Source organism: Halochromatium sp. NSM3, assembly GCF_059621085.1.
The window spans coordinates 56,985-142,038 of record NZ_JCAQIA010000005.1 but is presented as its reverse complement, the minus strand read 5'-3'; the positions used below and the strand labels follow the sequence as shown (position 1 = coordinate 142,038).

General features: G+C 62.8%; 84 protein-coding genes and 3 pseudogenes (1 of these 87 running past the window's edge). 53 read left to right on the top strand and 34 right to left on the bottom strand.

Annotation, left to right across the window (positions count from 1 at the left end; genetic code table 11):
• The first annotated feature begins 63 nt into the window (after positions 1 to 63).
• Positions 64 to 1,623: an NADH-quinone oxidoreductase subunit M gene (locus tag AC54T3_RS03915; RefSeq protein ID WP_496622508.1), complete on the top strand. Its 1,560-nt coding sequence runs from the start codon at positions 64 to 66 to the stop codon at positions 1,621 to 1,623.
• Between the two features lie 12 nt (positions 1,624 to 1,635).
• On the top strand, positions 1,636 to 3,087 hold the full coding sequence (nuoN, locus tag AC54T3_RS03910; RefSeq protein ID WP_496622506.1) for an NADH-quinone oxidoreductase subunit NuoN: 1,452 nt from the start codon (positions 1,636 to 1,638) through the stop codon (positions 3,085 to 3,087).
• A 56-nt stretch (positions 3,088 to 3,143) separates the two neighbouring features.
• Here the strand turns inward: nuoN and AC54T3_RS03905 are convergent, their stop codons facing one another.
• On the bottom strand, positions 3,144 to 3,893 hold the full coding sequence (locus AC54T3_RS03905; RefSeq protein ID WP_496622505.1) for an integron integrase: 750 nt from the start codon (positions 3,891 to 3,893) through the stop codon (positions 3,144 to 3,146).
• A 605-nt stretch (positions 3,894 to 4,498) separates the two neighbouring features.
• Here AC54T3_RS03905 and AC54T3_RS03900 point away from each other — a divergent pair.
• From AC54T3_RS03900 to AC54T3_RS03855, 10 genes and pseudogenes are all read left to right on the top strand, one after another.
• Positions 4,499 to 5,440: pseudogene (locus AC54T3_RS03900) on the top strand (ParA family protein).
• Between the two features lie 11 nt (positions 5,441 to 5,451).
• Complete coding sequence (locus tag AC54T3_RS03895; RefSeq protein ID WP_496622504.1) at positions 5,452 to 5,886, top strand: hypothetical protein; 435 nt, start codon at positions 5,452 to 5,454, stop codon at positions 5,884 to 5,886.
• Positions 5,887 to 5,997: 111 nt separating this feature from the next.
• Positions 5,998 to 6,456 carry a hypothetical protein gene (locus AC54T3_RS03890; RefSeq protein ID WP_496622502.1) on the top strand — a complete coding sequence of 153 codons (459 nt, stop codon included), beginning with the start codon at positions 5,998 to 6,000 and terminating at the stop codon, positions 6,454 to 6,456.
• Between the two features lie 3 nt (positions 6,457 to 6,459).
• Positions 6,460 to 6,855, top strand: a complete 396-nt coding sequence (locus AC54T3_RS03885) for an abortive infection family protein (RefSeq protein ID WP_496622501.1) — start codon at positions 6,460 to 6,462, stop codon at positions 6,853 to 6,855.
• Between the two features lie 193 nt (positions 6,856 to 7,048).
• Complete coding sequence (gene vapB, locus AC54T3_RS03880; protein WP_496622499.1) at positions 7,049 to 7,279, top strand: type II toxin-antitoxin system VapB family antitoxin; 231 nt, start codon at positions 7,049 to 7,051, stop codon at positions 7,277 to 7,279.
• Positions 7,279 to 7,680, top strand: a complete 402-nt coding sequence (gene vapC, locus AC54T3_RS03875) for a type II toxin-antitoxin system tRNA(fMet)-specific endonuclease VapC (RefSeq protein ID WP_496622497.1) — start codon at positions 7,279 to 7,281, stop codon at positions 7,678 to 7,680. Before vapB ends, vapC begins: the two co-directional genes overlap by 1 nt.
• A 133-nt stretch (positions 7,681 to 7,813) precedes the next feature.
• Positions 7,814 to 8,083, top strand: coding sequence for a type II toxin-antitoxin system toxin DhiT (gene dhiT, locus AC54T3_RS03870; RefSeq protein ID WP_496622495.1), 270 nt, complete (start codon positions 7,814 to 7,816; stop codon positions 8,081 to 8,083).
• Between the two features lie 4 nt (positions 8,084 to 8,087).
• Positions 8,088 to 8,330: a DUF2442 domain-containing protein gene (locus AC54T3_RS03865; protein ID WP_496622493.1), complete on the top strand. Its 243-nt coding sequence runs from the start codon at positions 8,088 to 8,090 to the stop codon at positions 8,328 to 8,330.
• A 224-nt stretch (positions 8,331 to 8,554) separates the two neighbouring features.
• Positions 8,555 to 8,767, top strand: a complete 213-nt coding sequence (locus AC54T3_RS03860; protein ID WP_496622491.1) for a type II toxin-antitoxin system RelE family toxin — start codon at positions 8,555 to 8,557, stop codon at positions 8,765 to 8,767.
• Positions 8,768 to 8,770: 3 nt separating this feature from the next.
• A complete protein-coding gene (locus tag AC54T3_RS03855) occupies positions 8,771 to 8,974 on the top strand; it encodes a type II toxin-antitoxin system Phd/YefM family antitoxin (RefSeq protein WP_496622489.1) in 204 nt (67 codons plus the stop codon).
• A gap of 219 nt (positions 8,975 to 9,193) precedes the next feature.
• Here the strand turns inward: AC54T3_RS03855 and AC54T3_RS03850 are convergent, their stop codons facing one another.
• A complete protein-coding gene (locus AC54T3_RS03850; protein ID WP_496622487.1) occupies positions 9,194 to 10,183 on the bottom strand; it encodes an adenosine kinase in 990 nt (329 codons plus the stop codon).
• A gap of 134 nt (positions 10,184 to 10,317) precedes the next feature.
• Positions 10,318 to 11,262, bottom strand: a complete 945-nt coding sequence (locus tag AC54T3_RS03845) for a DNA ligase (RefSeq protein ID WP_496622485.1) — start codon at positions 11,260 to 11,262, stop codon at positions 10,318 to 10,320.
• A gap of 183 nt (positions 11,263 to 11,445) precedes the next feature.
• Here AC54T3_RS03845 and AC54T3_RS03840 point away from each other — a divergent pair, with 183 nt between their 5' ends.
• From AC54T3_RS03840 to AC54T3_RS03825, 4 genes and pseudogenes are all read left to right on the top strand, one after another.
• Entirely contained in the window at positions 11,446 to 12,102 is a 657-nt protein-coding gene (locus AC54T3_RS03840) for an MDM10-complementing protein 1 domain-containing protein (protein WP_496622483.1), read from the top strand.
• Positions 12,099 to 14,009, top strand: coding sequence for a succinate dehydrogenase (quinone) flavoprotein subunit (gene sdhA, locus AC54T3_RS03835; RefSeq protein WP_496622482.1), 1,911 nt, complete (start codon positions 12,099 to 12,101; stop codon positions 14,007 to 14,009). Before AC54T3_RS03840 ends, sdhA begins: the two co-directional genes overlap by 4 nt.
• Positions 14,009 to 14,842: a succinate dehydrogenase iron-sulfur subunit gene (gene sdhB, locus AC54T3_RS03830; protein ID WP_496622480.1), complete on the top strand. Its 834-nt coding sequence runs from the start codon at positions 14,009 to 14,011 to the stop codon at positions 14,840 to 14,842. Before sdhA ends, sdhB begins: the two co-directional genes overlap by 1 nt.
• 11 nt (positions 14,843 to 14,853) lie before the next feature.
• Positions 14,854 to 16,017: pseudogene (locus AC54T3_RS03825) on the top strand (hypothetical protein); the annotation flags it as partial.
• 19 nt (positions 16,018 to 16,036) lie between these two features.
• On the opposite strand, the gene AC54T3_RS03820 reads toward AC54T3_RS03825, so the two are convergent.
• Positions 16,037 to 16,984 (bottom strand): glutathione S-transferase family protein, encoded by a 948-nt coding sequence (locus tag AC54T3_RS03820; RefSeq protein ID WP_496622478.1) that lies wholly within the window; start codon positions 16,982 to 16,984, stop codon positions 16,037 to 16,039.
• A gap of 208 nt (positions 16,985 to 17,192) precedes the next feature.
• Here AC54T3_RS03820 and AC54T3_RS03815 point away from each other — a divergent pair, with 208 nt between their 5' ends.
• The 6 genes and pseudogenes from AC54T3_RS03815 to AC54T3_RS03790 all read left to right on the top strand — a co-directional run bounded on the left by AC54T3_RS03815 (position 17,193) and on the right by AC54T3_RS03790 (position 27,059).
• Complete coding sequence (locus AC54T3_RS03815; RefSeq protein ID WP_496622476.1) at positions 17,193 to 18,125, top strand: DHH family phosphoesterase; 933 nt, start codon at positions 17,193 to 17,195, stop codon at positions 18,123 to 18,125.
• Positions 18,022 to 18,639: pseudogene (locus tag AC54T3_RS03810) on the top strand (chemotaxis protein CheB); the annotation flags it as partial. The gene AC54T3_RS03815 and the pseudogene AC54T3_RS03810, both read left to right, overlap by 104 nt.
• A gap of 15 nt (positions 18,640 to 18,654) precedes the next feature.
• Positions 18,655 to 24,114, top strand: coding sequence for a CheR family methyltransferase (locus tag AC54T3_RS03805; RefSeq protein WP_496622518.1), 5,460 nt, complete (start codon positions 18,655 to 18,657; stop codon positions 24,112 to 24,114).
• Between the two features lie 24 nt (positions 24,115 to 24,138).
• The gene (locus tag AC54T3_RS03800; protein WP_496622474.1) at positions 24,139 to 25,143 is read left to right on the top strand and encodes a response regulator; all 1,005 of its coding nucleotides are present in this window, start codon (positions 24,139 to 24,141) and stop codon (positions 25,141 to 25,143) included.
• A 143-nt stretch (positions 25,144 to 25,286) separates the two neighbouring features.
• Positions 25,287 to 25,550, top strand: coding sequence for an AbrB/MazE/SpoVT family DNA-binding domain-containing protein (locus AC54T3_RS03795; protein WP_496622472.1), 264 nt, complete (start codon positions 25,287 to 25,289; stop codon positions 25,548 to 25,550).
• Positions 25,551 to 25,733: 183 nt separating this feature from the next.
• Complete coding sequence (locus AC54T3_RS03790) at positions 25,734 to 27,059, top strand: DUF3780 domain-containing protein (protein ID WP_496622470.1); 1,326 nt, start codon at positions 25,734 to 25,736, stop codon at positions 27,057 to 27,059.
• A 132-nt stretch (positions 27,060 to 27,191) separates the two neighbouring features.
• On the opposite strand, the gene ppsA is transcribed toward AC54T3_RS03790, so the two are convergent.
• Entirely contained in the window at positions 27,192 to 29,576 is a 2,385-nt protein-coding gene (gene ppsA / locus AC54T3_RS03785; RefSeq protein ID WP_496622516.1) for a phosphoenolpyruvate synthase, read from the bottom strand.
• Positions 29,577 to 29,686: 110 nt separating this feature from the next.
• On the bottom strand, positions 29,687 to 30,349 hold the full coding sequence (locus AC54T3_RS03780) for a rhodanese-like domain-containing protein (protein ID WP_496622514.1): 663 nt from the start codon (positions 30,347 to 30,349) through the stop codon (positions 29,687 to 29,689).
• Positions 30,350 to 30,953: 604 nt separating this feature from the next.
• Here AC54T3_RS03780 and soxA point away from each other — a divergent pair.
• Genes soxA through soxB form a run of 3 tightly spaced genes read left to right on the top strand, consistent with a single transcriptional unit; the run spans position 30,954 to position 34,331 of the window.
• Complete coding sequence (gene soxA, locus AC54T3_RS03775; protein ID WP_496622513.1) at positions 30,954 to 31,796, top strand: sulfur oxidation c-type cytochrome SoxA; 843 nt, start codon at positions 30,954 to 30,956, stop codon at positions 31,794 to 31,796.
• 28 nt (positions 31,797 to 31,824) lie between these two features.
• Positions 31,825 to 32,499: a sulfur oxidation c-type cytochrome SoxX gene (gene soxX / locus AC54T3_RS03770; protein WP_496622468.1), complete on the top strand. Its 675-nt coding sequence runs from the start codon at positions 31,825 to 31,827 to the stop codon at positions 32,497 to 32,499.
• 44 nt (positions 32,500 to 32,543) lie between these two features.
• The gene (gene soxB / locus AC54T3_RS03765) at positions 32,544 to 34,331 is read left to right on the top strand and encodes a thiosulfohydrolase SoxB (protein ID WP_496622466.1); all 1,788 of its coding nucleotides are present in this window, start codon (positions 32,544 to 32,546) and stop codon (positions 34,329 to 34,331) included.
• A gap of 82 nt (positions 34,332 to 34,413) precedes the next feature.
• On the opposite strand, the gene AC54T3_RS03760 is transcribed toward soxB, so the two are convergent.
• Positions 34,414 to 34,959 (bottom strand): Smr/MutS family protein, encoded by a 546-nt coding sequence (locus AC54T3_RS03760; RefSeq protein WP_496622464.1) that lies wholly within the window; start codon positions 34,957 to 34,959, stop codon positions 34,414 to 34,416.
• 100 nt (positions 34,960 to 35,059) lie between these two features.
• Here AC54T3_RS03760 and surE point away from each other — a divergent pair, with 100 nt between their 5' ends.
• From surE to ccoS, 13 genes are all read left to right on the top strand, one after another.
• Positions 35,060 to 35,809, top strand: coding sequence for a 5'/3'-nucleotidase SurE (gene surE, locus AC54T3_RS03755; protein ID WP_496622462.1), 750 nt, complete (start codon positions 35,060 to 35,062; stop codon positions 35,807 to 35,809).
• Positions 35,806 to 36,495 (top strand): protein-L-isoaspartate(D-aspartate) O-methyltransferase, encoded by a 690-nt coding sequence (locus AC54T3_RS03750; RefSeq protein WP_496622460.1) that lies wholly within the window; start codon positions 35,806 to 35,808, stop codon positions 36,493 to 36,495. Before surE ends, AC54T3_RS03750 begins: the two co-directional genes overlap by 4 nt.
• Before the next feature lie 102 nt (positions 36,496 to 36,597).
• Positions 36,598 to 37,452 carry a peptidoglycan DD-metalloendopeptidase family protein gene (locus tag AC54T3_RS03745; protein ID WP_496622458.1) on the top strand — a complete coding sequence of 285 codons (855 nt, stop codon included), beginning with the start codon at positions 36,598 to 36,600 and terminating at the stop codon, positions 37,450 to 37,452.
• Positions 37,453 to 37,479: 27 nt separating this feature from the next.
• Positions 37,480 to 38,538 (top strand): RNA polymerase sigma factor RpoS, encoded by a 1,059-nt coding sequence (rpoS, locus tag AC54T3_RS03740; RefSeq protein ID WP_496622456.1) that lies wholly within the window; start codon positions 37,480 to 37,482, stop codon positions 38,536 to 38,538.
• 257 nt (positions 38,539 to 38,795) lie between these two features.
• A complete protein-coding gene (gene ccoN, locus AC54T3_RS03735) occupies positions 38,796 to 40,247 on the top strand; it encodes a cytochrome-c oxidase, cbb3-type subunit I (protein ID WP_496622454.1) in 1,452 nt (483 codons plus the stop codon).
• A gap of 39 nt (positions 40,248 to 40,286) precedes the next feature.
• Entirely contained in the window at positions 40,287 to 41,144 is an 858-nt protein-coding gene (gene ccoO / locus AC54T3_RS03730; RefSeq protein WP_496622452.1) for a cytochrome-c oxidase, cbb3-type subunit II, read from the top strand.
• Positions 41,137 to 41,352: a cbb3-type cytochrome c oxidase subunit 3 gene (locus AC54T3_RS03725; RefSeq protein ID WP_496622450.1), complete on the top strand. Its 216-nt coding sequence runs from the start codon at positions 41,137 to 41,139 to the stop codon at positions 41,350 to 41,352. Before ccoO ends, AC54T3_RS03725 begins: the two co-directional genes overlap by 8 nt.
• Positions 41,339 to 42,265 (top strand): cytochrome-c oxidase, cbb3-type subunit III, encoded by a 927-nt coding sequence (ccoP, locus tag AC54T3_RS03720; RefSeq protein ID WP_496622448.1) that lies wholly within the window; start codon positions 41,339 to 41,341, stop codon positions 42,263 to 42,265. Before AC54T3_RS03725 ends, ccoP begins: the two co-directional genes overlap by 14 nt.
• Before the next feature lie 33 nt (positions 42,266 to 42,298).
• The gene (locus AC54T3_RS03715) at positions 42,299 to 42,439 is read left to right on the top strand and encodes a hypothetical protein (protein ID WP_496622446.1); all 141 of its coding nucleotides are present in this window, start codon (positions 42,299 to 42,301) and stop codon (positions 42,437 to 42,439) included.
• A gap of 136 nt (positions 42,440 to 42,575) precedes the next feature.
• The gene (gene ccoG, locus AC54T3_RS03710) at positions 42,576 to 44,009 is read left to right on the top strand and encodes a cytochrome c oxidase accessory protein CcoG (RefSeq protein ID WP_496622444.1); all 1,434 of its coding nucleotides are present in this window, start codon (positions 42,576 to 42,578) and stop codon (positions 44,007 to 44,009) included.
• A 57-nt stretch (positions 44,010 to 44,066) separates the two neighbouring features.
• On the top strand, positions 44,067 to 44,621 hold the full coding sequence (locus AC54T3_RS03705; protein ID WP_496622442.1) for a FixH family protein: 555 nt from the start codon (positions 44,067 to 44,069) through the stop codon (positions 44,619 to 44,621).
• Between the two features lie 61 nt (positions 44,622 to 44,682).
• Positions 44,683 to 47,394, top strand: a complete 2,712-nt coding sequence (locus tag AC54T3_RS03700) for a heavy metal translocating P-type ATPase (protein WP_496622440.1) — start codon at positions 44,683 to 44,685, stop codon at positions 47,392 to 47,394.
• A gap of 3 nt (positions 47,395 to 47,397) precedes the next feature.
• The gene (gene ccoS / locus AC54T3_RS03695) at positions 47,398 to 47,616 is read left to right on the top strand and encodes a cbb3-type cytochrome oxidase assembly protein CcoS (protein WP_496622438.1); all 219 of its coding nucleotides are present in this window, start codon (positions 47,398 to 47,400) and stop codon (positions 47,614 to 47,616) included.
• A 149-nt stretch (positions 47,617 to 47,765) separates the two neighbouring features.
• Here the strand turns inward: ccoS and AC54T3_RS03690 are convergent, their stop codons facing one another.
• Positions 47,766 to 48,125, bottom strand: a complete 360-nt coding sequence (locus tag AC54T3_RS03690) for a TusE/DsrC/DsvC family sulfur relay protein (RefSeq protein ID WP_496622436.1) — start codon at positions 48,123 to 48,125, stop codon at positions 47,766 to 47,768.
• 175 nt (positions 48,126 to 48,300) lie between these two features.
• Between AC54T3_RS03690 and pgl the strand changes: the two genes are divergently transcribed.
• Positions 48,301 to 49,008 carry a 6-phosphogluconolactonase gene (pgl, locus tag AC54T3_RS03685; protein ID WP_496622434.1) on the top strand — a complete coding sequence of 236 codons (708 nt, stop codon included), beginning with the start codon at positions 48,301 to 48,303 and terminating at the stop codon, positions 49,006 to 49,008.
• 225 nt (positions 49,009 to 49,233) lie between these two features.
• On the opposite strand, the gene AC54T3_RS03680 is transcribed toward pgl, so the two are convergent.
• Positions 49,234 to 49,434 carry a YgaP family membrane protein gene (locus AC54T3_RS03680; RefSeq protein WP_201246645.1) on the bottom strand — a complete coding sequence of 67 codons (201 nt, stop codon included), beginning with the start codon at positions 49,432 to 49,434 and terminating at the stop codon, positions 49,234 to 49,236.
• A gap of 83 nt (positions 49,435 to 49,517) precedes the next feature.
• On the opposite strand from AC54T3_RS03680, the gene AC54T3_RS03675 reads away from it, so the two are divergent.
• Together AC54T3_RS03675 and AC54T3_RS03670 are read left to right on the top strand one after the other, a co-directional pair.
• The gene (locus AC54T3_RS03675) at positions 49,518 to 50,267 is read left to right on the top strand and encodes a hypothetical protein (protein ID WP_496622431.1); all 750 of its coding nucleotides are present in this window, start codon (positions 49,518 to 49,520) and stop codon (positions 50,265 to 50,267) included.
• Positions 50,264 to 51,289, top strand: a complete 1,026-nt coding sequence (locus tag AC54T3_RS03670) for an adenylate/guanylate cyclase domain-containing protein (protein WP_496622429.1) — start codon at positions 50,264 to 50,266, stop codon at positions 51,287 to 51,289. Before AC54T3_RS03675 ends, AC54T3_RS03670 begins: the two co-directional genes overlap by 4 nt.
• 24 nt (positions 51,290 to 51,313) lie before the next feature.
• On the opposite strand, the gene AC54T3_RS03665 is transcribed toward AC54T3_RS03670, so the two are convergent.
• A complete protein-coding gene (locus tag AC54T3_RS03665; RefSeq protein ID WP_496622427.1) occupies positions 51,314 to 52,135 on the bottom strand; it encodes an OmpA family protein in 822 nt (273 codons plus the stop codon).
• A gap of 180 nt (positions 52,136 to 52,315) precedes the next feature.
• A complete protein-coding gene (locus AC54T3_RS03660) occupies positions 52,316 to 53,737 on the bottom strand; it encodes an NAD-dependent epimerase/dehydratase family protein (RefSeq protein ID WP_496622425.1) in 1,422 nt (473 codons plus the stop codon).
• Positions 53,738 to 54,050: 313 nt separating this feature from the next.
• Here AC54T3_RS03660 and AC54T3_RS03655 point away from each other — a divergent pair, with 313 nt between their 5' ends.
• Positions 54,051 to 54,572 carry a ferritin gene (locus AC54T3_RS03655; protein ID WP_496622423.1) on the top strand — a complete coding sequence of 174 codons (522 nt, stop codon included), beginning with the start codon at positions 54,051 to 54,053 and terminating at the stop codon, positions 54,570 to 54,572.
• A 202-nt stretch (positions 54,573 to 54,774) separates the two neighbouring features.
• On the opposite strand, the gene galU is transcribed toward AC54T3_RS03655, so the two are convergent.
• Genes galU through lapB form a run of 3 tightly spaced genes read right to left on the bottom strand, consistent with a single transcriptional unit; the run spans position 54,775 to position 57,662 of the window.
• Positions 54,775 to 55,650 carry a UTP--glucose-1-phosphate uridylyltransferase GalU gene (gene galU, locus AC54T3_RS03650; protein WP_496622421.1) on the bottom strand — a complete coding sequence of 292 codons (876 nt, stop codon included), beginning with the start codon at positions 55,648 to 55,650 and terminating at the stop codon, positions 54,775 to 54,777.
• Positions 55,651 to 55,708: 58 nt separating this feature from the next.
• A complete protein-coding gene (gene pyrF / locus AC54T3_RS03645; protein ID WP_496622419.1) occupies positions 55,709 to 56,422 on the bottom strand; it encodes an orotidine-5'-phosphate decarboxylase in 714 nt (237 codons plus the stop codon).
• A gap of 34 nt (positions 56,423 to 56,456) precedes the next feature.
• Complete coding sequence (gene lapB / locus AC54T3_RS03640; RefSeq protein WP_496622418.1) at positions 56,457 to 57,662, bottom strand: lipopolysaccharide assembly protein LapB; 1,206 nt, start codon at positions 57,660 to 57,662, stop codon at positions 56,457 to 56,459.
• A gap of 196 nt (positions 57,663 to 57,858) precedes the next feature.
• Between lapB and AC54T3_RS03635 the strand changes: the two genes are divergently transcribed.
• The 3 genes from AC54T3_RS03635 to AC54T3_RS03625 are packed head-to-tail and all read left to right on the top strand — an operon-like array spanning position 57,859 to position 62,739.
• Entirely contained in the window at positions 57,859 to 58,383 is a 525-nt protein-coding gene (locus AC54T3_RS03635) for a hypothetical protein (RefSeq protein ID WP_496622417.1), read from the top strand.
• A 48-nt stretch (positions 58,384 to 58,431) separates the two neighbouring features.
• A complete protein-coding gene (locus AC54T3_RS03630) occupies positions 58,432 to 59,391 on the top strand; it encodes a response regulator (protein ID WP_496622415.1) in 960 nt (319 codons plus the stop codon).
• Positions 59,392 to 59,421: 30 nt separating this feature from the next.
• Entirely contained in the window at positions 59,422 to 62,739 is a 3,318-nt protein-coding gene (locus tag AC54T3_RS03625; RefSeq protein WP_496622414.1) for a hybrid sensor histidine kinase/response regulator, read from the top strand.
• A gap of 90 nt (positions 62,740 to 62,829) precedes the next feature.
• Here the strand turns inward: AC54T3_RS03625 and AC54T3_RS03620 are convergent, their stop codons facing one another.
• Positions 62,830 to 63,123 (bottom strand): hypothetical protein, encoded by a 294-nt coding sequence (locus tag AC54T3_RS03620; RefSeq protein WP_496622413.1) that lies wholly within the window; start codon positions 63,121 to 63,123, stop codon positions 62,830 to 62,832.
• Between the two features lie 196 nt (positions 63,124 to 63,319).
• Between AC54T3_RS03620 and yjgA the strand changes: the two genes are divergently transcribed.
• The 4 genes from yjgA to nudB all read left to right on the top strand — a co-directional run bounded on the left by yjgA (position 63,320) and on the right by nudB (position 66,848).
• Positions 63,320 to 63,844 (top strand): ribosome biogenesis factor YjgA, encoded by a 525-nt coding sequence (gene yjgA / locus AC54T3_RS03615; protein ID WP_496622411.1) that lies wholly within the window; start codon positions 63,320 to 63,322, stop codon positions 63,842 to 63,844.
• Between the two features lie 83 nt (positions 63,845 to 63,927).
• Entirely contained in the window at positions 63,928 to 64,293 is a 366-nt protein-coding gene (locus AC54T3_RS03610) for an FmdB family zinc ribbon protein (protein WP_496622410.1), read from the top strand.
• Between the two features lie 220 nt (positions 64,294 to 64,513).
• The gene (aspS, locus tag AC54T3_RS03605) at positions 64,514 to 66,292 is read left to right on the top strand and encodes an aspartate--tRNA ligase (RefSeq protein WP_496622408.1); all 1,779 of its coding nucleotides are present in this window, start codon (positions 64,514 to 64,516) and stop codon (positions 66,290 to 66,292) included.
• Between the two features lie 79 nt (positions 66,293 to 66,371).
• Entirely contained in the window at positions 66,372 to 66,848 is a 477-nt protein-coding gene (gene nudB / locus AC54T3_RS03600) for a dihydroneopterin triphosphate diphosphatase (RefSeq protein ID WP_496622407.1), read from the top strand.
• 42 nt (positions 66,849 to 66,890) lie between these two features.
• Here nudB and AC54T3_RS03595 read toward each other — a convergent pair whose 3' ends face one another.
• The 10 genes from AC54T3_RS03595 to AC54T3_RS03550 form a co-directional block, all read right to left on the bottom strand.
• A complete protein-coding gene (locus AC54T3_RS03595) occupies positions 66,891 to 67,451 on the bottom strand; it encodes a DUF3299 domain-containing protein (protein WP_496622405.1) in 561 nt (186 codons plus the stop codon).
• A gap of 255 nt (positions 67,452 to 67,706) precedes the next feature.
• Positions 67,707 to 68,966: an ABC transporter permease gene (locus AC54T3_RS03590; protein ID WP_496622403.1), complete on the bottom strand. Its 1,260-nt coding sequence runs from the start codon at positions 68,964 to 68,966 to the stop codon at positions 67,707 to 67,709.
• A gap of 24 nt (positions 68,967 to 68,990) precedes the next feature.
• Positions 68,991 to 69,725, bottom strand: coding sequence for an ABC transporter ATP-binding protein (locus tag AC54T3_RS03585; protein ID WP_496622401.1), 735 nt, complete (start codon positions 69,723 to 69,725; stop codon positions 68,991 to 68,993).
• 3 nt (positions 69,726 to 69,728) lie between these two features.
• A complete protein-coding gene (locus tag AC54T3_RS03580) occupies positions 69,729 to 70,484 on the bottom strand; it encodes a DUF2796 domain-containing protein (protein WP_496622399.1) in 756 nt (251 codons plus the stop codon).
• Between the two features lie 10 nt (positions 70,485 to 70,494).
• Positions 70,495 to 70,950, bottom strand: coding sequence for a transcriptional repressor (locus AC54T3_RS03575; RefSeq protein WP_496622397.1), 456 nt, complete (start codon positions 70,948 to 70,950; stop codon positions 70,495 to 70,497).
• On the bottom strand, positions 70,950 to 71,807 hold the full coding sequence (locus tag AC54T3_RS03570; RefSeq protein WP_496622512.1) for a metal ABC transporter permease: 858 nt from the start codon (positions 71,805 to 71,807) through the stop codon (positions 70,950 to 70,952). Before AC54T3_RS03570 ends, AC54T3_RS03575 begins: the two co-directional genes overlap by 1 nt.
• Positions 71,800 to 72,636 carry a metal ABC transporter ATP-binding protein gene (locus AC54T3_RS03565; protein WP_496622396.1) on the bottom strand — a complete coding sequence of 279 codons (837 nt, stop codon included), beginning with the start codon at positions 72,634 to 72,636 and terminating at the stop codon, positions 71,800 to 71,802. The genes AC54T3_RS03570 and AC54T3_RS03565 overlap by 8 nt, the downstream gene beginning before the upstream one ends.
• Positions 72,633 to 73,565, bottom strand: a complete 933-nt coding sequence (locus AC54T3_RS03560) for a metal ABC transporter solute-binding protein, Zn/Mn family (RefSeq protein WP_496622394.1) — start codon at positions 73,563 to 73,565, stop codon at positions 72,633 to 72,635. The genes AC54T3_RS03565 and AC54T3_RS03560 overlap by 4 nt, the downstream gene beginning before the upstream one ends.
• A 255-nt stretch (positions 73,566 to 73,820) precedes the next feature.
• The gene (locus AC54T3_RS03555) at positions 73,821 to 74,678 is read right to left on the bottom strand and encodes a tetratricopeptide repeat protein (protein WP_496622392.1); all 858 of its coding nucleotides are present in this window, start codon (positions 74,676 to 74,678) and stop codon (positions 73,821 to 73,823) included.
• 7 nt (positions 74,679 to 74,685) lie between these two features.
• The gene (locus AC54T3_RS03550) at positions 74,686 to 76,119 is read right to left on the bottom strand and encodes a multiheme c-type cytochrome (RefSeq protein ID WP_496622390.1); all 1,434 of its coding nucleotides are present in this window, start codon (positions 76,117 to 76,119) and stop codon (positions 74,686 to 74,688) included.
• Between the two features lie 85 nt (positions 76,120 to 76,204).
• On the opposite strand from AC54T3_RS03550, the gene AC54T3_RS03545 reads away from it, so the two are divergent.
• The 4 genes from AC54T3_RS03545 (at position 76,205) to AC54T3_RS03530 (ending at position 79,477) form a co-directional block, all read left to right on the top strand.
• Positions 76,205 to 77,278, top strand: a complete 1,074-nt coding sequence (locus AC54T3_RS03545) for an AraC family transcriptional regulator (RefSeq protein WP_496622388.1) — start codon at positions 76,205 to 76,207, stop codon at positions 77,276 to 77,278.
• Positions 77,279 to 77,600: 322 nt separating this feature from the next.
• Complete coding sequence (locus AC54T3_RS03540) at positions 77,601 to 78,632, top strand: alpha/beta hydrolase (RefSeq protein ID WP_496622386.1); 1,032 nt, start codon at positions 77,601 to 77,603, stop codon at positions 78,630 to 78,632.
• A 239-nt stretch (positions 78,633 to 78,871) separates the two neighbouring features.
• A complete protein-coding gene (locus AC54T3_RS03535) occupies positions 78,872 to 79,096 on the top strand; it encodes a hypothetical protein (RefSeq protein ID WP_496622384.1) in 225 nt (74 codons plus the stop codon).
• Between the two features lie 69 nt (positions 79,097 to 79,165).
• The gene (locus AC54T3_RS03530) at positions 79,166 to 79,477 is read left to right on the top strand and encodes a helix-turn-helix domain-containing protein (protein WP_496622382.1); all 312 of its coding nucleotides are present in this window, start codon (positions 79,166 to 79,168) and stop codon (positions 79,475 to 79,477) included.
• 30 nt (positions 79,478 to 79,507) lie between these two features.
• Here the strand turns inward: AC54T3_RS03530 and AC54T3_RS03525 are convergent, their stop codons facing one another.
• The 9 genes from AC54T3_RS03525 to AC54T3_RS03485 form a co-directional block, all read right to left on the bottom strand.
• The gene (locus AC54T3_RS03525; RefSeq protein ID WP_496622510.1) at positions 79,508 to 79,651 is read right to left on the bottom strand and encodes a hypothetical protein; all 144 of its coding nucleotides are present in this window, start codon (positions 79,649 to 79,651) and stop codon (positions 79,508 to 79,510) included.
• 118 nt (positions 79,652 to 79,769) lie between these two features.
• Positions 79,770 to 79,994: a hypothetical protein gene (locus AC54T3_RS03520; protein WP_496622380.1), complete on the bottom strand. Its 225-nt coding sequence runs from the start codon at positions 79,992 to 79,994 to the stop codon at positions 79,770 to 79,772.
• A gap of 41 nt (positions 79,995 to 80,035) precedes the next feature.
• Complete coding sequence (locus AC54T3_RS03515) at positions 80,036 to 80,845, bottom strand: DUF2092 domain-containing protein (RefSeq protein ID WP_496622378.1); 810 nt, start codon at positions 80,843 to 80,845, stop codon at positions 80,036 to 80,038.
• 148 nt (positions 80,846 to 80,993) lie between these two features.
• Complete coding sequence (locus tag AC54T3_RS03510) at positions 80,994 to 81,311, bottom strand: hypothetical protein (protein WP_496622377.1); 318 nt, start codon at positions 81,309 to 81,311, stop codon at positions 80,994 to 80,996.
• A gap of 112 nt (positions 81,312 to 81,423) precedes the next feature.
• Positions 81,424 to 81,687, bottom strand: a complete 264-nt coding sequence (locus AC54T3_RS03505) for a hypothetical protein (protein ID WP_496622375.1) — start codon at positions 81,685 to 81,687, stop codon at positions 81,424 to 81,426.
• An 82-nt stretch (positions 81,688 to 81,769) separates the two neighbouring features.
• Positions 81,770 to 83,200: a DUF1254 domain-containing protein gene (locus AC54T3_RS03500; protein WP_496622373.1), complete on the bottom strand. Its 1,431-nt coding sequence runs from the start codon at positions 83,198 to 83,200 to the stop codon at positions 81,770 to 81,772.
• A gap of 105 nt (positions 83,201 to 83,305) precedes the next feature.
• Entirely contained in the window at positions 83,306 to 83,848 is a 543-nt protein-coding gene (locus AC54T3_RS03495; RefSeq protein WP_496622371.1) for a hypothetical protein, read from the bottom strand.
• Positions 83,849 to 83,949: 101 nt separating this feature from the next.
• Complete coding sequence (locus AC54T3_RS03490) at positions 83,950 to 84,792, bottom strand: porin family protein (protein WP_496622369.1); 843 nt, start codon at positions 84,790 to 84,792, stop codon at positions 83,950 to 83,952.
• A 135-nt stretch (positions 84,793 to 84,927) separates the two neighbouring features.
• A protein-coding gene (locus tag AC54T3_RS03485; protein ID WP_496622367.1) for an AraC family transcriptional regulator crosses the window boundary here: on the bottom strand, positions 84,928 to 85,054 show its 3' portion. Its footprint extends 959 nt past the window's final position; only the last 127 of its 1,086 coding nucleotides appear in the window; its start codon lies off the right edge, out of view — the gene reads right to left on this strand; it ends in the stop codon at positions 84,928 to 84,930.

Sequence of the window (85,054 nt, the reverse complement as noted above, 5' to 3'; positions counted from 1 at the left end):
TCCTCGGCCTGGTGGTCCTCTTGACCCTGTTCGTGACCTTCTAAGACGCGGGAGACCCGGCGCATGTTATTGGAATTTCCCTGGCTCTCGCTGGTCATCTGGCTGCCGATCGTTGGCGGTATCGTCGTCATCGCCAGTGGTGAGCAGAATGTCGAACTCACCAAGCGCATTGGCTTGGTGTATGCGGTCCTGACCTTCGTGGTCAGCCTGGTGCTCTGGTTCGGCTTCGACGCGACGACGGCCGAGATGCAGTTCGTCGAACGCTCGGCCTGGCTACCCGCGCTCGGGGTTGAATACCACCTCGGCATCGACGGTATCTCGATGCCGCTGATCCTGCTGACCACGTTTATCGGCATCTTCGTCATCATTGCCGGCTGGGACGTCATTAGTTATCGGCCTTCGCACTACATGGCGGCCTTCCTGATCATGGAAGGCATCATGGTTGGCGTCTTCTCGGCGCTGGATGCGATCCTGTTCTACTTTTTCTGGGAGGCGATGCTGATCCCGATGTTCATCATCATCGGGGTCTGGGGCGGACCGAACCGGGTCTACGCGACCATCAAGTTCTTCCTCTACACCTTCTTCGGCTCGGTGTTCATGCTGGTCGCGCTGATCTATCTGTACTTCCAGACCGGCAGTTTCGACATCCTCGGTTTCCACGCCGCGCCGCTCGGTCTGAGCGCGCAAATCCTAATCTTCATCGCCTTCTTGCTTGCCTTCGCGGTCAAGGTGCCGATGTTTCCGGTGCACACCTGGCTGCCGGACGCGCACGTCGAGGCACCGACCGGCGGCTCGGTGATCCTGGCCGCGATCATGCTGAAGATCGGCGGTTACGGCTTCCTGCGCTTCAGCCTGCCGATCACACCGGACGCCAGCGCCACGCTCGATTGGCTGATCATCGCCATGTCGTTGATCGCGGTGATCTACATCGGCCTGGTCGCGCTGGTGCAGCAGGATATGAAGAAGCTCATCGCCTACTCGTCGATCGCGCACATGGGCTTCGTGACCCTGGGATTCTTCATCATCTTCGCGATCTTCCAACGCGCCGAGACCGCCGGTGCGGTGATGGGCATCGAGGGCGGCATGGTGCAGATGATCTCGCACGGGTTCATCTCCGGGGCGCTCTTCCTCTGCGTCGGCGTGCTCTACGACCGCATGCATACGCGCGAGATCTCGGCCTATGGGGGCGTGATCAACCGCATGCCTTGGTTTGGCGCCTTCGTCGTCTTCTTCGCCATGGCCAACGCTGGTCTACCGGGAACCTCCGGTTTTGTCGGCGAACTGATGGTCATCCTCGCTGCCTTCCAAGCCGACTTCTGGTTCGCCTTCCTGGCCGCGACCACGCTGGTTTTGGCGGCGGCCTTTACCCTCTGGCTGGTGAAACGGGTGATCTTCGGCGAGGTCGGCAATGAGCAGGTCGCCAAGCTCGAGGACCTGAATCGCCGCGAGACGCTGAACCTCGGCGTGCTCGCCGCCGCGACGCTGGCCATCGGCCTCTGGCCGAAGCCGCTGATCGAGGTGATGGAGCCGACCATCGTGCATCTGGTCCAGCAGGTGCAGGTCAGCAAGCTACCGACGGTCGATGCCGTTGACACAGTCCCAGTCGCCGGTCTTCAGCCCTAACGGATCTCAGTCATGACGACGCTTACGCCCTCCCTGACCTCTTCGCTGATCGCGATCCTGCCGGAGCTGGTGATCCTGGTGACCGCCTGCACCGTGTTGATCGCCGATCTCTACACCCGCGACGACCAAAAGCAGAGCAACCATAACCTGACCATCATCGGCCTGGTGCTGGCGCTGATGGCGGTGGGTGTGGTCGGCGGCTCGGTGCCGACCGAGGCCTTTAGCCAGAGCTTCATCCGTGACCCGATGAGCGATCTGCTCAAGGGCGCGATCCTTATCGTCTCGCTGCTGACCTTCATCTACGCCAAGGACTATATGCGCGACCGCGAGATGTGGGTCGGCGAGTACCATGTGCTGCTGCTGTTCGCGGTGCTTGGGATGCTGATCATGGTCTCGGCGAACGGCTTCCTGACCCTGTATCTGGGGTTGGAACTGCTCTCGCTCTGTCTCTATGCGTTGGTTGCCTTCGATCGTGACTCTAAGCAGGGTGCCGAGGCGGCAATGAAATATTTCGTGCTCGGTGCGCTTGGCTCGGGCATGTTGCTGTACGGCATCTCGATGCTCTACGGTGCTTCGGGGGGCTTCGCCTTCGCCGATGTCGCCGCTGCTGTTGCCAGCGCAGGCGTCAACGACAAGATCCTCGTCTTTGGGCTGGTGTTCGCGCTGATTGGCATCGCCTTCAAGTTCGGTGCCGTGCCTTTCCATATGTGGCTGCCGGATGTCTATCAGGGCGCGCCGACGCCGATCGTGCTGTTCCTGTCCAGTGCGCCGAAGATCGCCGCCTTCGCGATGGCCGCGCGCATCCTGATCGAGGCGCTCGGCGGACTGCAGTCGGACTGGGGCGATATCCTGGTGATCCTCTCGGTGCTCTCGCTGTCGCTGGGCAACGTGGTCGCCATCGCGCAGACCAATATCAAGCGCATGCTCGCTTATTCGACCATCTCGCACGTCGGTTTCATCTTCCTCGGCCTGCTCGCCGGCAGCGAGCAGGGCTACGCCTCGGCGATGTTCTACTCAGTCGTCTATGCGCTGATGTCGGCGGGTGCCTTCGGCGTCCTGTTGATGATCTCGAGCAAGGACCAGGATGTGCAGGAACTCGATGATCTCAAGGGGCTGTCGGACCGCGCGCCCTGGCTGGCGGCGATGATGGCGCTGATGATGTTCTCGATGGCCGGTGTGCCGCCGATGGTCGGCTTCGTCGCCAAGCTGCTGGTGCTGGAGGCGATTATTGCTCAGGGCATGGTGTGGCTGGCGATCGTCGCAGTGGCGTTCTCGATCATCGGCGCCTTCTACTATCTGCGCGTAGTCAAGATGATCTACTTCGACAAGCCGACCAACGAGGTGCCGGTAACAACCAACGCGCGCGCGCGGGTGGCGATCACCCTCAACGGTGCCGCGATCCTGTTGCTGGGGATGTATCCGGCAACGCTGTTCACGCTCTGCCAGCAGGCGTTTCCGGGCTGAGCCGATTCCGTTCTTGAGCGGCAACCCCCCATCGCCTGTTCGGGTCGCGGTCTCGCTCAAAAATCTGCGGGGCTCTTCACTGGAAGCGCTCCAGGTCGGTTCAGCGCATGCGTGTAGATCATGGTGGTTGACACGTCCGCGTGTCCGAGCAGCTCCTGCACTGTACGGACGTCGTAACCAGCCTCCAATAGGTGGGTCGCAAACGAATGCCGCAGCACATGGCTGGTAATGCGCTTGGCGATCCCAGCTTGGCTTGCTGCCCGGTGGATCTTCCGTCCCAGCGAGGACTCGTGCAGATGGTGGCGTCGGATCTGTCCCGAACTCGGGTCCCGCGACAGCTGACTGCTCGGGAACACATACTGCCAAATCCATTCCTGCGGTGCGTTGGGGAGCTTACGGGCTAATGCGTGGGGCAGATAAACCGCTCCCACACCGACCTTCAGATCCTGTGCATGAAGCGCCTCCACGTTCTGGAGATGCGCTTTGAGCTGCTCGGCATAGCGTTTCGGCAATGGCACGACGCGATCCTTGTTCCCCTTGCCGTTGCGTATCAGGATCGAGCCATGACCGAAGTCCAGATCGCCCACTCGCAAGCGCAACCCCTCCATCACCCGCATGCCTGTCCCATAGAGCAGGCCACCGATCAAGCCGTAGGTTCCCTCCATACATGCAAGGACGCGTTCGACCTCGTCGCGTGTCAAGACCACCGGCAGCCGATCGCGCCGCCGGGCATGTGAGAACTTGAGGTCATCCAGCGGCCTGTCGAGTACCTCGCGGAAGAAGAATACCAGCGCATTCAGCGCCACGTTCTGTGTGCTCGGTGCCACCCCCCGCTTCACGCCTAAAATCCCAATCCACGACCTGTGCCGCCTTCACCTGGGCGAGGTCCACAAGGAGCAGTTGGAGTGCATCGACGAGTTGGCGGAACTGCCAGTCCTGCCATCGGCCCTGGCTCGATATCTCCCGGAGATAGCCCGTGATCTGGTCCGACGACAGTCGCTTCAGTGAACTCGGCTTCAGTGCGTCTAAGAACCGTTCCACATGGGCAACGTACCAGCGCTGCGCCTTCGCTGGAATTTGCTTGGCAACCAGAAGATCCCGGTACTGGTCCCATCGGGACGGCGTTCCGTTTTCGCGTCTTTGGCAAGTTCTTCGATCGAAATCACTTGACATATTCAGATTTCTGCGGATAGGCTCCCTATGAATTCTAGCACCACGAGTGTGCTATGCAAATTGAACCTTTATCCTTGCTTGCAAGCTGAATGTTTCAGTATGCGCGCAAGCGATCACTGTTCGCTGCGCAAGCAAATCAATGGTTCAATTTGCACGCAAATGAATACACTGTTAGGTCTCGTAACCCGCTAACCGAAAAGCCTACCGCCATCTACGAAGTTATCGAAACGGAGTCCAAATGCCAAAAGTTGTCAGCATGATCAACTGGAAGGGTGGAGTTGGAAAATCTACCTTAACCTTGCATCTGGGTGTGAACATTATGCGCCTGGACGAAGATAGGCCAAGGGTGTTACTCATTGATTTAGACCCCCAATGCAACCTTTCGTACTTGGCGCTTGGTGTCTAGGGATATGTTAATGCCATATACCAGAATAGCCAGGCAACGCTCAAAGATATATTCGACGCCTATTTCAATGGCAACTCTTTTCAAACTACCTCGGCGATACTCCAGACACCGATCAACGCAAGCGCCGGTCAGGTATGGAGCAACGTCGATGTTCTTCCTTCTCACCACGAGCTCGTACTGGTCGACATGCGTCTAGCTCGCGAAAGAAAGAGTGGAACAACACACCAAGAAGAAACCCAGTTCGAATTGGACAAGCTGTCCATAATTCACAATGCCATTCAACAGGTAGCCTCGGAGTATGATTACGTTATCTTGGACTGCCCACCGAATATTAACCTAGTCACCCAGAACGCTTTCTTTGCTAGCAAGGCGTACTTTATTCCAGCAATTCCAGATTTCTTGTCAACTGTCGGTATCTCGCTAATCAAACAGGAAATGGAAAAACTTAACAAGAATTTCAGGAGTATGATCAACTATGCCGACTGCGAAATAGATTACTCAGATACGGAACTTAAGGGAATAATCTTTAACATGGTCACCGAAAGGAACGGAGGCCCGAAAAAGAGCCACAAGAACACTATTACATCAGTAGCGAACAGTCATCCAAACATGGTTTTTGATGCATATGTGACACTGGGCGACGGTATTACTCGCGCCGCAGATAAGAACCTCACAGTATTCAGCTTTGGAGAGATACCTGAGGCACGAGCGAACGCAGAGAAGCAGGCCGACCTTCTCGATCAAATTACGCAAGAGTTTCTCAAGCGCGTATGACGAACCCAGACATGATATCCGAAGATATTCAAGATGCGTTGCGCGGTCTGCGCGCAATCCTGCAATTATACCCGGGCTGCAGTATCGATGAGATTGTGCGGGACATTAAAAGGTTGAAGAAAAGGGACTCAGAACAAGAGAGAGCGGGCGTTGGTGCAGAGACAACCGCGAAATCTCCCCAAGAGCTAAAGCCAGAAATACTTTCTGGAGTCGACGACTTATTCGCGCAGTTGGATTCCTTGTCAATCTCGGAAATTGAGGAGCGTTTGAAGTCCGAGACCCTTTTTCCGAATATGGCTTCTTTACGGTATTTTGCATCTAAGGTAGGTATAGATTTGACTGCCCGTCAGGCGCGCGCGAGTTCTATTCATGCTATCAAGACGCATTTTGACCGAGCACGCATTGATCAAACCATGGCGAGGCGTTCTGAAAGACCTAACGAGTGAATCAAGCCGACCCCAAAAAGCGCGCGTCGAGTTCGGCTCGAGATTTCTTTGTTTATTGCGGCGCGCTTTTTGGGTCGGCTTATTCATAACGTTGGGCATTAAAGAACAGCAATGATGGCGGACCTAATTAGCAAGAAAACCCGCGTCGAACTCCGGGAATATTTTGTGGGAACGACTTTGCGCGAAATTGAGATGGAGTTTGATTCTGCAGACGTGCCATTTGACGAAGACTATGAGCCGTCTGAAAGCGGCCAAAGGCGCTGCCTTGTTGAAAAGTATTATCATGCGGTTAATTGGAAAAAATGGTCGGATGTCAGGAAGATATTAACGGTTTACGAAAATATTCTGGTGAAGCTCGAAGACGAGTCAGAAAAATCGTACGGGTTTTCCACACACGGAAATTTTGAGTGGGCTGCAAAGAACTTCAAAGCGCTTAAGAAGTGGATAGAACGAGATGGTTTTGAGTACAAAGATGGGAAGCTTAATCCAGTTGGCAAGCACCACGGGCTAGATCACATAACAGATACGGTCAATCAATTTGATCTTCCTGAGTTGCACCGTCAAATCTAAAGAATGCAAGCTGCCGTAGAAGATGATCCCGGCTTGGCAATCGGCACTGCAAAAGAATTAGTTGAATCAGTCTGCAAAACCATATTAGAACAAAGAAATATTCAATTCGCCGAAGATTTAGAAATCGGGAGCTTGGTAAAAGAATCGAGAAAAGCATTGGGTCTAATACCAGAGTCCATTCCAAATTCCGCCAAGGGTGCAGAGTCAATCCGCAGGTTATTAAGTAACCTTGGGAATGTCGCTCAAGGTCTCGGTGAATTGCGAAATCTATACGGTACCGGTCACGGCAAGGGAGGCAGCGTGAAGGGTCTTAGTTCTAGGCACGCGCGGTTGGCGGTAGGCGCTTCCGCCACTCTCTGTACATTTCTGTTTGAAACTCATCTTGAAAGGTCAATATAGGCCCAACAAGCGCCTACACCCGACCCCTGTTTCGCTGCGCGCTAACGCGCTACGCTACACAGGGTCGGGTGAGGCTTAACGTTGGGCGACAAAAGCAACAGCTTGGGGTAGTCTGGCGGCATGGATATACGGTTGACATATCCACAGCTCGGAGTATAGTGGATATGTTCTAGGTATATCCGTGAGGTGTCAGATGGAAAGAGGTGGCGTTTTTAAGAGCAACACCAGTCAGGCCGTACGTCTGCCGAAGGCTGTCGCGCTTCCAGAGTCAGTGAAACAAGTTGACATCGTGCCAATGGGTAGATCCCGTCTCATCTCACCGGCAGGAGAATCTTGGGATAGCTGGTTCTCCTCGGAAGGTGTGACGGCTGATTTCATGCAATCCCGAGATCAACCGAAAGATCAAGAGAGGGAAGGTTTCTAGTGCTCAAGTTCCTGCTAGATACCAACATTTGTATCTACACGATCAAGAATCGTCCAGATGCTGTGCGCAAGACCTTCATCGAGCGTGATGGGCAAATGTGCGTTTCTACCATCACGCAGATGGAGCTTATCTATGGGGCTGAAAAATCGGCTGCCGTTGCTCGAAACCTAAATGATGTTGAGGGTTTCCTAGCTCGGCTCGAGATCAAAGACTTCGATTCTTCCGCAGCAGCGCATACAGGCCAAATCCGAGCCGAGCTCGCAAAAGCGGGTACGCCCATTGGCCCGTATGATCAAATGATTGCTGGTCACGCCCGCTCACTCGGGCTGATCGTGGTTACGAACAACGTCTCAGAGTTCTCACGAGTACCAGGACTTCGCGTTGAGAATTGGGTCGGCTAGTTCGGTGGAGTTGTCGCCCAACAATGTGTTGCAACGGACATTTGACCCGCTGCCCACTTTTGCTGACGCAAAAGCAGGCATCGCCTCAAATGCCGCTGAACACCGGTGTTAGGCACAAATAGAGAGATAAAAAATGCCGTCAATATCAGCTTTCTATGGAATCATAATTTACATGTATTTCATGGACAATAAACAGCACAAGTTGCCGCATATTCACGTCAAGTATTCGGGTGAAGAGGTTATAGTATCGATACCGGAAGGCAATGTTTTAGAAGGAAGCATCCCTTCATCAAAAATGAAACTAGTTCAGGCGTGGATTGAAATACATAAAGAAGAATTAATGGCTGATTGGGATCTGGCAGTTTCAGGCGAGCAACCGTATAAAATTGATCCACTGAGATAACGACATGAACCCAAGGATAAAAAGCGCTGTGGCGTCCAATGATTATAAGTTGCTCCTAGAATTTACAAATGGTGAGAAAGGAATATATGATTGTTCTAAATTACTTGATTTTGGTGTATTTAAGGAATTAAAAGATAAAAGATATTTTGATCTAGCAAAAGTAGTTGATGGTACTGTTGTGTGGCCTCATGAACAAGACATTTGCCCTGATACGCTGTATTTGGATTCACAAAAACAACAGGCCTAACATGCGCTTCCAGCCGACGCGCCAATGGCGCGCGCGCAACGCGACAGAAAATTCCGCTTAAAACTTTGATGGTGTCTTCCTTGCTGGCGGAAGAGAGGTACGCGCCATCCATGACCGGGTAGGAGGACACTCCGGCGCGCAATGACTCGAGGATCGCAACGTGCAACTTAAAGACGAAATTTCCGGCGATCGAGAGTGATCGGCCCATTGCGGACTGGATTCCCATGACGTCGACCCAGACGACGTATTCATTAGTAGGTTCGGGAAGGTGGCGAGAATCGAAATATACTCCAGGCACGGTTTGTCCTCAGCTAACGTCAAGCTTCAGCCGGTACCGTCTTCGCGTTGGCAACTACCGCGTTCTGTTTGAGGTCGAAGAATCTGCAATCGTTGTGTACCGCGTAATGCATCGAAAACACGTTTACGCAAAGAGGTAATCGATGAACTTGCATCCACAGTTCATAGGACAAGACGGCTCCGAAGAGTACGTAGTCCTTCCTATTGAAGAGTTTCGCGCGCTCGCAGAAGTTCTGGAGGATTATCAAGATTTACAGGACCTGCGTAGCGCCAAGCAAGCTGAAGCGACAACAACCGCCACACCTTTGGCCGATGTCGTCAATCGATTTGGCCTAGATAACGGCTAACCAGCCGCTCAAGCCGACCCAGCGCGACCGGCGTCGTTGGTTGATATCAAGCGTGGTCGTTCACAATAAGGGAGCACACGACGCTTTAGGCATAGCCACGCGATTTTGATCGCTCCTGGCTTCCGAGCTTCGCTCGCCCCCCGTCAACAGGCTGGGGGCGACGAAGCGGGGGGCTACAAAGCTTGAGCCAGAAACGATGCAGGCGGGATCGCGCGGTGATTAGCTGAGCGACCTCAGGATCGCTTGCGTCTCCTCTTTCGGCAGGCGCGGCCCAAGGCTGGTGACTAGCTTGGCGGAGGTTGCCGAGGCCAGGTCACCGGCACGTTTGTGGCCCCAGCCTTGGGTGAGACCGTAGAGGAAGGCACCGGCGAACATGTCGCCTGCGCCGACGGTGTCGACCGGCTCGACCTTGACCGGCTCGATCTCGATCAACTCCTGACCATCGAAGACCAGCGCACCCTTGGGGCCACGCGTGATCGCGAACTCCTTGCTCAGCGTTTTTAGATAGGCCACCGCCTCGTTCAGGTCATTGCTCTCGGCCATGCCCATGGCCTCTTCCTCATTGGCGAAGATCAGATCGACACCGTCGCCGATCATCTCCTTGAGCCCATCCTTGAAGAACTTGACCATGTTCGGATCGGACAGCGACAGCGCGGTCCGGACCCCGGCATGCTCGGCCGCCTTGCGCGCCTCGATCGCGGCGACCCGGGCGGTATCCGAGGTGACCAGATAGCCTTCGGTGTAGAACCACTTGGCCGCGTTTAACGCGTTGACCTCGACCTCCTGTACCGAGAGATTGCCGCTGATACCCAGATAGGTGCACATGGTGCGATCGGAATCGGGCGTCACCAGGACCACGCAGCGGCCGGTATCGCCCTTCTCCAGAGAGGTGCCATCAAGGGTGGTGACGCCACCGTCGCGCAGGTCTTTCATGTAGAAGTGGCCGAGTTCGTCGTCGGCAACCTTGCAGGCGTAGTAGCCACGACCGCCGAGCTGGCTAAGCGCGATCACCGAGTTCGCCGCCGAGCCACCGGAACCGCGTTGGTGATGATGTTCGCGCAGATGCTCCATGATGCGCAGCTGATGCGCCTCGTCGACCAGGGTCATGACGCCCTTGTCGATGCCGAGCCGTTTGAGGTCATCAGCGCTGACCTCGTATTCCATATCCACCAGTGCGTTGCCGAGGGCGTAGATGTCGTAGGTACTCATACTGTTCCTGTGATTGCTGTGACAGTGCCCATTGTCGCAGAAAACGCACATCCTTTTCGACCTTGGGCCTTGGATTCGATCGCGAACGCTGGCTAGTTGCGGCGCTCGCGGCATTTCCTGCCGCAGTGAAACGGCTACAAATCGTCGGCCACGCGCAGGAAGCTGGCGAAGCGTGGCCGGTCGTACTTGGTGCGACCGTGGTACTTGAAGGTGACGAGGCTGCCGATCGGCGGCGGCGCGGCGCGCTCGGCATCGCTGAAGCCGGTGCCGAGCTTGAATTGGGTGCCATCCGGCTCCTCGACCAGCATCGAGCCGAGCATACCTGCGTACTTGCCCTGGCCGGGCAGGTGCTCGAGGACGATCGCCTCGCCTTCGAGATACGGCTTCACCTTGAGCAGCGTGGTGCTGCGCCCGGCCTGATAGGGGGCATCGCGCCGGTGCAGCATCAGCCCCTCGCCGCCGGCAGCAACGGTGCGCTCCAGCCGTGCTTGCAGCGCCTCGTGATCCGCGATCGGATGCTGATGGGCGAGTCTCAGGCGCGTGCTTGGGGCCTGCTCGACGAGCTGTTCGAGCGTCCTGAAACGGGCCTCGAAACCGCCCTCGGCCGCCGGTAGATCAAAGAGCACATAGCGCACCTGTTGCCAGGCCTCGAACTCCGGCTCCAGGGTGCGCACGGTGCCGGAGAGGTCGGCGAAGGTGCCACGACCCATCCAGAGTTCGCCATCGAGCGGTTGGTTCGGGAAGCCGGCCGTGAACCAGGCCGGGGCGTTGATGATCAGACCGCTGCGGGTGATCAACCGGCGTCCATCCCAGAACGCGCGCACGCCATCGAACTTTTCGCTGACCAGGTACTGGGTCAAGTCCACGCCGGGTTCATAGACCTGCGCAAGGGTCAGCTCCGGCGGCGCGGCGCGCACAGCGGTACTGAGATCCCGATGCTCGGTCTCGAGGTCGGCGGTGGTGGATGGATCGATCGTATCGAGACCGGAGCCGGCATTGCTCGCGCCGACGAACGGCGTTCGCAGGCTAGCCCATAGCAACAGCGGCAGGCCAAGGCGGGGCAGGGGGGCTTGAGGCATGGCGAGTACCTGGATCGGTTGGGACCAGAGCGAAACTCTAGCCGCCCAAGGACGCGAATTCAAAAGGCCGGCGAGCAGCCGAGAATGTTGCTTGATGCGAATATTCGCAAATAATGAGGCGCGTCAACGGACGCGAGCCCCGTGCTGACTATGCTGAAGGGAAACCCACGGCCACGGATCGCCATGTCAGCCTCAATCCAACATCCCCATTTCTTGCTACGCCGGTTGCACTCGCTGCTCGGCCTGGTGCCGGTGGGCGCCTTCCTGGTCTTCCATCTCTGGGAGAATTCCCAGTCTCGGTTCGGCGCGACCCATTACAACCAGGAGGTGGTGGGGGCGCTGCAGGGACTGAACTATCTGCTCTTGCTGGAAGTGTTCGTCATCGCGCTGCCGCTGCTGTTCCATGCCGGCTACGGCCTGCTGATCATCCTCACGGGACGCGCCGAGCCGCTGCGCTACGGCTATGCGCGCAACTGGCTCTACTGGCTGCAGCGGGTCTCCGGGGTGGCGCTGATCCTGTTCCTGCTGCTGCATGTAGGGCTGACACGGATCGCCGGGCTGTTCGATCCCGCGATCAGCGCCGATCTGTTCGGCTATATGCAGCAGGCACTGGCGCAGCCGCCGGTGTTCGCGCTCTATCTCGTCGGCGTGCTGCTGGCGGTGTTCCATCTGGCCAACGGGCTGGCCACTGCGGCCATCGTCTGGGGCTTGACCAGCAGTGCCGAGGCGCAGCGGCGGTTCGGTTGGGTCTGCGCGGGACTTGGGCTGCTGCTCGCCGCGCTCGGGGTGCACGGGCTGCTCGGCTTTCTGATCGCGCCCACGGCTGGAGGTGCAGCATGAGCGCAAGCGCACGCCAGGTGATCGTCATCGGCGGCGGGCTCGGCGGCCTCTGGGCGACGCTCGCGCTCGCCGAGGCCGGACATCGCGTGATGCTGTTCTCGCTGTTCGAGGTGATGCGCTCGCACTCGGCCTGCGCCCAGGGCGGCATCAACGCCGTGCTCGATATGAAGGGCCAGCACGACAGCGTGCAACAGCACATCGTCGACACCATCAAGGGCGGCAGCTATCTCGCCAACCAGCCGCCGATCCAATCCATGTGCGAGGGCGCACCGGGGCTGATCCGCACCTTCGAGCGCATGGGCGTGACCTTCTCGCGCACGCCCGAGGGGCTGCTCGATCAGCGCCTGTTCGGCGGCGTCAAGCACAAGCGCACCTGCTTTGCCGGCGCCAGCACCGGCCAGCAGTTGCTCTACGGCGTCGACCAGCAAGTGCGCCGCCTGGAGACCGAGGGCAAGGTCGAGAAGCGCGAGTGGTGGGAGTTCCTGTCGATCGTCAAGGATGCCGATGGCGTCTGCTGCGGCATCGTGGCGATGGATCTGCGCAGCCTCGAGGTGCGCGCGTTCCGCGCCGATGCGGTGGTCCTGGCCAGCGGAGGGCTCGGGCAGATCTACGCGCCCAAGACCACCTGCTCGACCAACTCGACCGGCGCCGCCGCGAGCCGCGTCTACCAGCAAGGAGCGCGCTTCGCCAATGCCGAGTTCTTCCAATTCCATCCCACCGCGATGCTCGGCGAGGACAAGACGCGCCTGATGACCGAGGCCGCGCGCGGCGAGGGCGGCCGGGTCTGGGTGCCGAAGGATCCGGGCGATCGGCGCGCGCCCTTACGCATCCCCGAGTCGGAACGCTTCTATTTCCTCGAGGACTGGTATCCGAGTTATGGCAACACGGTGCCGCGCGATATCGCCGCGCGCGCGATCTGGAAGGTCACCCGCGAGCTGGGGTTGGGCGTCGGTGGCGCGGACGCAGGCGCAAGCCGCGATCGAGTCTATCTGGACCTGACCCATCTGGATCGCGGCTTCGTCTCGACCCGTCTCGGTGCCATCCTCTCGATCTATCGCAAGTTTGCCGGTCAAGACCCGCTCGAGACGCCGATGGAGATCTTCCCGGCCGCGCACTATGCGATGGGCGGGCTGTGGGTCGACTATGAGAAAGACCAGACGCGCGGTGGCATGAAGGCGGGCAGTCCGCGCAATCATGCGACCAACATTCCCGGCCTCTATGCCTGCGGCGAATGCGACTATGCCTATCATGGCGCCAACCGGCTGGGCGCCAATTCATTGCTCTCGGCCTCGTACTCGGGGCGGGTCGCCGGCGAGGCAGTAGCCAGCTATCTGAGCGGGCTCGAGCAGGGGGCTGATGCCGCGCCCGCCGCGCTCTTCGAGGCCGAGTCGCGGCGCCAAGCCGAACTCAACCAACAGTTTTCGCGTCCGCGCGGCGACCAGAATCCGTTCCTCCTGCACCGCGAGCTTGGCACCTTGATGACAACCCAGGTCGGCGTGGTGCGCGATAACGCCGAACTCGATGCGGCCCTGTCGAGCCTGCGGGAGCTCGAGCAGCGCTTCGAGCGGCTCGATCTGAGCGAATCCAGCCGCTGGGCGAACCAGAGCTTGGCGCATGCGCGCCAGGTCTTCGACATGGTGAAGCTGGCGCAGGTGATGGCCGCAAGCGCCCGCGCGCGCGATGAATGTCGCGGCGCCCATTTCAAGCCCGCGTTCGATCTCGCGATCCCCCAGGGTAAGTACCCAGGCGATCCTGAGTTCGAGGCCTATCGCGAGCGCTGGAAGGCCAACAATGCCGATTGGCTGAAGACCACGGTCGCCGAGCATCACCCGGATGGGCCGCGCATCGCCTTCGAGCAGGTCGATCTCGGGCTGCTGGCGCCCGAACAACCGAGGGATTACCGCTGATGCAAGCGCCAACGCGATCTGACTCCCGGCCGGACGACGCCGAGGCCGCCGGGGCGCACAGGCAAACCGTCGAGTTGCGCATCCGCCGTCAAGATCGCCCGAGCGCAGCACCCTATTGGCAGTCGTTCGTGCTCGAGGCGCGTGCGGGCGCCAATGTCGTCTCGCTGTTGATGGATCTGCGCGAGCACTGTGTCACCAAGGACGGCGCGCGCGTCGATCCGGTCGCCTTCGAGCACAACTGCATGGAAGAGGTCTGTGGCGCCTGCGCCATGCTCATCAACGGCCTGCCGCGACCGGCCTGCTCGGCGCTGATCGCGGAGCTGGAGGCGCCGATTCGCCTCGAGCCGCTGCCCAAGTTCCCGGTGGTGCGCGATCTGATGGTCGATCGCGCGCGGATGTTCGAGCACCTCAAGCAGGTCAAGGCCTGGGTGCGCATCGATGGCGCCTGGGACAACCACGAGCGCGCACCGCGCATCTCGCCGCAGGATTGGGCCGCCAATTATCTCTACAGCCGCTGCATGAGCTGCGGCTGCTGCATGGCCGCCTGTCCGCAAGTCGGGCCGGATCAGGCCTTCGTCGGCCCGGTGCCCTTGGCTCAGGTACGGCTGATGAATGCCCATCCGACCGGGCGCTATGATAGGGTCGAGCGCCTACACGCGATCATGGCCGAGGGTGGCCTCAGCGACTGCGGCAACGCCCAGAACTGTGTGCGTGTCTGCCCGAAGGCGATTCCGCTCACGACCGCCATCGGCGAGCTTGGGCGCCAGACCACGCTACAGGCATTGAAGGACCTATTCGGCGGTAGTCGCTCCACGAATCCATCCGACCACTGAGGTGCCAACCCGTGACGACCGGTCCGCGTCAGATCGTCACCCCCTATCGGCCGATCCCGCTATCGGTGCCGGAGGGGATGAAGCCGAACGAGTTCTTCAACAGCACCGAGAACCTCAACGACCTCGCCCACAACAACGGGCTGCTGCGCAATCCCGAGAACCTGCTGCTCTACCGCAAGGCCCTCGGTCACAGCAACGAGTTCGACGCCTCGATCATCTACGACACCTCGCGGGTGATCCTCGACCCGCTAGGCCGACCGGTGCGGCGCACCCAGGTGCTGGATCAGGTCAAGCGGGTCTGGAACCGGATGAATCAGATCCTCATCCGCTACATGGTCGAGCAATACCCGGACCCGGACCAGGCATTGCTCTTGGCGGGGGAGGCGAGCCTGGATGCCACCTGGTCGCTCACCGCGCCTGGGGTGCCGAGCATCCGCATGCTCCACAACCACTTCATCGTCTTCCCGATGGACCTGCTGCGCCAGGCCAAGCCCGCCGATCCCGACAATCCCAACCTCACCGACGGCGGGCAGCACTGCCTGTTCCAGGCGCACATGAAGGAGGTCTACCGCGCCTTCTTTGAACGTGCGCTCAACCTCGAGATATTGCAGCCGGCGAGCCTGAGCAGCTCGCAGCTCTCGCTGACTGGGTATCCGCAGGGGCTACCCTGTTGGGAGATTCAGGGTGGCGTCGAGGCGCTTAAGGATGTCCGCTTCTGGCGCGAGTACGACCTGATCCTGATGGGCTTCCTGGATTTCTACCGGGCCTTCTTCTCTCAGGTCTCCACCCGCAATGCGCCGATGCCCGAAGGCGTCTATTTCCCGGATGCGGTGGACAGCGTGCTGCTGTTCAACAACGAATTCCTGGCGACCGCCAAGCGGGTGCGAGACCAATGCATCCGCGATGCCCAATACGCCAACGCCATCCGCTGGCAGCCGGCCTTCAAACAGATTATCTACCGTAACGACGATGGCCGCCTGCTCGTCACCATCAGCCAAAACTCGATCGGCAACGCCATCACCGAGCTGCTTGGAGTCGTGGTCAAGCGCGAGCCCGATGCCGATGCTTACGCAGAATTCGAGCCGCGCCTGCTCGAGCGCCTGCTCGAGGTGCGCGCTCGGCTCATCGAGGCCGATCTGGGCGAGCCCATCGCGACCGATCATTGGCCAAAAGAGGACTGGTCGTCGAGTCGTGTCATCGGGGTGCGCGGAGTCGTTCCCGGCCATGGGGCTCGGTGAAGTCCAGCTCCGGCCCCTTCGGCACGATGCCGGTCGGATTGATCTGTTGATGGCTGCCGTAGTAGTGCCGCTTGATGTGGTCCATGTTGACGGTCTCGGCGATACCGGGCACCTGATAGAGTTCGCGCGTGTAGGCCCAGAGGTTCGGATAGTCGACGAGGCGCTGGCGATTGCACTTGAAATGGCCGTGATAGACCGGATCGAAGCGCACCAAGGTCGTGAACAGCCGCCAATCGGCCTCGGTGATCTGCTCGCCGACTAGATAGCGCTGGGTCGCGAGCCGCGCCTCCAACTGGTCGAGGGTCGCGAAGAGCTGATCGAAGGCGGCTTCATAGGCGCTTTGGGTCGTCGCGAAGCCGGTCCGGTAGACGCCGTTGTTGACGTTCTCGTAGACCAGCGCATTGACCACGTCGATCTCGGCGTGCAGCTCACGCGGGTAGACATCCAGCTCGGCGCGCCCCCAGGCATCGAAGGCGTTGTTGAGCATGCGGATGATCTCGGCGGACTCGTTATTGACAATGGTCTGGCGCTGCTTGTCGTAGAGCACCGGCACGGTGACCACGCCGTCGAAGCCGGGCGCGCAGTGCTCATAGAGCTGCAGCAGCTTGTCGAAGCCGTGCACAGCGTCTGGTGTCGCCCCCGGATATTCGCCGAAGACCCAGCTCTCGGCCGGCATCAGCGGATGCACCACCGAGACGCTGATCAGCGCCTCAAGCCCTTTGAGCGCGCGCAGGATCAGGGTGCGATGCGCCCAGGGGCAGGCGTAGGAGACGTAGAGGTGATAACGGCCGGGCTCGGCCGGGAAGCCGCCCTCGCCGGAGGGACCGGCGCTGCCGTCTGGCGTGACCCAGTGGCGAAAGCCGGATTCCCAGCGGATGAACTCGCCGTTCTTGGTTGGCGTCATGATGGTGCTCCGTTGCTCGATGGAATGGCCCAAGGTTGGGCCCGATGAGGCGATGGTCACTGTCGAGATCCTAGCGCGCATCCTCGCGGCCAAGGTGGACTTTTGGGCTTGGCGTCGTTGCCTGCGGCGAGGTGGTTTCCAGGTAAACTGATCCCTGTTCCCACTTGGCACAAGCATCGCCGAGTGGGCGACCCATCTGGAGAGCTTAATGACTGAACAATACCGCCTCGTGACTCGTAGTGATTTTGACGGCCTGGTCTGTGCCGTCCTGCTGAAGGAGCTGGATTTGGTCGACGACATCAGCTTCGTGCATCCCAAGGACATGCAGGATGGCGTGATCGAGATCACCGGCCGCGACATCACCACCAACCTGCCCTATGTCGAGGGCGTGCATCTGGCCTTCGACCATCATGCCAGCGAGATCGAGCGCGCCGGTGGTCAACGCCGGGAGAATCACATCATCGACCCCGATGCGCCCTCGGCGGCGCGCGTCGTCTACGACTACTACGGCGGCAAGGAGGGCTTTCCTCGGGTCAGTGAAGCGATGATGGCGGCCGTGGACAAGGGCGACTCCGCCGACTTCACCCGCGACGAGATCCTCGACCCCCAGGGCTGGGTGCTGCTGAACTTTCTGATGGACGCGCGCACCGGCCTGGGGCGGTTCCGCGAGTTCACCATCTCCAACTATCAGCTGATGATGCAGCTGATCGACTATTGCCGGGATCACGACATCGAGCAGATCCTGGACTTGCCGCATGTCAAGGAGCGCTGCGAACTCTACTTCGATCACCAAGACAAGGCGCGCGCACAGCTCGAACGCGTCTCCACCTTGCACGACAACCTGGTCGAGGTCGATCTGCGCGACGAGGACCCGATCTGGGCCACCAACCGCTTCGTCATCTATGCGCTCTACCCGCAAGCCAACATCTCCATGCACGTGATGTGGGGACGGCAGAAGCAGAACACGGTGTTCGCGGTCGGCAAGTCGATCCTCAACCGCCGCTCGCAGACCCATATCGGCAGCCTGATGCTGGAATATGGCGGCGGTGGCCATGATGCCGCCGGCACCTGCCAGGTCGATAACGACCAGGCCGCGCGGGTACGCGAGGAACTCATCGCGCGCATCACCGCCGACGGTTGAATCATCGTGCGGCCAGAAGGTTCCTGACGTGACAGTCCCGCGCAGGTCGCCTCCTTCGCGTCCCGTCTCTCTAGTCGCCATCGGCGCTTCGGCCGGCGGTTTGCGGGCCTTGGAGTCCATCATCGGCGGTCTCGATTGTCAGGGCCTGACGGCGTATGTGCTCGCTCAGCATTTGAAGCCCGATCAGGAAACCCACCTCCCCGAGATCCTCGCGGCTCGGACTGACCTTAAGGTCGTGCTCGCCGAATCGGGGATGCCCCTGCGCGCTGATCATCTCTATGTGTGTCCAGCGGGACAGGATGTGGAGGTCCGCGACGGTCGCCTGAACCTCTGCGCGCCCGCTCCGGCGACGCTCATCGCTCCCGCGATCGATCGGCTGTTTCGCTCGGTTGCGGACGCCTTCGCAGATCGAGCTTGCGGGCTAATCTTGTCAGGTACCGGAGAGGATGGTGCAAAGGGTTGTGAGGCGATACGCTCGGCCGGCGGTCGGGTCATCGTCCAGTCTCCGGCAGACGCCGGTGAATCCGAGATGCCGACCGCAGCGCTGCGATCTTCCGCTGACGTCGTCTCGGGTGAGACCCAAGCGATTGTCGATTGGCTCAATCGAATCGGCGCCTCGAACGAGGAGACGCGGACACAGCGACCCCAGGAAGACACCTTCGCCGAGCTGATCGCGCGCGTCTCCGAGTTGACCGGCATGAGGTTCGATCAGTACAAGGAGGCAACCCTGTTCCGGCAGACGACTCGGCACTATCAGGCGCTGGGTTTCGCGTCGCTGGAGGCCTTTTTCGACCATGCCAAGGATCGTCCCGAACAGTTGCAGCAGTTGCAACGGCGCTTCCTGTTGACTGTCTCGCGCTTCTTTCGCGATGCCGAGGCATTCGCCGCCGTGGAGCAGGCCTTGTGCGCGCGTTTGAGCGAAAAGGAGTTCGGCGATTCGATTCGAGTCTGGGTGGCCGGCTGCGCCTGTGGTGAAGAGGCCTATTCGTTCGCGATCCTGCTGCACGAGATCCTCGGTGAGCGATTCGGGGGGGTCGACGTCCGCATCTTCGCCAGTGATGTCGACCCGCAAGCGATCGAGGCCGCGCGCGCGGGGCGCTACCCGAGCGAATCGCTGAGCGATCTGCAGACTGAGCGGCGCGAACGCTGGTTCAAACAACAGGGCAGCCAGTGGCGCGTGGACAAAGTCCTGCGCGAGCGTTGCGTGTTCTGTGTCCACGACCTGCTCAGTCATCCGCCGTTCCTGAACATGGACCTGATCAGTTGCCGCAATCTGCTGATCTATTTCCAGCCCGAGCAGCAGCCGCAGTGTCTCGAGACCTTCCACTATGCACTGCAACCGGGCGGGCTGTTCTTGACCGGACGCTCCGAGTCGGCCGATAGCGATGCCCAGTTCTTCGAGCCGATCGATGCCCTGAACAAGCTCTATCGACGCCGCGCGGTGGCGTCGCGGCCGCCGGGGCCGGGACGCTACGCGCTGCCGAGGCCGCCCAAGGATGCGAGGCGCGCGCAGCATCGCTCCCAGCGGGCGGTCGACCCGATCCGCGATGCCGTCCTCGACGCGCTGATCCAAGCGCATGGACTCGCCGCCGTGTTGGTCAATACGCGCTTCGAGCCGCTGCACTTCTTCGGCAATGCCAAGCGCTATTTCAGGCTCCCCGACGACACCGCTGACTTCTCGATCTTCGCGCTCTGTCGCCCTGAACTCGGCCTCGAGCTGAAAGCGCTCTGCTACCGCTTCCTGAAAGAGCGGCATGCGGTCCTGCACGGCATGAGCCTGGTGCTCGGCATCGATGATGAGAGGCTGCGGATACGCCCGGTGGCGCGTCGCCTCGCGCTGCCGAAGGAGGCGCCAGTCGGGGCCTTTCTGATCGTCCTTGAGGAGCACGCGGTCGACGACGGCGTATCGCAATCGCGCACAGACGAGGCGGCCGTCAGCGACGACCTGCGGGACAAGGAGATCGCGCGGTTGCGCCGCGAACGCGACGAGACCCACGACAGCTTGAGCGCGCTCCTCGACCAACTCGCGGTCGCTCACGAGGAGCTGCAATGGTTGCGAGAAGACCGGACGGCCTTCAACCAAGAGCTGCAAACCGCCAACGAGGAGTTGCAATCTTCCAACGAGGAGCTGACCACGCTCAACGACGAGCTGCGCATCAAGACCCACGAGGCGATCCAGCTCAGCACCACCCTGATCAATATCCAGGAGTCGATCCGCACCGCGCTCATCGTGGTCGACCGCGACGGACGCATCATGCGCTTCAATGCGCTTGCGGTGCGCATCTTTGGCCTCGGCGAGAACGACATCGGCGATCACCTCGCGGTCATGCCCTGTTACCTCAAACTGCCAGATCTGCGCGCGCGTCTGGAGGCTGTCATCGACTCGGGCGAGTCCCAGGCGCAGCCGGTGCATCAGGACGACTTTCACTACCTGATGCGGATCGATCCCTATCGCGATGAGCTAGGCGAACTCGCCGGCGCCGTGCTGACCTTTTCCGACATCAGCGAGCTGCATCGCTACGCGATCGACCGGGCCAGGAGTGAGCGGCGCTTCCGCCAGGTGTGGGAGGTGACCATCGAGGGGATGCTGGTGGCCGACGCGAGCGGCGCCATCGTGCTGGTTAACCCGGCGCTCGAGCAGATCTTTGGCTACGATGCGGGTGAACTCGACGGGGCTTCGGTGGAGCGCCTCGTCCCGGCTGCGCTGCGCCCCCGACATCGTGTCCATCGCGAGGCCTTCCAGGCCGAGCCAGAACAACGCCGGCTGATGGATCGCAGCCGCGATATCCAGGGTCAGCGCAAGGATGGCTCGCGCTTCGATCTCGCCATTGGCCTGAGCAGCATCGAGATGGACGGGCAGCCCTGTACCCTGGCCTCGGTCGAGGACATCACCGAGCGCAAGACGGCCGAACGCCAGTTACGCGCGAGCGCGATGCGGCTCAGCGAAACGGAAGCGGAACTCAGAGAGGCGCAGCGCCTTGCTCGTCTCGGCAGCTGGTATTGGGATCGCGCGAGCGACGCGTTCAGCGGTTCGGCGGAACTGCCGCTGATCTTCGGCCTGAAGCCAACCGCTCGGCGCCCGTTACCAAAGGCGGTTTGGCAGCGGCTAGAGGCCGCCCGGGAAGAGACCCTGCGCACGAGGAGCGGTTGCGCGCTGGATCTGGAAGTGATGCGCGGGGGTGAGCGTATTTGGGTGCGCGTCCGCTGCGAGGCGGTGCTGGACTCCGGGGGCTACTCGATCAAAGGGCTGCGCGGCACCATCCAGGAGATTACCGAGCACAAGCGCCTGAACGAAGAACTCGAACGCCACCGCAATCAACTGCAGGAGCTGGTTGAAGAGCGCACTCGAGACCTGGTCGAGCAAGAGCGGCGATGGATGGCGATCATACGTCTTCTGCCGGTCGGTATCTGGATGACCGATGCGACGGGCACCATCGTGTTCGGCAACGAGGCCGGAGAGCGCATCTGGGGCGGAGCCCGCTACGTCGGCCCCGATCAGTTCGATGTCTTCATGGGCTGTTGGTATGAGACAGGCAAGCCGCTGGCACCCGAGGACTGGGCGGTCACTCGGGTGTTGGATAACGGCGAACCCGTGCTCGACGAGCTGATCGACATCCAGTGTTTCGACGGCTCACGGAAGACCATTCTCAATTCGGTCATTCCACTGCGTGACGAAGCCGGGCACATCAACGGTTCTTTCATCGTCAATCAGGACATCACCGAACTCAAGAAAGCCGAGCAGGCATTGAGCCAGGCACGCGATCTGGCCGAGTCCTCGAATCAGGCCAAAAGCGCGTTTCTGGCCAACATGAGCCACGAGATTCGCACGCCGATCAATGCGGTGCTGGGCTTCAGCTATCTCCTCGATCAGCGGCTGTTGGAGCCGGCGAGCCGGACTCTGGTGGGCAAGATCCGCAGTGCCGCCCAGGTGTTGCTCGATCTGATCAACGACATTCTCGATGTCTCGAAGATCGAGGCGGGGGGTGTTGAACTCGAGACGGCGCCCTTCCGTCTCTCGGTATTGCTCGAGACCCTCGCCGAGATCATGACAGCCGCCGTCGGCGAGAAGCCCTTGGAACTCATACTCGCCCCGCCAGGCGACTGTATCGAGGGTTTGATCGGCGACAGTAGGCGGCTGCAGCAGGTGTTGATCAATCTGCTGGGCAATGCGATTAAATTTACCGAGCGTGGCGAGGTCGAACTCAGCATCATCTGTGGTGCCCAGAACGCGACGCATGTGAACATGCAGTTTAGTGTGCGTGATACCGGCATCGGCATTGCCCCGGAGCGGCAGCGCGAGATCTTCAATCCGTTCAGCCAGGCCGATAGCAGCATCAGCCGGCGTTTCGGCGGTACCGGCTTGGGGTTGACGATCAGTCAGCGCTTGGTGCGTCTGATGGGCGGGCAACTGCTGGTGGAGAGTGCGCCGGGAGAAGGCAGTGTCTTCCAGTTTACGCTGCCGCTGCAACGCGATCCGAACGTGCCCGAGCCCGCAGACGAGCTAGGGCCGCTGCGGCTGCTGGTGGCCGATGACTGTCGTCACACCGGAGCGGCGCTGGTACGCACTGGAGGCGCGCTCGGCTGGACCGTCAACTGGGTGGCCTCGGGTGAGGCGGCCCAGGCACGGCTTCTGCACACTGGGGTGCCCTATGATGCGGTCTTGATCGATTGGCGGATGCCGGGCGAAGACAGTCTCCACTGTGCGCGGGCGATGCGGGCGGCGCTGGTCCAGGCCGGTGTCGCCAAGCCGCCGGCCCTGCTGCTGATGGCCACGCCCCATGCCGAGGCGGCCTTGCAAGACCGACCAGAGAGCGCCGCGATCGACCGCATCATCCATAAGCCGGTCACGCCTCTGGCCCTGTACAACAGCCTGGCCAGTTTGCGCGGCTTGCCGTGTCGCGACACCACGGTGGCCCAAGCCTTCTCGGGGGCCGCTCCGCATCAACAGCTCGCAGGCTTGCGGGTACTGGTGGTCGATGACAGCGAGATCAATCAAGAGGTCGCCAAGGGCATCCTCGCCAATCATGGCGCCGAGGTCTTCCTCGCCGGCGATGGCGAAGCGGCCCTGAGTTGGCTCGACGCCCATCCCGATGCCGTGGATATCGTGCTGATGGACGTGCAGATGCCAGGCCTCGATGGCTATGCGACCACCCGCCGCCTGCGTCAGGATACGCGCTGGCGTGAGCTGCCCGTGATCGCGGTGACCGCCGGGATCTACGCGTCGATGAAGACGGAGGCGCTGGCGGCGGGCATGAACGATTTTATCGCCAAGCCGGTCGATCTCGGGCAGTTGATCCCGTGCATCCTGCGTTGGACAGACGCGCGCCGAGCGGTGCCGCCGCCAAACGACGCCCCTGCGGCCGCGTCGCCTGATGCGCCGGCGTTCGCCGGCCATGCGATCGATCTGCCGAGCGCTTTGGAGCGCTGGGGTGACTCCGCGCTCTATCGCACCTACTTGCTGAAGTTTGGTGACACGCACGCCGACGATGCCCAGGCCATCGCCGCTGCCATCCAGACTGGAGCGTTCGCTGAAGGCGCCGCGCTCGCGCATCGGCTCACCGGCGTCGCCGCCACGCTCGCCATGCCCCGGCTGGCCGATCTGGCGCAACGCTTGGAGCAGGCCCTGCGCGCAGGGCAGGCACCCGGTGCCGCGCTGGAGGCCGAATTCCAGGTCGCCTTCGCCGAAGTTTTGCAGAGCCTGCGCGACTGGATCAGCGACCAGGAACCGCCGTCGCTTCCCCCTGCGGTCAGTGAGGGTGCGGTTGCGGATCAGGGCCTAGATCAGGGCCTGGATCAGGATGCCAGATCTCGCCTGTTCGAGACCTGTCTCCAGGCCCTGGATGAACAGAATCTGGCCGGCGCCGAGGCCTGCCTCGAGCAATTGCAAGGCGGCGTGGAGGCGAAGACGCTGGCCGCGATCCATGCCTGTCTGCGCGAGTTCGATTTTCGTGGCGCCGAGCGCTTGCTGCACGCCCTGATCGATGAGTAAAACCCAAGGAGACTGGAACAGGTCATGTCACCGCCCCGTCTGCTGATTATCGACGACGAGCCCGCGAATCTGGCCATCATGCGCCAAATCCTGGAGCCGAGCTATGCGTTGCTGTTCGCGCGCAATGGGACCGACGCCATCGCCTTGGCCAAGCGGCATCATCCCGATCTCGTGCTGCTCGACATCCAGATGCCGGATCTGGATGGCTACAGCGTCTGTCGTGCGTTGAAGGCCGATGTGCATACCGAGTTCATCCCGGTGATCTTCGTCACCGCCCTGTCCGAGCTGGGTCATGAAGAGCGCGGATTCGCGGCTGGCGGCGTGGACTATCTGATCAAACCCGTCACCGCCGCGATCCTGCACGCACGGGTGCGGACGCATTTGTCGTTGGTACAGGCCAAGCAGTTGCAGCAAAGCTATCAGGACGCGCTGAGCATGCTCGCCCGCGCTGGTCACTACAATGACAGCGACACAGGCATGCACATCTGGCGCATGGCGGCCTACACGGCGTGCCTGGCCAAAGCTGCTGGCTGGTCGAAGCAGCGTTGCGACATGCTCGCATTGGCGGCATCGATGCACGATACCGGCAAGATCGGCATCCCGGACGCGATCCTGCGCAAGCCCGGTCCGCTGGATGCGGATGAATGGGTGATCATGCGCACGCACAGCCAGATCGGTCACGAGATCCTGAGCCAGAGCGAAGCGCCCATCTTTCGTTTAGCCGCCGAGATTGCCCATTGCCATCACGAACGCTGGGACGGCAGCGGCTATCCGCGTGGTCTCGCCGGCGAGACCATCCCGGAATCGGCGCGGATCGTCGCCATTGCCGATGTCTTCGATGCGTTGACCATGAAGCGTTCCTACAAGGAGGCCTGGTCCGTCGAGCGCGCCATGGCCACCATGCGCGAAGGGAGCGGCTCGCACTTCGAGCCGCGCCTGTTCGACGGCTTTGCCGAGTGCTTGCCGCGCATCCTAGCGATCAAGGCGGATTGGGATCGGCGGGTTAACCCAAGAGCAGGATCAACATGACAGTCCGACAGAGATTCCTGACCAGACTGACCAGCTTGTATAGTGGCGCCTTAGCGCTGGCCTTGGTCCATGCCTTTGCACAGGGCAATGCATTGGCGCAAGAATCCCGTCTTTGTCTTACTGAGTAAGAAGTGGGAGGGTCGATGTCAACCGTGACGATATCCGACAAGGGCCAAGTCGTCATACCCGCTGCCATTCGCCGGCGGCTTGGTCTCGAGCCAGGCAGCAAGCTCGATTTCGAGTTGGAAGGTGATAGCATTCGGGTTCGACCACTGAGATCGATACCCCGATCGCGGACCGAGGATGGCTACGGACTCCTGCGATGCGAACGGCCCGGCGAGCGGCGGTTGGCGGATTTCGATGTCGCCAACGCGATGCGCGAACAAGCGCAACACGCTGCAGAATGATTGCCCTTGATACCAACATCCTTGCGCGCTTTTACGTGGATGATCCTGGCGATCCTGAAGCGGTCAAACAGCGTCCCATCGCCCGGCGCTCTACACCTTCGACGACCGAGGTTTTGCGCGCCGGGCTCGGCGGTTGACCGACGCCACCCCCGTCGTGGTGCCAACCCAGCACCTCGACAACCCGTGACCTCGAACCATGAGGCCGAAACAGGTCGGCCAGCCCAGCGCGTCGCCCACGCCCATCAGACGCTGGGCTTCGGGGTACTGGCCACCTCCGACCCGCACCACTTCGTCGTCAGCATCCCGCGCGGGAATACCACCGCCGTGCTGATCAGCGAGCACTTGGGCATGGGCGCCGGCACGGCCCCAGAGCAGGTGCTGGATCGCGTGATGCTCCAGCGCCTGCGCTGGGCCGCCATTCTCGCGGAAGTGCAGCGAGCGTTCAACGCCCGGCTCAAGGAGCACAACCTAGCGTCCAGCACCTGGAAGGTGGGCGACAATCCGGTCGACCGCCTGCTCGGCAAGGAACGCATCGCCGTCAACGTCCACCCGGATCAGGGTTTGGTTCAGTCGCCCCATCGCTTCTCGGCGCTGTTCCAAGACGTGGCGCTGCGGACCACACTGGATTTCGATCGCGCGTATGAGGAAGCGCGCAGCTTCGGGCGCGTTCTGGCCAAACGCGGCAAGGGCAGTGGCTTCATGCTGACGCTGATGCAGCAGCGGGTCTGCTCGAGTGTCATCGCCGGTCTCAACACGGCACAAACCCTGTTGGCTGGGCGCGAGGTGCAGGAGGAGACTGACGACCTCGACCTGAAGCTCGCGATCCAGACGGATGCTGAGCGAGCGGCACTGGCGAACCTGATCGCCGCATTGGAGGGCATGGACGAAGACCCAAAACTGGCTGCGGTGCGGTTTTATCTGAACGACGAGGGCTGGCTCGAACTGGGCTGCATCATCTTCAGCCAGTATTACGACACCGCACGCTGGGTGGCCGACGCCTTGGCGGCAGAGTCTCCAGAGGAGACGATCGGCCTCTATGCCGGCGCTGATCGCAGTCGCCTCTACCGCGACGGGCAGGCCGTCGGGATCGTCCGCGAGGAACTCAAGCGCATGGTCGCCGATCGCCAGGTCCGACTGATGGTGGCCACCGATGCCGCCTGTGAGGGCCTGAACCTGCAAACCCTGGGCACCCTGATCAATGTCGATCTGCCGTGGAATCCGACCCGCCTGGAGCAGCGGATCGGATGCATCAAGCGCTTCGGTCAGGCGCGATCGGCGGTGGATATGCTGAATCTGCCCGACACCATCCGCGACGACTGGATCGACGACCTCGAGACCCTGGGCGAGAAGATGGATCAGTACATCGAGGAGCGCCGCCAAGCCACCGGCTTCGACCTACGCTACAACGACAGCATCAAGCCGAGCGATGATGCCTGGCGCGATTGCGCGACCGTGCTGGCTCGCCGGGACGTAGAGAACCTGATGCGCAAAGGGTGGAGTGGATGGTAGACCGGGCCCTGGTGCGCACCGAGCAGCGGCGAATCGGGGATGGGGAGTGGCATCCTTGCCACCCTTAGGCCAGACTTCGATCTTCAGCCTTCAGCCTTCAGCCTTCAGCCTTCAGCCTTCAGCCTTCAGCCTTCAGCTCTTCTGATTGAGATGCTCGGCCAGATACAGCCAGGTATCGATCACGGTATCCGGGTTCAGCGAGACACTCTCGATGCCTTCCTTGACCAACCAGTCGGCGAAGTCAAGATGATCGGAAGGCCCCTGGCCGCAGATGCCGACGTACTTGCCCTGCTTGCGGCAAGCCTGGATGGCCATCGACAGCATCGCCTTCACCGCCGGGTCGCGCTCGTCGAAGTCGGCGGCGACCAGGCTCGAGTCGCGGTCGATGCCGAGGGTGAGCTGGGTCATGTCGTTGGAGCCGATCGAGAAGCCGTCGAAGTATTCGAGGAACTGCTCGGCGAGCACCGCATTGGAGGGAATCTCGCACATCATGATCAGCTTGAGCCCGTTCTCGCCGCGTTTGAGACCCTGCTCGGCGAGCGCTTCGGTGACCGCCTTGGCCTGATTGAGCGTGCGCACGAACGGGATCATGATCTGTAGATTGCTCAGGCCCATCTCGTTACGCACGTATTTCAACGCCTCGCATTCCATCTCGAAACAGGCCTTGAAGCTCTCCGAGACATAGCGCCCGGCGCCGCGGAAGCCGATCATCGGGTTCTCTTCCTCGGGCTCGTAGCGCGGGCCGGCGATCAGGTTCGCGTACTCGTTGGACTTGAAGTCCGACATGCGGATGATGACCGGATTCGGCGCGAAGGTCGCCGCGAGCGTGGCGATGCCTTCGGTGAGACGCATGACGAAGTAATCACGCGGGCTCGGATAGGCGCTGATGCGCGGGGCGATCTCGGCCTTGAGGTCGTCGGGCAGCTGGTCGAACTCCAACAATGCCTTCGGATGGATGCCGATGCTGTTGTTGATGATGAACTCGAGCCGGGCCAGACCAACACCCGCATTGGGGATCGAGGCGAAGCCGAAGGCGCGCTCCGGGTTGCCGACGTTCATCATCACCTTGACCGGCACCTCGGGCATCTTCTCGAGTTCCACCACCTTGTGCTCGAACGCCAGCTCGCCATCGTAGATGTAGCCGGTGTCACCCTCGGCGCAGGAGACCGTCACTGCCTGTCCCTCGGCAATCTTGTCGGTCGCATCGTTACAGCCGACCACCGCCGGCACGCCCAGCTCGCGGGCAATTATAGCGGCGTGACATGTCCTACCACCACGGTTGGTGACGATGGCGGCGGCGCGTTTCATCACCGGCTCCCAGTCGGGGTCGGTCATGTCGGTGATCAGCACATCACCCGCCTGGACCTGATCCATGTCGCGGATCGACTCGACCACGCGCGCCTTGCCGGCGCCGATGCGCCCGCCGATGCTGCGCCCGGTGGCTAGCACCTCGCCGCCGGTCTCTTGCAGGCGATAGCGCTCGACCACCTGACCGCTACGGCTCTGCACCGTCTCCGGGCGCGCCTGGACGATGTAGAGCTGGCCGTCGATGCCGTCCTTGGCCCATTCGATGTCCATTGGGCGTTGGTAGTGCTGCTCGATCAGCACCGCCTGCTTGGCCAGTGCCTCGATCTCGGCGTCGCTGATCGAGAATTGCTCGCGTAGCTCGCTCGGGGTCTGCTCGGTGCGCACCGGCTCGCGGCTGCCGGGCTCGGCGAAGACCATGCGCATGGCCTTGTCGCCCACGCTGCGCCGCAGGATCGCCGGGCGCCCGGCCGCGAGCGTGGGTTTGTGCACATAGAATTCGTCGGGATTGACCGCGCCCTGTACCACCATTTCGCCGAGGCCGACGCTCGAGGTGATGAACACCGCGTCGTCGTAGCCGGATTCGGTGTCGAGGGTGAACATCACGCCGCTGGAGGCAAGATCGCTGCGCACCATGCGCTGAATGCCGGCCGAGAGCGCGACCTCGGCATGGGTGAAGCCCTTGTGCACGCGGTAGGAGATGGCGCGATCGTTGTAGAGCGAGGCGAAGACCTCTTTAATGGCGTGCTTGACGTTATCCAGGCCGTGGATATTGAGGAAGGTCTCCTGCTGGCCGGCGAACGAGGCGTCGGGCAGATCCTCGGCGGTGGCCGAGGAGCGCACCGCCCAGGTGGTATCGGCGGCGCTGCCGGTCTTGTCGGCGAGCGCGGCATAGGCCGCGTCGATGGCGGCGTCGAGTTCGGGCTGGAACGGCTGCTCGATAATCCAGCTGCGGATGCGCGGGCCGGCGGCGCTGAGCGCGGCGATGTCGTCGACATCGAGCGCGTCGAGTTCGGTGGCGATGCGCTCGGCAAGGTTGTCGACAGCGAGGAAGTCGCGGTAGGCCTGCGCGGTAGTCGCGAAGCCGCCAGGCACCCGGACCCCGAGTTGGGTCAGATGCTGGATCATCTCGCCGAGCGAGGCGTTCTTGCCACCGACGACGGGGACGTCGTCCATTCCCAGCTCGCTTAGCCAACGCACATAGTCGGTCATTGTTCTCATTGCCTCCGAATCGCCAAAACAAAGCACTATAGACGATACGTTAATCGCGGATGGTGCGGTGCATCAATTAGGCTGGGCCGAACGGTGAAGCCCCGGCGGCGCTATTTGGGCTTGACGCTGGTCAGGCCAACGCTGAGCCAGTCCTGCATCCCGCCTCGGTACCACTTGAGCTTGTCGACCGGATAGCCGTATCCGACCAGCGTCTCGAGGTTGGCGGTCGATTGCGCGCACCAGATGCCATTGCAGAAGAGCACCAGGGTCTTGGCGTCATCGAACCGCCACTGCCCGGTGCCCGGGTCTTGGCTGGCGCCAAATTGCTCAGTCAGTATCCGCGTCAGATCCTCGGCCTCGCCGGCCTGTTCCAGGCTTCCGGTGAGATCGGTGTTGAGCCTATTCCAGGGGATATTGACGGACCCCGGGATGGTGCCGCGCATGACCCAATCGGGCGTGCGCGAGTCGACGACGAGGATCGAGTCGTCGCCCTGGTGGCTGCGGTTCAGGTAGTCCAGCACCTCGAGTTCGCCAATGGTGGCGACGCCGGGAACCGCCTGCATCGGCTGCACGCAGAACGGTGGGCAGCCGCGCTCGGTCTTCTGGAACAGCTCCGGCAGGGTGGCGTGGCGGTCCGCGCCGCGAGTGATCGTCAGGGTCTCGCCATGGTGGGTGACATCGACACTCTCGAGCGTCGGCGCGATCTTGTTATCCGCAGCGAGTGTCAGGTTGCCGATGAGCAGCAGCGAGGCGATGGCGAGGGGGTGACGAATGATCACGGCGGACACTCCTGAAATGGTTGGGAGATGGGGTAAAACCCGATGGCGCACAGCATGATTGCACACCGCATTATAAGGGATCGATCCGATGAAATCGCGCTAGGATCATTGCTTTATAACATTCTAATGTTCTGTTCTTTCTTGACATTCACAGTGGGGTATTCGCAGGATAGACGACGGTTCAGGGAGTGCCATCCTGGCTAGGACAACCATCACCCTCCTGTTGTGATACGAGGTTTCAATGCTACGAACATTACTGCCGAAGCTGCCCCAATCGCTTAGCGAAGTGACGGGGCATACTGCGAATCGATACCAACGATCGCCGCGACCGAGCGGTCGTGCGCGACGCTTCGGGCGGGATGCGTTGATCCTGCTGCTGGTCGCGTTGATCCCGCTCACCGTCTGGGCGACCACGCGTGACGAGGCCGAGTCCGCCATCGCCAAAGCGAAGCAGACGCGCGAGGAAGCCATTGCCGCCGGCGTCACAGACAGCCCCACCGACGAGATGATCGAACAGGCCGAGTCGGTGTTGCCGTCGCGCCAGTACACGCGGGCGCTTCAGTATGCGGAATGGGCGCGACGTCAGGATGCACTGGCGATGGAATTGATCGCTAAGCAAGAGGCGCGCGCGACCACAGGCAAGGCCGCGAAAGCCGCCGAGGACTCCTATCAAGAGCCGCTGGAGGTGCTCCAAGGGCTGATCGATCGTACTGGGTCGGGGTATCTGACGCAGAGCGACCAGAACCTGATGATGATGGCTGATAATCCGGCGCAATGGGTGGCGATGGATGGCGAGACGCTGTTCGAGGAACACCGTGGACCGAACAACGTCTCGCTCGAGGAATGTGATTTTGGCAAGGGGCCGGGCGTCCTAGAGGGGGCCTATGTCGAACTACCGCGTTATTTCGAGGACACCGGCAAGGTCATGGACCTCGAGACGCGCCTCGTGCATTGCATGATCACACTGCAAGGCTTCGATGCGGATGATCCTGCGGTGAAACAGCGCCATGGCAATGACTCCGATCACATGAAGCTGCAGGCCTATATCGCCAGTCAGTCCAGTGGCTACGCCTGGAATCCGCCGATGGATCATCCGCTAGAGAGGGCCATGCGCGATGCCGGTGAGGTCATGTTCTACCGCCGCGCTGGCAAGGCCGACTTTGCTTGTAGCACCTGCCACGCCGAGACCGGTAAGCGCATCCGTGCCTCGGTGCTGCCGAACAAGAATGTTCTGGAGGAGTGGACCAAGGCCATCTCATGGCCGGCGTTTCGCGTTGGTCACGACCAGGTTCGTAGCACCCAACACCGCCTGCGCGGTTGCTATTGGCAGATGCGGCAAGCGGGACCGGTCGCTGGCTCCGACGGTAGCATCGCGATGATTAGCTACTGGACCGACGCGGCCCGCGGCCAGCCGGCGATTCTGCCCGATATGAAGCGCTGATCATCGACGCCTAGAGGAGATTCCAAGCATGTTAAAGCAGAGTATTCCGGCAACCCTTCTCATGGGCCTCGCCGCCCTGTCGATCCCGATCGCCTCGGCCATCGCCGAGGAGGTCGACTACACCAAGATGACGTCCGAGGAACTCGCCGAGTACCTCATCTTCGAGGCCGATAGCTTCAAACTGGATCAAGAGGTCCAAGAAGGCGGAACGGCGCGCCAACGCATGGTGCAGGATAAATTACAGAAGACTTGTTCGGTCGTCGGTGGCGGCCAGCCTGGCATAAACACGCTGCTCGAGATCAGCAGCCAAGCGCGCGAGAGCATCGTTTATCCCGAGGACGGCGTCCAGCTTGGCGATTGGGAGCGGGGTCGTGATCTGGCGTGGTCCGGCTACGGGTTCCGGGTCGGCCATCGCATGGATGATCACGAGAACAACGAGGTCGGCGGCAATTGCTACAACTGCCATCAGATCGGGACCGATCGCACCGGTGGCTCGATCGGCCCGAGTCTCGTTGGTTATGGCAGGATCCGTGGCACCAGCGACGCGATCAAGAAATACACCTATGACGTGATCTACAACTCACACTCGGCCTTTCCCTGCACCAATATGCCGAGGTTTGGCGCCAGCGGTTACCTGGACCAGCAGGCGATCGCCGACATCATGGCCTATCTGCTCGATCCGGAGTCGCCGGTTAATCAGTGACGTATCAGGCTGCGCGATCGCATTTTAGGAGAACATGAAACCCAATGACTATCTCTCGCCGTGAATTCGTCCGTCTCTTGGGTCTGGCCGGTGCCGCCGGGATGTTGCCGCGCTCGGTGTTCGCCGAGGCCAAGCAGCCGAGCGATCTCTATGAGGTGCCCAAGTTCGGCAATCTGACGCTGCTGCACATGACCGACTGTCATGCGCAGCTCAACCCGGTCTACTTCCGCGAACCGAACGTCAATCTTGGCATCGGCCCGGCCTTCGGCAAGGCGCCGCACATCGTTGGCGATGCCCTGCTGAAGCACTTCGGCATCGAACCCGGCACCCTCCAAGCGCACGCCTTCAGCTATCTCAACTTTGCCGAAGCGGCTGAGAAGTACGGCACCATCGGCGGCTTCGCGCACATGAAGACGCTGGTCGATCGCATCCGCGCCGAGCGCGGCGACGGCAATACCTTGTTGATGGACGGCGGCGACACCTGGCAGGGCTCGGGCACCGCCTACTGGACCCGTGGCATGGACATGGTGGGCGCCACCAACCGGCTCGGCGTCGATGTGATGACCGGGCACTGGGAGTTCACCTACCTGGATGAGGAGGTCATCAAGAACATCGAGGCCTTCAACGGCGACTTCGTGGCGCAGAACGTGGCGGTGCGCGAAGAGGCGCTGTTCGATTATCGCTTCGAGGACTTCGGCGGCTTCCAGGAAGACGCGGGTCTCGCCTTCAAGCCCTATGTAATCAAAGAGGTCGGCGGCGCGCGCGTCGCGGTGATCGGTCAGGCCTTCCCCTACACGCCGATCGCCAATCCGTCGCGCTTCATCCCGGACTGGACCTTCGGCATCCAGGATCAGCGCATGCAGGCGTTCGTCGACCAGATCCGCGACGAAGAAAAGCCCGATGTGGTCGTGGTGCTCTCGCACAACGGCATGGACGTGGACCTGAAGATGGCCTCGCGTGTGACTGGCATCGACGCCATCTTCGGTGGCCATACGCACGACGGCATGCCGGCGCCGACCATCGTCGACAACGCCAAGGGCAAGACGCTGGTCACCAATGCCGGCTCCAACACCAAGTTCCTCGGCGTCATGGACCTCGATGTCAAGAACGGCAAGCTGCGCGACTACCGCTACCGGCTGCTGCCGGTGTTCTCGAACCTGATCGAGCCGCATGCCGAGATGGCCAAGTACATCGAGGAGCAGCGCGCGCCCTATCTGGACAAGCTGACCGAGGAGCTGGCCACCGCTGAGGAGGTGCTCTATCGCCGTGGCAACTTCAACGGCACCTTCGATCAGGTGATCTGCGACGCGCTGCGCAAGGTCAACGATGCCCAGATCAGCCTCTCGCCAGGCTTCCGCTGGGGCACCACGGTGCTGCCGGGGCAGACGATCACCATGGATCATGTGATGGATCAGACCTGCATCACCTATCCGGAGACCTATCGCCGGGAGATGTCGGGCGCCGATATCAAGATCATCCTCGAGGACGTCTGCGACAACCTGTTCAACGCCGATCCCTATGTGCAGCAGGGCGGTGACATGGTGCGCGTCGGCGGGCTCGATTATGTCTGCGACCCGGCCGCTGGCATGGGCAAGCGGATCTCCGAGATGCGGCTCGACGATGGCACCCCAATCGAGGCCGACAAGACCTATGTCGTCTCTGGCTGGGCCACCGTCGGCAGTCAGTCGCCGGGCGAGCCGATCTGGGAGACGGTCGCGACCTATCTGCGCGATACGAAGACGGTCAAGCTCGAGAAGCTCAACACGCCCAAGCTCAAGAACGTCGAGGGCAATCCGGGGATCGCCGACTATGATGGCGAGATCCTGAGCTGAGGTTGCCTCTGGCAGTCCAGCTCCTGGGCCACCGGCTCGCCGCCCGCTCGCGGGCGGTTTTTCGTTCCCCCTGATCCGGCGCTCAGCGCTGGCGCTTGGCTTTCGCCGGGTTGCGCAGCAGCACATAGACCGCGCCGGTGCCACCGTCGAAGCGCGGTGCCGAGCAGAAGGCCAGCACCTCCGGGCGCAGACGCAGCCAGTAGTTGACCTTACACTTGAGCACTGGCTGTCGCGTCGCCGAACCGCGACCTTTACCATGGATGATCTTGGCGCAACGCACCCGTCGTGCGGCACAATCGGCGAGGAAGGCCTGCAGCAGGGCGCCCGCATAGCTCGCGGTCAGGCCGTGCAAGTCCAGTTCGAGGCTGGGTTCGATCCGGCCTCGCTGTAACTCGAACACAACCCGTTTCTGCAGGCCAGGGCGCGTGAAGAGCAGCTCGTCGTGAGTCTCGACCTCGGACTCCGAGAGCAATTGCGGGTTCTCGCCCGGGGCTTCCTCGACGCGCGGGCGCGGGATCGGCGGCGGTCGCTCGCGGAAAGGCTCGATGATCTCGCGCTCGAGCGGTTGCGCGTCTTCGACTTCGGCGCGAAAGAGCGCATAATCATCGTCATGAAGGCGATTGTTCACTTTGCTTCTCGCGTACTCGCCGCATTGGATCGAAAACTGTAGCAAACTCGAGGAGCCGGCGTTCGATGTTTGCCGGCAGCGCTCGTTCGGGCCAGGACTTATGAAGATTCTCCTTAGCAATGATGATGGTTATCGCTCGCCCGGCCTCCAAGCCTTGGCGAACGCGCTCGCGCCCTTCGGTGAACTCACGGTGGTGGCGCCGGATCGCGATCGCAGCGGTGCGAGCAACTCGCTCACGCTCGATGTGCCGATCCGCGCCGAACGGCTCGAGAATGGATTCATCCGCGTCAACGGCACACCCACGGACTGTGTGCATCTGGCGATTACCGGATTGCTGGACGCGGAACCGGATCTAGTGGTCGCCGGTATCAACCACGGCCCCAACCTCGGTGACGATGTGATCTATTCGGGGACGGTCGCCGCCGCCACTGAGGGGCGCTTTCTCGGCTTGCCGGCGCTGGCCGTGTCGATCGATGCGCACGAGCCCCAGCATCTGGAGACGGCCGCCGCCGTGGTCACTCGGCTCGTCGCGGGGCTGCGCGATGGCGACATGGCCGCCAATACCATCCTCAATGTCAATGTGCCGGACCTGCCGCTCGCTGAGCTGCGCGGGTTGCGCGCCACCCGGCTCGGGCATCGGCATAAGGCCGAGCCGATCGAGCGCATCCTCGATCCGCGCGGGCGGCCGATGTTCTGGGTCGGTCCCGCCGGGCCGGAGCAGGATGCCGGCGAGGGCACCGACTTCCACGCCCTGCGGCAGGGCTACGCCTCGGTGACGCCGTTGAAGGTGGACCTGACCCGCCATGAGGCGGTCGAGCCGCTCGGGCGCTGGCTCAGTGCGCTGCGATGAGTCTGGCGCGAGCCTGTGATGCGGCCGTCGCCGGCAGCGGCATGACCTCCTCGCGAACGCGCGAGCGCTTGGCGCAACGGCTGCTGGCGGTGGGTCTGCAAGACGATGCCGTGATCGAGGTGTTGCGACAACTGCCACGGCATCTGTTCATCGAGGAGGCGTTGGCAAGCCGGGCCTACGAGGACTCATCCCTGCCGATCGGCTGGGGGCAGACGATCTCGCAGCCGTATATGGTCGCGCGCATGACCCAGGCGCTGCTCGAGGCCGGTCCGCTCCAGACGGTGCTGGAAATCGGCACCGGCTCGGGCTATCAAACGGCGGTGCTCGCCGCGCTGGTGCGTCGGGTCTATAGCGTCGAGCGAATCAGCGCCTTGCAGGCGCGCGCGGAGCAGCGCTTGCGCGCGCTGAAACAGCGCAATGTCCGCCTGCGCCATGGCGATGGCAGTGCCGGCTGGGCCGAGTATGCCCCGTTCGATGGCATCTTGGTCACCGCCGCAGCGAGCGGGATTCCGCGTCGGCTGGCCGAGCAGTTGGCGCCCGGTGGACGCATGGTGCTGCCGATCGATCATGGCTGCGGGCAGGTGCTGGTGCGCCTGATCAAGAACCGCGCTGGACGGCGGCCTAGCTATCAGCACGAGCTGTTGGAGCCTGTTACCTTTGTACCTTTGCTTGGAGGGATCTCCTGATGCGCCGTTCGATCATGGACGACCCTGTGATGGCGCTCCTCGGGCTCGGGCTCGTCATCCTCTTGCGCTGAGGTGCGCGGGCGCGGGCGCGGCGTTGTGATCATGCTGTTTTCCTTCGACCACCGCCGGATTCGAGCAGTGGGTACCGCGCTGTTGGCGGCGCTCTTGCTCGCCGGTTGTGGCAGCAAGGGCTTTGCTCCGGTCGATGATCGCGGTTATGGACCGGCACCGCCCGGCTTCTACCGCATCCGCTCTGGCGACACCCTGAGCGAGATCGCCGAGCGTGAGCGCATCAGCATGCGCACGCTCGCCGCCTGGAACGATCTGGCGCCTCCCTATCCGATTTACACCGGCCAGTTGTTGCGGATGAAGGCCCCGTCTGGCGGCAGGGCGACGAGGGCGCCGGGGGCGAGCAGGACGAGTGCGCGCAAGGGGACGGCGCGCTCGAGCAGCGCTGCGAAGGCCTCGGCGACACCGGCCAGATCAGCAGCAAAACCAGCGGCGAAAGCGGCGGCGAAACCAGTAGCAAAATCGGCGGCAAAAACAACGGCGAAACCCAGCAGCGCGGCACCCGCGACCGGACTGAGCTGGGCCTGGCCGGTCTCGGGGCGTCTGCTGCAGCGCTACCAGCCGAATGATCGCACCCGGCAGGGGATTCGCATTGCGGCGGCGGCGGGCACGCCGGTCACGGCTGCGGCCGATGGTGAGGTGGTCTACAGCGGTAGCAGTGGACTCGCCGGTTACGGCACTCTTATTATCGTCAAGCACAGTCCGCGTTATCTGAGCGCCTATGGCTTCAACCGCCGAGTGCTCGTCAGTGAAGGCGTGCGTGTCAAGCGCGGCCAGCAGATCGCCGAGGTTGGCCAGTCAGCGGCTGGGCAGCCGATGTTGCATTTCGAGATCCGTCGTGATGGCGCCACCGTTGATCCGTTGCTGTTCCTACCGGCAGCAGGGTGACCCGATCGACCGCACCGAGGGGGATTCATGCCAGCGGCTAACTCGGATGAGGATCCGGAGACGGATTCCCTTCCCGTTGAGGACGAGCTTCTCATCAACGGCGACGATGTCGACGCGGGCGATTTGGATCTTCCGGAACCCGAGATCGATGACGTCGAGAGCGACGAGGATGGGGCGTCCGATTCGGAGTATGCTGCGGCCTCGGTCCCGCAGGCGTCCGATGCACCGAGCAAACGCTACGCACCGAGCGATACCGAACTCGACGCGACCCGCCTGTATCTGAACGAGATCGGCGGGTCGAAGCTGCTCTCGGCGGACGAGGAGGTGCACTATGCGCGCCTGGCACAGCAGGGCGATGAGGACGCGCGCAAGCGCATGATCGTCAGCAACCTCCGGCTCGTGGTCAAGATCGCGCGGCGCTATCTGAACCGGGGGCTGCCGCTGCTGGATCTAATCGAGGAGGGCAATCTGGGCCTGATCCGCGCGGTCGAGAAGTTCGACCCCGAGCGCGGCTTCCGCTTCTCGACCTATGCCACTTGGTGGATTCGCCAGACCATCGAGCGCGCGATCATGAATCAGACGCGCACCGTGCGCTTGCCCATCCATGTCGTCAAGGAGATCAATGTCTACCTGAAGGCGACACGGCTGCTGTCTCAGCAGCTCGATCATGAGCCGACCACCGAGGAGGTGGCCGCGCTGCTCGACAAACCGATCGCCGAGGTCAAGCGCATGCTCGGATTCAACGAGCGCACCGCCTCGGTCGACACTCCCTATGGCAAGGATGCCGACAAGCCGCTGGTCGATCTGCTGCAGGATGAGGCGGCGCATGATCCCAGCGATGAGATCCAGGACGACGATATCCACAGCAACCTCGATCACTGGCTCGATAAGCTCAACGACAAGCAGCGCGAGGTGGTCGAGCGTCGCTTCGGCCTGCATGGCTATGAGCATTCGACCTTGGAGCGGGTTGCGCAGGAACTAGGCGTGACCCGTGAACGGGTGCGCCAGATTCAGATGGATGCCCTTCGCCGCCTGCGCGATATCCTCGAGAAAGAGGGCTTCTCGCTCGAGTCCTTCTTCAAGTGAGCGCCGGCCGCGCTCAGGCAAAAACCCTATAAAAATAAAGTCTTATTGGCGTCAGGGAAGCGCCTTGTGAAGCTGACAGAGATCAACGAAAGCGGTGTGAAGTCCCCCAAATCAGCGGTTCGGCTCGCCCGCTTATCTTGACTTTTGTCAATCAATCCCGTCTTATTGCGCGGTCACGTGCCAGGGGGCGCGCCGCTCACAACATCGGGCTGGAGTGCCCAGCCACGTCTCTTTTTCCCAGCCTGTTTGGGGGGTCTATGGAAGCCACAGCCGACTACACAGCGGAGCGAAAATACGACTTCGATGTCGTCCGTTGGTTCACCATCATGGCCGTCGTCTACCTGGTGGTAGGCGCGAGCGTTGGTGTCTATATCGCGTCCGAGCTCGCTTGGCCGTTTCTGAATTTCGATAATCCGTACATCTCGTTCGGTCGGCTGCGGCCCGTGCACACCAACGCCGTCATCTTTGCGTTCGGCGGCTGTACCCTGATGGGCACAGCGTTTTACACGGTTCAGCGCACCTGTGGTGTCAGCCTCTGGAGCAACAAGCTCGCTTGGTTCACCTTTTGGGGCTGGAACGCCATCATCGTCTTGGCGGTGATCACGCTACCACTGGGCTTTTCACAATCTAAGGAGTACGCGGAACTCGAATGGCCGATCGATATCCTGATCGCGGTCGTCTGGCTGGCGTTCACCTTTAACTTCATCATGACCATCGCCATTCGGAAGTCCTCGCACATCTATGTGTCGAACTGGTTCTTCCTCGGCATGATGGTGATGATCGTCTACCTGCACGTGGTCAACAGCCTGTCGATCCCGGTCGGGCTGATGAAGTCCTACAGCCTGTTCTCGGGCGTGCAAGACGCGATGATCCAATGGTGGTGGGGGCATAACGCGGTTGGTTTTTACCTCACCGCAGGCTTCCTCGGCATCATGTACTACTTCGTGCCCAAGCAAGCGAACCGGCCCATCTACTCCTATCGACTGTCGGTGATCCACTTCTGGGCGCTGATGTTCGGTTATGTCTGGCTTGGCGCGCATCACCTGCAATACACGGCGCTGCCGGATTGGACCGGCTCGCTTGGCGCGGCGGTGTCGCTGGCGATGATCATCCCGTCCTGGGGCGGCGCGGTGAACGGGATGATGACCCTCTCGGGCGCCTGGGACAAACTGCGCACCGACTATGTGATGCGCTTCTTGATCATCGCGCTCGCCTTCTACGCGATGTCGACCTTCGAAGGGCCGGTGATGTCGCTGAAGACCGTCAACGCGCTCTCGCACTACACCGACTGGACCATCGGTCACGTCCATTCCGGCGCCCTGGGCTGGGTCGCGGGGATCTCGATCGGTGCCATCTACCACCTGATGACACGTCTCTGGCACACCGAGATGTGGTCCGAGAAGCTGGTCAATGTGCACTTCTGGACCGCGACCATCGGTACCGTGATCTATGTGGTCGCGATGTGGGTCTCGGGCATCATGCAGGGCCTGATGTGGCGCGCCTATGACGAGTACGGCACCTTGGCCTACACCTTCGTCGAGTCGGTCGCAGCCATGCATCCCTACTACGCCATGCGCGCGGTCGGTGGCGGCATCTTCCTGCTTGGCGCGATCATCATGCTGTTCAACGTACTGATGACGGTGCTCAAGTCGGCCATGGCCGGGAGTCTGCGCGAGGCCCGGGGTACGCCGGCCGTGGCTGCGGCCTGAGTCCGGTGCAACCGTCAGCATCCCGAGGAGTCAACACAGATGGCTGAGAAGAACACACCGCCGAAGGGGATACAGGAGCGCATGGAGCGCAACATCTGGGGGCTATTGATCGCGGTGGCGATCGTGCTCTCGGTCGGGGGCATCGTCGAGATCGTCCCGCTCTTTTATCTCAAGAGCACCGAGGAGGCGAATCGCTTTCCCGAGATCGTGTGGCAGGAGGCCGGTACCACGCCCATCGTTTCGATCACCTATGAGACCGATGAGGCCGGTAACCCGATCCGGTTCAAGACCGGTGATCAAGGCCAGTTCTTGAAAAAGGATACGGGCGATTTCGTTCAGGACCCTAAGCGCGGTCAGGTACGCGCTGTGGAGACGACCTGGAACTGGAAGCCCGGTGATGGTGTTCGCCCGTACACCGCGCTCGAGCTGGCCGGGCGCGACATCTATCAGCGCGAGGGCTGCTATCTGTGCCATTCACAGCAGGTTCGGCCTTTCCGCGACGAGCGTGAGCGCTATGGGCATTACTCGCTCGCCTCGGAGTCGATGTTCGATCACCCCTTCCAGTGGGGCTCCAAGCGCACCGGCCCGGACATGGCGCGCGTCGGCGGCAAGTACTCGGACGAATGGCACCGGCAACATCTGCGTGATCCACGCTCGGTGGTGCCGGAATCGGTGATGCCGGGCTACCCCTGGCTTGACCGGGAGAGGCTCAACCCGAAGAAGATCCAGCGTCACATGAAGGGACTGCGTGTCATCGGCGTGCCCTATAGCGATGCGGATATCGCGGCGGCGCCGGGTCTCGTGCATGGCAAGACGGGCATGGATGCGATGGTGGCCTATCTCCAAGTCCTTGGCACCATGGCCAAACTCGACCCGGGAGTCATGTACCGTGAGTAGCCTTGCGGACTACTTCGAGACCGATTGGGCGGCGATGACAGCGGCCGACTGGGTCGGGACAGTCCTGACCGTGGTCATCTTCGTGCTCATGGTCGTGGCCTATGTTCAGGTCTTTCGGCCGAAGAATCGGGACAAGCTCGAAGCGAGAAAGCATATCCCGTTTGAAGACGATCATGAGGACCACGGAGAGAACGATGGCCGACCATAATCCGTTTCCTGGCGAAAACAACACTGGACATTTCTGGGACGACAATATCCGTGAGCTGAACAACCCGCCACCGCAATGGTGGATGATCGCGCTCTGGGCCTCGCTTGCCTGGTTCATCCTCTACGGTCTCCTCTATCCCATGTTTCCGGTCATGCCCTGGCAGTCGCAAGAGGAGGGCGGATTCTCCAAGGGCCTGCTCGGCTGGACCTCGATCCAGGAGTACGAACAGGGGATGGAGCAGGTCGAGGCCGTGCGGGCCGAGTACGAGGACCAGATCGCTGACATGAGCGCCGAGCAGGTGCTTGCGGACCCAGGGCTGACGCAGTACACCCTGGCGTCGGCCAAGGTGATCTTCGGCGATTACTGTTCCGCGTGCCACGGCAGTGGCGGTCAAGGCAATCCCGGCTATCCGGTGCTTGCCGATGACGATTGGCTCTATGGCGGTTCACTCGCGAAGATCAGCGAAACCATCACCAACGGCCGCAAGGGCGCGATGACGGCGCACAAGGATATCCTGACCGAAGCCGAGGTCGACCAACTCGCGCAATTCACGGTCGCACTCGCCGACGGTGGCGAGGGGAGTGAAGCCGACTGGAAGCTCTTCAACGAGAAAGGTTGCACGGCCTGCCACGGGCAAGCGGCGAACGGCATCCTCGCGGAGTTACCCGATGGAACCATCGTTACGGTTGGCGCCGCGAATCTCACCGATAGCCTCTGGCGATTCGAGCCCGGCGGTTACGAGAGCGCCAAGCACACGATCCTCTATGGGGTGAATCAGCCCAATGTGGAGCAGACGCGTGATGCCGTGATGCCAGCGTTTGGCGATGCGGCGGGCAGTCTCGAGGGTAAGCTCGAGCCAGATCAGATCAAGAAGCTGGCGATTTATGTGCATAGCCTCGGTGGTGGCCAATAGCGATTGATCGAAACAAGAGAGTGGGAGGAGGACATGCACCTAGATACGGTGTTTTGGGGGTCCATTATCAGCGTGGCGCTTGCCGTCATCATCATCGGTTATCTGGTCTACAAGGTGATCAGGCTGATGAACGAAGACGCGCAGCGACATAAGAGCGAGCAACACTCACGCTGAGTTGACCCTAGGAGACGTTGAGGAGGAGTCAGGGACCGGAAAGGGGGAGCATCGGCATCCCCCTTTTTTCTTTGTCGAATCGACCAGACATTCAGGATGGGCTCGACTCGAGAGGCCCGTGAACGTGGTTGTACTTATGAATGAGACTCCTTCGCGCAGCTCCGGCGCTGCGATCGACGACCTCTACGCCGAAGCCCATCATTGGGAAGTCAACACCGGTGGCGAGACCATCCACGCGAAGCGTATCCCTGGGCGATGGCGCCGCATCAAGTGGTTTGCGGCTTCGGTCTGGCTGATCTTCTTCCTCGGGCCCTATCTGCGCTGGAACGGTCACCAGGCGGTGCTGTTCGATATCCCGAATCGGCAATACCACCTCTTCGGGGTCACGGTCCTGCCGCAAGATTTCTGGATGCTCTCGTTACTCTTGCTGTTTTTCGCCATCCTACTGGCGGTGGTCACCGCGCTGGCCGGCCGGGTGTATTGCGGCTACTTCTGCTTCCAGACGGTGTGGACCGACGTCTTTACCTGGATCGAGGAGAAACTCGAAGGCAGTCCGCCGCAGCGGCGCAAGCTGGACAAGGCCGCGCTCGATGCGAGAAAGCTGCGCATCAAGCTCACCAAGCACGCGATTTGGCTGCTGATCGGGTTTCTCACCGGCTTTAGTTTTGTCGCCTGGTTCTACGGCGCCGGGCCGCTCTGGCGAGACTTCTTCGTCGGTGAGGCCAATCTCGCCGTCTATGCCTCGGTCGCCTTGTTCACCGGCGGGACCTATTTGCTCGCCGGTTGGCTGCGCGAGCAGGTCTGCTTCTGGCTGTGCCCCTATGCGCGCATCCAGGGCGTGATGCTCGATAAGTCGACCATCGTCCCCACCTATGATTTCGCGCGAGGTGAGCCGCGCGGTCGCTTCAAGAAAGGCGAGACGACGGAGCGCCGGGGCGCTGGCGACTGCGTCGACTGTAATCAGTGCGTCGCGGTCTGTCCGACCGGCATCGATATCCGCAACGGGCAGCAGGAGGGCTGCATCACCTGCGCCCTGTGCCTCGATGCCTGTGACACGGTCATGGATAAGGTCGGTCGCCCACGCGGGTTGATTCGGTATTCCTCGTTGGACGAGGTGGAAGGCAAGCCGGTGAAACCGATGCTGTTGCGCCTGCGGGTCTGGGTCTACACCGCGATCCTGGCGCTCGCGCTCACTGGCATCCTGTATGGGCTGTCGAGCCTCGCGGCGATCGAGCTGAAGGTTCTGCATGAGCGTGCCCCGATGTTCGTACAGCTCTCGGATGGGTCCATCCAAAACAAGTACACGCTGAAGGTCTTGAACAAGAGCGAGCAGGATCTTAACGTCAACATCAGCGCCGACAGCGCAGTTCCGATCAGCTTGGTGGGTACCGACGAGCTACTGCGCACGACAAGTGGCGAGGTCAAGCCGATGATCGTGTTCGTCAAGATCAAACGCTCGGACCTCGACAGCGAGCGCGTGCCGATCACATTTCAGGCGACCACCAAGCTCGATGATGGCACCGAGATCACCGCAGAGCGTGAGAGCGCATTCTTTGGGCCTGCCCGCTGAGCTGTGGGCTCGAGGAATGGTTACTCGGCTACGGTAGCTAGGAGGAAGGAGTCAACGATGAGTCATGCGACGACTGCACAGCTTGTGGCCGGCTTGAGAGCCAGGCTGGGCTTCTCCGGGCGAGACGCCAATTCCGCCTGGCGCAGCCCTTGGGTCATTGGCTGGGTTGGCCTGATCCTGGTCGTGCTGGCGGTGAACGCGACGATGATCGTGCTCGCCTTCGTGACCAATCCCGGACTGGTCATTGATGACTATTACGAGCGCGGGCGCAACGTCGAGCGGACCATGACCACTCGCCGCGCCGAGGCGCCGGGCTGGACCATGAGCCTGGATACCCCTGCGGATGTGACCAAGGAGCGCGCGACAACGGTGCGTTTCCACGTGGTCGACGCAGTGGGCCAGCCGGTTCGCCCGGATCGGGTGACCTATTATGCCTATCGGCCCTCGGACCCCTCAGCGGATTTCTCGCAGCCGATGGTCGAGGAAGCGCCCGGACGCTATGCGGTCGAGGTGAGTTTTGCGATGGCTGGGCTGTGGGACACCCTGGTGGTGGCCGAAACCGATGGCCAAGAGGTCATCTTCGACCAGCGCATCGGCGTTGCGAGCCGCTAAGCAGCGCCGACCCCCGGCCTTGGCCGTCGCTGCCGGCTATTTTGTCTAGCCTCCGATCTCGATGACCGCTGACTCCAAGCTCTCGGCATCCACGAGCACCGGGGCCTCGACGCTGGCGCGCTGCTTTCACTGCGGTCTCCCGGTCGATCCCGCCGAGCCAGTGCGAGCCGCTGTCGCCGGCGCGGAGCGGGTATTTTGCTGCATCGGCTGCAAGTCTGTCTGCGAGGCGATCCATGCCGCCGGCCTCGATGGCTTCTACCGCCGCACGCCTGAGGGCGAGGTGCTGGGGCCGCCACCGGAGCCGCCAAAGCAACTCGGCATCTATGATCTCGATGAGGTGCAGGCGGCCTATCTCGACACCAGCACCGATCTGCGAGAGGTCAACTTGCACGTCGAGGGTATCCACTGCGCCGCCTGCGTGTGGCTGATCGAGACCGGGCTCGCACGGATGCCCGGCGTCGAGGAGGCGCGGGTCAACCTGACCGGTCGCCGCTTGCGGGTGAAATGGGATAACACGCGCCTGCGCCTGTCGAGCCTGCTGGGTCGGTTGAGCCAGATTGGCTATGCCGCCGTACCCTTCGATCCCGAGGCCGCCGAAGGCGCCCTGAAGCGGGGCAACCGAGGGCTGCTCTATCGCATGGCCTTCGCCGGCTTCGCGGCGATGAACCTGATGTGGATCTCGATCGCGCTCTATGCTGGTGCCGATCAAGGTGAGTTTCGCGGTCTCTTCCACTGGATTGGCTTCGCCATTGCCACGCCGACCTTGCTCTACTCCGGCTGGCCCTTTTTGCGCGGCGCTTGGCTCGGGCTGCGGCAGGCCGCGCTGACCATGGACCTGCCGATCGCGATCGGCGCCTCCATCACCTACCTCTACTCGCTCTATGTCACCCTGGGTGGCCCGGGGCAGGTGTACTGGGACACGGTAGTCAACTTCCTGTTCGTGATCCTGGTCGGTCGCTTCCTTGAGGCGATGTCGAAGCGCCAAGCGGTGGCGTCCACTCAGCGCCTGCTAGACCTGCAGCCGAAGGTGGCGACGGTGCTGCGCGATGGCGAGCCGGTGGTGCTGCCGATCCGCGCGGTCAAGCAGGGCGATCTCGTGCTGGTGCGCCCGGGCGAGACCATCCCAGCGGATGGCATCGTCAGCGAGGGCCACAGTGAGATCGACGAGGCCATGCTCAGCGGTGAGTCGGAGCCGGTCGCGCGCGGCGTCGGCGAGATGGTGGCCGCCGGCACGCTCAACGGCGCCGGCGTGCTCAAGATCCAGGTCACCGGACTGCTGCGCGAGACCGCGCTCGGGCGCATCATCCGGCTGGTCGAGGAGGCACAATCGAGCAAGGCGCCGATCCAGTCGCTCGCCGATCGCATCGTGCCCTGGTTCGTCGCCCTCACCCTGGCGCTGGCCTTGCTGACCTTCGGGTTCTGGATGGGGCGCGATTTGGAGACGGCCCTGATGGCGGCCACCTCGGTGTTGATCATCACCTGTCCCTGCGCCTTTGGGCTGGCGACGCCGATGGCCATCGCGGTCGCCTCCGGGCTTGGCGCACGCCACGGCATCCTGATCAAGCAGGGCGCGGTGCTTGAGACCCTCTCCGACATCAAGCACGTCGTCTTCGACAAGACCGGCACCCTGACCGAAGGCCGACCCGAGGTGGTGCAAATCCAGACCCGAACAGCCGCGCCTGAGGCGTCATGTCAGACCCCGGCAGCCGTGCCTGGGGCGTCTTTGCAGAGGCCAGCAGCCATGCCTGGGGTGTCCTGGGAGAGCCGAGCGGCCGCGCCCAGCGCGTCCTGGCAAACCCATTCCGGGGCCGCGACCCTGGATGCCGAGCAGCGCGAGCGACTGCGACTGGCAGCGGCGTTGGAGCAGGTCTCCGAGCATCCCTTCGCGCGCGCTGTCGTGCGTCTCGCCAAGGCCGCGCGGGTGGGGTTGAGCACGGCGCGGGTGCGAGCGGTTCGGGTCGAGCCTGGGGCCGGGATCGCCGGCACTGTCGATGGTCATCAGGTGCTGATCGGAACCCGCGATTGGCTCATCGCCAATGGGATCGAGGCCAGTGGACTGGAAGCCAATGGGGGCGAGGCTCATGGAATCGCAGCCAATGAGGCCGAAGCGAATGGACTCGACGGGCGAGCGCCTGACGCCGAGGTCGAGCCCGATGCCGAACCGTATCCGCTCGGCACCCGGCTGCATTGCGCGATCGACGGCGTCGAGCGCCTGCGCCTGGTGGCCACCGACCGCCTGCGGCCCGATGCCGCCGAGGTGGTTCGGCAGCTACAGGCGGACGGCATCAAGGTGACCCTGCTCACCGGCGATCGAGCGGCTGTGGCGCGGCGCATCGCCGCGCGGCTCGGCGCGATCGAGGTGATCGCCGATGTGCGTCCCGAGGAGAAGGATCGGGTGATTGCGAAGCTGCAACAGCGCGGTGAGCGAGTGGCAATGATCGGCGATGGCATCAATGATGCGCCGGCGCTGGTGCGTGCCGATGTCGGCATCGCCGTTGGCAGCGGCACCGATGTCTCGATTGCCAGCGCCGATATCGTGTTGATGAACACCGAGCTGATGCGCGTGCGTGATGCCATGGCGCTGTCGCGCCGGACCTTGCGCACCATCCGCCAGAATATCGGGCTCTCGATCACCTACAATCTGATCATGGTGCCGTTGGCGATGGCGGCCTTGATCACGCCACTGGTCGCGGCGATCTCGATGCCGCTGAGTTCACTAGCGGTGATCGGCAATTCGGCGCGGTTGCGGGGATTATTCAAACAGCGAGGATAGCCTATGGAAGTCATCTATGGCCTGATACCCGGCATGCTGCTGCTGGGGCTGGTCGCGGTCGGCGTCCTGTTCTGGGCCGCGCGCAGCGGTCAGTTCGATGATCTTGAGGGGGACGGCCAGCGGATTCTGATGGATGAGGATGTTGAGACCGAGGATGCGCGCCGCTTTCTGGATGCGGAGACGGATCGGCAGGCCGAGCCGATGGAGAAGGGGCGTTGGTAACCTTGCCAGATCGGCCAGGCACTGTCTGCGATTTGACCCAATCAGCTGAGGGGCCCGCAGCGCGGGCCCTGATCTAATGTCTCCTCGGCGTTAGGGCTTTGAGCCTCAGCACGCGCACGCGTCCAACAGGCTCAGTGTCTGCTTGGACGCTATTGAACGCTGCCGAATGAGCTGTCGACTGCGCTAGCAGGTGGTTTCAATCCAGCCAATCGGCAGCCTTGCGCGACGGGGCCGCCGGGGAAGATCTCGTACAGATACTTGAGACCGCCACGGTCATGAAAATGCTCGTCGAGTGCGTCATGCAATGCCCGCGGATTGGGCTCATCTTCCTGCGCGAAAAAGGCCTGTAGCGCGCGGATCGCCTCCCAGTGATCGTCACTCAGGCTCAGTCCTTCTTCAACGGCTTGCTGTTCAGCGTCGGCGGTGGCCCAATCGCCCGGGGCCTTCGGGAACCGGGGGTCGTGATTGTTCGCGCCAGGGTTCATGATGTCGCGCATCGTCTCTGCCATGGGTGCTTCTCCTCATCGCTCAGGAATCGTGGCTTCAGAGTTACTACGCGATGCCTCGGCGCTGGTCAAGTGATGCCGGCTTGAGAGTGGCCGCGCGTTGCGTGCGGGCTGACCATCAATGTGCGTATTCTATTGGTGACATGAGCGCGGAACCGACCTTCAAAGGAGACTTGAGATGCCCTCTGATGAGATTGTCCTGCCGGGTGCCGACACTGAGCTGTTTGCCGACAAAACGGCCGTTGCCGAAGCTGCGGCCGAGCGTATCCTCGCGGCGGCGAAAACCGCGATCGAGCACCACGGCCGTTTTAAGCTCTGTCTTGCCGGCGGCACCACGCCAACCGCCGCCTATCAGCGGCTGGCCGCTGCCGAGGCGGACTGGGAGCATTGGTGGATCTATCATGGTGATGAGCGCTGCCTGCCGTCGCGCGATGGCGAGCGTAACAGCCTCGCGGCCAACGAGGCCTGGCTCCATCATGTTCCCGTGCCCAGGCTGCAGGTCCATGCGATCCCGGTAGAATTGGGTGCCGAGGTCGGTGCGGCGGCCTACGAGCTGATCGTGTGGACCGCCTTGCCGTTTGATCTCGTGCTCCTGGGAATGGGTGAGGACGGGCACACGGCCAGCCTCTTTCCAGGCCGTGAGATCCCCGAGGATCGGCTGGTGATGCCGGTTTTCGATGCGCCGAAACCGCCACCAGACCGGGTATCGCTGACGTTGCAGGCACTGGCTAACAGCCAGCAGGTACTGATCCTGGTGACCGGAGAAGGTAAGGCGGAGGCGGTGAGACGCTGGCGTCAGGGCGACGATCTACCGATTGCGCGGGTGGCGAGGGCGGCTCGGGCTCGGAGCCGGGTGCTCATGGATCGAGCGGCTGCGGCGGTTTGATCAAAGCGGTCTGCTTTGGTCTAGTGCGGCAACGTGGAAATCCTGATCCCCTGAGTGCGCCGACTTCAGTCGGCATCCTGAATATACTGGCGCTGAAGTCGGCGCTCCCATGAGAGCCGGATAAATGCAGTGCTGCACTAGTGAGGGCGATCTGGTCGGGGTGCGCGGCCACGGGCAGTGTCCTGGCCGCGCGTCGTCTTCAGCACGCTGAATCAGAACACCGGCTCAGAAAGCCGGGCCAGGCTCCTTACCGAACTTCTTCAGGATGACCGCCAGCGGGCAGAAGCCGGTGAAGGCGGACTGCAGCAGGTTGAGCCCAACGAAGCCGGTGAACCAGAGCCAGAGCGGACTGAGCGTGGCGGCGAGGATGGCCGAGATCAGCACAAAGGCGCCGGCGACGGCGAAAACGATACGTTCGATACTCATCAAATGAACCTCGGAGCGATAGGCATGAATCAAGCAATATCGCATAGTCTATTGAAACAGCGCTCGTTTTCGCAAGCCCACTGATGCTGGCCGACGAATTGACATCCCTCGCTGATCTGCCCGAGCCGCGCGCCTATCCGCATCCGTTCGAACAGGTTGAGGGTCTGAGCACCCATATCTCGCAGTTGTTCTTGGCCGGCGATTTTGCCTACAAGTTCAAGCGTCCAGTGTCGCTTGGGTTCGTTGACTTTTCGATCCTCGAGCGGCGGCGTTTCTACTGCGAGGAGGAACTGCGACTCAACCGTCGCCTGGCACCACAGCTCTATCTCGATGTGGTGCTAGTGCTGTGCGAGGGCGCGGGCGAGCGTGTTCGCTTCGGCGCGCAGGGCGAGGGCGAGGTGATCGACCATGCGGTGCGCATGCGTCGGTTCCCGCAACAGGCCTTGTTCTCGCGGCAGCCGCTTAACGGGCCGTTGATCGACCGCCTGGCCGAGCGCGTGGCCGATTTCCACGCCAGCCTGATCCCCGCGCCTGAGTCCCGAACTCAGCAGCGCCAGCGCGGGGGACGCATCCGCGAGTGTCATGGCGACATGCATCGAGGCAATATCGTTGTGCTCGATGGCGAGCCGGTATCCGCGCCAGACGCCGTGAGTGCCGATGGCGCCAGCCCCGAGACCGAAGCGGCGAGCGCCAAGGCCCGTCAGAGGAGTATCATCGCCCCAACGACTGAGTGCTTATACCTATCTCCATGCAACATCGTGATCGGGACCCGCTGTTTGCGCGCATCGAACAGGTTGTCCGCGACCTTGAAGATGAGGATTTGCTCCGTTTGACGAGTCCGGAGCAGCCGCATGTCCTGCGTCAAGCCCTTGAGCAACGGCTCAATCCGTTGCTCGATGCCTTTCTGCTCGAGGCCCAGCCCCGGGTTGAGGCCTATGCAACGGTGTTGATCGCCGATATTCGCGGGTTTACGGCGCTGATGGCGTCATTGCCCATGCCGACCATGATCTGGCTCCTGAATCGCTGGTTCGTGGCGATGACCGAGATCATCGAGCGTTTCGGCGGCGTCGTGGATAAGTTCGTTGGCGATGCGGTCATGGCGGTCTTCGGGGTGCCCGAGGCGCGCGCTGATGATCCGCTGCGCGCGCTCGCCTGCGCGGCCGAGATGCAGCGGGCGATGCGGGCGCTGAACCAGGCGAACGAGGCGCGGGGGCTGCCCAAGCTCTTTGCCGGTATCGCGGTCAACACCGGTCATCTGGTCGCCGGCAGCTTTGGCGCTGCGGCGCATAGCGAATATACAGTGATTGGCGATGTGGTGAATCTCGTCTCGCGCATGGAGTCGTTCGCGCTGCGCGGTCAGGTGTTGATCAGCGAATCGACCCGCGCCGAGGCGGCCGCTTCGATCGAGGTCGGCGCGGTCAATGAGGTGCGTTTCAAGGGCATCTCGCAGCCGGTTCAACTCTATGAACTGCGCGCCGTGAATGATCCCCGGCGGATCGAGATCCTGCCGATCGAGGTGCGCCGTTCTCCGCGTATCCACGTCCACCTCGATGCCACCTTTCGCCAGATCGATCAAAAGCGTATCCGCCCTGGGAAAATCCCTGGCCTGATCAATGATCTCAGCTACCATGGCTTGCGCGCTGATCTGCCGCTCGGGCTCCCGGATGCCTCCGATGTCGTGATCAATCTGGCGCCGCAACAGGGCTTTTCGAGCATCGGAGAGGTCTATGCGCGGGTGGTGAGAAGCGTGCCTTGGGAGGGCCGTTTCCGCACCAGTTTGGAGCTGACGTCAGTGGAAACGCCGATGCATCAGCGCCTCAAGGATCTCATTGATGAGTCGCTGTGGCGCCGGTGAGTGATGCAGGTTGATGCGGCTCGGTTAGCGGTTGTTCTCGCGCGCAAGATAGAGTTCGACCCGGCGGTTGCGTTGACGTCCAGCAGCGCTTGCGTTGTCAGCGATCGGGACCACTGAGCCGAGGCCCTCGACGCTGATTCGCGCGGTCTCGACCCCGCGTTCCGCTAATGCTTGGCGCACGGCGGCGGCGCGCTGTTCCGAAAGCCGCAGGTTGAGTTCGTGATTGCCGGAGCTGTCGGTGTGACCCTGAATCAGAACCCGGAGGTCTGGATGGTCGAGCAGGATCTCGGCGATTTGGTCTAGCGTGGGCGCCGCGTCAGCGGGCAATGTGGCGCTGCCGCTGGGAAAGCGCATCCTGTCGCCACTAAGATTGATCAGTAATCCGCTTTCGGTCAGCTGCGCGCCGAGCGGTATGAGGTGTTCGTAGAAGGCGTGAACCTGGTCAGACGCCTGTTCGATGGCGTCCTCGCACAGGCTGCTGTTGCTCTGCTCACCCGGCTCGGCAAGAGGCTGTTGCGGCGTTTGCTTCATTGCCTTGGCTGCGCCTTGGGGCTCTCTCTCCACCTCTGTCTCCGCCTGCCTATTCGCCGACGCGAGCGCTTGGTGGTGCCTGTCTTCGAGCGCGCTGATCTCGGTGCGGGCCGCATTCAGCGCCCGTGTCGCCTTGGCGAGTTCGGACTCGCTGGCGTCGAGGCTGCGATCGAGCGAGCGCAGCGACTGGCGCTCCTGATCGAGGGTCTGCCGCAGCTGATCACTATGATATTGATAGAGGAGATAGACGCTGATCAACGCGGCGAGCACGAGCCAGAACAGGGGTTTCCAGATCGATTGCGATGAGTCGGGCATGTCGGACATCCTCCGGATTCGTCGCGCTCGAATTCAGGGCGCGATCTTGTTCGGTTTGCGGGGGTTCGCGTCCTGGTGACTCTCCGGGGGCGGGTGTCGGTGGCTCAGGCTTGGAACGATCGCCATTATGCCGGTTTCTCGACGGCCCGGCATCGGCTCGGCGCCGCCCGGCGATGGCGGCTAGCGCGCGAGGCGCGCGAGACGCGACTGATAGCGGCGCATCACCAGCCGATGCGCCAGCGCCTGGGTGACCATGTAGAGATACCAGGGCAATGCCGGGGCGTAATCATGGATCGCGGTCATGGTGTAACGCCCATCGAGCAGGGTCTGGAACTCGAAGCGGGCGCGGCCGTCGCCGGTGCGCGCCAAGAGGCCGCCAGCGACCTCGTAGATCTGGCGCTCGGGCGTGCTCTCGTGCGCCATTCGGTGCAAGGCGAGCATCTTCAGCCTCGGTAACCGCGACCAGACCTCAACATCGCCGTTGTCCGCGACCCGGCTGCGTACCAGCGGCCAGCAGCAGCGACCGAGCCAGCGGAAATAATTGCCGGCCAGCCAGGCGGCGTCCTGGCCGGGTGGCAGGATGGCGCGCTGGATCGAGCGCACCAGCGATTGCTCCCGCATCCGTTCGCGGTCTTGTCCCTTGAGGTGTGTACGTGGGCTTGGCAAGAGGCGTTTGGTGCTCGGGTCAATACTGACCTCGAGCGCGGCGCGAAAACCGAGCGCCCCTGGCGCGATCGCCTGTTGCACGGGGTTATCGCGCATGCGCGTATCCTGCGGCAGGCTCTCGACGATGGCGCCGACCATGGCCGCCGGCGCGCCGCTGACCGCGCGCGCCGTCAGCGAGGCGAGGCCGACTGGTAGTGCTGGCACCTTGATGAAGCGGCGCCGCAGCCCGAGCACCTCGGCCGTTTCGCGCAGCATGGCCTCGTAGCTGAGCGCTTCGGCCCCGCCAATATCGAAAGGCCCACGGAAGCGCTCGGGCTGTCCCAGACAGTGCAGGATGGCGCGCACCAGGTCACGCAGCGCGATGGGGCGGGTCGAGGAGCCAGCGGTCGGCGGCAAGAGCAGCACGGGCAGGCGCCGGACCAGATCGAGCAGCAATCCGGGGCCGGTGCCGCCTGGCCCCATTACCAGACTGGCGCGCAGCGCGGTCACTGGCGTGCCCCTGGAGCCGAGCACCATCTCGACCTCGCGCCGGCTCCAGAGCAGGGGCGAGAAGTGAAAGCTCTCCGGCATCACGCCGCTGACGAAGACGATCTGCTTGAGGCCGTTGATCGCGGCCGCGCGCGCGAAGTTATCGGCGAGCACCAGATCCATGTCGCGCGGGCGGGCCTGGGTGAGGCGCGATGAGGGCGCGAGTGAGTGCACCAGATAGACCGCGACGTCGATATCGGCAAGGGCGGCGATCAGCTCGCGCGAGCAGAACAGATCGCACTGACGCCAGTGGACGAATCCGTCCGGGTCCGGGCTGCGGGCGCGGGCGGGCGAGCGCGTCAAGGCGACGACCTCGAGGCGCTCGGCGAGCAGCGGACAGAGGGCGGTGCCGATGAAGCCACTGGCGCCGGCAACGACAACGCGGGCTCGACGGGGAGGTTGGGTCATCTTCGGGCCAGGGATTTCCGAGGGGTGGGTTCAAGCAGCAAGGGCACGGGCGCGTGTCTGGCGAAGACCGTGGATTCTACAGGCTTGCCTCAGGGGGCGGAAACGGCACCGGGTTTGACTCGGATGTCGAGGCTCTCTCTTGAAAACCGAGATCGACTCGCAACTTCATCGATTTGCGACGCATCGCGTCGTTCGATTCAGTCCACCCAGTTCAGTCCACCCAGATCGGCGCGTTCAAGGTGCGCTTGACGTCCAACGCGCGGATCGTCCGTGTGCGCAACGGCCAATGCTGGGTAATAACGGAGACCTGTCGATGATTTCCAACGAGATGGCATCGCGCATCAATGCGCAGATCAACCGTGAACTCTTCTCCGCCTACTTTTATCTCGGCCTGTCCGCGCAGGCCGAGAGCAGCAACCTCAATGGGACGGCAGCCTGGTTCATGGCCAAGCATGGGGAAGAGATGGTCCATGCGCTGAAGATGTACCGCTATCTGCTCGATCAGGATGCGACTGTTCAGCTCGAGGCAGTGTCAGCGCCGCCGGCCAAGACCGCTGGCATCATGGATATGTTCGAGCGCACCTTGAATCACGAGCGCGGCGTGACGGGGGCGATCAACGATTTGGTCGATCATGCGGCTCAAGAGAAAGACCACGCGACCCATATCTTCCTGCAGTGGTTCGTGACCGAACAGATCGAGGAAGAGGCGACGGTGAACGACATTCTCGGCCGCTTGCGGCTCTTCGGTGATCAGGGGCAGGGGCTGCTGATGATCGATAACGAGCTTGCGGCCGCCGCCAAGAAGATCAGCGCCGCAGCCTCGACTGGCGCCTAAGCACATCAAATCAGGGCCCGACCATGCCCAAGAAGAACGGCAAATGCTGCAAAAAATATAAGGAAGGAAAGCGCTGCAAGAGTTGCCCGAAACGGGAGAAAACGCGTCTCTCGTGGGTTGCGCTGCTAGCCCCGCAGGTGGGCGGCAGCGCGATGGGGCTTGGCGATCGACATCGCCCGAGCCCCATTCGCATCCCTGCGGTTTAGAGCACGAGCGATTTCAAATAGCTGCGGAAGCCCTCGCCGAGTTCGGGATGGTTGAGCGCGAGTTCGACCGTGGCCTGGAGATAGCCTTCCTTGCTGCCGCAGTCGTAACGCTTGCCCTCGAAGGGATGGGCGATCACCATCTCTTCGTCGAGCAGTGCGGCGATCGCGTCGGTGAGCTGGATCTCGCCGCCGGCCCCGGCTTGAGTCTGCTCGAGCTTCTCGAAGATCGCCGGCGTGAGCAGGTAACGTCCAACCACCGCGAGATTCGACGGCGCGTCCTCGGGCTTGGGTTTCTCCACCATCGAGGTCACCCGCAGCGTGCCATCGGGCTGTGTCTCGGTTTCGACGATGCCATACTTGTGCGTTTCGCTCGGCGGCACTTCCTGCACGCTGAGGATGCTGGCGCCACCGGTGCGCGCGTGCAGATCGGCCATCTGCTCGCAAACCCCCTTGCCGGCATTGTCGATCAGGTCATCGGCAAGCAGGATCGCGAAGGGCTCATTGCCGATCACCGGCTTGGCGCAAAGGACCGCGTGTCCAAGCCCGAGCGCCTCCGACTGGCGCAGGTAGATGCAGTTGACATGGTCCGGCAGGATGGTGCGCACGATGTTCAGCAGCTTGTCCTTGCCCCCGGCCTCGAGTTCGGCCTCGAGTTCGGGGGCCTTGTCGAAATGATCCTCGATCGAGCGCTTATGGCGGCCGGTGATGAACACCAGTTGGGTCGCGCCGGCTTGTTCGGCCTCCTCGGCGGCGTATTGGATCAGGGGTTTGTCGACGATCGGCAACATCTCCTTGGGGCTGGCCTTGGTGACCGGTAGGAAACGAGTGCCGAGGCCGGCAACCGGGAAGACAGCCTTGTTGATCTTGGCCATGGGGGCTCCTTTCGCGTTGTTGGTTGGTAGGTCGATGAAAGCGGTTGGGCGCGAGGGCTCAGCCGGGCGTGCGAGGCCCAGCGGCCACGTCGGCCTCGATGGCCGAGAGCGCGGCTTGGGGATCGGCCGCAGCCGTGATGGGCCGCCCGATCACCAGATGATCGGCGCCTGCGGCGATGGCGCGGCTCGGTGTCATGACGCGTTTCTGGTCGCCACTCGCGCTGTCGGCAGGACGCACGCCGGGCGTCACCAGCAGCTGTTCCGGGCCCAGGCGCGCGCGCAGGTCGCGGGCCTCGTGCGCGGAGCAGACGACCCCGTCCAGCCCCGCCTGCGCGCTCAGCTCGGCGAGCAAGGCGACGCGCTCGCGCGCGCTGCCCGGACAACCGATCGCCGTCAGGTCATCGTCATCGAGACTGGTGAGCAAGGTCACCGCGATCAACAACGGCCGCTGCGGCAGGGGCGCGAGGCGCTCGCGCGCAGCTTGCATCATGGCTGCCCCACCGGAGGCATGCACGTTGAGCATCCAGACCCCAAGGTCTGCGGCCGCCGCGCAGGCAGCGGCGACGGTGTTCGGGATGTCGTGATATTTGAGGTCGAGAAAGACATCGAACCCGCGCTTGACGAGCTGTTCGACCACGGCCGGCCCGGCGCGGGTGAACAATTCCTTGCCAACCTTGACCCGACAACGGTGCGGATCGAGCCGATCGGCGAGGGCGAGGGCGGCGTCGGCGGACGCATAGTCGAGGGCGACGATGATACGGGGCTCGGTCAAGGCGATCTGTCCTCGATGGGGGTGGGTGAACCGGCTATAGGCTGCTGGCACTCGGGCGCGTGGTGGCGCCCACGGGTTGGCACAGCGGTGGCGGAGCGACGGCCTTGATACTGCCCCAGTGCTTGCAGCTCGGGCATTGCCAATGCAGCGCGCGCGCCTCAAAGCCGCATTGATCGCAGCGATAGCCCGGTTGCGCGGCCACCAGATGTCGGATGACCTCGAGCAGTTGCTGATCGCCCTCGGCGGCCTGTTGCGGGAAGGCCGAGAGGCGCAGCTCCAAGAGCCGCTCGGCGCCCGCCAGATCGGCATAATGGCCGAGATAGTCGTCGAGAAACCGCAGTGCCGCCTGCGGGCCTTGCTCGCGCTCGATTGCGCGCGAGAGTTCGAGCATCAAGGGCGAGGATGGATGCGCCGCGAACAGCTCGCCAAGCTCCTGGGTGACGCCCTGACGGCCGATGCGCTCGCAGCAGCGCAGTAGCTCCGGCAGCATGGCCGGGAGATAGTCGGGACCGCGTCGAGCGAGGTGGCGGTAGAGCATCAGGGCGGAGGCCGGGTCGCCGCCCTCCATCTCCATCTGCGCCTGGATCAGCGTGGCGCGGATGCAGTTCGGGTCGATGCCCTGGGCGTCGAGCAAGTGCGCGCGGGCCTCGTCGCGCTGCCCGTGGCGACGGCATTCATCGGCCAGCTCGCAGTGATAATGGGCGATCTCGGTCTGGATCGGCCAGTCGCAGCGTTGTCGTAACTGATGGGCCGTTTCCAGGCAGCGGTGCCAGTCCTTCTCGGCCTGATAGATCTCGATCAGGCTGCGCAAGGCGCGTCGATCCTGGAGCCCCTGCTCGACCAGCTCTAGGAACAGGCTCTCGGCGCGATCAAACAGCCCGGCGAGCATGTAGTCGCGTCCGAGTTCATAGAGCGCATAGCCGCGCTGGGCGCTGCTCAGCGTCTCGCGCGCGACCAGGTTCTGATGGATGCGGATGGCGCGATCGACCTCGCCGCGACGCCGAAACAAGGCCCCGAGCGCGAGATGGGTCTCGACGGTTTCGCCATCGACCTCGGCCAGCCGTAGGAAGACGTCGAGCGCCTTGTCCGGCTGCTCGTTGAGCAGGTAATTCAGGCCACGGAAGAAGACCGGGTCGGCACTACCGCAGCGGCTCTCGCCACGCCGCCCGGAGCCCGTGCGACGCGCGACGAGCCACCCGGAGGCGGCCGCGATCGGCAACAATAGGAAAAGCCATTGCATCAGATGCCAGCTGCTGTCGATGTGCGCGGCAAAGCCAGGCCTCTTAACGGTGACTTGAGCAGGCGTCCATGATACAGAGAACCCACGGGGGTCGCATGATGATCGGTGTTGATGATCAGCCAGGGAGACGCGCGACATTTACAGCGCGGCCAGATGGCTTTACGTTTAGACCAGTCCATTTCTCCGGAGTGAGCCGATGGGACAGTTCAACGATCAGGTCGCCGTCGTGACCGGCGCGACCGCGCACACGCCGGGTCGCCGCCAGGCGCGAATGCGGTTGGCATCGATCGAGTCGATGCGCCTGACCGCCGGCATGGTCCTCGGGGCGCTGCTCGTGCTCGCGCTCGCGCTGCTCATGCCCAGTGAGGCCGACGCCCAAGCGTCGCTCGACGAGGCGACGCAAGCGCTCATCGTGAACGCGGTCGAAGCGGCCTTCGAGCTTGATCTCTACAACGATCGCTGTCGACAAGATCGCTCGGGGCGCCGTAGCGAAAACCTCAACAAGATCCTCGCGAGCGGTTTTCGGATGACTGTGCTCGATGTGCAGGACGATCTCTTTCCAGAAGGCTACTATCGGGATGCGCAGGCGCGCATGCGCGAAGACTTCCTGGCGCGCTTGCAGGAGATGGGCGGCTGTGCCGGCGCCAAGCAGGCCAAGCTGCGCGATACGCTGCGCGAGCGCTACGAGCAGGCGATGGATCGGCTCGAACAGTTCCCCTAGCACTGATCCCCCCTAGAGCGTGAGAACGGCACCGCGAGAACGGCGTAGATGGTAACCAGTGACCCTGCCACGGAACAACGACCGCATCTGCTGATCGTTGATGATGTTCCCGAGAACATCGAGGTGCTGGCCGCAGCGCTCGGCGATGATTACGAGGTCTTCTTTGCCATCTCGGGCGAGGAGGCGATCGAGATCGCGCTGAATCGGCGCATCGATCTGATCCTGCTCGATATCATGATGCCCGACGTCGATGGCTACGAGGTCTGCCGTCTGCTCAGGCTCGAGCCCCGACTCGCCGAGATCCCGGTGATCTTCGTCACCGCCAAGACCGAACTCGAGGATGAAGCCAAGGGCTTCGCGGTCGGCGCTGTCGATTACATCACCAAGCCCATCAAACGGCTTCGGGTCAGGGCGCGGGTCGAAGTACATCTGCAGCTCAAGGCGAGTCGGGATCGGCTGCGAACGCTCGCCAACGTCGATGCCATTGCCGGCCTGCCCAACCGCGCCGCCTGTGACGCGCTGCTCGCGCGTGAGACCACGCGCGCCGAACTTGAAGGCACAAGGCTGTCGTTTCTGCTGGTGGGTCTCGATGATGTCGACGCGATCGCACAGGCGACCGGACAGCTCGCCCTTCAGCGCCTGCTCGAGCGCGTCGCGCAAGTGATCGGCGCCCTGATTGCAGGTCGGGTCTCGAGTCCGCTTGATCTCTGCGCGCATTACGGCGGATCTCGGTTTGCGATCCTTCTGCCCCAAGCGGATGCGGAGGCCGCATTCGAGCGCGCGGCCGCGATCATCGAGGCCGTCGCCGCGCTCGCTATCAAGTCCCCTGACTCCAAGCGCTCATTGACCGCAAGCGTGGGCGGGATCACAGCGGATTTTGCAATGCTGGACAAGGCCGAGCCGCTGCATGGACAGGACCTTGCATTAGCGGCGACCCAGGCGTTGGAGCAGGCCATGCAAAGTGGTCCGGGTCAGCTGTGGCTTCAGCATTGGGAATCGACCCGCTAGAGGCCGGGTGGTTTAGGCACGGTGCTCGCCATGCTCCGACTGTCGGCACGCTTGACCTGGATGCTGGTGATTGCGGGGTTGGTCGTTGGCTCGGCAGCTGGCTCGACAGCTGGCTCGACAACGGGCTCGACATTGGGCGACTCGATCACCGAGGAGGCCAGCCCGCACCCGGTTGACGCGGCTGCCGCAGCCTCCGGGATCAAGCCGCTGCGGGTGGCGGGCGATCAAGCTGTATACAGCACGGTCGGCCATCTGCAACTCTTGCTCGACCCGGAAGGGAATCTTGACATCGACGACATCCGCTCGCCGCCCTGGTCCGCAGCCTTCGCGCCGGCGCACAGCGAGATGCACAACCTGGGGTTTGATCGCCGCGTGCATTGGGCACGCTTGCAGGTCGACAGCCACCTCGATCACCCGGACACCTATTACCTCGAACTGGCCTATCCGCTGCTCGATTCGGTGATCGTCTACATCGACGCGCCGACCGGGCTCAGGCGTTATGAGACCGGCGATCGGCAACCCTTCGCCGCGCGGCCGATCACGGCGCGCACCTTCCTGTTTCCGGTGGCATTGCAGCCCGGGCAATCACTCAGGGTCTATCTGCGCATTGAGACGGCGGGCTCGCTGAATCTACCGATCGAGCTGCTCTCGCGCAATGCGGCGTTCGAGCGCATGGCGACCGAGTACAGCGTGTTGGCACTCTATTATGGGGCGCTGCTGATGCTGGTCGTCTATAACCTCTATCACTTCTGGCGCCTGCGGGATGTCAATGCGGCCTATTACGCGCTCTTCGTCAGCCTCTACGTCGCCTTTCAGCTCGCGCTGAGCGGGATCTCGTTTCAATTCTTCTGGCCCAATCAGCCTTGGTGGGCCAATGTCAGCCTGCCGTTGTTTCTGTCTGCGGCCTATTTCGCCGGGGTGCTGTTCACGCGCTCGATCCTGGATACCGCGACCAACGCGCCGATCATCCACCGTATCCTCGGCGCGCTGAGCTGGCTCGCCGTCGTCGGCATGGTGCTGGCGTTGGTTGCGCCCTACGAGCTTGCGCTGCGCTTCGCGGTGGCGCTGGTGTTCAGCGTTGTGCTGTTCATCGTGGTCGGGTTCAGGATCGGTCTGCGGGGCTTTCGTCCCGCGCGCTATTACTCGCTTGGCTGGACGGTCCTGCTCGGCTTCATGGTGATCTACGCGCTCAATGCCTTCGGTCTCATCCCGACCAACTTCATCACCACCTGGGCGACGCAGATCGGTTCCGCGCTCGACGCGGTGATCCTGGCCTTCGCGGTGACCGATCGCTTCTATTTGCTCGAGGAGCAACGCCGCGCGATGCAGGCGAGCTATGCCGAGGCGCTCCAGCAGTCGAATGACAAGCTCAATCGGCTCAATGATGAACTCGAATCCAGGGTGCAGGCGGGCTTACAAGAGCTGCGCGCCTCCAACCAACAGTTGCGCGTCGAGGCCGAGGTGCGACGGCGCGCGGAGCTGAAGGCCGAGGCCGCGAATCAGGCAAAATCCGAGTTCCTGGCCAATATGAGCCACGAACTGCGAACGCCGATGAACGCCATCGTCGGCTTCATTCATCTCCTCGACAGCAGCCCGCTCAGTGCGGCCCAGCGCGACTATGTGACCAAGGCGGAACGGGCCGCGCGGGCGCTGATGCACCTGATCCGGGATCTGCTCGATTTCTCCAAGATCGAGGTCGGCCACCTCGCGCTGGAGCGGGCCGCCTTCAGCGTCGCCACTCTGGCCGAGGATGCCCGCGACCTGGTGGCGCTGAGCGCCGAGGCCAAGGGCTTGGTGCTGCGTATCGAACACGCGGGCGTCGAGGACTGTTGGATGCTCGGCGACGAGGCTCGCCTGCGCCAGGTGCTGGCGAACCTGCTCAACAATGCCGTCAAGTTCACCGAGCGTGGCGAGGTCGTGCTCGAGGTCCGTTGCGAGCCGCTCGCGCCCGACGAGCCCGATGAGCCGAGCGCGCCCGAGCGGATTCGGCTTGCGCTGGCCGTGCGCGACACCGGCATCGGCATTCGGGACGATCAGCGCGAGCAGGTGTTCCAGCCGTTCACCCAGGCCGATGCGTCGATTACCCGGCGCTTCGGCGGCACCGGGCTGGGCCTCGCCATCTGCCAACGCCTGGTGCGCCAGATGGGCAGCGAGATCGAACTGAGCAGCCGCATCGGCGTCGGCAGTCGCTTTGCGTTCGCCGTCGAGCTAGATGCGGCGGCGCCTGGCACGCGCGCGACACGCTTGCCGTCGGAGCTGGATGCGAGCGATGCGTTGAACGGCCTGCGCGTGCTGTTGGTCGAGGATCAGCCGCTCAATCATGAGATCGCGGCTGCGATCCTCAGTCGGACCGGTGCCGAGGTGATGGTCGCCGAGTCTGGCGCCGAGGCGCTCGAGCGCCTGGTTGAGTCAGAGGATGAATCAGGAGACGGGTCAGGGTGCGCGGGTGTCGATGTGATCCTCATGGACCTGCAACTGCCCGGGATGGATGGTTACGAGACCGCGCGCCGGATTCGCGCCCTGCCCGAGTGCGCGGCGCTGCCGATCATTGCGATGACCGCCCATGTCACCGAGGCAGAGCGCGCGCGCTGTCTCGCAGCCGGGTTGGATGGGCACCTCGGCAAGCCCCTTGAGCGCTCACGGCTGATCGCAATGCTGCGACCACTGCGTCGTTCAAACGGTCCTGACCGTCACCTGGCCGACGCGCCCGCGCCGGCTGGCCAACCCCGATCCGCCCCGCTGGTGGATCTTGGTCCGGGGCTTGAGCCGGTGGACGAGGATCGGACCGTGCATCAGGATCGACTGCGCCGCTTCGCCGAGCGTTTTGGCGAGCAGTCGGTCGCGATTCGCACCCGGCTCGCGGCTGGCGACTACGCCGCAGCCGAGGCCGCCGCCCATGCCCTAGCCGGCGTGGCCCTGAGCCTGGGCCTGGCGCGGGTTGGCGCGACCGCAAAGGCACTCGAGCAGTGCATCGCCCGCGCCGATGGATCGGCGATGTCGCGGCTTCCCGCATGCGAGGCGGCCTTGGCCGAGGCATTGCGGTCGATCGCGAACCTGGCGCCGGTGTCCAGGGTGGCTACAGTCGCCGACACCGCTGCCGCCTTTGACGGTGGCGAGGCGTTGGATGCGATGAATCTGAAAACGGAGCTGCTCCGCCTTGATGCGCTCTTGGCCGCGCGGAATCTCCGTGCTCGCGCCGAGGTCGAGGCGCTAGCGCCGAAGATTATGGACCCGCCGTTGCGCCAATCCCTCGAGGCCGTGATCCAGCCCGTGCGCCGCTTCGACTTCAAGGCCGGCCGGGCCGCGCTCGCCGAACTGCTGGAGCAATGCGATCAGGTCGAAGGCTGAACCGCAGCGTGGCGGGAGCGGCGCGGCGGGAGCAGGGCGCCGCCGACGGCCGTAGACGTATGGGGTTGGCAAGAGGGCGAACTTGTATCTTCAGGCGAATTCGCCGATCAGGATCAAGCCGGCATAGATCATGCCGAGAGGGACCACCAGCACCAGGCTGATGTAGGTCAACGCGCGCCCGTCGGACAGCCTGAGCGCGAGCCCGGCGATCAGCAGGGCAACGACGGTGGCCGCCAGTCCCGAGAAGAACATCGTCTGGACGCACTCTGTCTGGCAGGTCCGCCCATCCTCATAGGGCCCAGAGAGGAGCGTCATGCCGGTCAGCAGGGTGAGCACCCAGCCGGTTATTGTCAGCAGTAGAGCAAGCGGTGGCAGTACCTTCACAGCCTTCCTCCTCCGTTGGCGAGAAACCTGGAACCCATGAGATCCCAAAATCTGTTCGGAATGACCGCCTCGGAGAGTAACATGTTGGAGGTGAATCGGGCAGCGCTCGCCGACGGACATTCTTCACAACGCTTTGATGATCCCTGTGAATCAGCACGACCCCATCGATACTCAGCTTGACCCGACTCAGCTTGACGTGACTCAGCCTGACGCAGCCAGCACGCAGGAACCACTCGACGAGCGTCCGAGCCGCAGCCAGATCAAGCGCGAGCATCAGGCGCTGCAGGCGTTGGCCGAGCAGCTCCTGGCGCTGCCGCGCGCGCTGCTCGAGGATCTCTCGCTCAGTGAGGCGACCTGGGTGGCAATCGACGAGACCGCGCGCATCAAGGATCAGCGCGCATTGCGCCGCCATTACAAACGCATCGCCAACTGCCTGGCGCGCGAGAACACCGAGCCGCTGCAGGCACTGCTGGCCCAACGCGAGGCGCTGGCGCGCGCCGCGAGCGCGCGTCAGCATCAGGTCGAGCGCTGGCGCGAGCGCCTGATCGCGGAGGGTGATGAGGCCCTTGCCGAGCTGATCAGCGCCCATCCGCAGCTCGATCGCCAGCAGCTACGCAGCCTGGTGCGCGCCGCCCAGCGCGATAGCGAACGCGGCCGTCCCGAGGCGCCCCGGCGGCTGTTTCGTCATCTGCGCACGGTGCTCGATGCGGCCGAGGATTGAGCGGACCACCGGCGGCCCTTGAAAATCGCGCTCAAAACCCCATATTCGCGCGGTTATCCAACCCTTGCTTGGTGAGTGAGACCATGCCTATCTATGCGTATCGATGCGGGGAATGCGGCCATGAGCTGGATGCATTGCAGAAGATCAGTGATCCGCCGTTGACCGACTGTCCGGCCTGTGGCGCCTCGGCCCTGACCAAACAGATCACCGCCGCCGCCTTCCGGCTCAAGGGCAGCGGTTGGTACGAGACCGACTTCAAGAAAGACAAGGACAAGCGCAAGAACCTGCATCAAGACGGGGAGGCGGCCAAGGAGAAGGGAACGGGCGAGAAAGCCGCAGGCGATAAGACGAAGGAGAAGCCGGCCACCGAGACCAAGCCCAAGTCGGATGCGCCAGCGGCCAAGCCAGCCGCGAAAAGCACCCCGAAGGCCAAGGCGGCAGTGGACTGAAGTGATGCCCGCGCGACGCTGAGACGTGACGCCTGCACAACACTGAGACTGATGCCCGCGCAACACTGAGACGGTGCTGCACCGCCCGCTCGCGCGAGTCGCTGGTTGCGCGGCGCCCGGCCTACCGTTATCTTGGGGTGTTTTTTCGGGCGGCGCTCGCCGCCTGCTCTCCACCGGCCAGAACCGCTGCCGGTGACCAGTCTTACGGGGATCGAACGGCATGCGCAGTCATTATTGCGGCGAGCTCGAGAGCGGGCTCATCGACCGCGAGGTCAGTCTTTGCGGGTGGGTCCATCGCCGCCGCGATCACGGCGGCGTGATCTTCATCGACCTGCGCGATCGCAGCGGGCTGGTGCAGGTGGTGTTCGATCCCGATCGCGCCGACATCTTCGCGCTCGCCGAGCAGGTGCGCAGTGAATACGTGCTGACGCTCAGCGGTCGCGTGCGCGCTCGCCCCGCAGGCACCGAGAACCCGGATCTGCCGACCGGTCAGGTCGAGGTGCTGGGGCTCTCGCTGCAGGTGCTGAACGCGGCCGAGACGCCCCCGTTCCAGCTCGATGAGCACGGCGCCGACACCTCCGAGGAGATCCGGCTGCGCTACCGCTATATCGACCTGCGCCGCCCCGAGATGCAGGAGCGCCTGCGCCTGCGTAGCCGCATCACCCAGACCCTGCGCACTTTCCTCGACGCGCGCGGCTTCCTCGATATCGAGACGCCGATCCTGACCAAGTCGACCCCCGAGGGCGCGCGCGACTACCTGGTCCCGAGTCGGGTGCATCCGGGTGAGTTCTACGCGCTGCCGCAGTCGCCCCAGCTGTTCAAGCAGCTGCTGATGATGTCGGGGCTGGATCGCTATTATCAGATCGCGCGCTGCTTCCGCGACGAGGATCTGCGCGCCGATCGCCAGCCCGAGTTCACCCAGCTCGACATCGAGACCTCGTTCATGGACGAGACCCAGCTCACCGAGCTGATGGAGCACATGGTCCGCGAGCTGTTCGCGAGCGTGCTCGCGACCGAGCTGCCCGAGCCTTTCCCGCGCATGACCTATGACGAGGCGATGCGCCGTTATGGCTCCGACCGGCCCGACCTGCGCGTGCCGCTAGAGCTGATCGATGTCGCCGATCTGATGGGCGAGGTCGAGTTCAAGGTCTTCGCCGGTCCGGCGGCCGATCCAGAGGGCCGGGTGGCGGCGCTGCGCCTGCCCAAGGGTGGCGAGCTGACGCGCAAGGAGATCGACGACTACACCAAGTTCGTCGGCATCTACGGCGCCAAGGGGCTGGCCTATATCAAGGTCAATGACTGGGCGGCGAAGGGCCGTGAGGGGCTGCAGTCACCGATTCTCAAGTTCCTGCCCGATAGCGCGGTCGAGGGCATCATGGCGCGCACGGGCGCCGAGGATGGCGATCTGGTCTTCTTTGGTGCCGACAAGGCGACCGTGGTCAATGAGGCGCTTGGCGCCTTGCGGGTCAAGCTTGGACAGGATCGTGGCCTGATGGAGTCGGGCTGGCGGCCGCTCTGGGTGGTCGACTTCCCGATGTTCGAGAAGGAACCGCACACCGGTCGCTGGATGGCGCTGCATCATCCGTTCACGGCGCCCAAGGAGGAGCAGCTCGATCAGCTCGAGTCCGATCCGGGCACCTGCCTGTCACGCGCCTATGATCTGGTGCTCAATGGCACTGAACTCGGTGGCGGTTCGATTCGTATCCACCGCGAAGAGGTTCAGCGCAGCATCTTCCGGCTACTGAAGATCAGCGACGAGGATGCCAATGACCGCTTCGGCTTCCTGCTCAACGCTCTCAAGTACGGCTGTCCGCCACACGGTGGCATCGCCTTCGGGCTCGACCGGCTGGTGATGCTGATGACCGGCAGCCAGTCGATCCGCGATGTGATGGCGTTCCCGAAGACGCAGACCGCCTCCTGTCTGCTCACCGACGCGCCATCGACGGTCGATGAGGCGCAGCTCAAGGAACTGGCGCTGCGGATCAAGCTGCGTGCTTGAGGCTCCGCCAAGCGCTGCGGCGGAGGCGACTTGGACCGGGGTGATCGAGGTGCCAGCGGCTGATGAGGGGCCACGAGATATGAGCGTGAAAGAAACCTTCAAGCGTCCGATTTCGGTGCTGGTGGTGGTCTTCAACACTGCCGGCGAGTTCATGCTGCTCAATCGCGTCAAGCCGAGCGGTTTCTGGCAATCGGTCACCGGCAGTCTGATGCCGGGTGAATCCCCGCGCAACGCGGCATTGCGCGAGCTGAAGGAAGAGACAGGCCTGCTCGGCGCCTCCGGGTTGATCGATCTGCATCAGTCGCGTCTGTTCCCGATCATCAACCCCTGGCGCAAACGCTACGCACAGGGCATCTGCTTCAATCGCGAGCATTGGTTCGCGCTGCGGCTTCCCTATCGGCGGCATATCCGCATCGATCCGGCCGAGCACAGCCAGGTGCTTTGGCTGCCGTTTGAGAAAGCCATCGAACTCGCCGGCTCTTGGACGAATCGTGAGGCGATGCGGCTGCTCGCGCTGCTCTGCCAGCAAGCGCCCTTGCACTTCGAGCCCGCTTAGACAGGCCGTTGATAGGGAAATGCGCTCAGCCCGTTGGGCTGATCAACGCTCCTCGTAGAGGCTGACCTTGGCGTCTTCGATCTGGTAGCCGGCATCACCGAGTTCGTCGCTGAAGGGCTCGACGCGCAGATGGCCCTCGACCCACACGGTATCGAAGAGACCGCCGGGATAGGGTTGATCATCCGGCGTGGTGACCAGGATGGTCTGATTCGCCGGTGGTGGCGGAACATGGATGCAGGCACCGAAGTAGGGCACCAGCAGGAACTCCCGGATGCTGGTCGCGTCGATCTCCAGCGGCACCACGAATCCGGGTAGGCGCACCTGACGACCATCGAGCGCCTCGACCACCGGAGCCTCGGCCCAGAGCGCCCTGAGTTTGTCCATCAATTCCAGGGCGCGCGGATCATCGTCGCTAAGGTTCTCGGCGTCGTACTCCTCCATCAGCGCCTCCGGCTGCCAATCGGCCGGGATCAGGTCGTCCCAGGAGAGTTCGACCGCGCTCCCATCCGGGGCCTCGAGTGCAAACTCCTCGTCGGTGAGGCCATTGCCGTCGTCCGACGCACCCCCACAGCCTGCGAGCAGCAGTGCCAAAAGCCCGAGCATTGACCAGGCTTGGCGGACCCGATGCGGCCGCCGAGGGCCTGGAGTACGTCCGTCCGCCTCTGGTGCTGATTCAGCGGCGCTCCATCGCTGTTGCACAGGCCACGGCTTTGCCGGCCTGGCGTCGAGTGAGAAGATGCAAAGGGATGCAGCGCTGTGAAATTGGGTCATGTGTGGGGCGCGCGTTCGATTTGATACGGTCAGCATAGCATTCGCATCAACGATCAATGGCGTCTCTGTTATGAGCGGTTGAGCGTCTTAGAGTCGCAACGCGAGGCCGCTGCTCAGCGACATCCGATAGGCGCGCCAGCCGGGGATCAGCCCGACCAGCAGGCCGGTGGCCAGCACCGCGCCTAGCAGCAGCCATTCGCGCGGCTTGGGCAGTCCAAGGTTGAATTGCAGGCCAAGTCGTGCCTCGAGCAGCGGCTGGCCGAGCGCGAAGAGCGCGATCAGGAGCCCAAGGCCGGCCAGCATCCCGAGCACCGTCAACAGCAGAGCCTCGCCGATGATGAGCCCGAGTACTTGGGCTGGTCGCGCGCCGAGCGAGCGTAGGATCGCCAGCTCGCGCCGGCGGCCCTCGAGTCCGATCAGCAGGGCGGTGAGCATGCCGATCAGGCCGACCAGCACGACGAAGCCGGAGACCACCAGCAGCGCGTTCTCGGCGAGCCCGATCACCGACCAGAGTTCGGAGAGTGCAACGCCCGGTAGCACCGCAAGCAAGGGCTCCTGCGGGTACTCGTTGATGCGGCGCTGCAATGCAAAGGTGGCGATGCGCGATTCCAGTCCGACTAGCATCGCGGTGATGGTCTTCGGCGTCAGGTCCATGGTGCGCGCCCGCTCGGCATCGATGTCGAGTCCTCGCATCGGCGCGCCTCTCTCCCAGCCGAAGTGGATCGCCTCGATCGCCTCCAGGCTGACGTGAACGCTGCGATCAACTGGCGTGCCGGTCCGCTCCAGGATGCCGACGATCCGAAACGGCTTGTCCTCATGGCGGCTGAAGCTCACATCGCTGGCACCGTGGGCGATGATGATCGCATCGCCGAGCCGATAGCCGAGCTTGGCCGCGACCTCGGCGCCGAGCACGGCGTCGTAGAGACCGTCGAAGCGCTCGCCTTTGGCCAGTACCAGCGGCTTGTTACGCCCGTAGCGGTAATGGTCGAAATAGGCGGCGCTGGTGCCCAGCACCGGAAAGCCACGATGCGAATCGCCGAGCGAGAGCGGCACCGTCCAGGCCACGCGCGGCATCGCCGCGATCTCCTGATAGCTCTGCCAGGAGAGGTTGTTGGTGGCGTTACCGATGCGAAACACCGAGTACAACATCAACTGCACCGGTCCGCTGCGTGCGCCGACGATGAGATCGGTGCCGGAGAGGGTGTTGGCGAAGCTGGCGCGCGCCTCGGTGCGGATGCGCTCGACGCCAAGCAGCAGCGCGACGCTGAGGGCGATCGAGAGCAGCGTCAGCAGCGCGGTGAAGCGCCGGTTGAGCAGGCTTTGCAGGGCGAGTCGGAGGATGGCCATGGGGATGAGGGTGCGTCGCCGTGCTCAGGGCGTGGGCGAGGTCATGGTCGCGGTCGGGCGGCTCTGCGCGGTCCGATTCAACTCCGGCAGTCGCACGGTGCGATCGAAGAGCGCTTCGAGGCTGGCGTCGTGACTGACGAAGACCAGCGTCGAGCCCATCTCGGCGCACTCGGCGAACAGCAGCTCAAGGAAGGCGCGGCGGCGATCGGCATCCAGCGACGAGGTCGGCTCGTCGGCGATCAACAGTTCGGGGGCGCCGAACAGCGCCCGTGCGGCGGCCACGCGCTGCTGCTGACCGATGCTGAGCGCGCTCACCGCTTGCCGCGACAGGCCCGGCTGGTCGAGATCCAGATGGCCGAGCAGGCGCTGGGCCTCGGCCGCCAGGCTCGGCGAGCGGGCCAGGGCCCGCGCGCGACGGCGGCGCGAGAAGCGCGCGGGTAAGGTCACGTTGTCGACGATGCCGAGATAAGGGATCAGATTGAAGAGCTGGAAGATGTAACCGATATGATCGGCGCGGAAGCGATCGCGCGCCGCCGAGCCGAGCTGGTCGAGCCGCTGGCCGAGCACCTCGATACGCCCCCGTTGCGGTTGGTTGACGCCGGCCAGCAGGCCGAGCAGGGTGCTCTTGCCACTGCCACTCGGCCCCTCGACGAACAGGCGCTCCCCAGCGGCGACTTCGAGCCTGTCGATCGCGAGCACATCCGGGCCCCGCGCTTGCCAACGAAAGCGTAGCTCATGCAGGGAGACGAGCGGAGTCATGCGTCAGAAGTCGAGACGCCGGTCGTTTGGGGTCAGCTCGAACGCATCCTGGCGAGTCTCGGTGAGCAGCTGGATTTGCAATCGCTGTGCGCCGGGAAAGGCATCGAAGAATCCGATCGTGAGTTCGGTGAGATTCTGTGGCTGCCGGCAGTCGAAGGCATAACTTGCGTCAATATCAGCATGGTCGTCATGCGCGGGCGCAAGTTCGTGTTCATGCCCATGATCCTGTTCATGCGCGTGGTGCTCGTTCTCGTCTTCATACCCGTGCCCGTGCCCGTGCTCCTGCTCCAGTTCCTGTGCTTGTCCGTAGTCATGCTCGTGATCCTGTGCATGCGCATGGCGTTCGGGCGCAGGCTGTTCCCCGATCGGCTCACCGAGATCGAGATCGACCTCGGTGGCCGTCAACACACAACCGGCTGCGGGCGTGGGCGCGAACAACTGTTGCGGCGCTTGCAACAGCGCCCGCGTCGTTTCGATCGCCTGGCGCTGCGCCTCGGTTCGCGGTGCGTGCTCGAAGCCGAGCAGGTCCATGGCGGGACTGATCAGCTCGATCAGCAGCAGGTCGCCCTCCACCGCGATGTTGAGGTGGCCGACACCATGCACATGAGCGCGCTGTTCGCGATAGCCGGTCTGCTGCTCATCGTCGCTTTGGGCAAGACCGTTGTCGGTGCCGAGCACAGCGAGCGTGAGTCCGCAGAGGAAGGCGATGCGAGACGATGGGCGAGAAGCCGGGCGCGAGGTGGATCTAGTCAACGACATCGGCTGATCCTCAGGTCTTGCTGGTCTTATGGGTGCAATGCGCGCAGGTGCCGAGGACTTCGATCACCGGGCGCTCAGGACGAAACCCCGTCTCTTGCTCCAGGGCGCGCAGACTCCCGGCAATGGCCTCGCTCTCGAGTTCATTGACGCGCCCGCAATCGGCGCAGATCAAGAACTGGCTCGCGTGCGGGTGCTCGGGATGGGTACAACCGATGAACGCATGCAGGGTTTCCAGCTTGTGCACCAATCCTTGCTCGAGCAGGAAATCGAGCGCCCGGTAGACCGTCGGCGGTGCCGCCGTGGAGCCCTCGCGCAAGTGGTCGAGGATCTCGTAGGCGCCGACTGGACGTTCGGCGCGACAGACGAGTTCCAGGACCCGGCGACGTTGCGCGGTGAAGCGCACGCCGCGTTGCGCGCACAGCCGTTCGGCCGTGCTCAGGGCTTGGTGCAGGGTCTCTTCGTCCATTAGGGTGTCGTGGTTGCTCGTACCGCTCTGCGCGCGCGCCGCTTGGCGAGGACATTGGCCGTCATGGCGGATACCAGATAAAGCGCCCCAGCCAGCAGGATGATGGTTGGCCCCGTAGGCAGATCAGGCGCGTAGGACAGGGCCAGCCCCCCGCCGGTGAGGAGGGCGCCGATCACCGTCGCGCCCATCATCATGCCGGCCAGGGTTCTGGTCCATTGACCGGCGACCGCCGCCGGTAGTGTCAGCAGCGCGATGACCAGGATCAGGCCAACGACCTGGATCATCAGCACCACCGTAACTGCCACCAGCACCAGCAACAGCAAATAGAAGAGGTCGACGGGAACGCCTCGCAAGCGCGCGAACTCGTCGTCGAAGGCAATGGCGACGAAGTGCCGATAAAACAGCGCGACGGTCACCAGCAGGACCAGGTCGAGCATGGCCATGAACCCGAGTTCGCGTTTTGGGACCAAGAGGATGTTGCCGAACAGAAAGCTCATCAAGTCGGTGGCATAGCCGGGTGTTTGCGAGACGAAGAGGATGCCGACCGCCATGCCGATGGCCCAGAGCGCACCGATCGCGGTGTCCTCTCCGGTGCGCCAGCGCAGCCTGACCCAGCCGATCAATAAGGCCGCGACCACGGCCGCAGCCAAGGCGCCACTGAGCGGGTCGTAGCCATAGAACAGGGCCGCCCCCATGCCCGCGAGCACCGAGTGAGCAATGCCGCCGGCCAGGAAGGTGATGCGTTTGACGACGACGAAGGGGCCGATCAGTCCACAGCCAATGCTGGCGAGCAGCCCGGCGATCAAAGCTTGCTGAAGAAAGCCGTGTTGGACCAGCGCGTTGAAGAATTCAGCCATGCTCGGTGTGCCCATGATGGGGTTGCGGTGTACGCGGCCGAGCAGCGAGGGTGGAGGCCTCTTGATCATGCCCGTGGCTTCCCCCGTGCGCATGGCTGATCAGGCGCACCCGCTCACCATAGAGGTCATTGATAACATCACCATCGACGGCCTCGGTGCGGTGACAGACCAGGGTACGATTCAGGCAGGCTACCCGACTGACATAGCTCGAGATGAAGCCGATATCGTGTGAGACCACGACGATGGTCAGATGGGTGTTCAACTCACCGAGCAGCTCGAAGATCTCGCCTTCCAGACGCTGATCGATATTCGCGGTCGGCTCGTCGAGGATCAGGATCTCGGGCTCGCCAACCAGAGCGCGCGCGAGGAGCACGCGCTGCAATTGTCCCCCCGACAGCGAGCCGATGGGCGCCGCCGCGAGATCGCCAGCCTCAACATCGGCCAATGTGCGCCGCGCGATCTGTCGATCAGCACGGCGCCAGCCGCCCACAGCGTGCCAGGGTTTGGCACCGAGCCCGAGCCGGCCCATGAGCACCACATCGAGCACCTGAATCGGAAACTCGCGTGGGAAGGCCGGGTATTGCGGCACATAACCGAGGTGGCGTCTTGCCTGTTTCGGCGTGCGGCCGAGGACCTGGATGTGGCCTTGCTGGGGGCTGAGCAGGCCGAGGATGAGCTTCAACAGCGTACTCTTGCCACCGGCATTGGGGCCGACGAGCCCGAGGAATTCACCGGCCTCGACCTGCACACTGACATCTTCCAGCACCGGCACGTCGCCATAGGCGAAACCAACATGCTGAATCTCAATGGCGGCGGAGCTGGGCTTCATGGCGCGTGCGTTGATCGATTGGATGTCGGATCAGCGGGTGCTGCGGGCCCGGTGGTGTTGGCCTCGACCAGGATGCGCGCGAAGCGGCGCAGATTGGCGGCGTAATCCGCAGCCAGCGGGGTTGCCGACTCGACCCGCCCGCCGATGCTCCGGGCGATCTGTTGGGCGGCGCGTTGATCGAACTCCGGCTGCACGATGATGGCCCGGGCGCCGGTGGCTTGCGCTTGTTCGATCAATGCCGAGAGCCGGCGCGGCCCGGGTTCCTTGCCGGCGCGCTCGATCGGGATCTGTTCGAGATCGTAGGTGTCGGCAAAATAGCCCCAGGCCGGGTGATAGACCAGAAAGGTGCGATGGTCGAGTTCGGCCAAGCGGGCCTCGAGATCCTCATGCAAGGCCTGAAGTTCGGCATCGAAGCGCTGCTGATTGCGTGCGTAGAGCGCCGCACCTTCGGGATCGAGTGCGCTCAGGCGCTCGCGGATGGCGATGGCCATCGCGCGCACGAGTGGCGGGCTGGTCCAGATGTGCGGGTCCATGGCCTCGGCGTCCTGATCAGGGTGAGCATGCTCCTGATCGTGAGCATGGTCGTGGCCATGATCGTGCGCCTCGAGGGTCCGCAATGGCAGCCCGTCACGCAGATCGAGGATCGGCATCCCCGGATTCGCGGCCTGGATGCGTTTCATCCAGGCGTTCTCGAAGGGGACGCCGACGCGGACATAGAGATCGGCCTCGGCGAGGGCCGCGACCTGTTTCGGGCTTGGGTCGTAGGTGGCCGGGCTGTGCCCTGGTCGCACCATGACCTCGGTATCGACGCGCTCGCCTCCCACGGCATCGACGAAGGTCTGAACCGGCAACACGCTGGCAAAGACCTTGAGTGCGGGTCGCTCCGCATCGGCGAACGCAGGTAGACCCGCAGACAAGAGCGAAAGCACGAAAAGCGACATCAAACTGCGCACGGTTGGAACCTCGGTATCAATCGGCACCCTATTTCCGAAACATTATAACACCCTGCTGTCGGTGTCACGCTAGAACGTCCCTAAGCTCGACGCCGCAGGCCGTTAAAGAGATCAGAGGAGCGCCGACGATGGACCGCTATGACCGAAATTTACATATCCCGAGCCTACTCGGAGAGGATTCAACGGGCGTTGAGGTGAGCGATGGCCATCGCCTCGGTGGCCTGTTGGGTTTTATCGGGTCTGTTCGGCAGGAGGGGGCTGGGGCTGGTTCGCGTCGGTCGAGAATTCAAGCTGGCGTGCCAATGCCTGCGCCGAGGGGTTGTCCGGTGCTTGTTTCAGTAACCGGCGGGCGTACTCGAGCGCCTGGGCGTCCTCGCCGATCTGGCGATGGTAGCCCACCAAGGCGGACAAGATGTCGCGATCTTCGGGGCGCTGCTGATCAAGGCGTTCGAGCACCTGAATGGCCGCCGCTGTCTGGCCATTCGTTTGCAACGCCACGGCCTGGACATAGCCGTAACGCAGGTTATCCGGTGCGAGTTCGGCGGCTTCGGCGAGAGCGACTAAGGCCTGATCGAGCCGCTGCTGGCACACCAACGACAGACCCAGCGCATGGTGCAGATCGGTGCTGTCTGGATTGCGAGTCAGCCCCTGCCGCAATAGGCGCTCGGCGGCTGGCTCCTGCCCGCGTTCACTGAATAACTGCGCCAGGTTGACATAGGCCGGAACAAACTGGGGTTGCTGCGCAATGGCTTGGCGATAGGCCTGCTCGGCCTTCTGATAACGGCCCAGGTCAGCGTAAAGCACGCCCAGGTTCAGCTGGGCTTCGGGACGCTCGGCGTTGAAGGCTTGGACCGCGATGTATTCCTCGATCGCTGCGGCCAGCCTGTCCTTCACCTCGGCCGGTAAAGACTCCGCTGGCACGCCAGCGAGCAAGCGGGCGGCTTCGATGCGGATGGCTTTGTGCGCATCTCCTAGCAGCGGGATGGCGAGCCGCCGCAGCGCCGGCCCGAGTGGCTCCAAGGCGTGCAGCGCGCCGAGCCGCAGCAAGGGCTCAGCGGCAGTGAGTCCTTGTTGGACCTGGGTCAGCATGGCGTTGTCAGGATAGCCTGCCAGCGCGTGCAACGCCGTGGCGCGAGTGATCGCTGGCTGCTGCGGGTTGGCGGCGATGGCTTGCAGCCGTTGGCCAGCGGCCAGGCGCCCCGGTGCGCGCCGCCTGCATGGCCTGCGCATAGAGCGCCAATGGCTGCGGCGCATCGCCATACCAGGTCGCAATGAGCTGCGCGGCCCATGCGTCGGTTTTGTCCGCGTGGCATTGAGTACAGGCGTTCGGCGTGCCCATGGCCAGGGACAGATCCGGGCGCGGGATGCGGAAGCTGTGATCGTGGCGGGCGTCCACCACCATGAAGGCGGTCGGCGGCATGTGACATTCGATGCAACTGGCCCCGCGCGACTCTTGCGAATGGAAGTGATGTGCCGCACGCGCATAGCGTGCCGGGGAGTGACACTGGAAACAGGTGGCATCACCCGGAAAGCGCAGGTCGGCGGCATGAGGATCATGGCAATCGGAGCAGGTGACGCCGGCCTGGTGCATCTTGCTCTGCAGGAAGGAGCCCCAGACGTAGACCTCGTCGTGCATCTGGCCGTCCGGATAGTAGAGTCCTTCGGTCAAGAATGCGGGCTGGAACCCATCCAGAAAGGACTGCCCGGCAAAGGTGTGATCGGTCATCTGGCTGCGGCGGCTATGGCAGCGGGCACAAACCTGTATCTCCTTGGCGCTCGTGCGCGGCTTGGAGCGCTTGGCCAGGGCGGTGTCCGGGTCGATCCGCCAGGCGACCCCGGCGCGTTCGTCCAACCGAACCGTCAGGCCCCGATCCGGGATCTCCGATGCCTCGCCGCGCGCGGTTGCTTCGGCCCACTCCAGATGTCGGGAGCCAGGGCCATGGCAGGCCTCGCAGGAGACATCGATTTCGGACCAGGTGGTTTGATAGCTGTCGCTGGCGGGGTCATAGCCTTTGCGCAGATGGGTGGAGTGGCAATCGGCGCACATGAAATTCCAGTTCAGGTTCGGCCCGGTCCAGTGCAGCACGTCATCGTGGCGCACTGGGTCGTCCGGGTGCAGATGCATCCAACGCTGCCCGCCTTCTGCCTCGGGGCGGCTGTCCCAGGCGATGTCGAGCGCCTGCAGCCGCCCACCGGGAAAGGCGATCAGGTATTGCTGCAGCGGATAGACGCCGAAAGTGTATTTGATCGGGTAATCGTGCAAGGCGCCATCCGGCCCCTCGGTGCGCACCATAAAAGCGCCATCCTGGCGGTAAAAGCGGGAGGTGACGCCAAACTGCTCGAAGCGGGCGTCATCGAAATCCCCCAGCACCGAGGTGTCGCTCGCCTCCTGCATGGCCAGGTCATGGTGAGAGCCACTCCAGCGGGCGTTCTCTTCGGCGTGACATGTTGCGCATTGGGCACGTCCGACGTAGCTTGGCTCGGCGTCGGCAGCGGCGTACGCGAGCCAGGCGAGCAGGACGCTGGTCAAGATGCATCTGATCGTAGGTGCTGAAGTGTTCGTGTCATCCAATGGTCTTGTCTATCTGGTTCTATTGTCGCGCGCGGAGTTGCAGTTGAACACCTCAGATCCCGGTCTCCGGCGCTCGCCGGCGGCGCAAACCCTGGTTGGCGACGGCGCGATTCGAATGGCGCCCTTGCTCGGCTTGCCGCGACTGCTGGCGGAGATGGGTGTGGATCCGGATCAGACCATTCGTGAGGGTGGCGGCGACCTGGCCGCTTTCGATGATGCGGACAAGACCATTACTTTTCCCGCGCTCGGGCGTTTGCTCGCGCACTGCGCGCGGGTGACCGCTTGCCCGCATCTGGGGCTGGAACTCGGACGGCGCCTGGGGCTTGACGTCTTGGGGGTGATCGGCGCGATGGCACGGGTCGCGCCTGATCTAGGCACGGCGCTGCGCTTGATCATTCTGCACCTGCATCTGCATGATCGTGGCGCCGTGCCGCTGCTGTGGGAGCGAGGAGACCAGGCCCGTCTGGGCTATGTCATTCACTGGCCGGATGTGCCGGGCACCGAGCAGATTTACGACGGCACGGTGGCGATCAGCTATAACCTGATCCGCGCCCTGGTCGGCCCCACTTGGCGGGCGAACGCCGTCTGGTTATGTCGACCGTCGCCTGAGCAACTGGCACCTTACCAGGCGCATTTCCGCGCCCGACTGCATTTTGCCGCCTCCTTTGCCGTCGTGGGCTTTCCCGCCGCTGATCTCGCCCGCCCGCTACCCAGTGCCGACGCGGCAGCCTTTGCGCAGGCGCAGGCCGAAGTCGCAAGCCTGGAGGCACTGGCCGATGTTTTGCTCCATGAACGGGTGCGACGGATACTGCGGCGCTTGCTGGTTGACGGCGCGCCGGCCAGCGGGCTGCATCTGCAGCAGATCGCGGCGCTGTTTGGGCTGCACCCGCGCAGCATGAATCGACGCTTGCAGGCGGAAGGCACCAGCTTCAAGGCGCTGCTCGATGAGAGCCGTTATCGCATCGCCCGCCAGCTGTTGCGCGATGGCAACCAACCGATGCAGGAGTTGGCCTTCACCCTGGGCTATGCCGATATCACCGCTTTTACCCGCGCCTTTCGCCGCTGGGCCGGCGTCTCGCCGAGCGCCTGGCGCGCCGCTTGCCGGTCTGGCAACTGACGCTTCCATTCACTTCGCGACAGCGCGTGTGAAATCGCTAAAAAATGTCGTGAAATGTCAATCAAAACGCCCTTCGATTCGCGATAATCGCGACCGCGCGGATCATTGACCTTTGTCATTCATCGCCGGGTGCTGGTCTTCTGACCCCGGATGCTCTGTTCGACGCCCTGGCTGCGGAGATCGCATTCGATGGCGTGCGCTGATCCTTCAGACCATCCACCCACCTCCCTAAGCTAACCCAATGCCTCTGAAGCACCTCGCCGGCTTAGTCACCATCACGGTTGCTCTACTCGCCCAGGGCTGCGCGACGCCGCCACCGCAGTTGGTCGGTATCGACAACCCGGCAGCGCCGGTGGCGTCCATACCCGACCTGCGCCGGCACCGTACCTTTATTGTCACCACGCGGGCGGCGACCGAGGAGGTCGGGGCCTTCTTCTCGGGAGAGCGCGCGCCGGAATTGGGCCTTGCCTCGGTCGATGTCACTATTCCGCCGAACCATGCGGTTGGTCAGCTTGAGCGGCCCAAGCGGCTGCCGCCCGACCCGCGCACCGAGTTTGCGATTGTCAATCCGACGGTGTACCGCACGGATGCGTCCTTCATCGCCGAGATCGACCGCGAACTCGCGACCCGTGCGGTCGGCAAACGCACGCTGCTGCTGTTTGTGCACGGCTACAACACCACCACCAGCGACGCGCTGCTGCTCCTGGCGCAATTTGTCGAGGACACCGGCTTTCAGGGCGTACCGGTGCTTTTCACCTGGGCGTCGGCGGCCAAGTTGGAGCGCTATGTTTACGATCTGAACAGCGCTCTCATCGCCCGCGGCAAGATCAAGGACATGTCCGATATCCTGGTGCGCACCCAAACAGAAAGCGTGGACATCTTCGCGCATTCGATGGGCACCTTCCTGACCATGGAAGGCCTGGTTGACGCCCAGCAGGCCGGCACCCTCGGTCGCCGCGCAACCATCAACCACATCATGCTCGCCTCGCCCGACATCGATCTTGACCTGTTCCGCACCCAGCTTGCCCAACTGGCCCCGGCGATTCGCAAGAAGATGTACCTGCTGGTCTCCAAGGACGACATCGCGCTGAATCTGTCGCGCCGGATCGCCGGCGGCGTGCCGCGCGTCGGCGCTGCTGATGCCGAGCAATTGGAGCCGCTGGGCGTGACGGTCATCGACCTGTCCGAGATCAACAATTCCAGCTCCGGCAGCCACTCCAAGTTCGTCGGCTCTCCCGAGGTGGTGCAACTGATCGGCGCTGGGCTGAATTCCGCCGGGCGCTTCGGTGAATCCAACCTGCCCGCCCTCAATCAGCTCCTCTCTGGTGTGCCGATTCGTATCATCGGCAACTGATTGCTTGATCCAATTCGCACAACCCAATCAACACGCCGCCGAGGAGACGCGCATGCCGAACGCTGTTGATGTCCCGATCACGACAGGAGCACAAGCCGTGAAACAATGCTGGAGTCACCGCAGTCGCCCGACCGAAAGACCGGACGCCAGGCTCTTGTCGCGACCATCTGCGCGCCGGTTCCTGAACGACTCCCGTCAAGTGACTTGCCTTCGTACCTCAGGGGCGTATGCTGTCGAGCATGTTCAGCGTCATCGAAACCCCGCTGTTCTCCAAGCTCTGGCCGCGCTACTGGCGTGAAGAAGAGCGCGGTGCCTTTGCGGCTTTCCTGGCCGCCAACCCATTGGCTGGCGATGTGATTCCTGGTACGAATGGCTTGCGCAAAGTCCGCTGGAGTCGCGCCGGATCCGGGGAATCAGCCGGGGTGCGGGTAATTTATTACACCAGTTTGAGAATGGCGCGTTGATCCTGCTGGTGCTGTATGCCAAATCCGAACGCGGCAACCTGTCCGCAAGCCAACTGCTGGAGATCCGACATGCCATCGACCGCTCAACCACTCACTGATGCCGAGCTGGACGCCTTCGAGGACGGGCGCGACCTGGGCGAAGACCTGCTCGAATCCATCCGCCAGATGAAGGCCGGCCAGGGCACGGTGGTGTACTCGCCGGTCATCGCCGCGCGCCAACAGGCGGGGCTGTCGCAATCCCAGTTTGCCGCCCTGCTCGGGGTGTCGGTGCGGACCTTGCAGGGGTGGGAACAGGGAAAGCGCCAGCCTTCCGGGGCCGCCCAGACCCTGTTCAAGGTCGCTGTGCGCCATCCCGAGGTGTTGCGCGAGTTGGCTCAGTAGCCAGAGCGAAGCGCGCCCGGCCGGCAGCGGTCAACGACCAGTTAACCAGCAGACCCTAACGCCGCTCTTGTGCAAGCGCTGGCGCAGACCGGAGAGAAAGATTTCCAGGACACCTTTGGTGGCGCCATAGGCGTAGTTGGTCGCGCGACCGCGATACCCTGCGACTGAGCCGATGGCGACGATCCGGCGCGGCTCTTGCCCATGTCGATTCTCGTGATCCTTCGATTCGAGCGGCAGAGCCGCCAGGACGGCGTATCGAGGCAGAGCCTCGGCGCGAAAGTGGAACCCTCCCCTATGTCGGATCGACCAGGCGGTCGAGACACTTGCGCGCCCAGAAACGGCCGGCGGCGATCAATGGCGTGGCCTTATAGAACTCATGGGTTTCGCAGATGTTGTCCGGAATATCGAACAGGATGTCTGGGGGATAGGACGCCAACCGATAGGACGCCAACCGATAGCGCGCAATGGTCGCCAGCATGGTGTCGAACATGCCGAGCAGCACATCGGTCGGTTGCATCGGCCGCGTCTATACGTCAGCCCGTCCGCGCTGGCTCATGATTATTCTGCCACCGGGCCCGGCGGCGGCAGTTCGTCAAGCTCGATCAAAGCGTCGGGGTCGAGCTTTTCCGCCCCTTCGGGTGGGGTGAAGCGGAAGGCAGCGGCGTCCGGCGCAACCTCGGTTGACCAGTCGGTGATGCGCAGGCTGTATTGCGGTGCCGCGGCCAGGGTCTTGCTGGTGATCACCAGTTGGCGCGGGATCGGTTGCTCGCCGACCTCCACCCAGAGTTGCCAGTCGGTGTCGGCATTGCGGAAGGCCAGATGCTCGCAGTCGATGCCGCCGATCACGCCACGCCCGATGTGCTTGGCCTCGATGATGCCAGCGCTCAATGCCTCGTAGGCGTTGGACAACAGCAGGTCGGCGCCCGGCAGCGCGATGCCTTGCCCCGTGCGCAGTTGCTCGATGAGCGCATCGACGCTGTCAGGGCCTTCGAACTGCGCATACCCGTTCAGGTTCTTGCCGAGGATGCTGACGGTCTTGCCATCGAACAGCAACTCAACATCGGCATAGCCGCCGGTGCGGCTGGCTTTCAATCTGTCCGGGCGGCTCAGCAGCATACTGCCTGAGTTGGTGAATTGGATCTTTTCGATCTCGGGCGTGATGATCTCGATGGAACTGTCGAAGCTGAGCACGATGGTCTCTTGGCCGCTGACATAGTCGGCCATGGCCTTGAGGATGGCCTTGGCGTCACCGTCTTGGGCGATGGCCGTGGGCGTAGCGACAATGAGCGCGGTGGTCAAGGCCAGACCACAGAGCGGAGTGCGAGCAACTTTGGCTGCCGCGCGGGACAAGAGGGAGGTGTTTGGCATGGTGATGTGTCCTGAACTTGGTTATGAGTAAGGGGCGAGGGATTAGGGATTAGGGGCGAGGGGCGAGAAAAGAACAGAACAGACTGGACGCCACTATGACCGCTCGCCCCTCACCCCTCGTCCCTCGTCCCTCACCCCTTCTTAAAGTTCATTCCACTCGCACGACGACATAGCGCCCGCCGCTGGCCTGGTAGTAGGTGCCGCCGCAAGAATGCAAGGCGGTGCCGTCGATGATCACGTTGGTGCAGCCGCGCGGCAGGGTGGCGGCATAGACGGAGGTGGCGTAGATGGCACGGCGTGTGGTGCGCCTGGCCACACCGGCATAGCTGAGGGGCGTCACCGGCCGGCCGACCCGAGCTTGCGCCGGAGCGACGACAAGCTCGGTCTCCAGCGCGATGTCCAAGAGTCCGCCCGTGATCATTGCGAACGCGGCGACCAGCGTCGCCTTGACTGTTTTGCTGTGCATGAGTCTTCCCGCATGATGGAATGGGTACGCGGCGGCTGACCGCAGTGTTGCCCAGCCGGCGCGGCCATCGGTTCACCGATGATTGCTAACGCGCCGGACGCTTTGAGTCTGGCTACTTCTTGCTGTCCATGAATGCCTTTTGGCCCCGCTCGCCGGCCGCTTTGGCCCGCTCCGCCTCCTCGGCGGCCTCGACCTCGTCGACCAAAACGGCCTCTTCCTCGACGATTTCTGCCGCAAGCGCCTCGGCCTCCGCAGCCTCATCGGCCTGGATCGCCGCGTCTTCCATGGCCGTCGTGGACTGGGCGAATGCGCCTGTTGCGATCAGCCCAAGGGTGATGGACAGGGCACAGGTGGTCGATAGGATTCGATTGTTCATGGCTTGGCTCTCTGGGGTTGGTTCTGGATGAGCCCTTTGTTAGCTGGCCTGACGAATCCCAATGTCAGGCCGATTCATTGTGCTAGGGCACTTGCTTTACCGGCGGAGGGTTCCATTTGCCGGTGAGCGCATCGGGCTTCGGGGCGTAGAGACGCATGGTCAGGTTGAATGGCTCTTTGGGCGCGGGAAGCCAATTGGCCTCCAGATCCTTGCCGGGACTTTCGTTCTGGAAATACAGGTCGAGCGAACCATCGGCATTGGTCTTGAACGGCATGTAACTGCTGAGCGCGAAGCGATTCAGCGCGTTGCCGACTTGGAAGCCCTCTGCGTCATAGAGCGTGATCGACCAAAAGGCATTCACGGGCGGTGTTGCGCCCTTGGCGAAGTGCATGCTGTACTTGTTCGCGCCATTCAGCGGCTTGCCGGCTTCATCGCCGAGGTTTAGCGGATAGATCGCATCCTCGGGGAGGTTCGCGCCAAGGCCCTGCTGGGTGACGATGGCGCGCTTGAGGTAGTAGTTGCCGTACACGCCCATTGTGTCGGTGTTCATTGACCAGCCGTTGGCGACCCGGGCCAACGTCGGCAGTTTCCACGCCATGAGTTGCTGGCCTTCAGCCGGGGCGGCTTCGAGGGCGCCTCGAATCACCGTGTCAACGGTGTTGATATCGAAACGCTTGCCAGGTTCGATTCCAAGGCGCTTCATCTGCGCAATGATCGGCTGGTCAGTGACATGAGGCGGATGCAGTTTCATCAGTTCCGCTGCATAGGCGAAGTACTCGCCTGCGGACATGGTGTCGACCTGGGTCTTGGGCGCGGTCTTCATGTCCACACTCGGATCGATCTTTACAGTCATTTGGGCTGGCGGCTTGCCCCAACCCGAGAGCGGGGTGACTTTGTAGCCCGCCTGGATCTTGTGAACAGCCGGGTAATCGGCGGAGCCATCGGTCTTGGTGCGGCCGATTACCCAGACATAGGGTGTCGGTGCGGGAATGTGCGAGAAGCCGCTCGGCACCTCGCCCTCCCAGCCGGGAGGCGTGAGAAGGAAGTTGCCGGCCTGAGTGCCGGTGGTTCGCCAACCCGGCGAAGCAAAAACGTCAGTCCACATGTCGAGCATGGGCAGCAGGTAGTACCGGCCATCGGTATCCGGTGCGGAGACGATCAACGGTTCCTTCGTCAGGTCCAGCCAGGCGACGGAATAGAGCGTGTCGAAGTTGACGCGCACGACGACTTTCAAATCGGCAGGCGGGTACTCCGGGACGCTGACAAACATGTTCATCGGTCCCTTGGCGAACTCCTTGCCGGGTTCGACGTTCGTACTTTGCAGACGGGTAATGTCCATCGACACCAGCGGATAGAAGTAGAGGTAGGCGTCCACGGCGATGGCACGCGCCTCCTCTGCGCTGAGCTTGTCTTGGGCGTGAGCTTGAATCTGTGGCAGCGCAAGCAGCGCCGTGATGCACCCCAGCGTGATGAGTCTTGTGAGTCGTGTGAGTCTTGTGCGTTTTGTCATCATGTGGCCCCTTTGGTGTTGAATCGAATTGAAAACTGGGCAGCTAGCGCCAGCCGTGCCAGCCGTAACCGGCCGACTTTGAGGAGCGAGCGGAAAAGCCGTACCGTGTTAACGAGTTTTTTGTGTCCATGGATCGTGAAATTGTGTGCGATCACCTACCCCGGCGCCAAAGAAGATCTCCTTCACTTTTGCTGGGCCCACCACGCGGACGAGCTCGGACGCAAGACAGTAGAGCAGCAGACCGCCCAGGATCCACAGGGCCAAGACCGAAAATAACGGCCAGGATATCTCTTGGAGCAACACCTTGGCGCCCTCCACCACGCCGCCATGCTTCCAGGCGAGCGGAAGGATCTCCTCAACAAATCGGAAGAGCAGCACCATCGCGCCGAAGAGCAACGTTTTCCAGAGAACCCGAATGGCCGGAGTGCTCGAAAAGGTCCGGGTGATCAGAAGAGCCTCGATGATGAGTATTGCCTTGGCGACGATGAGAGCGCCGACCGTCGCAGTCGTGGCACGGAGCGCGACGATACTGTAGTCGCCAAGCGTCACCGCTTTGGTGAGGGCGAGCATGTGAAACAAGAACAGGAACAGGATCGTCGGCGGCATGGCCTCCCGAATCTCTTTAACGACAAATGCTCCGATCTTGCTCATCACGCATCCTAGTCAGTCTCTGTATTCAAAGCACCTGTTACGCACGGCACATCATCATCGATCAAGAGAGCCTCAAGAGAATTTGATTGACACTACCCAAGTTACCACCTGAAGCTGACGCCGAGCCCGGGGCCGTGCAGCGTCATGTCCGCATCATGGTTGCTGAAGTCGTAGGACAAGGCCCGATAGGCGAGGGTCACATCGCCCCAATCGAGTCGATAACCCATTCCGAGCATGGCCTGCCAGGTGGAGTTGGAGTCGCCCGCGCCAATGTCGGCGTAGAAAGGCACGAACCACTGGGTACCCGGAAACAGGATCTGGCCGCGCAGGCCGACAATGCCATCCCACACATCCTGGTCTAATGACACCTTATTCTCGTGGGACAACCGACCTGCGGTCCCTTGCACACTCAGCTTTAGATCGCTGTCCAGCGTCAGATAGCGCGCGCCGGCCATGAGATCGAGCGAGAAGTCGCTGCGGTCGATGGCCTGGTAACCGCCGGCCAGGGTCCAGACAGTGGCGCTGAGATCCGTCTTGGCCTTGCGTTCGATTTGGGAGTTCAGTAAACCTGCGGGGCCGGTCACATTCCGCACCTTGGTCTCTGTGTTGCCAAAGCGGGTGTAGAGCACATCGGAGTAGATGGACCAACGCTCCTTGCGTGCCTCCCCCATCACCATCAAGGCCATGTTGAGGTTGCTGAGGTAGCGATTCGGATTGGTTGACGATGTCAGGCTGATCGGGCCAACCGTTGAGCCATCAGGCAAAAGCAGACTGGACCGGTTGACGTCTGAACTCCCTTCCAGCGCAGGAAGCCAAAGGTAGGGGGTGACAAGGAACGTCCAGCCGCTGTTGCCACCCTCGGCGAGCGCGGCGGTTGAGACAAGCAGCAAGCCCGCCGCCGCAGCGAAGGAGGCGGAGCAACTGTGGGTACGACGTGGGGGCATGGGCATTCTCCGACGCAATACAAGGAATAGCCCGCTTTTTTACTCCCTTACCGCAGCCTGGGAAAGCATAATTCGCGACAAATGACTGTGCACCCGCTCACAGCGTCAGACATCATCCCGCCGATCAGTAAAGCATCAGGCCTGCGTGCGGGTGCAGACGCCCTCATGAGCGGTGACGGGCTGGTCGCCATGCGTCTTTCGCCAGGTCGCGGCAGTCATTCCTGACCATTGACGAAAGGCGTGAGAGAAAGGCCCACTCCCC

What these genes read in the sequence shown, in the direction of transcription:
- AC54T3_RS03500 (WP_496622373.1), bottom strand. Translation starts at nt 83,200, where the DNA reads ATGATGACAAAACGCACAAGACTCACACGACTCACAAGACTCATCACG.
- AC54T3_RS03895 (WP_496622504.1), top strand. Translation starts at nt 5,452, where the DNA reads ATGATATCCGAAGATATTCAAGATGCGTTGCGCGGTCTGCGCGCAATC.
- AC54T3_RS03750 (WP_496622460.1), top strand. Translation starts at nt 35,806, where the DNA reads ATGAGTCTGGCGCGAGCCTGTGATGCGGCCGTCGCCGGCAGCGGCATG.
- AC54T3_RS03555 (WP_496622392.1), bottom strand. Translation starts at nt 74,678, where the DNA reads ATGCTGACCCAGGTCCAACAAGGACTCACTGCCGCTGAGCCCTTGCTG.
- AC54T3_RS03515 (WP_496622378.1), bottom strand. Translation starts at nt 80,845, where the DNA reads ATGCCAAACACCTCCCTCTTGTCCCGCGCGGCAGCCAAAGTTGCTCGC.
- AC54T3_RS03530 (WP_496622382.1), top strand. Translation starts at nt 79,166, where the DNA reads ATGCCATCGACCGCTCAACCACTCACTGATGCCGAGCTGGACGCCTTC.
- ccoN (WP_496622454.1), top strand. Translation starts at nt 38,796, where the DNA reads ATGGAAGCCACAGCCGACTACACAGCGGAGCGAAAATACGACTTCGAT.
- AC54T3_RS03820 (WP_496622478.1), bottom strand. Translation starts at nt 16,984, where the DNA reads ATGACGCCAACCAAGAACGGCGAGTTCATCCGCTGGGAATCCGGCTTT.
- AC54T3_RS03570 (WP_496622512.1), bottom strand. Translation starts at nt 71,807, where the DNA reads ATGGCTGAATTCTTCAACGCGCTGGTCCAACACGGCTTTCTTCAGCAA.
- AC54T3_RS03855 (WP_496622489.1), top strand. Translation starts at nt 8,771, where the DNA reads ATGAACTTGCATCCACAGTTCATAGGACAAGACGGCTCCGAAGAGTAC.
- ccoG (WP_496622444.1), top strand. Translation starts at nt 42,576, where the DNA reads ATGAATGAGACTCCTTCGCGCAGCTCCGGCGCTGCGATCGACGACCTC.
- AC54T3_RS03635 (WP_496622417.1), top strand. Translation starts at nt 57,859, where the DNA reads ATGGGACAGTTCAACGATCAGGTCGCCGTCGTGACCGGCGCGACCGCG.
- AC54T3_RS03510 (WP_496622377.1), bottom strand. Translation starts at nt 81,311, where the DNA reads ATGCACAGCAAAACAGTCAAGGCGACGCTGGTCGCCGCGTTCGCAATG.
- ccoP (WP_496622448.1), top strand. Translation starts at nt 41,339, where the DNA reads ATGGCCGACCATAATCCGTTTCCTGGCGAAAACAACACTGGACATTTC.
- AC54T3_RS03850 (WP_496622487.1), bottom strand. Translation starts at nt 10,183, where the DNA reads ATGAGTACCTACGACATCTACGCCCTCGGCAACGCACTGGTGGATATG.
- AC54T3_RS03680 (WP_201246645.1), bottom strand. Translation starts at nt 49,434, where the DNA reads ATGAGTATCGAACGTATCGTTTTCGCCGTCGCCGGCGCCTTTGTGCTG.
- AC54T3_RS03580 (WP_496622399.1), bottom strand. Translation starts at nt 70,484, where the DNA reads ATGTCGTTGACTAGATCCACCTCGCGCCCGGCTTCTCGCCCATCGTCT.
- AC54T3_RS03705 (WP_496622442.1), top strand. Translation starts at nt 44,067, where the DNA reads ATGAGTCATGCGACGACTGCACAGCTTGTGGCCGGCTTGAGAGCCAGG.
- aspS (WP_496622408.1), top strand. Translation starts at nt 64,514, where the DNA reads ATGCGCAGTCATTATTGCGGCGAGCTCGAGAGCGGGCTCATCGACCGC.
- AC54T3_RS03520 (WP_496622380.1), bottom strand. Translation starts at nt 79,994, where the DNA reads ATGCAACCGACCGATGTGCTGCTCGGCATGTTCGACACCATGCTGGCG.
- AC54T3_RS03845 (WP_496622485.1), bottom strand. Translation starts at nt 11,262, where the DNA reads ATGCCTCAAGCCCCCCTGCCCCGCCTTGGCCTGCCGCTGTTGCTATGG.
- AC54T3_RS03505 (WP_496622375.1), bottom strand. Translation starts at nt 81,687, where the DNA reads ATGAACAATCGAATCCTATCGACCACCTGTGCCCTGTCCATCACCCTT.
- nuoN (WP_496622506.1), top strand. Translation starts at nt 1,636, where the DNA reads ATGACGACGCTTACGCCCTCCCTGACCTCTTCGCTGATCGCGATCCTG.
- AC54T3_RS03575 (WP_496622397.1), bottom strand. Translation starts at nt 70,950, where the DNA reads ATGGACGAAGAGACCCTGCACCAAGCCCTGAGCACGGCCGAACGGCTG.
- AC54T3_RS03535 (WP_496622384.1), top strand. Translation starts at nt 78,872, where the DNA reads ATGTTCAGCGTCATCGAAACCCCGCTGTTCTCCAAGCTCTGGCCGCGC.
- AC54T3_RS03690 (WP_496622436.1), bottom strand. Translation starts at nt 48,125, where the DNA reads ATGGCAGAGACGATGCGCGACATCATGAACCCTGGCGCGAACAATCAC.
- AC54T3_RS03885 (WP_496622501.1), top strand. Translation starts at nt 6,460, where the DNA reads ATGCAAGCTGCCGTAGAAGATGATCCCGGCTTGGCAATCGGCACTGCA.
- sdhA (WP_496622482.1), top strand. Translation starts at nt 12,099, where the DNA reads ATGAGCGCAAGCGCACGCCAGGTGATCGTCATCGGCGGCGGGCTCGGC.
- AC54T3_RS03660 (WP_496622425.1), bottom strand. Translation starts at nt 53,737, where the DNA reads ATGACCCAACCTCCCCGTCGAGCCCGCGTTGTCGTTGCCGGCGCCAGT.
- soxB (WP_496622466.1), top strand. Translation starts at nt 32,544, where the DNA reads ATGACTATCTCTCGCCGTGAATTCGTCCGTCTCTTGGGTCTGGCCGGT.
- AC54T3_RS03590 (WP_496622403.1), bottom strand. Translation starts at nt 68,966, where the DNA reads ATGGCCATCCTCCGACTCGCCCTGCAAAGCCTGCTCAACCGGCGCTTC.
- rpoS (WP_496622456.1), top strand. Translation starts at nt 37,480, where the DNA reads ATGCCAGCGGCTAACTCGGATGAGGATCCGGAGACGGATTCCCTTCCC.
- vapB (WP_496622499.1), top strand. Translation starts at nt 7,049, where the DNA reads ATGGAAAGAGGTGGCGTTTTTAAGAGCAACACCAGTCAGGCCGTACGT.
- soxA (WP_496622513.1), top strand. Translation starts at nt 30,954, where the DNA reads ATGGAATTGATCGCTAAGCAAGAGGCGCGCGCGACCACAGGCAAGGCC.
- AC54T3_RS03495 (WP_496622371.1), bottom strand. Translation starts at nt 83,848, where the DNA reads ATGAGCAAGATCGGAGCATTTGTCGTTAAAGAGATTCGGGAGGCCATG.
- AC54T3_RS03745 (WP_496622458.1), top strand. Translation starts at nt 36,598, where the DNA reads ATGCTGTTTTCCTTCGACCACCGCCGGATTCGAGCAGTGGGTACCGCG.
- AC54T3_RS03700 (WP_496622440.1), top strand. Translation starts at nt 44,683, where the DNA reads ATGACCGCTGACTCCAAGCTCTCGGCATCCACGAGCACCGGGGCCTCG.
- AC54T3_RS03800 (WP_496622474.1), top strand. Translation starts at nt 24,139, where the DNA reads ATGTCACCGCCCCGTCTGCTGATTATCGACGACGAGCCCGCGAATCTG.
- AC54T3_RS03675 (WP_496622431.1), top strand. Translation starts at nt 49,518, where the DNA reads ATGCTGGCCGACGAATTGACATCCCTCGCTGATCTGCCCGAGCCGCGC.
- AC54T3_RS03655 (WP_496622423.1), top strand. Translation starts at nt 54,051, where the DNA reads ATGATTTCCAACGAGATGGCATCGCGCATCAATGCGCAGATCAACCGT.
- AC54T3_RS03490 (WP_496622369.1), bottom strand. Translation starts at nt 84,792, where the DNA reads ATGCCCCCACGTCGTACCCACAGTTGCTCCGCCTCCTTCGCTGCGGCG.
- AC54T3_RS03665 (WP_496622427.1), bottom strand. Translation starts at nt 52,135, where the DNA reads ATGCCCGACTCATCGCAATCGATCTGGAAACCCCTGTTCTGGCTCGTG.
- AC54T3_RS03595 (WP_496622405.1), bottom strand. Translation starts at nt 67,451, where the DNA reads ATGCTCGGGCTTTTGGCACTGCTGCTCGCAGGCTGTGGGGGTGCGTCG.
- ppsA (WP_496622516.1), bottom strand. Translation starts at nt 29,576, where the DNA reads ATGACCGACTATGTGCGTTGGCTAAGCGAGCTGGGAATGGACGACGTC.
- ccoO (WP_496622452.1), top strand. Translation starts at nt 40,287, where the DNA reads ATGGCTGAGAAGAACACACCGCCGAAGGGGATACAGGAGCGCATGGAG.
- lapB (WP_496622418.1), bottom strand. Translation starts at nt 57,662, where the DNA reads ATGCAATGGCTTTTCCTATTGTTGCCGATCGCGGCCGCCTCCGGGTGG.
- AC54T3_RS03585 (WP_496622401.1), bottom strand. Translation starts at nt 69,725, where the DNA reads ATGACTCCGCTCGTCTCCCTGCATGAGCTACGCTTTCGTTGGCAAGCG.
- galU (WP_496622421.1), bottom strand. Translation starts at nt 55,650, where the DNA reads ATGGCCAAGATCAACAAGGCTGTCTTCCCGGTTGCCGGCCTCGGCACT.
- AC54T3_RS03625 (WP_496622414.1), top strand. Translation starts at nt 59,422, where the DNA reads ATGCTCCGACTGTCGGCACGCTTGACCTGGATGCTGGTGATTGCGGGG.
- AC54T3_RS03805 (WP_496622518.1), top strand. Translation starts at nt 18,655, where the DNA reads ATGCCGACCGCAGCGCTGCGATCTTCCGCTGACGTCGTCTCGGGTGAG.
- AC54T3_RS03865 (WP_496622493.1), top strand. Translation starts at nt 8,088, where the DNA reads ATGAACCCAAGGATAAAAAGCGCTGTGGCGTCCAATGATTATAAGTTG.
- AC54T3_RS03795 (WP_496622472.1), top strand. Translation starts at nt 25,287, where the DNA reads ATGTCAACCGTGACGATATCCGACAAGGGCCAAGTCGTCATACCCGCT.
- AC54T3_RS03815 (WP_496622476.1), top strand. Translation starts at nt 17,193, where the DNA reads ATGACTGAACAATACCGCCTCGTGACTCGTAGTGATTTTGACGGCCTG.
- AC54T3_RS03610 (WP_496622410.1), top strand. Translation starts at nt 63,928, where the DNA reads ATGCCTATCTATGCGTATCGATGCGGGGAATGCGGCCATGAGCTGGAT.
- soxX (WP_496622468.1), top strand. Translation starts at nt 31,825, where the DNA reads ATGTTAAAGCAGAGTATTCCGGCAACCCTTCTCATGGGCCTCGCCGCC.
- AC54T3_RS03890 (WP_496622502.1), top strand. Translation starts at nt 5,998, where the DNA reads ATGATGGCGGACCTAATTAGCAAGAAAACCCGCGTCGAACTCCGGGAA.
- AC54T3_RS03915 (WP_496622508.1), top strand. Translation starts at nt 64, where the DNA reads ATGTTATTGGAATTTCCCTGGCTCTCGCTGGTCATCTGGCTGCCGATC.
- AC54T3_RS03630 (WP_496622415.1), top strand. Translation starts at nt 58,432, where the DNA reads ATGGTAACCAGTGACCCTGCCACGGAACAACGACCGCATCTGCTGATC.
- AC54T3_RS03565 (WP_496622396.1), bottom strand. Translation starts at nt 72,636, where the DNA reads ATGAAGCCCAGCTCCGCCGCCATTGAGATTCAGCATGTTGGTTTCGCC.
- AC54T3_RS03860 (WP_496622491.1), top strand. Translation starts at nt 8,555, where the DNA reads ATGACGTCGACCCAGACGACGTATTCATTAGTAGGTTCGGGAAGGTGG.
- ccoS (WP_496622438.1), top strand. Translation starts at nt 47,398, where the DNA reads ATGGAAGTCATCTATGGCCTGATACCCGGCATGCTGCTGCTGGGGCTG.
- AC54T3_RS03840 (WP_496622483.1), top strand. Translation starts at nt 11,446, where the DNA reads ATGTCAGCCTCAATCCAACATCCCCATTTCTTGCTACGCCGGTTGCAC.
- AC54T3_RS03715 (WP_496622446.1), top strand. Translation starts at nt 42,299, where the DNA reads ATGCACCTAGATACGGTGTTTTGGGGGTCCATTATCAGCGTGGCGCTT.
- dhiT (WP_496622495.1), top strand. Translation starts at nt 7,814, where the DNA reads ATGCCGTCAATATCAGCTTTCTATGGAATCATAATTTACATGTATTTC.
- sdhB (WP_496622480.1), top strand. Translation starts at nt 14,009, where the DNA reads ATGCAAGCGCCAACGCGATCTGACTCCCGGCCGGACGACGCCGAGGCC.
- surE (WP_496622462.1), top strand. Translation starts at nt 35,060, where the DNA reads ATGAAGATTCTCCTTAGCAATGATGATGGTTATCGCTCGCCCGGCCTC.
- pgl (WP_496622434.1), top strand. Translation starts at nt 48,301, where the DNA reads ATGCCCTCTGATGAGATTGTCCTGCCGGGTGCCGACACTGAGCTGTTT.
- nudB (WP_496622407.1), top strand. Translation starts at nt 66,372, where the DNA reads ATGAGCGTGAAAGAAACCTTCAAGCGTCCGATTTCGGTGCTGGTGGTG.